Here is an 86,501-nt window from a genome sequence, read left to right as displayed (position 1 = left end):
CCCCTTAACTGGCGGTTGGTTAGGTTGGCTAGGCTACGATGTGGCATGGGAAATTGAACAGCTACCCCATCATAAAATTGATCCCCTACCATTTCCTATAGCTTTTTGGTATGAACCAGATTGTTTTGCCGTTTTAGATCACGCTCAACAAATTCTTTGGCTAGCCGCCAGTGATGCAAGTAGACTTGATGAGTTACAGGATAAATTAGCAAAGAAAGACGTGGCGAAAGAATTCTCCATTTCTCCTTGTCCTCATATCCCCGTGTCTTCTTCGCCTCCTCTGTTTTTGACATCGCAAGCAGATTATGAAACAGGCGTAAACCAGGCAAAAAAATATATTCAAGCTGGAGACATCTTTCAGGCAAATCTTTCATTGCGATTTCAAGCCTCTACAACAGCTTCTGGTTGGGAAATTTATCAGGCTTTGCAAAAAATCAATCCTTCTCCTTTTGCCAGCTATTGGCAAACGCCTTGGGGAGAAGTCATCAGCTGTTCGCCGGAAAGATTGGTAATGTTGCAAAATCAGCAAGCCGAAACCAGACCGATCGCTGGAACGCGATCGCGTGGTGTCACACTAGAACAGGATATACAACTGGCAGAAGATTTACTCAGCAACACCAAAGAACGTGCAGAACACATCATGCTGGTAGATTTGGAACGCAATGATTTAGGGCGAGTTTGTGAATGGGGAACGGTTACTGTTGACGAATTGCTGACAATTGAGCGATATAGCCATGTGATGCATCTTGTCAGCAACATCAAAGGTACTTTAAAAGGCGAATGCCTACGGCACGGCGAAGCCGAACGCACAGCCATTGATTTGATTCGCGCCACGTTCCCAGGTGGCACAATCACGGGCTGTCCCAAAGTGCGTTGTATGGAAATTATTGAAGAACTAGAACCCGTTCGCCGCAGCTTGTTCTACGGTTCCTGTGGTTATTTAGATTGGCGTGGTCATTTAGATTTAAATATCTTAATCCGCACCCTGCTACTAGCCCCCGCATCTGGTGAAGCAGGGGAAGAACCCCTTCTTGGGTACTCAGCACTCAACACCGTCTGGGGACAAGTTGGTGCGGGAATTGTCGCAGACAGCGACCCTGAGAAAGAATGGTATGAATCTCTGCACAAAGCCCAAGCACAACTGGCAGCACTGAAAATACTAAATAATCAATAGGCAATAGTTTTCTTTCTAGTCCCTAATCCCCAGTCCCCAGTCTCTCATTTTCCCAGTTCTTGCGATCGCTCTGTGGCAGCTTTGACTGCTTCAATTAAAGCTGAACGAAATCCTGCCTGTTCTAGTTTGGCAATCCCCGCAATGGTTGTACCTCCGGGACTGGTAACGCGATCTTTGAGTTCTGCTGGGTGCATTTTAGTTTCATACAACAGTTTGGCTGTTCCTAGTACGGTTTGCAAGGCTAGTTGATTAGCAATTGCTCTAGGTAAACCTGCGGATACTCCCCCATCAGCAAGTGATTCTACTAGCAGTGCCACGTAAGCTGGCCCGCTACCAGATAACCCTGTGACTGCATCCATCAGCCCTTCTGACACTTCCACTACTTCACCCACAGCAGAAAAAACTTGTTGTGCTATTTGGTGATGCTTGGCATTGGTATATGCACCTGAACAAATGGCGGTAATTCCTGCTCCCACAGTGGCTGGGGTGTTGGGCATTGCTCTGATAACTGGCAATTGCACAAATGCAGCTTCTAGCTGACTTAAAGGCACACCCGCTAATATGGAAATAATTAGGGGTAATTGTTCTCTATTAATAATATCAATATTTGCTAATTCTTGAGCGATCGCGCTGAACACCTGCGGTTTCACTGCTAAAAAGACTACTTCTTTTGCTTGAGTGAAAACCTCACTATTATCTGTCGTCACTGCAACACCGTATTGCTGTTTCAAAAAATCTAGGCGTGAAGGTAGCGGTTCGCTAACTATGACTTCTGATGATTGATAAATTCCACGCGCGATAAGGCGGGATAAGAGCGCTTCTCCCATTACCCCACCACCAATTAACCCAAATTTTATAGTCATTATCGATCGTTAGTCATTTGTCATTAGTCGTTTGTCGTTTGTCATTTGTCACTATTATCAAAACCCAGGACAAATGACAAATGACAAAGGACTAACAACTAATTTAACTTTATTGTGCCATCCGGTTAGTTTCGTTACCCCAGGTTTGATTATTTGGAGAACCTGTAGGACGAGAGGGACGTGCTGGCGGTTGTGGTACTTCATGAAGAACGCCACCTTGGGTGCTAACTTGGACACAACTTGGCGTAAACAAGAAGATGCTCTCACCGATGCGCTCTTGATGTCCATCTAGCGCGTAAGTACCACCTGCAACAAAATCTACTGCTCGTTGAGCTTGATCTGGATCCATAATTGTCAGATTTAATACCACTGACTTCCGTTCTCGCAACGCTTGAATTGCCTGAGGCATTTCTTCAAAGGTGCGTGGTTCGAGGACTAAAACTTCCGAAATTCCGTTAATTGCTCCTGGCATACCAATCACATTCCCCATTGGCTTTGAACCTGCTGCGATATCATCTCCCATTGTAGGCACTGGTTCCCGCCAGCGTCGATTTTGAGCGGTTGCGCTCTCTTGTGGGGCTGGGGGTTGGGGATTTTCTTGCTGATACAGATTTTGGTAATTATTATTGTCTGTTTCTGGTTCTTCTTCGTAATACTCATATTCCACTTGCTCATTTAGACCTACAAAGTCTCTGAGTTTGGAAAAGATGTTGTTCATTGTGTGTGTACTCTCCTGGTGCGAATAGCCTGTATTGACTTGGCTTAGGATTTATTGAGATCGGAGCGATCGCTACATCGGTGGATACTTCAGCAAGTCTTTTGCTATTTGTAACCCATACTACTGGTTTTGGCGATGAACTGACTACTTTTTGGAAAGGTCTGTGCATCGCCTAAACATAATAATGAGTCAAGATTATATCCTAAGGTTTGTCCGAAGGAAAGCTCTTTTTATCCCATTTCCCCTTGACGATTGCTCTTGTCAATACTATATCCTTTGTTTCTAATTGCACCAGTCTCTTACAAAATTCTTGTCATCAAATCCCGATCTCTATTAATACTGACCTGGAAGGCTGACGATCGAGGGCTAAGAGCGATCGCCAAACAATATTGTTCCTAATCGTACCATCGTTGCGCCTGCTTCCACTGCTAGTTCGTAGTCGCCTGACATACCCATAGATAGGTGCTGCATTTTAATGTGCGACCAGTTTTGCTCCTGGATTTCCTTTGCTAGCTCACGATTGAGATTAAACACATTCAAAATTTCCGGATCTTTTAATCCTGAAGGTGGAATTGTCATCAAACCTTGAATTTGTAAACTTTTGTATTGATCTAGTGTAGGTAAATCAGCCAAAAGTTCTGGCACACTCCAACCAGACTTGTTAGGATCTGGGAGAATTTTCACTTGCAGGCAAACCTGGGGACTCACTCCTAGCTGTTGGGCTAATTGATCTAAGCGCTGTGCCAGTTTCAAGTTATCCACGGAGTGAATCCAAGGGAATTGTTCGATGGCTTTTTTGGCTTTATTGCTTTGTAAATGTCCAATAAAGTGCCAGGTAATATCCAGTAAGTCTTGCAACTCGGCTTGTTTGCTGGCAGTTTCTTGGATGCGACTCTCCGCAAAATCACGAATTCCTGCGGCATAAGCAGAGCGAATGGCCTCGACAGGAACTTGTTTGCTAACAGCAATCAATTTGACTGAAGTTGGTAGGGAGGAGCGAATGGAAATAATACGTTCAGAAATCGAACTGCTCATTGGAAGGTGCGTTGGAAAACACTCTGAAGCTGATCGTACTCCTGAGAATGTCCACTGCGCCGCAGGGTACGTAAGCGATTTTCCAACATCATTCTCGCCTCAGTCCGTCCTATAGGCTGGAATTTAACACCTTTAACGTCATTTGCGACCAAAAAAAACAGGCGCTGGGCATAAAGCGTGGTGAACAAATCCTGGTTTTCATCAACCATACAGATTTTGTAGAGTAAACCCCAAGTTGGATGGTTTATGTAAGTTTCTGCGTTTTCTGGATTCATTTAAGAGTCAAGGTGTAGTCAAGGTGGGAGTATGTATATCTTTTCGCAGTGAATTCCAAACATTCAGACGATAATACCAACATTCGTCAGAATATTTGCTTAAAATGCAAAACTGCGGTTACGAAGACCTCGATCTAGTTTCTAATTGGCAGATGAAGCTAGTGGTAGTGAAGCGAAATGGTACAACAGAAGCCGCAAAGCGTAGATTCACAGAGTAGAGGCTGGTTGAGAAACATCACCATCTGCTTTGGTGACTTCAATTTACCAACTTGTGGAAACAAGGCACAAATAGTGCCGATCCTCTTGTTGAAAGTTCGGTGTAGCAAGGGAAAACACCCTTTGAAGTTCCCAACGGCAATAGCGAACTTTTCAACTTCTTTCCATACTGCCACAACTGTGGCTAATTGGCACAAAATAGATAATGGGATTGGGGACTGGGGACTGGGGACTGGGCGCTGAAATTCTTCTTAAATACCTAATACCCAATACCTAATCCCCAATACCCAATACCTAATCCCTAACGAAGTTGACAAAAGACTCGTTAGTATAGTAAACAATCTGGTTGCAAATGTGATTGAGTGAATTATCCTGCACCGTCTCCAGAACTTGACTTAGGGTCTATATTTCCCTTTGATCTGGATCAGTTTCAAAAAGAAGCGATCGCGTCCCTAAACGCCGGACGCTCCGTAGTCGTGTGTGCGCCCACAGGTTCGGGCAAAACATTAGTTGGGGAATACGCCATTTATCGCGCCCTGGCGAGAGGGAAACGTGTATTTTATACCACTCCCCTGAAGGCGCTGTCGAATCAAAAATTACGTGACTTTCGAGAAAAATTCGGGTTTGAGCAAGTCGGACTGTTAACTGGAGATGCCTCCATTCACAGGGATGCACCGATTTTGGTGATGACTACAGAAATTTTCCGAAATATGCTCTATGGCACACCGATAGGGCAAGTCGGCATCTCATTAGTAGACGTGGAAGCGGTAATACTTGATGAGTGCCACTACATGAACGATCGCCAGCGCGGTACAGTTTGGGAAGAATCTATCATCTATTGTCCTCGGGAAGTGCAACTGGCAGCCCTCTCTGCAACGGTTGCCAACAGCGATCAACTTACTGATTGGCTAAATCGCGTTCACGGCCCAACTGACCTGATTTACTCCGATTTTCGCCCAGTTCCCTTAGAATTTCACTTTTGCAATCCTAAAGGGTTATTTCCCTTGCTGAATGATAGCAAAACTAAAATTAACCCCCGTCTTCTTCAGAAAAAAAAGGGGAAAGGGGGAGAAAGGGACAGGGGGAGAAGTGGCAGACCGGAAGCTCCTGGCATAATTTATACCTTGAGCCAGTTAGAGCAACGGGATATGCTACCAGCTATTTACTTCATCTTCAGCCGCCGGGGATGTGATAAAGCGGTGGCAGAAGTGGGTGATTTATGGCTGGTAAATAATGAAGAATCCCAAATTTTACGGCAACAGATTGATGACTTTTTAGCCCGCAATCCCGAAGCCGGACGTTCTGGACAAATTGCCCCCCTGTACCGGGGAATTGCTGCCCACCACGCCGGAATTCTGCCTGCATGGAAAGCACTGGTAGAAGAACTATTTCAGCAAGGGCTGATTAAAGTAGTATTCGCCACTGAGACACTGGCTGCGGGAATTAATATGCCCGCCCGAACAACGGTAATTTCTACCCTTTCCAAGCGGACTGACACCGGACACCGCCTATTAAATGCTTCCGAATTCTTGCAAATGGCCGGACGGGCAGGCCGTCGGGGGATGGATAAACAAGGTCATGTGGTGACAGTCCAAACACCCTTTGAAGGAGCCAAAGAAGCGGCGTATTTGGGAACATCCAAGCCAGACCCCCTCGTAAGCCAGTTTACACCCAGTTATGGGATGGTACTCAACTTGCTGCAAACCCACACCCTAGACCAAACCAGGGAACTGATAGAACGCAGTTTTGGGCAATACATGGCCACCTTGCATTTAAGGCCAGAATACGATGAGATTGCCGAACTAGAAAAACAATTAGCTCAACTACACGAGCAAATCGCCGCAGTTGATGAAAATGAACTGGCTATTTATGAAAAATTGCGGCAACGCTTGAAAGTCGAACGTCAGATATTAAAAACCCTGCAAGAGCAAGCGCAGGATGATAGACAAGAAGAATTGGGGATGATGTTGGACTTTGCAGTGTCAGGAACTCTGTTAAGTCTCAAGGGCAAAAACATTACAGTATCTTCACCAGTAACCGCAGTGTTGGTGGGAAAATCGCCTGGTTCTGGTCAAGCTCCTTACTTGGTATGCTTAGGGCATGATAATCGCTGGTATGTGGCAACCACAGGGGATGTAGTCGATTTGTATGCTGAACTGCCGCGAATTGAAGTGTCACCGGATATACTACCACCGCCAGAGATGCCCTTGAAGCCCGGACAGTCGCGGCGTGGGAACGAAGAAAGCTTTGCGATCGCAGTGCGTATTCCCAATCCGATAGAATCTTTGCATCTGGCACCAGAAGTAGCAGAACAACTCAGCCGCACTACTGCTGTCCAAGAGCAATTAGAAGCTCATCCCCTACATCAATCAGGCAATGCTGCCACCCTTTTCAAGCGTCGCGCCAAATATGTCGAACTAGAAGCCGAACTCGAACAGGTACAAGGGCAAGTAGAGCAGCAGTCACAACGTCATTGGGAAGAATTTCTCAATTTAATCTTAATTCTGCAACACTTTGGCGCTTTAGATAACTTAGTGCCCACGCAATTAGGGCGAATTGCTGCCGCTATTCGAGGTGAAAATGAGTTGTGGCTGGGTTTAGTGTTCGCTAGTGGTGAATTGGACAATTTAGATCCCCACCATTTAGCCGCCGCCGCCGCCGGTTTGGTGATGGAAACGCCCCGTCCAGATAGCAAGGTGAACTTTGAGCTTAGTAATGAAGTGGGAGAAGCCTTAGCAAAATTGCGGGGAATTCGTCGCCAAATGTTCCAACTACAACGGCGGTATAATGTGGCACTGCCTATATGGTTGGAGTTTGAGTTAATTGCCATAGTAGAACAATGGGCGCTAGGAATGGAGTGGACAGAACTCTGCGAAAACACCACCTTAGATGAAGGCGATGTGGTGAGAATTCTCCGCCGGACGTTGGATTTATTATCACAAATACCCCACGTTCCCCATTTGCCAGACTCTTTCCAGCGTAATGCACATCGGGCAATGCAGTTGATTGATAGATTCCCTGTGAATGAGGTGGTTGAATAAAGAACAGGTTCTTATGAACAGAAAGTCTTTAATAATTGCTTTGCGTCTTTTTCTCTCAGATTGACCCAAAAGTAGATGTTTTAGGGGCAATTCATGAATTGCCCCTACAAACTGTCCCAAGAATGAATTTAAATTTAATAGTAGTGGTACTTAGTTAAAAATGCTTTTTTGGTTTCGTATATCTTCTATACGTAATTAATCACATGTATTTAACAGAAGTTGTAGTCGCTATAAGCGCTATTCAACCTTAGTACACCAAGTTTCCAGTACCGCGCAACTGACGCAAAGAATTTACGCACAATGGACAGTCGCAGCCAAATGTCTTAATTGCAGCATCACTTTCCTCATCAGTAAAGTTCAACATAGCAATATTCTTATCTGATACTGATGTGACAATGGTCGAGGAACGTGCAGATGAGGTATACGGTACCTTTCTCTCTGAATCTCGAATGCACACAAAATCTGTTCCACCATGTGGGTTAGTGATACAGGTACGACCGTCTTGTGTGTGCATCAATCGCTGTGTAATACTACCACTAGCATGGGCAGGATGAAATGCCACCAGTGTAGACATCATCGACACAAAGATTGAGGAAGTGGAAAGCAAATTCAGAAGAATCTTTTTGTTCATAGATTTCCTTGAGAAAATTGTCTACTAGTTTAGGGTATTCGATTCAGTTTCAAACTTCAAGTGAATTTTCCCTAAGAATAGCTAGCTTGACACTTATTATCCAAGAAAGTTCCATATCGACTCAGTTTGATTGCAAAGTAGTTGTAACAGCAGAATTAAGCAGTAAAACTAGGCTTGAAGTCTGATTTTAATATCTAAATTGTGTACTTCAGCAAATTTAAATCTGCTGTCAGCAAGTGGGCATGAATAATTAAAGGTTAGTGTTAAGGGCTGGAGCAACTTAACCAGAAGCAATTTAATTAATTTTATATTGCATATTATAGTTTGATTTATTATTGCCTGCTTACTTGTATTCCTAAGATAGTGATTGTTTGCTTGATGTAAGTATAAGAGCTTAATTAAATTAAAGCTCGTAGTCCTCTAGCCCTTTAAAATCTGATGCAGAGCGATATAACGCTCACTAGGAGCAAAAGTTATATCTTAAGATTCTTCTATAGAATCGAGAACCATTATCGCTATTTTTACAACATTTAAGCTCTAATTTGAATCAAAATATAGCATAAATATTTAACCCCAAAGCTGATATAGATTCTCATTCTTAAATACTTAACTTGTAAAAACATATTTTTTTTATTACATTTAGAAAAAGGCTCATATATCAAGTAATTTACTAGCCTCAACACAAAATATGAAGCAAAAAGTACATTCAGAATCTTCAGGTTGTTCCAACTGTGAACACGACCATCATGAGAATCATAACCATGCTCATAATCATGATGAGAATCATAACCATGACCACAATCACGATGGTGGTGGAGAATTAAATCTAAAAAATGAAATATTGCCTTTGGTAGCGATTTTAAGTTTATATGCGCCTGGTGTTATTTTTGAAAATCAATTACACAATACATTCTACTCAATAGGTGAATATCTACTTTTCATCCCTGCCTATTTATTAAGTGGATGGAGTGTTTTAAAAACTGCTGGGCGTAATATACTCAAAGGAAGAGTATTTGATGAAACCTTTTTGATGACAGTAGCGACACTAGGAGCGATCGCAATTCATAAATTGCCCGAAGCTGTCGGAGTTATGCTATTTTATAAAATTGGCGAATTATTCCAAGATATTGCCGTCAGTCGTTCTCGTAGTTCCATCAAAGCTTTATTAGAAGTACGTCCAGACTATGCAAATATCCAAATAGAGGGGGAACTAAAAAAAGTCCCACCAGAGACAGTCAATGTTGGGGATATCATCGTCGTCAAACCTGGAGAAAAGATTCCCTTAGATGGCGAAATTATAGATGGAAATTCGCAAGTTGATACATCTGCATTAACTGGAGAATCTGTACCGCGAACAGTGAGGCTGGGTGAGACAGTTTTGGCTGGAACGATCAATAAAATGGGTGTTCTCAGCATTAGAGTCACAAAACTCTTTGATGATTCTTCCATTGCCAAAATTTTAGATTTGGTGCAAAATGCCAAAAGTAAAAAAGCAGAAACAGAAAAATTTATTACTAAATTTGCTCGATATTATACGCCAATAGTAGTTTTTACATCTCTAGCAGTTGCAATATTACCGCCTTTATTTCTTACTGGTGCAAGTTCTTCAGAATGGGTTTATCGCGCTCTAATTTTGCTAGTTATCTCCTGTCCCTGTGGACTTGTTATCAGTATTCCGTTAGGTTACTTTGGAGGTGTTGGAGGTGCAGCTAAACGTGGTATTTTAGTTAAAGGCTCTACTTTTTTAGATACTCTAAACGAAGTTAATACAGTTGTGTTTGATAAAACTGGAACATTAACTCAAGGCGTATTTAAAGTAGTAAAAATAGTACCACAAAATGGCTACAATGAGCCAGAATTGTTGCAATTAGCTGCCAAAGTAGAATCGCACTCAAATCATCCCATCGCTCAATCTATCCTTAAGGCCTATGGTGGAAAGATTGATGATTCTGAGGTGAGAGATTATGAAGAGATTGCAGGCTATGGAATTAGAGCCAAGATTGAAAATAGGGTAGCGATCGCGGGTAGCGATCGCCTACTCCACAGAGAGAATATTGCTCATGATAATTGCCAGCTAGAGGGAACAGTTGTTCATTTAGCAGTGGATAATATTTACGCTGGGTATATTGTCATTGCTGATGAACTCAAAGAAGATGCGAGACAGGCTATTCAAACACTCAAGCGAATGGGTATAGAGAGAACAGTAATGTTGACAGGAGATAATCAAGCGATCGCATCCCAGATTGCTCAACAGTTAGGCATAGATGCTTACGAAGCAGAATTATTACCTGAAGAAAAAGTCAATGCCATAGAGAAGTTACTCAGCACTGCCGGCAAGCATGGTAAAGTTGCCTTTGTTGGAGATGGCATTAATGATGCGCCAGTGATTGCTAGAGCCGATGTTGGTATGGCAATGGGTGGCTTAGGTTCAGATGCAGCTATAGAAACTGCGGATATTGTCATCATGACAGATGCGCCCTCAAAAGTGGCAGAAGCGATACAAATCGGTAGAAAAACGCGCACAATTGTTTGGCAAAATATCATTTTTGCCTTAGCAATTAAAGGTGTATTTATTGGATTGGGTATTTTTGGTATAGCGACAATGTGGGAAGCTGTCTTTGCTGATGTGGGAGTAGCTTTACTAGCAATTTTCAATGCTACTAGAGTGATGAAATAAAATTATTGGCAAATCGGGAATCAGTAATTGGGAATTTGTAGTAGTTAAAATTGAAGAGCTAAGAGTTGTTTCTTTAACGCTTCTCACTCTTAAGCCCGGATTTCTCACCAATGCTCAAAGCCTGTGCTTGTGCAGGGGAGCAGGGGAGCAGGGGAGCAGAGGAGAGTTCAATGTGCCAAGTTCAATCCCCTCCGCCCCTCTGCCCCTCTGCCCCTCTGCATTTCAAACTTGTGAGAAATGCGGGTTAAGCTGCTACCTAATACCCAGAATAGAACCAATGAATTCATCAATCAAAGGCATTGCTACAGCTACTTTAGCTCTACTACTAAATTATTCAGCAAATCCAGCCTTTGCACTACCACAAAAAATAAATCATCCAATTACTGTTGCTAAATCACAATTATTAACGGACACCTTGATTGTTCCTGGCGAACGAGTGGGGCCGATAACACGAACAACCACCAAGAAAGATTTAGTGAAGCTGTTTGGTGCATCCCATCTCGTTGATAAAACCATTTCTGGTGCTGAAGGAATAGGTAGTTTTGCAGCTACTCAGGTAAACCTAAATCAGGGGCGATGTCTAACGACAAGCTGCTCCGCATCTACGCTGCTAGTAGTTTGGAGTGATAATACTCGTAGTAAACCTCTAGATGTGCGTAACCTGGGTTCAGCTTGGAAAACCCGCGAAGGTATCGGTGTTGGAACTCCCTTAAGTGAGTTACGCAAGAAGTTAGGTAACTTTAAACTCTATGGATTAGCATGGGACTACGGCGGCACTATTCTGCTGGATAGTACCAAATTAGCCCGCTATCAGGGTAAAGTTATCTTGCGAGTAGATGCTGCTCCTAATGCTTACGAAAAGTTCGCCAATGATTATCAAGCAGTTTCTGGGGATAGTACTTTTTCTTCCAGCGATCGCCATTGGAAACCTCTGGGAATCAGGCTATCAGAAATAATCGTCGTTCTTAACTCATCAGAATAACTTTAAATAAAAATTAAGTCATCCTTACTAAAGAAGTGCGGGGTGTAGCAATGAATCTAGCTCAAAGAGAGAATTTCGATGGATATGTTTATGGAAGTGAGGAAGCAAATCATCAGAACAGATAACAGATTATCTAAAAATGAATTCCCAGGTAGAACCTGGGAATGAGTACAAAATTTTAACTTTTAACTCCTAACTCTTATTTCCCAAACCCTTTACCACGAGAGGTTGAAGGTAGACAAATGCAGTTTTCGAGTTGAGTAATCAAAGCCTCACGATCCAAATTTTGGCCAATTAGCACAAGTTGGTTTTTCAGTTGACCTTGCCAATCATCATCATCCAAGGTAAAACGTTTACCGCAAAGGTGGAAAATATGACGCTTCGGACTTTCGTCAAACCACATAATTCCCTTTGCCCGGAAGATATTTGAGGGTAGCTGGTTATCTAAGAAATACTGAAACTTCCTAATAGAAAAAGGCTTGTCACTTTGGAAAGAGATGGAAGTAAAACCATCATTTTCTAAATGGTCGGAATGATGGTGATGATCGTGGCGATCGTGGTCATGGTCGTGATGATCGTGACCGCATGTTGAGTGGTCATGGTCATCATGATGATCGTGATGGTCGCGATCGTGATGGTCGTGTTCATCCACCACTGTGTCAAAATATTTATCAGACTCAAACAGACCAACACTGAGAATTAAAGGAAGTGGCACTTGCGATCGCGTGGAGCGGATAATTCTTGCTCCTTCCTTAACTTCGTTAATTTTTCTTTCTAACTCATTCAAAGTGGCTTCATCAACTAAATCAGCCTTGTTCAGCACAATGACATCACCATAGGCAATCTGGCTGTATGCTGCCTCAGAGTTAAATAAATCTAGGCTATAATTCGCCGCGTCAACCACGGTAATAATCGAATCCAAGCGAGTTAAATCTCGCAATTCTGTGCCGAGAAACGTTAAAGCAACTGGTAACGGATCTGCTAATCCAGTTGTTTCTACTACTAGATAATCTAGATTTTCTTGGCGTTCTAAAACTTTGTAAACTGCATCTACCAAATCATTATTAATAGTGCAGCAGATACAACCATTATTTAGTTCCACCATGTTCTCACCAGTGGAAACAATTAGCTCGTTGTCGATGCCAATTTCGCCAAATTCATTCACGAGAACGGCGGTTTTCAAACCCTGTTGGTTGTTGAGGATATGGTTAAGTAAAGTCGTCTTGCCACTACCGAGGAAACCCGTAATAATTGTTACTGGCATTCCTTGTTTGGGCGTATCCATTGCCGAAGATTCGGGTGTAACTGCTGATTGCATAGCGCTGTTATCAAATAATCAAAAAATAGTAATGTAGCGCAGAGAGTCCATAAAACACTAGCATAGGGATGCTGGACTGCCATCCCAGCTGCTTTACCCTATTATTACGTATCTTCTTATTTCAGCATTACTCTGTTATGACCCTAACACTCTACAATACCCTCACCCGTCGTCAAGAACCGTTTGAAACAGTCGAGCCAGGCAAGGTTAAGATGTATTACTGTGGCGTGACGGTTTACGACTACTGCCATTTGGGTCATGCTAGAGCTTGCATCGTTTGGGACGTAGTGCGCCGATACCTCCAGTTTATCGGTTATGAAGTCCGATATATCCAAAATTTTACCGATATTGATGACAAGATTCTCAATCGCGCTCGTGTTGAACATTCCTCAATGGAAGTTGTAGCCGATCGCTTTATCAAAGCATATTTTGAGGATATGGCGCGGTTAGGAATTAAAGAAGCTGATGAATATCCCCGCGCCACCCACACAATGAATGGCATTCAACGGTTAATTCATGAGTTGGAAAATAAAGGTTTTGCTTACCCTGCTGAGGGTGATGTGTATTATGCAGTCCGGCAGTTTGCTGAGTATGGCAAGCTTTCAGGACGCAGGTTAGAAGATATGCAAGCTGGCAAAAGCGATCGCGTCAACGTAGAAGATCCAGAGTACCAGAAAAAGAAAGACCCCTTCGATTTTGCTTTGTGGAAAGCAGCAAAGCCGGGAGAGCCAGCTTGGGAGTCACCTTGGGGCGCAGGTCGTCCGGGGTGGCATATAGAATGCTCGGCAATGGTGCGCGATCGCTTGGGTGATACCATAGATATTCATGCTGGTGGTGCTGACTTAATTTTTCCGCACCACGAAAATGAAATTGCCCAATCTGAGGCTGTGACAGGAAAACCCCTGTCGCTTTATTGGTTACATAACGGCATGGTAAAGGTAGATGGTGAAAAAATGTCCAAATCTTTGGGCAACTTTACCACTATTAGAGACTTACTGGATCGAGGAGTTGACCCGATGGCAGTACGTTTGTTCGTGCTGACTGCTCAATATCGCACACCCATAGATTTTACCGACGAAGCGATCGCCGCAGCAACCAACGGTTGGCACACCATAAAAGAAGGTTTACTTTTCGGCTACCAATACGGTAAAAAACTAGGTTGGGATTTAGGGACTGGGGACTGGGGACTAGGGACTGGGAATATCCCAATACCCAGTACCCAATACCCAGTACCCAATCCCTATGTTGAACGCTTCCAGGAAACTGTGAATAACGACTTTAATTTTCCTGGTGGGTTAACAGTATTGTTTGAATTAGCCAAAGAACTGCGTCGTGAGGGAAACATTCTTGTGCATGAAGGGAAAACCGAAACTTCCCCTGAGGAGTTACAGCAGCAATGGCAAACTCTTGTCACATTAGCTGGAGTTTTAGGTTTAGAAGCCGAGATAGAAACCGAAGCTGACAAGAGTAATGGTTTAAGCGATGCGGAAATTGAAACGAAAATTCAGCAAAGGCAACAAGCACGTATTGCCAAGAATTTTGCCGAAAGCGATCGCATTCGTGACGAACTCCAAGCAGAAGGTATTACGCTAATTGATAGCCGTGATGGTACACGCTGGCACCGGAATTAGAAGGGACTGGGGACTGGGGACTAGGGAAGAGTTTTCCAATCCCCATTACCCATTCCCCATTACCCATTCCCCATTACCCAATCCCTTAAATTATGTGGTCTGAACTTAAAAAAGCGATCGCTAGTTTCGACATTCCTGCTGATTGGATCGGTATCAGAGCCGTAAAGGAGACTTCTACAACCCGTGCAGTCCGTGATGGCTTACCCCAGGTAAATGGCAAATCCTTCACTGTAGGAGCCATGCTGGAAGTTTTAGTCAACGGCTGTCTGGGTTATGCAGCAACCAACTCTCTGGAACTGTCTTCCCTACAAGCTGCTGCCGAAACAGCCTATAAACAAGCACTAGCAGCCAGTGAATGGTGGATACATCCCTTTCGTGAAAGTGAACGCCCTAAAGTCGTTGGTGAATATAAATCTCCATTTCTTGAACCATTAGATGCTTTAAGTCCAGGAGAAATCAACGATTTACTGGTTCGCATTTGCCAAACGCTGAAAGTTGACGACAAAATTGTGCAAACCATAGCCAGCGCTAGCACCATTGATAGAGAGTCTTGGTTTGTTAGCAGCAACGGCTCAGAAGTCTATCAAAAAACTCTATCTATAGGCACTCATTACGGAGCCACCGCCCAAGATGGCGTGGTTATACAGCAGCGCAGCAACAATGGTTCGCAAGCTAACTGTTACCAAGGTGGACTAGAACTATTAAAACAAGAAAACTTATGGCATCGGGTGCAGCAAATTGGCGAACAAGCAGTAGAACTTTTGACAGCAGAGGAATGCCCAACTACCCGTACCAATTTAGTTTTAGCCCCAGACCAAATGATGCTGCAAATCCATGAAAGTGTCGGGCATCCCCTAGAAATTGACCGAATTTTGGGAGATGAGCGGAACTATGCTGGTGGTAGCTTCGTTAATAAAAGTGATTTCGGCAACCTAGTATATGGTTCGCCACTGATGAATATTACCTTTGATCCCACCGTGGCTGGTGAATTTGCTAGCTATGGCTTTGATGATACAGGTGCAGTAGCAACGCGTGAGTATTTGGTTAAAGAAGGAGTACTCCAACGGGGTTTAGGCAGTCTAGAGAGTCAAGCTAGAGCAGGTGTAGCAGGAGTAGCCTGTGCCCGTGCTTCCTCATGGAATCGACCAGCGATCGATCGCATGGGCAACTTGAATTTAGAGCCTCTAAATGCAAGCTTTGAAGACATTATTGGCGGTATAGAACATGGCGTTTACATGGAATCTAACCGATCTTGGTCAATTGACGATCGCCGCTATAAATTCCAATTTGGTTGCGAGTACGCTAAATTAATTGAAAATGGTAAACTCACTAAAACCCTCCGCAATCCCAACTATCGCGCCACAACACCAGAATTTTGGCATAGCTTAATCCAAGTAGGAAATGCTGAAAACTGGCAAATGTATGGTACTCCTTATTGTGGCAAAGGAGAACCAAATCAGGCTATTTGGGTAGGACACGGTTCACCTGTTTGTGTATTTGCTAATGTCGAAGTTTTTGGTGGAGGAAGTTAAATAATTCGTAATGGGCTAACGCCCCGCTACGCTAACGTAATTCGTAATTCGTAATTCGTAATTGTGCGTTTTGCAAAGGGATTTAGCTCAAAAACAAAATGCGTCTGTCTAGTTATAGCGGGGGATTATAATTCGTCGAATAATTATGAATTGGTAATTACTAACTAAGTTGAAAAAGTGCAAATTCAGTAGCTAGTAGTTAAAAACTGGAAATTAAAAATATTTAACTTTTAATTAAAGAATAACTCCTAACTACTAAATTTTTCCCCTCATTATTCCCTATTAATATTTAATATCCATGAAAATTGAGGAATTATCTGCGTTAGAATTCAGCTTTAATCGACTGATTGAAACTCTACTTATAAAAAAAGCAGAAAATGAACAATTCACTGTGAGACTTAGTAGCGAAAGAAGTCAATTTACTCGTTTCAACCATGCAAAAGTGCGACAAACTGGCTGTGTTGCTGATGGTTGGATCGAACTGACTCTGATGGCAGATCAGCACAGCAGTATTCGGCAGTTTCCCTTTACTGGAAATTGGGAAATAGACTGGCAATTAGCATATTCTGCCTTGCAGGAACTACGCGATGAACTGATTCTATTACCCATCGATCCATATCTAGTTTTACCATCAGAAACTAATACCAGTCGCGAAGTACATTCGGGACATTTATTGCCAGAGGAAGCAGTAGTAACAAGTGTATTAGAACAAGTATCTAAATTAGATTTTACTGGTATATATGCAGGGGGAATAGTAACTAAAGGCTATGGTGATTCCAGTGGTCAAAAACACTGGTTTGCTACTGATTCTTTTAGCTTAGATTATTCTCTATTTTCTACCTTGGGACAAGCAGTTAAGGGCACATTTGCAGGAAGTGATTGGGATGAATCTGCTTATATAGCCAAAATCAGCGAAGCCAAAAAGCAACTCGAATTGCTTGCTCGACCAGTTAAAGAATTACCACGGGGACAATACAAAACTTATTTTGCACCTGCTGCTGTTGCAGATTTATTGCTGATGCTTTCTTGGGGAGCAGTAAGCGAAGCTGATATCCAACAAGGAAATAGCGCTTTAGCTGCTTTATCGCGTCAAGAAAAACAACTTTCGACAGCATTTAGTTTGAAAGAAAACTTTCAGCGCGGATTAGTACCGCGATTTAATGAATTGGGAGAAATGGCAGCACCGGAGTTACCTGTAATAGAAAAAGGACGTTTGGTAAACACTCTAGTGAATTCTCGCACTGCTAAGGAATATCAGAAAACTGCCAATGGCGCTAATAGTTCAGAGACTCTACGTGCGCCAGAAATTAGTCCAGGAAATTTAGGATTTGAGCAGATTCTTCCGAAATTGGATACAGGATTGTATCTATCAAATTTGCATTACTTGAATTGGAGCGATCGCCAAACTGGTAGAATTACAGGTATGACCCGCTATGCTTGCTTTTGGGTAGAAAATGGAGAAATTATCGCCCCCATTGAAAACTTACGTTTTGATGAAAGTCTTTATCGTTTCTGGGGAGAAAACCTAGTAGATTTGACCGATTTTCAAGAATTCATACCTGAAGTAGGTACTTATGAAAGTCGCCAACTAGGAGGTAGTTTAGTTCCTGGTATGCTAGTGGAAGATTTTACATATACTTTGTAATTGTCTTCTATAACAACACCCAATTTTGGTTAGAGACGTGAAATTTCACGTCTCTACAGCAAATTATCAAATCACCTATCTCTGTAAACTGCATTAATTACAATATCTTTGATACTCAGGTAAATAATTAATAGCAACGATAAAAATTGCCCAAATTGAAGAATTGGATCTAAGCGCCAACCTTGAAAAAACAAGATTGTTCCAATTAACAACATTATAATTGGCGTAAATATAAGTTGGATAATGTAAAGGGCTAAAGCCCAACCTCTAAGCCTAGTTCCACGTTGGGATAACCAAGCTACTGTTAAAATCAAGTAAATAATTGCCCAGAGCAAATAAATAATTCCCAGTAGACTACCTGAATTTACTCCAAAGTTAACTTGAGCGAAAGTAAGCATTTCTAAAAAATCCTGCTTAATTACAAGCCAAAATATTAAATCTATTACCAGTTAGCTTCCCAAAAAGTTTTGTTTAATAAAAATTGTTGGGTTAAGCAATAGCGAAACCCAACTTATAATTTTTCCTCATCTCTTATTAGAACCTCTATTTCTTTTTGTTAGGAGGTGAATTGCGCTGTGTAAGATTATCAATTTGCAATTGTTGCCGTCCATTCGTGACAATTCGCAACATATCTTTGAGATCCTGCTCGATATTGCCCAAAATGCCATCAGCATAAGCATCAGCACCATCTTCAATGTCTTGAGCCTGAGCGATCGCAGTTTGTCGCATAAGTTCTAACTCTTGCTGACAAGCATACCGCTTGCGCTCAATCTCCGCGAGGGTTTCTTGCATTATTCCCTCACACTCTTGTTGCACTTGTCGCCGCAGTTGTTCAGCTTCTTGTTCTGCCTGTTGAATAATATCGCTTTCAGCTAAAATTTGCGCTCTTTTTGCTTGCGCGGCCTCAACAACCTGCTGTCCATACTCTTCCGCTTCTAGCAGAATTTCATCCTTTTGCTCAAGGATGGCTGCTGCTTCTTGAAAAAGTGATGGTAAAGCCAGCCGGATGTAATCAAGCTGTTCCAGCAGCTTTTCTTCATCTATAAGAGTGCGTCCCGTCAGAGGAATCCTGAGACTAGAGAGAACTATTTCCTCTAGGCGGTTGAGTTCCTGCTGAATATCTACGCTTCCCTCTCCACCGAGATATTCTTCAGGGGGGGGATTGCTTCCGTTGAGGTTGGGTTCAACATTGGAGATTTGTGATTGTAACATTGGTATATATCTAGGGCAATGTGTGGGGGAACGAGATGATCGATAGAGCCGCCAAACCTTGCAATCTCTCTCACCACACTACTACTTAAAAAACTATACTCATTTGAAGTTGCTAGAAAAACTGTTTCTATTTGGGTAGAAAGAGTTTTATTGGTGTGAGCCATTTGCAGTTCCACTTCAAAATCTGACACAGCCCGTAAACCCCGAAGCAAAACTTGTGCATGTCGCATTTGTGCATAGTTGACGGTAAGACCATCAAAGCTGTCTACTTCTACATTAGGTAGATGTTGTGTAGAAAGACGGATCTGCTCTAGCCGTTGTTGTACGCTAAAAAGTGGCGTTTTGTTTGGGTTCCGCAGTACAGCGACAATTACCCGCTCAAACAGGCGACTACCGCGCCCAATGAGGTCAAGGTGTCCCAAGGTGATGGGGTCGAAGCTACCAGGATAAATAGCAATCACAATTTTAGATATATCAAAGTTGTTTAGGTGATTATATCGAAACTCTTTTGTGTAACTGTGTAACTTACTCAAATTTACCATCTTGCGCTCTGAGCAAGAATGGTAAACTCAATTGTTTTAGTGACACAAGTTATGCTCAACTAGGCGTTAGGAATTAGACTCCTAAATATGGATGCTGGATTTTAAGTGTAATTCTAGTATTCGAGATGCAAGAAACTCCGTACTTAGTAAAGTGCGCGGGTAGTTAACGAACTTTTCTAGGTAATTTCTCATGGCACTGGATTTTTCCACCTTGCTCTTGGCGTTTCAATTTACTTCTCCAGGGCCCATTCTGGTGAAATTAGGGCCACTAAGTATTCGATGGTATGGCTTATTGATTGCTACGGCAGTGTTAATTGGCGTAATTCTTTCCCAGGAGTTGGCAAAGCGCCGTAACGTCAATCCTGAGTTGCTAGGCGATTTGTTTTTTTGGTTATTGATTGGGGCAATTCCCGGCGCACGGCTATATTACGTTTTCTTTGAGTGGTCAAAATATGCCCCAACTCCGGGAAAAATCTTTGCTATTTGGGAAGGTGGTATTGCCATTCATGGAGCGATTCTTGGTGGCGTTTTGGCTGCGTTAATCTTTGCCAAAATCAAGCAGGTTTCTTTCTGGCAACTGGCAGATTTAGTAGCGCCTTCGCTGATTTTAGGGCAAGCGATCGGACGTTGGGGTAATTTCTTTAATTCTGAAGCTTTTGGCGATCCTACCAATTTACCCTGGAAGCTGTATATTCCACCAGACCATCGTCCTCTAGCTTATGCTAGTTTCGATTACTTCCATCCCACCTTCCTGTATGAATCTCTGTGGGATTTAATGGTGTTTGCGCTACTAATAACGTTGTTTTTTCGCTCTTTATCCGGTAAGCCACGTTTGAAGGTAGGCACGCTGTTTTTAGTTTACTGGCCAGCCTACAGCTTAGGACGCTTGTGGATTGAAGGTTTCCGCACTGATAGCTTGATGTTGGGGCCATTACGAATGGCACAAGTAGTCAGTAGTTTAGGAATTTTATTAGGATTAGTTGGATTAGCTTGGCTTTACTTACTCAAACGCCCTTTACCCGATGTAGTGCCTACTCCCAAGGGGAATGGAGAGATGAGGGGATGAGGGAGCAGGGGAGGCAGGGGGGGCAGAGGGAGAAGAATAACTAATGCCCAATTCCCGATATCCAAAAATAAAAAATGCCCCAGAATATTTTCTAGGGCTTAACCAGGGTGCATCTACCATTACTCTCTACTAGAGAAAGAGGGAGAATCCGGAAAGATACTGAGAAAATATCAAAAAAGTTTTTTGAGGGATTGTCATGGGTTCTTCTAAAAGTGAATATACAGAAAACCTGAGTTATAAAAAAACACTATATGCCATAGAACCATCTGTGTATATTGTGGGAGCAGGCCCTGGAGATCCTGATTTATTGACGGTGAAGGCGCAGAAACTACTGGCCGTTGCTGATGTGATTTTATTTGCTGATTCTTTAGTACCCGAACAGATTTTAGAACTTTGCCGAAAAGATGCGGAGATAATTAGAACTGCGAATCAGACTTTAGAAGAGATTTTGCCGATTATGATCGATAGAGTGCGATCGCAACAAAAATCTGTCGTCCGTCTCCATTCTGGCGATCCTAGTCTCTACAGCGCCATCCACGAGCAAATGCACCTCCTTGCTGAGGCAAATATTCCTTTTGAAGTCATACCTGGTATCAGCGCTTTTCAAGCTGCTGCTGCCAAACTCAAAGTAGAACTAACTGTACCAGGTTTAGTCCAAACTATCATTTTGACCCGCATCAGTGGACGTACAGAAGTCCCCGCCACCGAAGAATTAGCCACTCTCGCGGCGCATCAGGCTAGCCTCTGTCTATATCTCAGTGCGCGTCATGTCGAAAACGCCCAAGCTAAACTACTCGAACATTACCCAGCCGAAACCCCCATTGCAATTTGCTTTCGCATCGGATGGCCTGATGAAAAAATTAGGGTTGTCCCTCTAAATCAGATGGCGGAATGTACTCATAAAGAAGAACTAATTCGTACTACACTTTATATCATCAGTCCAGCCCTCTCGACAGCAAAAGGGCGATCGCGTTTATATCATCCCGAACATAGTCATCTATTTCGTTCAGAGTAGTCCAATAAATATAGCAACAGAGATGTCAATACCGAAAAAAGGTACCAGAAAAATAATAGTTGATGGAGAACCATTCATCTGGCTAATCCGAAGACAAGCTACTAACTCTCAAGCAGACGATCCTGAAGGACATCTCCATGTTGCCGTAGAACACGCTACTGAGCCAGGCTCAGTATTAGTGGTTATTACTGATAGGTTTCATCCACAAGGGTACAGCCTCATTAATAGCGAACTAGTGCCAATACAACCTCAAGATGGATCGGGAGAGATTCGGGCTTGGAGTATTGAGCGGAGGTATGAAATAACCGCAGTAACACCAAAAGACGTAGCGTTATGGATAAAACAAGCTATGCAAATAGGATGGTTGCCTAGAAAGTCAGGTATAACCCTTGAGGTTAACGTTATTAGCAATAGTATTAAAAAATCTATCTGCAACTAGGGAAAAAATACCCTTAAATTTTTATTAGCAAAAACTTTTAGCATATTAAACTGTACTCTACTTTTAGATAAACTTAACAGTGTAATAAAATTCAAAATCCCAATTCAGGACTATGCCATTAATTAAAGTGCAAACTTCTGCATCTGCTCCTCAAAAAGCTGAAATTGAGTCCATGCTTTTAAATCTATCAGCCAAGTTAGCCAAACATTTGGGAAAACCAGAATCTTATGTAATGACTGCTTTTGAGCCAGAAGTTCCTATGACGTTTGCGGGGAATACAGACCCCGTTTGCTATATTGAAATTAAGAGCATTGGCGCAATGAAACCAGATCAAACCGCAGCAATGAGTCAAGACTTTTGCCAGCAGATTAACCAAACTCTAGGTGTACCTAAAAATCGCATTTACATTGAGTTTGCAGATGCTAAGGGTGCGATGTGGGGCTGGAACGGCACAACCTTTGGGTAATTTCCCATCTTCTTTGGTCAAGACTAAGTTAATCTAGCAGGTGTAGGATAGAGATCCTACATCAACTCGTGATTTTTTTATGTCTGCTACGCCTCTTGTATCTCAGGTTGACTCACACAACCCAGAAAAATCAGAATTAATCCCTCCCCTTCTCGGTGCTTCTCTGGCGGAGTTAAGCACTTGGGTGCAGCAACAAGGACAACCTGCTTACAGAGGAAAGCAACTGCATGAATGGATCTATGATAAGGGAGTGCGATCGCTAGCTGATATTTCTGTCTTCTCTAAGCAATGGCGTGCGGAAGTGGCAGAAATCCCCATTGGGCGCTCAATTTTACATTACCGCTCTGAGGCTCCCGATGGTACGGTCAAATATCTTTTGCGATTAGCAGACGATCAAATTATTGAAACTGTTGGCATCCCCACCTTTGCAGAAAGGGGAGAAGGCCCAAAAGCCCGCCTGACAGTTTGTGTCTCTACTCAGGTGGGTTGCCCAATGGCGTGTGATTTCTGCGCTACTGGAAAGGGAGGCTACAAACGCAACTTAGCACGGCACGAAATTATCGATCAAGTGTTGACTGTGCAAGAAGATTTTCAGCAACGAGTTAGCAATGTCGTGTTTATGGGACTAGGTGAACCGTTGTTGAATACTGAGAATGTCCTAGCAGCCCTAAAATCTCTAAATCAAGATATCGGTATCGGACAGCGATCGCTTACAGTTTCTACAGTTGGTATTCGCGATCGCATCCGTGAGTTCGCGCAAAATAATTTGCAAATCACTCTCGCGGTTAGTCTCCACGCACCCAACCAAGCGCTGCGAGAAAAACTCATCCCTAGCGCCCGCGCCTATCCTCTAGAAGATTTGTTGGCTGAATGCCGAGAATATGTAGAAATCACTGGACGGCGCGTTACCTTTGAATATGTTCTCCTGGCTGGTGTCAACGATTTACCAGAACACGCACTAGAACTTTCAAAATGTATGCGAGGATTTCAATGTCATGTGAATTTGATTCCTTACAACCCCATCCAAGAAGTAGACTACAAACGCCCCAACCGCGATCGCATTGAAGCATTTGTCAACGTCCTTAAGCAACAAAATACTGCTGTGAGTGTGCGTTATTCTCGTGGTTTAGAAGCCGATGCTGCTTGCGGACAATTGAGAGCAAGTAAAAATTAAATCCGTTGCAGTCAGTAAGTTTAATTACTTTGACCTTGCAGATATCTGGACGTTAATCGCAATTGCTGCAAAATAGGCTGCGGTAAAAATTGTTATATTAAGGTTAAGCGATCGCTCAACCCAACCCATAGCAAATAACTGTATGTTGAATCGCCTATTGATGCTTAAACTGTGGCTACTAGTGATTGTTGTTGCAAAAACTTTGCTGATGAATTCTCCTGCTTATGGACAAATAATTCAGACAAATCCTCAGCAACCTGAGTCTTTTCAAGAAAGAATCAGACAACAACAAGAGGAGCAAAATCAGCAAACACAAGAACAAATGAAGGAAACATGGCTACGGCTAAACCTTCAAGAACCACAACTACAACAACAGCAGAGAATACAACAGCAAGAATTTTCACGACAACGGCAAGAAATGATCCGCCAGCAACAATTTAGACTACAACAGCAAGAAACTAGATTACAACAGCAAGAATTTTCACGACAGCAACAACTGAGAATACAAGATCAACAACTTAGACAAGATCAACAAATTAGACAACAGCAAGAACTAAGATTACAAGAACAGAGACAACAGCAACAACTCCGACAACAGAAGGGTAACTTGTAAAGTAAACTCTTCAAAATTTATGATCGTTAACTTTGATTATTAAAAATTAGAGAAAATATTCTCCAATTTTTAATTTCTATTATCTAGCGCTTTGCATAAATTCCTGGTGCATAAGCCTCAATGACTTTGCCAGTACGGGTGCAACTAATCATCAAGTAGTCACAACTAGAGCATTGTGTGCGAGTTAATTGACTATCAGTAATATAATAACGTTCTGCTTGGCTACCGCAATTTGGGCAGTAAATCTTTTGTACTGTCTGCATTTTAAAACCTCTATTGTAATTTATTTTTTATTTGAGAAAACTGCCAGTTAAAGTAGCAATAATTTTGGTTTGAACCAACTTAACAAACGACTTTTATCTTGGCTAATTATTTTAAACAAAATTTCAGATTTGAAAAAACTTCGATATCTCTCTACACTATCCTATAATTTAAGCGATTTTACCCTCCTACTTTAGATACATAAATTATTTTTTAATTAAATCCCGCTTAGATATTTACTGATCCCTATAATGAATGCCTTGAGAGAGCCTTATTTATAGTCATTTCAGACCAATACAAAAAAGCTGTTCTTGTATTCAAAAATTAAAACCAATAAATTACTGTATCTTTAGTAACAAAATATTTATCTTAAGATTTAGTTAATATTTGCTGGCAAGATTATGATGTTAAATTCTGGAGAGATAATTTAACCAAAATTAGCATACTTACGAGATATCGTAAATTTACGGAATTTACTCATCTTAAATTCTCGCAGACAACCTTAACAGAATCCTCTGCGAGAGTGGAACTAATACTTTTTCAAGCTAGTTTTAAGGGTGTGTAGTAAGGACTTTAGCCCTTACTACAAACTTGTTTATTCATACATAAATTGAAATTTTACAGACTACTAATCTCCTCAAGCAGGATGAAAATAATCGTAAATTTCTTGAGCCAAACGCGGCCCAATTCCTGGAACCTCAGCGAGTTGTGGGGTTGTAGCTTGGCGAATATAATCAACTGAGCGAAAATGCCCTAGTAGCTGCTTTTGTCGATGATGTCCTAAACCAGGAATTTCATCTAAACGCGATCGCTTTAATTTATCACTGCGTTGCTGACGATGGAAAGTCACTGCAAACCGATGCGCTTCATCTCGCAACCGTCGCAATAACTGCACTCCTGGTTGTTCTGCATCAGTTGTCAAGGGTTTAGATTCTCCTGGTAAAAAAATCTCTTCTCGCTGCTTCGCTAAACTCACAACTCGCAAGTCTTCTAGTAAATTCATCTCTTGCAAAACCGCGATAACCGATGATAGCTGACCTTTACCGCCATCAATCATAATTAAATCAGGCCAATCTGGATTACCCAAACGTGTTAGTTGGGGATCTTCCCCATACTTGCGGAACCGTCGCCCAATAACTTCAGCTAGACTAGCAAAATCATCTGAATGTCCCGCCGTCACCGTAGGATTTTTAATTTTGTAATGGCGATAATGCTGCTTTGCGGGTAAACCGTCGATAAACACTACTTGCGAAGCTACAGCATTTGACCCTTGAATGTGGGAAATATCATAACCTTCAATGCGGTGAGGTACATCTGGTAAATCGAGAATGGCTGCTAAATCTTGCATTGCTTGGTGGTTGCGATCGCCAAATTTTTGCATTCTTTGCAATTCATACTGAGCATTTCGCTCTACCATCTCAATTAATTCTGCCTTAGTTTGCCGCAAAGGAGTCAAAATCGTGACTTTTTTTCCTTTACGTTGAGTTAAGACATCCGCCAATATCTCCGCATCTGGTAAATCATGCTGTACCAGAATTTCTAAAGGTATTTCCACTGAGTCAGCAGTTTGGTAATGTTCCTCCAAAGCTCGTTGTAAAATAGCTCCTGGTTCTGCATGAGCATCCGCCACAAACGCTAAACGTCCCACCAATTGTCCGGCGCGAATCTGGAATAGTTGAATGCAAGCGTGTTCTTCGTTAGCTGCCAGTGCGATCGCATCCCGTGAAACCGTATCATCTGGTAAGGCTACTTTTTGGCCAGCAGTCAGCGACTTTAACCCAGAAATTTGATCGCGAATCCGCGCTGCTGACTCAAAATTTAAGTCTTCAGCTGCTGTATTCATCTGTTGAGTCAAAATATCAATCAATTCCTGAGTTCGCCCTTGGAATACCATCGCTATCTTTTGGACAATCTTACGATATTCTTCTGGTGAAGTCAGCTTTTGACATACACCCGGACAGCGCCCTAAATCATAATTTAAGCACGGACGATCTTTGAAAAGTGGTTGGGGTCGTTGTCGCTGGGGAAAGATGCGTTTACAGATGCGGACAACTTCTCGCAATAAACCAGCATCAGTATAAGGCCCGTAAAATTTATCCTTTTCCTTACTAAATTGACGTTTACGGGTAATAAAAATTCGCGGATAATCTTCTGACCAAGTAATGCAGAGATAGGGATATTTTTTATCATCTTTGAGCAGCACGTTGAAGTATGGCTGGTGCTGCTTGATCAAGTTTGCTTCTAATGCTAAAGCTTCGGCTTCAGTATCAGTGACGATGAATTCAATTTCTGTCACCAACTTGACCATCGTAGTGATGCGTTCAGTCTTGTTGTAGCCATCGCGGAAATAGGAACGAACACGCGATCGCAACTTCCGTGACTTACCTATATATATAATGCGATCGCTCTTGTCGCGCATGAAATAAACTCCCGGTTCCGGCGGAATTTCGGCTAAACGATTTTCCAGTCGTTCCGGCTCTTTAACCAGTGGTAGTATTTGAGTAGATATTGTCACAACCAATATTAGGTAATCTTTCTCTATTTTAAGAAAAATTGTTTTTTCGTGCCGATTTAATAGAGTAAATATAAAGTAAGTAGACTTTTATTCTCTAGATGCTTCTGCGGTTACTCTACGAATTCCTCAAGGGAGTACCCACAGGGTGGCTTGGTTTACGAGCGAATACAATAAATATGGCGTAAATCCCGCTACCATCTGGATTAACAAGATTTGGGGCAAAGTCTCCTTAAAAAGGTAGGTAACTTTTGCCACAATTTACTAGATACTTTACAGTAAGCATCGCAAATTTGTAGCAGCCAAGAGTTTATCTAGCCGTGGTTTTAGTCTTCATCTGCTACTGTCAGAATAAAAGTTTGGCTTTTGGAATTTATAATTAATATTTAAAAATAGAAGATAATTTGTTATTTGAAAATTTATTTTTGGAATTTAGTTAATTTTATTTATATACTTTTCATTAAAAGCAATGATAAATTCACCTTTTACTTATATAAATATTAGAGAAATAAATTATTATCAAAGAATAGGTTAGATTTTTAATGGAACTATAATATTAAGCGATTTAACGGATTTAGTAAGTTAATTTTACGAATATCATTGGAAATATAGTTATTACAATAATTTCCAAAAAGAGCTTAACTATGAACCTACAAGACTTTGAAGCCCAGTACCGAGAAGCTATGGCTGAAACGCTCAATGAACTTCAAACCGCAGTTTTGCTATTAGCACAAGTACAAAATAAAATTTTAAAAATTGGCACTTCTGTACAAAATATCAGTGAGCGAGTTGAAGAGTTCATTGAAGACCAAAAAGCTGAATAAAGGTATGCCCAGCAAAAATTTTATCTTTGGTCAAAAGCCAACTCTTCTTCAATTGTAAGTATAAGATCCTTGAGTTTTAGAGGTTTGACAAAATATCGACGTGCGCCCAAACTCAGAGCTAGTTCTCGATCTGCTTTAAAAGCAAAAGCTGAAACCACAACGATCGGTATTTTTGACAAATCAGGTTTTTGCTGTACTTGTTTTAAGAGCGAATAACCGTCAATATCTGGCAACTTCAAGTCTAATAACATTAAATCTGGCTGAAATTTATCTATAGTTGAGAAAAAAGCAGATCCTTCTGATAAACTTTGGACATCGTACCCACAGTAACTTAGATAGTCACTCAGTAATAACCTATTGAGATAATGGTCTTCGACTAGCAAAATTCGTCTAACTTGCTGTGAACGCAATGGCTGACCTACATTGAATAATTGTGCTGTCATTGCTACCTATTATCTGATTATCTTAAGTAAAAGGCAACGATTATTATCATGAACTATAACAGTAGTACATTTAAACGACAAAACCAATAAGACTTAACTTATATAATCTAGTCAAAGATATTAATAAATTAAATTTAGCTGCACTACAATACTTAATAATAGTATGTTTAAATGTGACACCAATCAAATATTAATCTTTTCTTTACTAGCTTTTTACAATTTATAGTATTACATAAAAGAATTATTTTCAAAAGTGAACTGACTAATTTTTTTGAGTGAAATTACTTAAGTAATACTACAAGTAATATTAGGCTAATTGCCCTCATAGAAAAGTTTTCATCTGGATTTGAGGGTAAGTAATACTATTTCATGAAATTGATGTTACAAATACGTTGATGTGGCAACAGATATATAGACCCTTACAAACGATTCATTTTTTGTAATATGGTGTGTTTCGCTACCCCACGGGATCGCTAATACACACCCTGCTTGTATTTCAAAAATTAAATATGAGTTCTACATATAAATCCGCTTTTATTTATGAACTTACTTGCATGGTGTGCGAAGCAGTTAAGAGGTAAGAGTAAAGGGAAAAAAGCTCTTTGAGTTGTACTGAGTTTTTTCAAAAATCAAATATGATATCATTTCCGGTTGAACTAATTGTCATTGCGTTCCCGTTCGCGTAGCGTCTCCGAAGGAGAAGGGTACGAAGTGAAGCAATCCCAAAAGCTTTGCGATTGCTTCGTTGCACTCGCAATGACATATCACAAGTAATTTGCCGGACATGATATGAGTTATATAGGTGCAAGGAAATATTCATAAAAAAAGGGAGCTGTTAGCTCCCTTACTGATTTGTCGTTTTGAACCCGCAATCTTCTTAAATAGATGCTTTTTTAAATTTGCGTTGTGTAGCAAACACACCAGCCACACCCAACAGACCAAGTATTACTGATGGTTCCGGGACTGCTTTGGGAGCTACACCCTTGATGGTAACTTCATAATTACCACTGTGGGATATACCATCAGTTTTTTCAACTAAACCGGATTTGGTAGCTTTAAAGCTATACAGGTAGTCAGTCTTGCCGTCATAAGTGTATTTGACTAATTCACTTGCTTGTAATGGAGATGTAAATAAGTTAGACAGGTTAGACGGCAGTCCTAGAAGGGGTTTGGCATCATAGTGACCTGCTAAACCAATACTGATTAAACCACTAGCGTCATCTTGATTGACATAGGAGATATTCGGGTCGCTAAAGCGTTGAAATCCACCACTTGCAAGAAAGCCAGTAAACAAAGCCTGTTGAGTATAGCCGAACTTAGCAAGTAAAGTACTAGTGATGCCATTCTGACTTAAAACCTGGCTAAACCAGGTGTTAGCTAAGTTACTTACCCCATACGTCGTAGTTGTTTTGCCGTTTCCAAACCAGTCATCAGAAGTGAGGCTGCTTAGAGTCAGGGTTTTCCCACCGATTGTACCTGTCAAGGTGGTGTTCTTGGTAAAATTAAAACCAGCTTTTTCACTACTAGCAGCTAGCTCTATATTACCAGTGGGGCTAGCAGCGTTACCACTGAGAGCTTTTTGTACATTTGCACTAGTATTTGCTACTGTGAAGGTATTTGTAGCATTGGAATCATAGACTAAATAATCACTGGCTGCTGTTCCACCAATACTAGCGCCAGTGAGTGTGCCAGCCTGTGCTGGGACAGTAGCGATCGCGCTCACACCAATAGCCATTGAGGCACCAATTACAAGTTTCTGAAAAGTCATTTTCATTTTTTCAAGTCTCTGTCAATTTGGAAGTTAAGTTTTAAACTATTGCCGTTTATAGGCTTGGGGTGTCTTGACTACAGGCTTTTTAGCAATACGGCGGCTTAAAACGCGACCTGCATTGTTAGCCCTCTTTGGTAGCTGAACGTACAAACCCAGTTTAATAAATGGAGAGACCTGATTGGGTGAAGTTCCTTCCGATTATCAGTAAAAGTATGACGAATATTTCTATATTTTTGTAAGTCTAATTACGTAGTTATGTATATTTTGTTTGATTTAAATAATACAATTAAATATTTTGAAGTCCAGTATAATACGGTCATTGATAGGGGCGCACGGCTGTGCGCCCCTATCAATGACTTTGGCGCAAAAAATCCTTGGCGTTCAGCTTGTGAAGAAATTCAATGAAGGAACTGGGCAATTCTTTCCACAGCAGTTTCTAACAAAGGTGGCTCATGTACTAAGGCAAAACGGACATACCCTTCCCCAGATTTGCCAAAACCAGCACCTGGTGAAGCAGCTACACCAGTTTGTTTAACTAACTGGGTACAAAACTCTATGGAGTTTTGACTCCAAGGTGAAGGTAATTTTGCCCAGATGTACATTGTGGCTTTGGGAGTAGGAACATTCCAGCCAATGCGGTGTAAAGCAGTAATGAAAGCATCACGGCGCTGCTGGAAGGTAGCGACAGCAGATTTTACCCCAGCTTGAGGGCCAGTTAGGGCTGCGATCGCACCATTCAATATTCCTCGATACTGATTAAAATCAACGGCAGCTTTTACTTGACGTAAGGCATTAATTAACTCAGCATTACCAATTGCGTAGCCAATACGGAAGCCGCCCATATTGTAGGACTTGGAAAGGGTAAAAAATTCAATCGAGACACTTTTCTCTGGATCGGCTTGCAGGATAGAAGGGACTAGGGATTGGGGATTGGGGATTGGGGATTGGGAAGAGTTCATTGCCCAGTCCCCAGTTTGCTCAAATACTAAATCTACATAAGGGAAATCGTGAACCAGGGCGAGATTGTGTTGTTGACAGAAGGCGACAGCTTCTTGGAAGAAAGCTAAAGGAGCGATCGCGGCGGTGGGATTGTGAGGATAACTTAATACCATCATCCGCGACTGTGCTAAAACTGGGGCAGGAATATCAGCAAACACTGGTAAAAAAGCGTTTTCTGCCCGTAATGGCATCGGGTAGATTTGACCGCTAGCTAGGTAGACTCCCCCAGCATGAGAGGGATAACCTGGATCGAGCAACAGGGCAAAATCTCCTGGATTGAGCAATGCTAGAGGTAAATGGGCTGTACCTTCTTGAGAACCAATCAGAGGCAGTACCTCAGTTTGGGGATCTACCTTGATACCAAATTTTTGTTCGTACCAGTTGGCTGCGGCTTCACGAAACCCAAAAGTACCGTTAAACAACAGATAGCCGTGGGTACTGCGATCGTGGAGAGATTGGGCGATCGCCTCGATAACGTGTGCCTCGGCTGGTAAATCAGAAGACCCCAACGACAAATCAATTACTTGCTGTCCAGCAGCCAAAGCGATCGCCTTGGCTCTGTCCATATCAGCAAATACATTAGATTGCAGGGGTTGTAAACGCTTTGCAAATTGCATGTTAGTCATTTGTCATTTGTCCTTTGTCATTTGACCAATAAAACTCTTGCAGAGGCTGCGCCCGAAGCGTAGCTGTGCCGCAGGCTTTACGGCAACGCTCAGTACAAGTGACCAATGACCAATGACTAATTACTATTTAAGTGCGTATCTAAGAGTTCGAGTAATTTATCTTTACCGATGACTCCCTCTGTTGATATCAAAACTTCCTGGCCTTGAAATAGTCTGATGGCGGGGACACCTTCCACTTGGTACTGCTTAACAGTCAGTGGGTTGGGGTCAATTTCCATTTTCACGACTTTGAGGCGATCGCTATATTGGCTAGCAGCTGAACTAATCAGGGGCGACATCAATTGACAAGGCCCACACCAGGAAGCCCAAAAGTAAACTAATACAGGCTGTTCAGCTTTTAACACTTCTGTTTCAAACTCAGCATCGGTTATGGTGATTACAGCCTTACTCATTGCAGTCTCCATCAGGTGGCGATCGAAGTTGACACACACAATACTTTATCCCAAAGTAGTCAATAGTCCATAATCAATAATTCATAGTTATTAGGACTGTGAATTTTAGATTTTAGATTTTAGATTTTTTGATTCCTACCGTAGCCCGGACTTCGCCCCGCTACGTTCGCAAAGCGTCTCGCAGAGAAGACAGTAGTCTCTTTCAATCCAAAATTGCTTGACTAATGATGTAAAATCCCACGCCTGCTGGCTGTGGGACTGGCTCAAATAAGTTTTCTGGCAATTTTTATAGTTGATCCAATTGCTTGCGTAAAGAATCCAACTCAGCATCAACCACTTCATTAGACTTAGCAGGAGTGGTTTCTTGTTGCGGTGGTAGTTGGGCTTGAGTTACTGGAGTAGCAGGTGGTAGCATTTGCGCTTTCAACGCTGCCAATTCATCATCAACATCACTACTACCTTCCAATCGAGCAAATTGGCTTTCTAAATCAGCACCTGCTAATTCTCCAGCTGACTGGGCGCGGGCTTCTTGCATCAAGACTTTTTCTTCCATCCGCTCGAAGGCAGACATTGCACTGCTGGTATTCATCCCACTTACCATGTTTTGCAGTTGCTCTTGGGCTTTAGCAGTGGTGATTCTAGCTCTGAGCATTTCTTTCTTGGTTTTCGCCTCAGAAATCTTGCTTTCAAGCTGGATTAAGTTGCGTTTGAGGGTTTCAACTTGAGTGCTTTGGGTATCTAAACTAGCTTTGAGGGCAGTGCTAGTATCCGTATAAGTTTTCTTGCGCTCTAGGGCTTGTCGTGCTAAGTTCTCATCACCTTTTTGTAGGGCCAATTGAGCATTGCGTTGCCACTTATTGATTTCATTTTGGGCATCAGCGTACTGTTTTTCACTGCGTTTTTGGGCGGCGATCGCTTGGGCTACTCCCTGACGCAGCTGCACCAAGTCTTCCTGCATTTCCAGGATGGCTTGTTCTAGCATTTTTTCGGGGTCTTCGGCTTTGTTAACTAGGTCGTTGAGGTTAGAACTAACTACTCGCTTAATGCGATCGAATAATCCCATAACTTTGTTTTTCCTTGTTTGGTTTACGCTTTTTGTTGGACAGTTAGCTTTTTTACTTTTTAATAGCTACCTATTTCAATGTAATCTTTCCGGCTGGAATCAGTACCTTCTAACAACTCTTAATTGTTAAGATATCTACAAAGTAGGGTAAATTAGCCGAACTTCAAGAGTCTTGAGTTTTGGGTAACTGCTGTTGGAGAGGCTGAACTTTGTTCTGGTTCTCCTCGGTAAGGAGACTGTGGTGCTGCGTGTTTTCTGCGTGATTTAAAACCTGTACCTTCATCGCGGCTAATTCGGCATCCACATTATTAATAGATTCCAAGGAAGTAAATTGTGTTTCCAAGTCGTCGCTACCGAGTTGAGTTATTGCAACTGAATGAGCTTCTATTTGCAAAACTTTTTCTTCCATGCGCTCAAAGGCACTCAGACTACTAGTGGCAGAAACTCCGCCAAGCATTTCCTGGAGGCGATAAGACGCTTCAGCAGAACGGGCGCGAGCAATATACATATCTTTTTTTGTTTTCGCCTCGGAAATTTTTAACTCTAGCGATCGCATATCTTTTTTTAGCCTAGCGACTATATCGTTTTGCTGCTCTATCTGAGAAAACAGAGCTGTAGTAGTTTCTTTATAAGCTTGGCGTTTAGTCAAAGCTTCGCGGGCTAGAGGTTCATTGCCTTGTTGTAAGGCCAATTGGGCGCGGCGATACCATTCTTCTGTTTGAGACTGGGCAGCCGCCGCCTGTCGTTCAGTACGTTTTTGGGTAGCGATCGCTTGTGCTACACCCTGCCGCAACCGCACCAGATTTTCCTGCATCTCCAGGACAGTTTGCTCTAGAATCTTTTCTGGATCTTCTGCACCCCCAATCGAACTATTGAGATTAGCGCGAATCACCCGCAAGATTCGCTTGATTAATTCCATGTCGGCTCTCCATTCACGAAACTCAATACTGAGTGCTGTTAGCGGTAGCGGGGCGTTCAGCCCGTGCTGTTATCTCATGGTATCGTAGATTTTTACAACTTATGGCTACTGAACCCGTGCCTTAATTCCCTTTGTCTGTAATAATTGCATCTGTTTTTGTACTTGCTCTTTGGTCTTAAAAGCACCGAGATAAATCAATTCTTTGTTAGGTGATAAATAAGCATCGGGAATTACTTGCCTAGCTGAGGCAAAAGCCGCACCTTTATTTTCTATCACTACATGATAAAACCCATCTGTTGCTGGTTTGATTTCTGCATTCGGCTTTGGTGAGGTTGCGGTTGACTTTGGTGAGGTTTTTGCTGTTGAAATGGGAGGCAAATTCTTCAAGGGAGGTAAGGGCTGTACCATCGGTACTGGTGCTAAAGCGATCGGATTTGTCGGTTTTAGGGCTGTGTTGGTTTGAGGCAATGTCCCTTGAGAATTTACGGGGTTTTGGGGAACAACTGGATTAGGTACTACTGCGAGGGTTGGTTGGACTTTAGGTTGTAAGCCAACTACATCATTAGGATCTCTCACATCAGGAAACTCTTGGGCAGCTAGATTTGGATACTTGGGTATAGATGTGCTTGGCGGCTGGATCTTAGGTTGGACATTACTTCCAACTTCCTGAGTATTTTCTGGCGCGGGAGATGAGTTGCCGTTAAATAATTTGCCTAAATTCCATTGTGACAAGCCTTTGGGATTGAACACTACATAACCCAAGGTAAGACTTGCTACTAGTAGTAGCAACATTGAGCCGATACCCAAAGGTGATAGCAGACCGTCGCTAGAATTGCTTGGCTTCTTCGTTTCTGGTTGTTCTTCTGTCAGACTTCGCAGCAGTGCTTCACTAGATTCTAAATAGTCATCTGGGTGCTTAGGGGTGTCATCGGACTGCAAGAGATTTTCGCTCTTAGTATCTTTAACGATTGCTGGCACGATACTGCTACTAAAATTGGGCGGCGGCGGTGGAAGTTGAGTTTGGATTTTAGCAGAATCGGGTGTGAAGGGCACATTGAAATTATTTAGTTCTTCGGTATTTGCAGTAGGTGGTGCTGGGTTCTTTTGAGAATTCACAGCCAAAGCTACAGAAGATACTGGTGGTACGTCAATTTTTGCCGTAACTGGCGCTGGGGTTCCCTGATGATTCACGGGTACAGATGCAGGGGGCACGTTGGTTTTAATTTCTGTTATTGATGACTGAGTTGTGCCCGATGTTGTCAGAATGGCAGTCAAGGGCTGGGCTTGACTGCTTATGTAACTGGCAACACGGCGCTGGTTCGATGACACCAAACCATTTCGCGTGCGTCGGTATCGAGCTAACTCTTGATCTAGCGGCACCTCTAAACTCGCTAGTGCTGCTGCTAGTGCTGGTTTTAAACCAGGTGTTTTAGACGATTGAGTACCGGAATCGTTCAGGGGGTTTTGAGTCATTGCCTCTGTGCCTCAAACGGAGATTGCTGAAATTAACTTTAGATATATTTCTGACAATAGTAGCGAAAATTATATAAGAGTGTTCCAAAAAATAAATGATCCAAAACCCGTCGTTGCGAGCGAAGCGAAGCAATCCCAAGGGCTGCGATTGCTTCGCTTCGCTCGCAACGACAATTGGGCATTTTCTTTCTTGGAGTACTCTAAATAAATAGATTGGGAGGGGATTGGGGAAAGAGAGATTTTCAGGTTTTGTTGTGAACGATAGTTCGTGGGAGTCTATCTTGGAAATAGAGTATGGGGCAGTGAGTGTAGTAGGGGGAAAACTCCTCACTTCTCATTCCTCACTTCTCACGGGCTAAACGCCCCGCTACCGCTAACAGCACTTTGAATAATGTCGTTGAAATCAATTCATGATATTTTAGGCGTTCTAGAAAAGCAGGCTAAATGGCAGGAGCAACCATTTCAATACTTACTAAAGTGTTGGGCAGAAGTTGTTGGGCCAGGGGTTGCCGCAAATACTCGACCATTATCGATTCAGCGCGATGTTTTGTCGGTAGCAACTTCTAGTGCTGCTTGGGCGCAAAACCTGACTTTTGGTCGCACGTCTCTGCTTTTAAAGTTGAATAAAAAGCTGCCAACGCCTTTGGTTGATATTCGCTTCTCTACTGCTAGCTGGCAGAATCAATCTGTGGAGAGAAAACAGCAACAAACGGTTTCGCCCCACGAGCATCCCAGTTACCTTGCTGATGAGATTAGCCTTCCTGATGTTACACCCACCAAGGATGTAAATGCTGCCTTTGGGCATTGGACGAAGATTATGCGATCGCGATCGCATGGCTTACCCCTTTGTCCTCAATGTGAATCTCCCACCCCACCCGGCGAACTCCAGCGCTGGGCAGTCTGTTCTATCTGTGCTGCTAAACAGTTTTAAGGATATTCAGTTCTGACTTCAATTGACAGCAAAATAGTTTAGCGATTATTCGTTGAGTAGAATTTTTCCTCAAGTAATTTGCTTCTGCCATATAGAAAAGTTCTAATTATTGAGAAAATAATATGTTTTATGGCTAAAATATGTCTAGTGTGGTACTGAAAGCAGACTATTTATTTGGAATTATATGCCTTAATCTATCCTTAAGGAGGAAGTTAAAAGGCTAAATAAATCAAAAGCTTTACTTTTACTCTTGATCCCTAATAAGTTTTAGCCAAAATCTATAGGTACGCACTCTCAGAATTATTTAAAAATATAACAAGATTATAAAAATATCCTAAAGTTTAGTTTTTAGTCGGGATCGCTGAAACCTATGAAGAATAATGACTTTTTGGCTTTTATCCGTCTTTATATATAGAAGCAAAATATAAGTATGAAATTCAGCCAGAAACGGCACTAAAGATGAACCAAAATGAAACCTATTAAATTTTTAGCATCTGCCTGTAGATATTGCCGTCATTACCAACCAGAGGGTCGCCGTGGCGGAGTATGCCAGCAATTGGGAGCGCCAGTTCAAGCAACTTGGAAGGCTTGCTCTTTGGCGCTTCCACCTTTTGCACCTTCTTGGGAAACCTTGGAAGATGCCTGGACTTTGCCAGATGCAGCACCAGTTTTAGCTTGTTCTCATTCTGTAGCCTCAGATTTAGATAATGCTACTCTTACCTCCATAGAGGAAATAACTGCCTCTATATATTCTGAAGAGGCTAAGACTGAAGCAGTGTTTATTTAGCTATCCATTATTACTGAACTAATTTTGTAGTTTGCTTAAGATAAGATTCGTTTTTAAGATATTTAGTGCTTTAAATTTGACATGTATAAAAATCGCACCTCAAAAAAGGGTGCGATTTTTGCAATTTTAAGGTAGCCAAGGAAAAGAGCGAAAATCTGGTGGACGCTTTTCGAGAAAGGCTTGTTTGCCTTCAGACCCTTCTTCTGTCATGTAATAAAGGAGAGTGGCATTGCCAGCGAGTTCTTGTAAACCAGCTTGTCCGTCACAATCAGCATTGAAGGCGGCTTTGAGACACCGAATTGCGATCGGACTTTTTTCTAAAATCTCTTGCGCCCATTGAATACCTTCCGCTTCTAGTTGTTCTACTGGGACGACGCAATTAATTAAGCCCATTTCTAGAGCTTGTTGTGCATCATATTGGCGACAGAGAAACCAAATTTCTCTAGCCTTTTTTTGTCCCACGATGCGGGCGAGATAGCTAGCTCCAAAACCACCGTCGAAACTGCCGACTTTTGGGCCAGTCTGCCCAAAAATGGCATTATCGGCAGCGATTGTAAGGTCGCAAATTAAGTGTAGGACGTGTCCACCACCGATCGCATATCCGGCTACTAAAGCAATCACCACTTTCGGCATCGAACGAATCAGCCGTTGTAAGTCCAGGACATTCAAGCGAGGGATGCCAGTATCATCCACATAACCCGCATGTCCCCTTACACTTTGATCGCCACCAGAACAGAAGGCATATTTACCATCAGTATGTGGGCCATAGCCTGTAAATAGGACAACACCAATAGTAATATCTTCACGAGCATTACAGAAAGCGTCATACAGTTCAAAGACTGTTTCAGGACGGAAAGCATTGCGTTTATGGGGACGGTTGATGGTGATTTTCGCAATGCCATCAGTTTTTTGATACAGAATATCTTCGTAGGTTTTGGCAGTTTGCCAGTTAATTTGCATTGGTATGGAGTGCGCTGTTGTGCTTGAGAATTTTATCGCGGACGTAGGGACATGCGATACCTGCGGTGGGGAGCAAGCGATAATTGATTTAATTACGACGATTATCGTCTACAAGTTTTCTAACCTGAGTCGAGAGGAGATTCAAGCGATGTTGGGACTGAATTTAGAAGAACCACGGGCTATTCTGGAAGCGAAGGAAGAAGGGCGAGAGGAAGGAAAGGTTGAAGGACGAGAGGAAGGAAAAATCGAAGGAGAAAGAGCGATCGTTTTACGACTATTAAATCGGCGTGTGGGTAATATTCCTGATGCGCTTCTGTCCCCGATTCAAGAGTTATCGGTGGAACAGTTGGAAGCTTTAGGTGATGCTTTGTTAGATTTTTCTACTCTTGCTGATTTGGAGGGGTGGTTACAAGCTCAACTAAGCGGGTAAGTTTCACGCAGAAAAGATGGGCGATCGCATTCCGTAAAATAATGATGGCTACAGGGTATATCAGGAAGCGGTGGAAGAAAAAGTGCGATCGCTCGTCCTGCGGCTGTTAAAACGACTATTTCGTGAAATTGCTGAGGAACGTTGGAAGCATTAGCTTTGGCGTTGTTGGAATTGAGATTGCGATCGTTGGCTTGGAAAGGTTGTTACAAACAAGGTTAACTAAAAGGGTAAATCTCACACAGAAAAGGAGAGTGATCGCTCATTCTACTTTTTTTCAGTTCATCAATTTTATACAAGCAACTGGGCAAACTAAAAATGGACATACTATTACTAAAATTTTTGTCTCGTTCAGAGACGCAGAGGTGCAAAGAAGAGAGCAAGAGTTTTGTCTATTCAAATGCAAACTTCTTTTAAGTAGGTTGTGCAAAGCTTTGTACGTCACTAATAGAAAGCTTTGCTAAAAAGTGGATGAATAAATTATTAATATTGTCTCAAATAATTTGAATATATACAATTATTCGTTGAATATGGAAAATATTTGCCAACAAATTCATCAATCCTCTAAGTATGTTAGTTTGTGGCTTACTAAACAGCCTAACGTAAATGAAGAATCACTGACTGATTGGCTGTTATTTCATATATCTACTAAAGTGCCAAATATCCACTATCATACTTTTACTCGGATTGAAGAGGCTCGTCAAACTGGGGCAGATTGGGAATGGTGGATTTTATTTCCTCAGACGTATGTACGTTTCCGCGTTCAGGCGAAGAAATTATCAACTGATGATAACTATAAAAAAATAGCCTATGCTAATAAATATGGTCTACAAATTCATAAGTTTTTAGAAGACTCTAAGCGAGCTAATGCAATTTCTCTTTATGCACTCTATAGCCCAGCTATTGACTATGAAATTTGCAGTAATAAACTGAGCAATCAAAATGATGGAGTTTTTCTCGCAGGTGGTCAGCAAATCCATAACGCTTTTATTTTAGGTTATCCCCTTAAAATCACAGCTACTGACATTCTCAAGCTCTCTAGACCATTTTCTTGCTTTGCTTGTTGTCCCTTAATTACAGCAACTGGTGGTGGATTACAGCACTATTTAAAACAATATTTTCAACTTGAAATGACATCAGTATCACCAAATTACAATAACTTTAGAGGTCTTCATCATGAACGTCCAGAGTATTTGTCGTCATTTATGGACAAGTCGCAGGCTGGTGTTCCTGAATGGTGGGAAAACGAGTTTAAATTGGAAATGCGTGATTTCAATTCTCTTTTAGTCTACGATTTTCGTCACCAAAGTTCTGATTACCAAGACATGCTTTTTTAAAGAACTACGAAGGCATCAGCGTTTAACCTAAGCACTATATTGAATTCTGCTATTCAGCAATAAAAACTTAAATGCCAATCTGTGGCGAACTTTCTCAAATTATCTTGTCGCCATTTGGCATCAGCTTTACGATTTGTCCGCAACTCCAAAACCCGAATTCCTGTAGCTGGTAGCGGGTTTAATTCTTGCTGCAATTGCTGCCAAGAAGTAATCAATTCATGCTGCACATTATAAGTAGCGCATAACTGAGCAAAATCAATATCCTGGGGAGTGCCAAAAAACTCTTCAAATGGTGGTTCAAATTTGGCAATGGGTAACATTTCAAAAATACCACCGCCATTGTTGTTGATTAACACAATCGTCAAATGTCCGACAAACTTATTGCGGATTAAAAAACCATTGGTGTCATGTAACAGCGCTAAATCTCCCGTTAACATCACACTGCTTTGCTGACGATGTGCCATTCCTAAAGCTGTGGATAATGTGCCATCAATGCCATTTGCACCCCGATTAAAGTGCGATCGCACTCCTAAATTATTCGGTTTCCAGAAATACTCCACATCCCGCACAGGCATACTGTTAGCAATAAACAGTGGCGTTCCTGGCGGTAAAATCTGAGAAATTAACCAAGCTGCTTTACTCTCAATGATTTCATCTATTTTCCCCATCGTCTCATCAACAGCTAACCTGACTTTAGCTTCCGCGTCACACCATTGTTGCAAATAGTCTGAGGATAAAGATAAATTTCTCTCTTCTACCTTGATTTCTTCTACTGATATCCGTAAATGCGTCGTCCTCCCATGCAAAGGGTCGAGGTTTTGATCGCTCTTATCAATTACCCAGCGTCGCGGTTGGGTTGCATCTATCCAGGTACGCAGTTCTTTACTCGTAGGCATTTCACCTACCTGAATCACCATTTCGGGTGCTAGCTGCTTGGCTAGTTGCTGATTTCGCAAAATCAAGTCATAAGTGGAAATCAAATAAGGGTTGAGTTTGGCATAATTTCTGACTGGGGAAAGTCCCTCAGCTAGCACGGGCCATTTGAGAGTTTGGGAAAGGTGCGCGATCGCTCTACAATACTCTTCTGGTTGCGATGGTTGGGCAACACCTGCAATAATAATGCCGCGATCGCATTCTTTCCATTTTTGGGGAATGGGGAATGGGGAATGGGGAATGGGGAATGGGTTTGCTACTCCTGCAAAAAAGTCTTCTGGGTGAAACTGCGATCGCAAATAACTTAAGTCAATTCCATCAGGAAGAGGCGCTAAGGGATCGCGAAAGGGAATATTCAAATGTACTGGCCCCTTCGTAGGAGTTTGCGTTCTTTCCCAGCTATGAATTACTGTTTGTCGCAGATAAGCTAGCATTCCCAGATCGGCGGAGGGTAAGGCTAACTCTGTTTGCCAATTTGGGTAGTTTCCGTATAATCTCAATTGATCTATGGTTTGGCCTGAGTGACAATCTCGCAATTCTGGCGGTCTATCGGTGGTTAATATCAAGAGTGGTACGCGACTATATGAGGCTTCAATTACTGCTGAATAAAAATTTGCCCCTGCTGTACCAGAGGTACAAACTATTACCACAGGGCGTCCGGTTGCTTGAGCTTGTCCCAAAGCAAAAAAGGCGGCGGAACGTTCATCGAGAATGGAAATCGCTTCAATCTCAGGTACTTGTTGAGCAAAAGCTACTGCTAAGGGTGTAGAGCGCGATCCCGGACAAACGATCGCACAAGTCAATCTCAATCGCTTTAGGGTCTCTGTTAAAATGTAAGCCCAAAGTTGATTAACATTCCTAAAGGCGATCGGCATTAAATCAAACATAGCTATAAAACAATCTGAAATTTTAGATTTTGTTTAGGGAAATTTAATTTAAAATCCATCTGGGAAAGTTTGCTGAAAAGAAGTCCGAGGGGAGGGAAGCCGATCCTCGATACTTGGAAATCACCTTTGCGTCATGGTGGGTTGCAAACCAACCCTGACAAATGCGGTGATGGAACCCAACACCGCCACGCAAGTTTGGAGGAAAGAAAATCTCCAAACAAACTTGCTCCACTTTCTACAAAATGCCCAATTTGCTCTCAAACTTTTATGGACTGCATTCATTTAACGGGAATTCGCGGCTATGGCTACACTGGGTATCTACCAGAAGAACAGGTGCTAGGACAATGGTTTGAGGTGGATGTGAGGTTATGGTTGGATATTTCCATAGCGGCCAAGACTGACGCGATCGAAGACACTTTAGATTATCGCAGCGTCATTGGCTTGATACAACATCTGGTCAAAACGTCTAAGTTTGCTTTGGTGGAGAAATTGGTAGCAACGATCGCAGATTCTATTCTCCAAGAATGCGATCGTGTAACACAAGTCCAAGTCATTCTGAGCAAACCTGCCGCACCTATTCCAGACTTTGGTGGCAAAATTAGCATTGAACTGACTAAAAGTAAGTCCAATCTCTAAAACACAAAATGTGTTTTTCTTCTCAATATCTATAAACTAGCAAAAACAGGGGGTTTACGTGGAGTGTGGAAGTATCTCCCAAAGAGAATCTTTCCTGCCATTCCCCCCAGCACCTGTTTTTTATCAAAAAACTAAAAAATCACGTAATCTGCTAATGAGCATTTGATTTGTATATTTTCAGTTCAAATCATTTATGATGAAATTTTAACCAAAAGCAATGAATAATTCTAACTAATAATCTTTCATTCACAATTAAAAATTTAATACCAATTCTTTGTAAGGCTGCATCAAATCAAGATTATTTGGTGAACCAAGGGGCAAAATCACCTGATTAATTGTTAGTAGCATTCTAGTTAATGGATAATATCATATTGCATAGAACACACGATATTAATTTTTTAAACTAAGCTTAAAGTAGTATGCTGTAATTTAATTAAATTTTGTTCTTGATTATTTTTTAAATAAATACTATACTTAGTATTTATTTTCTTCAGAGAAAATATTGTATATTCTTGAAAATCAGTTTTTGATTGATGGTAATTATATGGTAACTTCCGTTTCATGGAAATGGCATGATATTAACTGCATAGAATAATCAAAATAAGCTTTAACAAGCACAGAAATTATCGGAGGTTAATAACATGATGCTATTTGCTCATTAGTCAGTATCTATATCAAGCAATAACACAGGCTATTAAAAGATTGTTTATGATAAAATAATAACCTTTATATCGAGTTGACACTGACAGCAAAAATCTGAACCTTAGCAAACAGGTTATATTACCATGTTCGCCCGCAAAATCCTAGTTGTTGAGGATGAAAAAATCATAGCCTCAAATATTAGAAAGAGTTTACAAAAATTAGGTTATTCCGTTTCAGAAATAACCAAGTCTGGTGAAGAAGCAATAAAAAAGGTAGCCGAAACTCATCCACATTTAGTATTAATTGATATCTGCCTAGCTGGTGAAATTGACGGTATAGACATAGCAGATATTATCCAAAATCAGTTCCATGTGCCTGTAGTATATCTAACAGATTGTTCGGAATATAAAACATTACATAATAATCAGCTAAGTGAGCCTTTTAGTTACATAGTCAAACCATTTATCGAAAGTGATTTACATTTTGTAATTGAAATGGCCCTGTATAAACATCAGAGCAAAAAAATATTATATGAAGAGAAACAGAGGCTGGCAGCAATTATTAACAGTATGGGCAGTGCAGTGATTGTGACTTATGCAAATGGTTGTATTCAAATGATGAATCCCAGAGCAGAACTAATCACTGGCTGGAAGCAAAATGAAGCGTTCGGTAAAGATTTAGTAGAAGTCATTAACTTAGTTGACAAAGATGTAGGAGAAAAAATTGAACATTTAGCCAAAGATGCAATCGAAGCAGGTGAATTTTTCAATTTACCAGAAAACTGCACACTGATTACCAAAGATGGCAAAGAGATAGCGATTGGGGATAATATTGCACCCATCCGCGATCGAGATGGTAATATTAGTGGTACGGTTTTAGTTTTTCAAGATATCACCAAACGCAAGGAGACAGAGGCGCAACTGATACGAAATGCGTTTTATGATGGGCTGACAGCATTACCAAATCGTGTTTTATTTTTAGATCGGCTTAGACAAACAATTGAACGTAGTAAACGCAGAAATGATTATTATTTTGCAGTTTTATTTTTGGATTTAGATGGCTTCAAAGAGATTAACGATCGCTTTGGGCATGGACTAGGAGATGATTTTTTAGTAGCGATCGCTAGACGTTTAGAGTCGTGTTTACGCGGTGGCGATACTGTAGCACGATTTGGTGGTGATGAGTTTACTGTTCTTTTAGAGGATATTAAAGACATTACTGACGCTACCAATGTTGCCAAACGGATTCAAGAATCCTTGCGATCGCCACTTAACCTGAATGGATATGAATTATCTACTACAGCTAGCATTGGTATTACATGGAATTTTAGTAGTTATGAGGAGCCGGCAACTTTGCTACGAGATGCTGATATTGCGATGTACCGAGCTAAACGGAAGGGAAAAGCTACTTATGCCATATTTAGTTAATTAGTCCTTTCTGCTGCCATTTAAAACGATCTAAATGTCATGGAAAAAACCGAAAAACAGAAAATGCTCGCAGGCGAATTATACCTGGCGGAAGATCCAGAATTAGCTACGGAAAATAAGCGAGCTAGTCGTTTGTTGCGAAGGTACAATTCTACAACTGAAGAACAGCAAGAGCAACGGCAGCAAATTTTGCAAGAGTTATTTGGAAAGATCGGTGACAAAGTATCGATTGTGCCACCCTTTCACTGTGACTATGGTAGTAATATTTTTGCTGGCGACAAGTTTTATATGAACTATGGCTGTGTAATTTTAGACTGCAATACAGTTCATATTGGCGATAATGTCTTGTGCGCTCCTTATGTACAAATTTATACTGCTTACCATCCTACAGAGCCAGAAATTCGCCTTTCTGGGAGAGAATTAGCTGCCCCAATTAACATTGGTAACAATGTCTGGATTGGTGGCAGTGCAATTATTTGTCCAGGTGTAACTATTGGTGATAACACAAGCATTGGTGCTGGCAGTGTAGTTGTCAAAGATATACCTGAGAATGTAGTCGCTGCTGGCAATCCCTGCCGCGTCATTCGGTATTTGTCGTAGAGTTTAAAATTTATAACCTCTAGCAATCCAATAGAGCCAGTCTGCGATCGCTTCTTGAGTTTCGCTATCAGTATCAATGGCTGCTATTTCAGATAACTTTGCAGAATATACATCTTCATCCTTACCATTAATGTAAGCCACTTCTACAAACATCTCTTTTAAGCACTCATCATCTGGAGCCATTCCCAGCACTTCCACATCTTTCTCCTCAGTAGAGCCTGATTTGCGTCCCTTCTTAGTCCACTTAGCCACAAAAGGAAAATTCAGAACCTCTTCGAGGTAGTAATACCAACCCATAGCTCGGTCTTCTTTGTCTTCAGCATCTACAACGATCTCTGTTTTAATGCGATGCTCTCGGTTTTCGTCGGCTTCAACATTAGGCATAAGATAACGCTTTACGTGTATAACATTTTGATAATATTACCAAAGTCTTGACTAAGAATAATTTTTCTAAAACATAGTTAAGTATATAGGACTTATGCATAAGATACATCCCAACCCCCTTTAAAAAGTGGGCTTTTAGGGTTCACTTTTTTTATGGGAGATTAGAGAGGATCTAGGTTTCAGTTTTCAGTGCGTAAGTCTTGCTATATCTAAGTTATACAAAAAACCGCTTATCATTGACAAACGGTTTTCTAGTTATATTCCCTCAAAGAGGAACTTATTTGCTGTGCTTCGGTGCTAAATGATTTCTCAGCACCAAAGCGCAAAATTTTTCAGAAATTAAACTAGTCTCAAATCAGGATAATTTGCCAGTACATCATCAGACGTGAGGGTATCATTTTCAGCCTGTGGAGTCCAAAGTACTTCAATTGCCAGAAGTTTCTCACTAGGGATACTACCAATTTGGCGCAAAGCTTGACGCAAATCATCAGCACTGTTAATTGCTGCGGGGATTTCAAACTTGCCTAGTGTAGCTGCCAGCAAGGTGACAATAATATATTCTCCAGGGCCTTCAGTAAATAGGCGGGTGGGATTGTCGAGTTCACCAACCGGGGGTAAAGCATCTTTGGCAAGAGCTGCTTTTAGCTGGTTGTTGACGTTAGAAAGAGTTTCTTCACTAAATTTGCTGCGTTCTGCCAGTGACAGCCGATTAAACTGACTTTCAGCTGAATTTAAACTGGCTTGTTGAGTACCACCACCTGCATATACAAAGTATTCGGGATGACGGAGTAAAGCTAGGCTGGCTTCTTGCAGAATTTCTGCTCTCCCCTCTGGGGTGTTAGTATCAGCAGTTTCAGCAATGTGGTTGAGTTCATTTTGCAATTCGCGGGCTTGAGCTAACAAACCGACTTGTAAACGAGTTACCGAAACAGGAGAGTTGCTGCTGTAATCGGCTTCTCCAGTTTCACCACTAGAGACGCGGCGGAAAGTTTGCCATAGGAAATTAGCGATCGCAAAGAAGATTAAGATGCTAAATAGACCACCAAATCCTCCCCCAATACCCCAAAAAGGAATTAGGAAGGGAAAGCCAAAACCGCCACCAAATCCTCCGCCAGGATAATATCCGCCCCCGCCAGGTGGCACATAAGTGCGTGGTGTATAAGTGCGGCTGGAAGGCGCTCTAAATGAGCCACCACCGATACGGCCCCCACTGCGGGCTGCTAATGCTCCATCGGCGTGACTAAGAGCCAAAGCTAACACCAGACTTAGGACTAAGAAGGTCTTTAACAGTGGTTTGATGGTTTGTTGTAGTTTTTTACGCATAGTTACAATCGCTTAGAAAACGGAATTTTTTATGATTTCTCCCCATGTTGGTAGGAGTGTTGCGCTATGGCGCTAACGACAGCCTGTAACAAGCAAGCTTTGTAGCATTCACTTTTAAAGGCTACATACTCAATCTACCGCGTCTTATCTGGCGTAGGCAGCGATCGCAGGGGGGATTTCTCGACTGGGGAACCGTACCTTAAGATATGTTCACAATTACAGAAAGTTGCGATGTCTACGACGGTCTAAGCCTACGGGCAATTGTTGCTACGTCTTGGATTAGCATTTCTATACTACAGTCTTGAATTATACAGTTGATTATTTTGACTAATTTTTTAATACTTCACCGACTTGTTTTGTCACAATGTGGGAGGATATTTTTAATATATAAGCACTATATACTACATTCATAAATCAATATATTTACTTATTTACGAAAAACATCAAGTGACTAGAATGCTAATCAGTAAAGCTAACAAGACACTAAATGGTTATTAAATGCTTGTACAGCTTTGTGGCATTTTGGCACACAACTTCAAAGTATTCACGATATTATATTAAGAGTAGGTAATTTTAGCAACATTTATTCGCTAAGTAAATTAACTCCAAGTGCTAGATTTTATTTATTGTCCATCATGCACATAAATTCTCAATACTGGAGAATTTTGCCGCCAAAATAAAATCAATACAAAAAAATAATCTTCCTGGCTAATCTTCTAAAATAGCCTTCAAGTTTTTCTACCAGATTCGTTTTAAAAGAAATAAAATAATAATTATGGCTTTGGAAGTAATCCTAATTGCAAATAAATTGAAAATTATTTGAAGTAAATTCGTCAACTTGATTATGGAACATATTTCTCAACTAACAGCTGAAATCAGAGATAAAGCTGCATACCCAGATATCCTAGTCATCAGCCGGATCTTCCTGCCGAAAGAAGCTGTAATTGGGGAATATATGTATAATCGCTGTCTCCAAGATCCAGAGCGAGTTATTGTGCTGACAGCGAGTTGTTCAGGAGATAAAGTATTTGACGAAAGTCAACAATTTCCTGTGTATCGCTGGTTTTATCCTAGATACTGGCGTAGTGGCTTTGTGGGAAATATCCTGAAGCCTTTTGTCAATATTGTCTGCTCATTTGTCCTCGCAATCAAACTCTATTTTCGTTATCACTACCGTTATATAGAATGGGGCCACGGCTATGACTTTCCTTCACTGTTGCTATTGAGCTATTTCTTACCTATTCGCTTTTTTATCTATTTGCACGGGAATGATTTTCTTTGTACTTTACACAATCCCGTGCTGCGATCGCTATTTAAATTAACACTTAAACGAGCCGAAGGTATTGTTTGTAACAGTTCCTATACACAAGACTATCTCAGAACTGCTTTCCGATTAGATACTCCTACCCACGTCATTAACCCAGTAATCAGACCAGAAAAATTTGGTAATAATGTAGAAAGTCCCAGCAGCCTTGATGATTTACGGGTTCGCGTGCGTCAGGCGTACAATATTCCCGAATCAGCAATAGTTATTCTCTCCATCGGAAGGTTAGTAAAACATAAAGGTTTCGACCGAGTAATTGATAACATTCCACTATTGCTAACTTTTGGGGTGGATGTTCACTATATAATCTGCGGTGAAGGGCCAAGTGAATCGGAACTGAAATCTTTGGCGCATCGTTTGCGGGTAGATAAGCGCGTCCACTTTGCTGGATATGTGCCGGAGCGGGAATTAGCAGGTTATTATGCAGCTTGCGACATATTTGCCATGCTGACTTTATTGGATACTAAACCTAACAATATGGAGGGTTTTGGTATGGTTTATTTAGAAGCAAGTTACTTCGGTAAGCCGATAATTGCCCCTCGTTTAGGCGGTGTTCTAGACACAGTTCAGCATGAAGAAAATGGGATACTGGTTAATCCTAATTCTGGTTATGAAGTTTTTCAAGCTTTCAATCGGTTGTGCAAAGATCAGCAGCTACGCGAGCAACTTGGCCGCAAAGGTAAAGAATTAGCCAAGCGGAGAACCCTTCACAGATCGCTTTACAAATCTGATTTGTAAGACTTTTTTTGGCATACGCTCAGTTTTTTGTTTTCATCAGGATTAGTTTTAAGGTAATCTTTAAGGCGATCGCATCCTTCATGTAGCAGTTCATCTAATCCCCGGATACGCCACACAATTACCGTCTTGTCTTCACTGGCTGTAGCCAGTAGTTTACCATCCGGGCTAAAATCTGCACTTCTGACAAAGCCTTGATGACCTGTAAATTCTGCTACTTCTTGTCCTAATAAATTCCACAATTTAGTTGTGTAGTTTGCTGAAGATGTAGTCAGTAGTTTACCATCTCGGCTGAAAGCTATTTGTGTGACTCTGCCTTCATAAGTCTTAAATTCTTTTAACTGCTTTCCTGAATAATCCCATAGCCTGACAGTACTATCATCTCCAGATGTAGCCAATTTATTCTCCGTGGGGCTAAAACCAACAGTGGTAACATAGCCCTTATGACCGATCAATTCTGCTGATGGTTTTCTATTAATATCCCACTTGCCATTAATATCCAACTTGTCATTAATATCCCACAGCAACGCCGTCCCATTTTCTCCAACTGTAGCTAGCAGCTTGTCATCTCGACTAAATCTAACGGTCTCAACTTTACTTTTACCTTTGTACGGAAATTTTCCCCATCTGTTTCCTTTACGATCCCACAGTTTCGCTATACCATCATCTCCAGCGCTAACAAACTTATCGCCTGCGTGATTAAAATTGATACTCCGTATTGCTTGAGAATGCCCCTCGAAAGGTTTCAATGGCTTTAACGGTTCTCCGGTGCGCTTCCAAAGCTTTATTGTGCCATTTTTTCCACCTGTAACAATGAGGTCTTCTTTTGGGCTAAAACGCACACTATTGACACCCCCTTGACCGGCTTTGAATTGTTTTAGCGGCTCACCTTTGAGGTTCCAAAGCCTAATAAAGTCATCCTCTGAAGCTGTAACTAGTAACTTACCATCTGGGCTAAAACGAACACTACTAACAGCTTTTTCATGCCCCTCTAGTTTGATTGAAGGATTTTTGGGTTTGATTAATGATTTTCCTGAAACTGCCCAGAATCTTACCGTACCATCATCTTTTCCACCAGTGGCAAGAGTATCGCCTTTGTCATTAAACCGGATGCTAACAACACTGCCCTGATGACCCTTAAATTCTGCTTGTTTGCCATTAAAATCCCACAGTTTAACTGTGCCATCTTTGCCTGCTGTCGCAAGTTGTGTACCATCTGGGGTAATACGAACTGTCTCAACACCATTCTGATGAGCCTCAAATTGCGACAGTTCTTTTCCAGCAAGATCCCACAACCTTACTTTATCATCATCTCCAGCTGTAGCAACTTGCTTTTTCTTGGGGTAAAACCAAATACTGTTAACACTACATTTTTTAGCATCTTTGACACTGCATCCATGACCCTTAAATGTTGCCAATTTTGTTCCTTTGAGATCCCAAAGCTTTGCCAAACCATCCTCTCCAGAGGTGGCAAATTGCTGGCCATCATCTGGATTATTGAGGCTTTTGATACTTCCCTGATGGGCATCTATTGTTAAAACAGGTTCTCCATTGAAATGCCACAGTTTGACTTTACCATCATCTCCAGCAGTCACCAGAAGGTCTTGGTTTGGAAGAAAACGGACACTATTGACACTACATTTACCACCTTCTGCTGGTGGCTTGTCTTTTTCTAAGTACCGACCATCGGCACATGCATGCTGCATAGGTTTAGATTTTAGAACAGGAGGTGACTCTTTACTCTTTGAGTCAGCCCACTGCTGAATCTTTGAGACATCCCATAGAATTACCCAACCGTTACTTGCACCTGTAGCCAATATTTTTTGATCTTTACTAAAATCGATACTTTTGATACTGTTAATGTGCTTACTGTCCAGTTGAACATATTTCAATCTTTCCAATTTCTTGTCCTGGAAATCCCACCAGGTAGCCGTACCGTCTTCTTCAGCAGCAACAATTAACTCTCCCTTTTTGTTGTCCTTGCTAATAAAACGGATACTGTTTACACCTCTGTGGTAAGTATTGATTTGATTTGTTTGATGAATATTATCCAGAATCTTCTGCAAAGCTAGCAGAGGACTTGTGGCTGGACAATCTTGCAAACAATTACTATTCCAAAAAGCCATCTTTTTAACTTCTTGTCCGGCTTCCATTGCTGATACCAAAGCCTCGATTTCTCCAGCACCAGACTCAAAATTTCTTAACGCGGTGACTCCAGAGGCTTCAACTTCAGCTGTCCATCGTAGCCAAAAGGCAACCATAGCTAAGATTGAGACTACTACTAAACCACCTGTCAGCCCAAATAGAGTCAGCTTGCGACGGCGTTCTTTTTGTTGACGATCGCGATCGCGCAATGCCAAACTCTGCTGGATAAAATCTTGCTCTGCTTTGCTCAACTCATCTTGGCGCTGCTGGAACCAATTTTCCGCTTCCCCTAGCGGTACACCTCGCAGCAATGGCCCTTCATCTTGTCCGGCATTTTCCCACTGACGCATTCTCGATCGCAATACTTCTTGCCAAGTGCGGAAAGAGCGATCGCTCTCCATCCATCTGTGCAGTTGTCCCCATTCTCGAATCAAGGTTTCATGGACAATCTCTACTGTTTCTTGTTTTTTGCCAGCAGTGTCATTAAGTCCAGTTACCACTAGCCGCGCATCAGCTAGACGCTTAACCAAATCCCAATTATCTCCTACCTCATTTCTAGTAGCTAGTCGGCGTGTGTCTTCTGTGCCTTCTCCAGGACGCACTAGCTGAACAAATATTTGCTGTGCTTGTTCTTGTTCCTTTGGTTTGAGCTTGGCAAACTCGGCTTCTGCATGGTTCGCCAAGGACTTTTCTACACCGCCAATTGCTTCATAAGCGGCATGAGTCATTTGGCGATTTTGCTGTTCTGCCCATAGTTGCGTCAAAGTAAATTCTAGTAAAGGCAAATTCCCTGGTGAATCTACCACCGCTTGGAGAATCTGCTTCACAAGACCCTCTTCTAACCTTACCCCTTGCTTGTTTGCAGGTAGAGCGATCGCCTGCTGCAATTCTTCTCGGTTCATTGGCGCAAGTTTTAAATCAGCATTCTGCAAAGCATTGGCAAAGCGATAATCTAAAAGCGCATATCCCAGAAAGTCAGCCCGCAAGGTCAGCAAAAGGGTAAAATTGTCTACCAGTTTAGCCGCTTCTAATAGTTGATTTAAAAATAATTGGCGCTCTTGAATATCTGAGCAAGAAGCGTAAAGTTCCTCAAATTGATCGACTACCAGTAATAGCCGCTTATTATCGTTCTCTGACAAAATTCGGGATAAAACAGTATGTGCTGCTACTTCTTGCGATCGCAACCCACAAGCTAAGTTTCCCGCCTCAATATCCTGTTGCGTCTTTCCCTTCTCTGGTTCGCGTAGGCGCACGATTACTGCTGCAAGTTCATCTACAGGATGAGTTTTTGGGCGAAAGGACTCAATTAGCCAATTGCTTTGTTGGCGTAAATTAGGAATTAAACCCGCAAACACTACACTAGATTTACCACTACCAGAAGCCCCAATTACCGCTACTAATGATTGTTTTTGTACTGTATCTACAAGTTTCTGGGTGAAAATATCCCGCCCAAAGAAAAATCGTGCGTCTTCTTCCCGAAAAGCAAATAGACCACGATAGGGACACGAAGCAATAGCTATAGCTTGCTCACTCAATATAGGCCATGCTATCACCAGCAGCCGTGTGGGAATCATAAACCCAACTTTAGCATCTGGTTGGTTGATGTCTGCTGCTACTGCTATTCCTACTACACCCTGAAGCTCACCATCCCAGATTGGCGCACCACTGAAACCCGGCTTTAATCCGTAACCTGTTTGTTTCTCATCCTCTAGTTGCACCCAACTTTTACCCGTGTGTCCGCGTAAAACGCCGGTAGCCCAAACACCATCTGGTTGTCCTGCGGGAAAACCAAATACTCGGAAAGGATGTCCCGCCCATTCATCAGATGTAATTAATGGTGCTGTTAGAGCCTGATTTGGGGGAGAAAGTGCTAACTCTAATCCGGCAATATCTTCTAATTCCACACTCGGATTCACAGGTAGCCAGAAAATAACCTTAGCTTTGAGCAGTTGTTTGGGTGCAACTAACGGAAAATCCAAGGTTATTTCTGCATCTGGCATTTGAACAGTTGTTCTGGTAAGTCCCAAAGCATCAGCTACCACATGGGCGCAGGTGATGATGTACTTCTGAGAAACTAAAAAGCCAGCACCAATTACTTTGCCCTTGTTACTGTTAGAGTAAATTCTGACAATAGATGACTCAAGGGGTGCTACCATTTTGTGAATCTTTTTTCCACTTCAAAGTGATTTCATAGTTGACTTCACTATTGCCAGAAGCTACAACTGCCCCAAGTTGAGCGCTAATTTTGATGCCAAACTTGACTTCTACTTCATCTGCCGGCTGTTTGAGGCTGCCGATTTTGGTAATAATTGCATTAGCTATGGGCTTAACGGTTTCTAGGGCTGACTCGAAAGTTTGTGTAGCTTTCTCAACCACTTGGTCTCGCAAACTGATGCGATCGTCTATCTGTGCGGCTTCGTCTACTTCAACAAAGATCGATTCGCCACTTTCAAGAGGAAATTCTATGATGTGCTTCACAATAAATTTACAAGATTTGGGTATAAATACGTAAAATTCTATATATACAGATTATAGAGAGCTTTGTATTACTTTAAGTTCCCAGATAATGCAACTTTTAGAATGTAACAGTCATTTTGCCACCCCAAATAGGTTGATTCCGAAATATGCCGAAAACCCTTGAGGTTGAAACAGACTTAACCACCACCAACAATAGTTACCACTTCTAAGCGATCGCCTGGTTGCATTTTTGTTTGCAGCCAAAACTGGCGGTGTAAAATTTCGCCATTATATTCTACAGCCACCAAGCGGGGGTTAAAACCCAGTTTTTGGAGCAAATCGGGTAAAAAAGTTTCAAATGGGCAACTATGGGTTTCCCCATTTACCTGAATCGTAATCTCATTAGACATAATATATGTGTAGGGCATTGGGAATTAGGAATTGGAAATTGGGTATTGGTTACTCACTTTGGGCAAATGACAAATGACAAATGACTAATGACTAATGACTCTTTTAAATTTCTGGTTTAATGCGATTGAGTTGGGATAGCAAATATTGTGTTACTAGAGTAGGCTGTTCGGCTTGCATGAGCGATCGCACCACCGCTACACGTTCGGCTCCGGCATCGATCGCATCATTGATATTATTGGCATCTATTCCCCCAATGGCAAACCAGGGAATTGAGCAATTTTTGGCTGCATAGCTGACATATTCTAAACCTGTTGCTGCCTTACCTACTTTCGTCGGAGTTTCATAAACTGGCCCCACGCCAATGTAATCTACACCTTCAGCAATTGCCCCTTGCATTTCTTCTTTATTTGTGGTAGAAAGACCTATCAGACGCTGTGAACCGAGTAATTGCCGAGCAACAGCAATAGGCATATCTTGTTGTCCCAGATGCACCCCATCGGCATCGACAGCTAAAGCTAGATCCACGCGATCGTTAACAATGAACAAAGCACCGTAGATGTGGCATAACTGGCGGAGTTTTCTAGCTTGTTCCAGACGCAAAGAATCATCGGCGGTTTTGTCGCGGTATTGTAAAAGGGTTAATCCTCCTTTAAGTGCGGCCTCGACATTGTTCAACAAATTTTCATGTGGGGAAGTCACAAGATACAAATGCGATCGCCACAACAATTGATGGCGCTGATGACCCATTAAACTACTTTCTAGGGTATAAACCTGATAGCGCATCTGTTTACAAGCCTTAGCCATATTTGGTTGGGTTAGCTTGCTGTATTCTTCCAGCACCCGCAAAGCTTCTTCGACGCGGCAAAAATTAGCTTGCAATACCGATTTTATACTAGCTCGTTCTTCTTCTTGAGGATGGGTTAACTCAGTTCCAGGATCGCCTGGTGTATCTCGCGCCGCCCGCAATTCTGAGGTATGCCACCTGGCTACATCTTGGCGCAGGCGCTTGCATTCAAGAGCTAACTGGGCATTATTCAAGCCAAAACGACACCATTCTTCAATAATTCGTAAGCCTTCACGAGCGCGGTCTAAATTGGCATCTAAAATGCGGTAAACAACTTGTTGTATTTGCTCTTTTTGGCTGAATGGCTCGACCATTACAACAACCCCGTTAGTACTTTCATCAAAGTGTGAATTATCATATCTCTTAGTAACCATAAGCTCATAAATTTGCTTTTTTTTACTCAATTTTCGCTGAATCTACGCAAAACAACGTAGTAGTGAGGGTTACGATAAATTATCCCATGTTCCTATAGGCAGTGATAAGGGTAGTTTGAGGCTACAGTTTTGCACTAAGGTTAGTCAAGTCTTTTTGGGTGAACAACAAGCTTAAAAAGGACTAGTACCGCAAGGCGGAATTCAAAATTCAAAATTCAAAATTCAAAATGAATACAGCGTAAGCCTTTCGTTGATTTGAAATGGTAGCTTTATTTACGCCGTGGTGTACTAGCCGAAAGGGATACACCAGAAAATCTCCAATGGGCAAACTAAATTGAGACTGTATGGATACTATTTAGAGAGTATTTGTTTTTTGAGGAAGATTTAAAAGATGTTGGTAATCACCATCTCCCCAAAAACTGGTAATTACCAAAATTTTTGTCAGAGTTCAAGGATTGCAACGGCCCACATCCCTCCCAGAACTTAAGTCCTGGGCTAATAATTAAAGTCCACTTAAGTGGACTTTAATTCTTGTTTAGTTCTCTTGAGAGGAATACAATCTGTTAGCTTTGGAATTCTATTCTGAGGCGATGATTGTTAGATGTGAATAATGACAAGCTCTTTGGGGGTGAAAGTCTTTTGGCAAAGATATTGTTGAACAGACACAATATCATTTATTACCCTGTATTAAAAATCGCCAATCAGTCAATATGTGAGTAATATTATCGACATAATACTCTCTAAGAGTATAAGAATTTATTGTTACTTCTAAGGAGTGTGTTAAATATGATTCACTGGAGTGCATTTACTAAGTACCGTAGAGTAGATATTATGCTTGCAAGGCTGAAGTTTCTGGAATCAGCAAAGCTTTTATTTTTTAGCTTATCAGTATTATCTTTTACCGTCAGTATAGGAACAGCAAGTATAGCGTTCCTGGGTAGCGCGATCGCTCAGATGCCATCGACACCAAATTCAGCACCTGTGGGTGAGAAAACCAATTCTCAGGCTAACATGCTGTTTGTCAACCCCAATGGTGGAAATGACAGCGCAGGTAATGGCAGCGAATCTGCTCCTGTAAAAACGATTACCCATGCGTTGCGATTAGCTAACGCCAATACTGTAATTATGCTCTCCACGGGTACTTATAGCGCCGAGACAGGAGAGGAATTTCCCTTAATGCTGAAACCGGGTGTTTCAATTCAAGGCAACCCTAGCAATCAAGGTAAGGATATTATCATTCAGGGAGGTGGTGATTACCTGAGCCGCAGCTTTGCTGGTCAAAATGTCACAATTGTAGGAGCAACCCAAGCTTTGCTCGCTGGGGTAACGGTAACGAACCCCAATCGCCGGGGTTACGGTTTATGGATTGAATCGAGCGATCCGGTAATCGCGGAAAATACATTTACTGGTAGTACTCAAGATGGCATTTCTGTATGTGGTAATGCTGCACCCACTATTAGCAAGAATTACTTCGATCGCAATGGAGCCAATGGCATCACAATAGCTGGTAACTCCAGTCCCCAAGTGAAGGAGAATGTTTTTCACGAAACGGGTTTTGGAATTAATATTGCTCAAAATGCCGCTCCGATAGTCATAGGCAATCAAATTCAGAACAATAGATCGGGAATTGTGGTGCAAGCAAAAGCCCGCCCGATTTTACGGAATAATATTATTCAAGATAATAAAGAAGATGGTTTAGTTGCGATCGCTCAAGCAATGCCAGATTTGGGTAGTGCATCGGAACCTGGGGGTAATCAATTTCAAAATAATGCCCGCTATGACATCAACGCCAGCGCTGCTAAAGAGGTGATTTCTGCTGGCGGTAATAATCTTGTGAGCGATCGCATCACTGGCAAGGTAGATATTAACGGGACAATAGCACTAGCAGCCCAAAATTCTCAATCGACTCCCAGCAATGTGCCACAAGAAATACCACCAACTGGGGAAATCACCTTCTCGGCTCCCGAAACCTCTGAAACTACCAATGGGCAAACCAGCAACAGCATTTCAGCAAATAATCCTGTTTCTACACAATTAAATAGTCAATTGCTGCCATTAGTGCCAGCCAATGTTCCACTTTCCAGGCCTATATCCAATCAGCAGCAAACTACCTCTAAAATTGTCGATTTTCCTACTCCTAGCAGTTTGTCAGCCAGACAAATACCTGCAACTTTCAGTCCAGCGCAGCCGCCTAATACACCACAGTTAAATTATGTGCGGATCGATCCTAATACGATTGAGTTTACAGCCCCTGAGTACCCATCCAATTCAGTTGCCAGCACGAGGAATCAAACACAGCAGCCATTACCAATAGTAGAAGCTACTGCCCCAAATGCGTCAGCACTTTTACCACTTCCCGATCGCAATATCTCTATCCCTAATCCTCGCAATATACAAACAAGTTCTGTAACTATGCCCGATCGCGGTAACTCTGCGACACAGTTCGGTATCCGTTATCGCGTAGTTGTTCCACTCTTCACTGATAAAGATAAAGATTTAGTGCGATCGCTTGCTCCTGGTGCGTTTCCCACAGTTTGGCAAGGCCAAAGAGTTATGCAAGCAGGAGTATTTAGCAGTGAATATAACGCTAAAGAAATGCTCAAAACCCTCTCTAGTAAAGGTTTAAGAGCCATTATGGAGCCGTTGAATTAATGAGTGCTGAGTGCTAAAAAATCCTATCCTGGCTTGTGATCCAAACGGGTGGCTTGCTCTAAGGCGGCTTTTTCTTTAGCTCGGCGGACATAAGGTTGTAATTGAGAGCGATCGCAACCTGTTAAAATAATCAAATTTTCTAAGCTGATTCCCCGCATTAACATTTCTACGCGCCAGGTTTGTTGCGCCTGGGCGATCGCTGGCGTTTGTCCTTGGGGAGTTAATAGTCCCTCACTCCAAACTTGCCAACGTTTCTCAAGCTCTGATTCTGACATCGGCGTGCCTATTTCATTCAGAAACATGCCTGTTTGAGCATCTTTACGACTTTTCAGCCATTTAATTAAGGGATTATTGGTAAAAGAACCGTAGCGTTTCCCCAAAATCCATTGATTCACAGGCACTTGACGGACAAATCCGGGGATTGTAATTTGTAGGAAATGCCCTTGAGTATCGTAGATTTGGTGCGATCGCTCCAAGCGAATTATTTCAGTGGCGGATAACCCAGCCCCAAATAACACATAAGCCAAGGCATAATCTCGGATTCCCGATTTCCTTGCTTGTTGCAAAATTTCATTAACTAAACTAGCTGGTAAATCAGCTACTTCTGTGGTGTTAAACCCTCCTTGGAAACAGCTTGTTGCTGATTCTGCTGAGGATGACATGGCTCCATGTAAAAACAACTCCACCAAATTTTCCAGAAAATCATCCCGATCCTCCCAAAGTTCGTGAAATTCGCTGGTGAACTCAATTACGGCATATCCCAAGATCATCCCATTCAGCAAACTGGCTAATTTTTCTGCTGGTAAATAGGTATTTAGGTGTCCTTGCTGGATTACAGTAGCTAAATACTGAGCTACATAGCGGTTTGCCTCTGTTACTCCCCTGCCTAATGCGCGGCGATTTTCTGCCGGAAATTGGTCGGCTTCACCTACCACAGACCGGACGAACTCTGGCACTCGTTCTAATGCATGTAAGCTATCACTTGCATAATCTTTCAGAGCTTGGTAGACATTGCCAGGAGGTGTTGCCCGCCGCACTAGCGACTCACCTAAATCCTTGAAGGCTGCGGACTCTTCTAGCACAGCTAAAAGTAATCCGTGCTTATTGCCAAAATTCCGAAATAGAGTCACTTCGTTGACTTCGGCTTTTTCAGCAATTTGGCGGGTTGTGGTAGCGCTAACTCCCTGAGCCGAAAACAACTCAAGTGCAGCTTGAATCAGGCGTTGACGAGTGGAAATAAGGTGAGAAGACATAGAAAAATGCAAGTGGCACTTGCAGGGATATCAGAGTTCTGCTAGCATAACAAATGTAAGTGATACTTGCTTTACTCTCCCCTACGGGTGACGCTCCTGCGTCGCTAGTGCTGCGCTAACGCCAGCCACTAATGGGGGAAACCCCCTTGGCCCTAGCCTCTCCCTTTGGGAGAAGACCGCGCTGGCTCACTGTAACTAACATAATATACAGTGCGAGTAAATCCCTTGTGGGATGGCATCCGAGAAAAGGCAAATTGCTTCATCATCCATCAACAGGAATTTTTATGACCGCAAATTTTGGGGCGATCGCCCCTGAGAGAGGCAACTCACCTCAACTCAGTTGGACAAATGTAGTATTTTTTACTACGTTTCATGCTTTAGCACTTCTGGCTCCTTGGTTTTTCTCCTGGCCAGCATTAGGTTTGCTAGTGTTTCTCCACTGGTTATTCGGGAGTATTGGTATTTGCCTGGGATATCATAGACTACTGAGCCATAAGAGCTTCCAAGTCCCCAAGTGGTTAGAGTATGCGATCGCCCTCATTGGAGCGCTGGCTTTACAAGGTGGGCCAATTTTTTGGGTAGGTGGACACCGCCAGCATCACGCTCACACGGAAGATATTAATTTAGACCCCTACTCTGCTCAAAGAGGATTTTGGTGGAGTCATATACTATGGATTTTCTACCCGCGTCCCGAATTTTTTGACTATGAAACCTATAAGAAATATGCCCCCGATCTAGCTAGACAACCCTTCTATTGTTGGCTGGATCGCTACTTTTTGCTGTTGCAAATACCCTTCGCACTGCTCCTATATGCTTTAGGAGGATGGCCTTTTGTGTTCTATGGTGTGTTTCTTAGATGTGTCTTGCTTTGGCACTCAACCTGGTTTGTGAACTCAGCATCACATCTGTGGGGTTATCGTACCTTTGATGCTAATGATGGCGCTCGTAATCTTTGGTGGGTATCCATCGTCACTTATGGAGAAGGATGGCATAACAACCATCATACTTATCCCCACATGGCGAAATCTGGATTGTCTTGGTGGGAGATTGATATTACTTGGTGGAGCATCCTAGTTTTGCAGACTTTGGGTTTAGCCAAAAAAGTTGTCTCACGTCCTCCTCAAGGTGCAACTCACGGCTAAATTGCAACTCAAAGATCGTGAATTTCTTAAGCCGATTGCTTCCCGCAGTCGGCTTACTAATTTTTAGGGACTTCCAAATAAAAAAATATCCCAAATTTTCTTGTGGGATGGGCATCTTACCCGTCCCCAATATTAGGATGGGCAAGATGCCCATCCCACAAAATGGATAATTTATTTCTTGGAAAGCCCTTATCAGTATTATTTCACGGTAAAATCTAATCGTTTAAATCACCACAATACATCAAGCGTGAAAACTAACAGCATTTTTTATCGCCTTTAGGACTAGCCCTTTCAAGGTGTGTGATTTTGCAGCTTTTTCGACTGGCTCCCCTACGTATCTTTTCAGAAATCAAACCGGATTCCTATATTGTTCAAGTAAATAAAACCTGCTGTAAATTCATTTTTACAGAGATTATTACGGACTTTACTTAAAAAAGAATATGGAAACCAAGCAAATTTGCGTGATTGGGGCTGGAATTAGTGGTCTGGTAACAACTAAAACTTTTATCGAAGAAGACTACGACGTTACTGTATTCGAGAAACAAAAAGGAATTGGTGGTGTGTGGGAACAATCCCGAAGTTACCCAGAATTAACAACCCAGAATACAGGTGACACATATAGTTTTTCTGATTATCCCATGCCTGCATCATACCCAGAGTGGCCCACAGCAGAGCAGATGCGGAATTACTTAAATTCATACGCCCAGAATTTTGGAGTTCTTGAGAGGATTCGCTTCCAAACGGAAGTTACCAATGTTTCCCGAAAAACTGGAGAACAACCAGGATGGGTAGTTACTATCAGAGTGAAAGATGGTAATAGCGATGAGACAAGAGAGGAAAAGCACGAATTTGACTTTGTACTAGTGTGCAACGGCACATTTAGCATCCCTAAGTTACCTTCTTTGCCTGGTAGAGAAGAGTTTGTCGCGTCTGGAGGACAGGTAATTCATTCTACCGAGTTTAACAATGCATCAATCATTGAGGGTAAACGGGTAGTAGTAGTAGGTTTTGGCAAATCTGCCTGCGATATTGCGACTTTAGGGGCAAACATAGCTAAAAAATCCAGCCTCGTCTTCCGTAAACCGATGTGGAAGGTTCCGAGATTTTTCCTGGGTTTAGTAAACCTGAAGTATATTTTATTAACTCGCTTTTCAGAAGCTTGGTTCCCCTACCGTCAGATGGGACGGGTTGAAAAATTACTACACACTCTGGGGAAGCCGCTAGTATGGGCTTTCTGGCGCACTAATGAGATGCTGATACGCCTGCAATTCGGGCTTGATAGTTGCGGAATGTTGCCCGAACAACCTCTAAATGTGGTTAACTGTACCATTAGCATAGCTCCCCCAGATTTCTTTAAGTACGTCCACTCCGGTAAAATTCAGGCAATTAAAACGAGCATCGCCAAGTTTATCCCTGATGGTGTGGAATTAGCTAATGGTCAGCAGTTGCAAGCAGATGTAGTAATTTTTGGTACAGGATTTACCCAAGAACTTCCCTTTCTCGAAGAAGAATATCGCCGACAGATAATTGATGAAGATGGTAATTTTAACCTTTACCGTTATCTGATTCATCCTAATATTCCCCAGATGGGTTTTGTTGGCTATAACAGCAGTTTTTATAGTCAGTTGACATCAGAAGTTGGTGCTTGGTGGCTACTAGAGTATTTCAAAGGCAACTTGTTATTACCTTCACCGTCAGCAATGTATCAAGAAATGGCAGCAGATATCGATTGGATGAAAACTCAATACCATAGTGTTGTAGCGAGGGCGACATGCATCACTTCGTTTTCCTTGCGTTACACTGAGCAACTTATGGAAGATATGGGTGCAAATAATCAGCTTGGTGTCTGGAAGGGAATTTCACAGATTATGATGCCTGTAGATTTATCTCTGTACAACAAACTTCGACAGGAATTGAAGTCGCAAAAACTAAAATAATTCGTAATTCGTAATTACAAGACGTTTTCCCCAATCCCCAGTCCCTTGCTATAATACGGGGTTCAGTTAAGGTTGAAACTCAACGAACCGCAGACGACACAGAGAGGAGAAAAAATGCTTAACCCAAACGTATTGCTTTCTTTTTAACTAAGAATGACGAATGACGAATGACAAATGACGAATTAGTTAAACTGACTCCACTGTAGAAGCACCGAAACGATAGCCTTTGCCGTAGACTGTGTGAATCAGCGCAGTTTCTCTACCTACCTCAATCTTACGGCGCAGCAAACGAATTAAGGCTGCAATCACATTACTACTGGGTTGTTCTGACTCTTGCCACAAATTATGCATAATTTGGGCATGAGTCATTAGTTGTCCCGTGTGTTCCATAAAATATTGCAGCAACTGACTTTCTTTTTGCGATAACTCAATTATTCTTCCTTGGCGATAGGCGACTTGATTTTCACAATCGAGTTCTAAATCAGCGACGGTTAAACGTCCGGTGGTGGTTTCATAGGTTTGGGAACCGGAACGACGCAATAAAGCCCGGACTCTGGCTAGTAACTCCCGCAGTTCAAAGGGTTTAACTAGATAGTCGTCAGCACCAGCATCTAAACCTTGTACGCGGTCATCTAGAGTATCTTTAGCTGTGAGAAACAGTACAGGAGTAGTTTTGCCTTGTCGTCGCAATTGCTGACAAATCTCTAACCCCGTTTTTCCTGGCAGCATCCAATCTAAAATTAGTAGGTCATAACTGCCTGCTTGTACATATTCGTTGCCACTTGTGCCATCGTAAGCGGCATCCACAATGTAACCCTCACGAGTTAACAAGCGACTCAAGGGTTCAGTTAGTTCAACTTCATCATCAACTAATAAAATTCTCATGCTGCTGTGGTAAGCATATAGAGATATTATTCAACTGCCAGAACGCCAAGGATATTAAGAAAAAGAATGCTGACTGTTGCATTGCCCAAAGGGGAACTCCTTAAAAATAGCATCCGCCTGCTACAATCTGTGGGATTAGATTTTAGTGCTTTTTTAGATTCAGGAACTCGCCAACTTCAAATTCCTGATCCTAAGGGACTTGCAAAAGCTTTGTTGGTACGGGCGCAGGATGTGCCTGTTTATGTAGAATATGGTCAAGCACAACTGGGTATTGTCGGTTACGATGTGTTGCGGGAGAAGCAGCCGCAAGTTGCCCACTTGGTAGATTTGCAGTTTGGAGATTGTCGGATGTCTGTGGCGGTAAAAGCATCTAGTTGTTACCGATCGCCTTTAGATTTACCACCACATGGTAGAGTTGCTTCAAAATATGTGAATTGCGCTCGTGAATATTTCCACAGTCTAGATTTACCTGTAGAAATAGTCCCGTTGTATGGTTCAGTGGAACTAGGCCCAATTACTGGAATGTCAGAAGCGATCGTGGATTTAGTTTCTACAGGGCGAACTCTGCGCGAAAATGGTTTGATTGAAATTGCTACTCTGTATGAAAGCACGGCGCGGTTGATTGCCCATCCTCTAAGTTACCGTTTGAACACGGGTAATCTTAGTGATGTGATTTCCAAGCTGCGGGAAACAGTTTTGATAAAGGTTTAATAGTTACAGCAGAAGTTAGAAGTCAGAAATCAAACTAAAGTTTTCATCAATGAAATCATGATTTTGTTGATGAAAATCATGATTTTTATAACAAGACTAAATTTGTTTACACTAGAATTAGTGCGATCGCAAAAGTACGACAAAATTTCCTGAACAGCCAGGCGCGGGGAAATGACTAAGAATTGTTAAAAAAGATTACGCTACTTTTGATCCAGAAATATTACACTTAAATTTATTAATAAAAGTTAATGAACGCTGGACACATTGATACAGAACTGGCGCGGCTAGAAGCCCTCCGCCAGTATCAAATTCTTGACACTGAACCCGAAAAAGCTTACGACAATCTTGCTCAGTTAGCGGCATTTATTTGTGATACTCCCATCTCTTTGGTAAATTTTATTGATGAAAACCGTCAATGGTTTAAGGCAAAAGTAGGTTTAGATGTATCAGAAATGCCCCGGTGTGTTGGATTGTCTTACCTTTGCCAAGAGCAACGTCAGGTTGTAGTGGTTCCTGATACCTTAGCTGATGAAAAGTTGGCCAATAATGCGGTAGTAACTGGCTACCCATACGTGCGATTTTATGCGGGCGTACCCTTAATTACCCCAAGGGGAGATATGCTAGGAACTCTGTGTGTAATTGACCAAGTTCCCAAAGAATTGAGCCAAAAACAAGTTGAAGCACTTGTGGCTTTGAGTCACTTAGTAATCGACCAATTAGAACTTAGGCGTTATGTAACTGAAGTATCTGAAGTTACTGAAAAGCTAATGGCACAGGAGCAAGCAGCTAGCGCCCAGTCTGAAGCTGCGAGAACCCGCACCAATAATCTTCTTGAAAGCATCACTGATGGTTTTTTTGCCTTAGATAAAAAGTGGCGATTCACCTACATTAATGGTCAAGCAGAACGGCTGTTGCAAAAAAAACAAAATGAGCTTTTGGGTAAAAACATCTGGGAAGTTTTTCCAGAAATCATCGGCACAACATTTTACCGTGAGTATCACAAGGCAATTTTAGAACAGGTGAGTGTGGAATTTGAGGAGTTTTATCCGCCACTAAACTGCTGGCTGCAAGTCCACGGTTATCCTGCAAAAGACGGCTTGTCTATTTATTTTCAAGACATTACTGAACGGCGGCGAACAACAGAAGCATTACGGGAAAGTGAAGAACGCTGGCAATTAGCATTACATGGTAATAATGATGGCATCTGGGATTGGAACCTCAAGACTAATGAAGTGTTCTTCTCAACTCAGTGGAAAGAAATGCTCGGTTATAAAGACCACGAAGTTTCCAATGGTTGGGATGAATGGATAAAACGAATCCACCCCGATGAGCGAGACTTGGTACTTCAAGCCTTCCAAGACCACTTTGCCAAGAAAACACCGTTTTACGTCTGTGAATATCGAGTCCAATGCCAAAACGGCAGCTATAAATGGATTCTAGATCGAGGACAGGCACTTTGGGACGCATTGGGTGATATAGTTCGCATGGTGGGTTCTTATACAGATATCACAGATCGCAAGCGGGCAGATGAGGAATTAAAACGGCAGAATTTACGATCGCAATTATTTGCTGAAATTACTCTGAAAATTCGAGAATCTTTACAAATAGATGAAATTCTTCAAACCACAGTTATTGAGGTACAAAAATTACTCCAAGCTGACCGAGTTTTAATTTTCCGACTGGAAACTGATGGTTCGGGAACAGTGATACAAGAGGCAGTATTACCTGGTTGGCCCTTAATTTTGGGAGAAAATCTGAACGATAAATGCTTTAAAGAACAATACATAGAAAGATATCGTCGGGGCAGAGTGAGTGCTATTGAAGACATTGAAGCTGCTCATATTCAACCATGTCATCGAGAATTTCTTCAGCAGTTTGCTGTGAGAGCTAACCTCGTAGTACCGATTCTTGTCAGGGATGGCATTTGGGGCTTGTTGCTGGCTCATCAGTGTGCCGCACCTCGACAGTGGAATAACTTTGAGACGGAGTTGTTACAGCAACTAGCTAACCAAATTGGTATTGCTTTATCTCAAGCGCAACTATTAGAAAAAGAAACTCAGCAAAGTCAAGAACTCGTCCGTTCTAATGCAGAATTGGAACAATTTGCTTATGTGGCTTCCCATGACTTGCAAGAGCCGTTACGGATGGTAACAAGTTATTTACAGCTACTAGAGCGAAGATACAAAAATCAACTTGATGCCAATGCCGATCAGTTTATCACTTATGCAGTAGATGGGGCCCGGCGAATGCAGACCCTAATCAACGATTTATTGAACTATTCTCGCGTCAGCACCCGTGGACAACCTTTTAAGTTAGTTGATTGTGATGTCATCTTACGATCTGCGATCGCTAATCTCCAAATTGCGATCGCAGATAGTAAAGCAATTGTTACTCACGACCCTCTACCGAAAGTGATGGCTGATACTACCCAACTCACACAAGTATTTCAAAACCTGATTGGTAACGCCATCAAATTTTGCCAAAATCAGCAGCCACAAATTCACATTGGGGTAGCCAAGCCAAATGCAAATTTAGACGGGGAAAATTTAAATTCCATCCCATCGGTAGATGAATGGTTGTTCTGGATATGCGACAATGCAATTGGTTTAGAATCCCAGTATGCAGAACGCATTTTTATAATTTTCCAGCGCTTGCACGGTAGAGATAAGTATCCTGGTACTGGAATCGGTCTAGCAATTTGTAAAAAGATTATAGAACGCCACGGCGGCCGGATCTGGGTTGAGTCGAAACCGGGTCAAGGCTCGACTTTCTACTTCACAATTCCAGATAGAGCAGGTAAGCAATCGTGAGTACCATAAAAGCGATTATGCCTATTGAGGTTTTGTTGGTAGAAGATAATCCTGGCGATGCTCAACTTACACGCATCGCCCTAGAAGATAGTAAAATATCGATTCACCTAAATGTGGTCGAAGATGGTGTGGAGGCAATGGCATTCTTGCGGAAACAAGGGCAATACATCACAGTAGCTCATCCCGATATTGTACTGCTCGATTTTAACCTACCGAGAAAAGATGGGCGAGAAGTACTGGCAGAAATCAAAGCAGACGAAAAGCTCAAAAGAATTCCCGTAGTAGTTCTGACGACTTCCCAAGCTGAAGAAGACATCCTCAAAGCCTATAATTTATCTGCAAACTGTTATATAACTAAGCCAGTAGATTTCGATCAATTCGTTAAAATTGTACAATCAATAGAAAATTTTTGGTTTGCGATCGTAAAACTGCCACCGGAGTAGTGGAAATGGCAGGTAAAAATATTAAAGTCTTGTTAGTAGAAGATAACCCTGGTGATGTTTTTTTATTACAGGAGTTTTTAAAGGAAGTTACAACAGTTGTAGTTGATTTGATGCCCGTTGAGCGGCTTTCTGAAGCAATTAACTACCTAGCAAAGGAAATCTTTGATGTGATTCTGCTAGACCTCTCGCTGCCAGATAGCCAGGGGCTAGAAACCTTTGTCATCGCTCACCATCAAGCAAAAGCCACTCCGATAATTGTGCTGACTGGTATAAATGATGAAACCTTGGCAATTAGGGCAATGCAGGAAGGAGCGCAGGATTATTTGGTGAAAGGGCAAGTAACTGGCGACTTGCTGGTACGTTCCATGCGTTATGCCATCGAACGTCAACGGGCAGACAACGCATTGCGCCACAGTGAGGAGCGATTTCGGGTGGCCCTCAAAAACTCCCCTATCTTTGTCTACAACCAAGATATGGAGTTACGCTACACCTGGGTTTACAATCCCCCATCGGGCTTGACAGTTGAAGAAATATTGGGCAAACAAGACTTGGATATTATCCCAGTTGAAGATGCTCAACATCTCATTACAATTAAGCATGGGGTGTTAACTACTGGTATAGGAACGCGAGAGGAAGTATCAATTACAATCAAAGATACAACTCGATATTACGACTTGACCGTTGAGCCATTGCGGAATGAGTTGCAAGAAGTTGTGGGCGTGACATGCGCCAGTATTGATATTAGCGAACGTAAATTGGCAGAAGAAAAAATCCGCGAACAAGCAGCATTACTTGATGTCACCACAGATGCCATTTGCGTCCGAGATTTAAACAATCAAATTATTTTCTGGAACAAAGGCGCAGAAACACTTTTTGGTTGGCGAGCTACAGAGGCTTGGGGCAAAAATGCTAGCGAGCTTTTGTATGACGAACCTTCACCAGAAATTGAAGCGGCTCTTTTACAAGCTACTAGTAAAGGAAAGTGGCAGGGCGAGTTAAATAAACTCACCAAAAATGACAAAGAAATCCTTGTTGCTAGTCGCTGGAGTTTAGTGTACGACGAACAAGGAAAACCGAAAGCAATTCTCACCGTTGACACAGATATTACCGAGAAAAAGCACCTAGAAGCCCAATTGTTTCGCGCCCAACGCTTGGAAAGCATCGGCACTCTAGCTAGTGGTATTGCTCATGACCTCAACAACATCCTGACACCGATTTTGGCCGGAGCGCAACTGTTACCACTCAAATTTCCTGATGCAGATGAACGCACCCGTCATCTATTGGAGATTTTGGAAATCAACGCTAGACGCGGGGCTGATTTAGTTAAACAAGTACTGTCATTTGCGCGGGGTGTAGAAGGAAAGCGCATCACTTTGCAAATCAGACATCTAATTGTGGAAGTTGGCAAGATTCTTAAAGAGACATTTCCCAAATCCATACAAATCAGCACTGATGTCCTGCAAGATTTGTGGATGGTTTCTGGAGATAGCACCCAACTACATCAAGTGCTAATGAACCTCTGCGTTAACGCCCGCGATGCAATGCCCAATGGCGGTAGTTTGAGTCTCTATGCTGAAAATGTGTTGATTGATGAAAATTATGCCCGCATGAACCTGGAAGCAAAAGAGGGGCCTTACATAGTGATGACTGTCTCCGATACTGGAGTTGGGATTGCAAAAGAAATCTTAGATAGAATTTTCGAGCCATTTTTTACCACAAAAGATGTCGGAAAAGGCACAGGGTTAGGACTTTCTACCGTCCTTGGCATCGTTAAAAGCCACGGTGGTTTTGTGAACGTGGATAGTGAACCGGGAACTGGCACCAGCTTTCAGGTTTACTTACCAGCAGTGGAAGGAATGGAAACAATTACTCCAGAAGAATTGCCACCACAGGCAGGACATGGAGAATTGATTTTGGTTGTGGATGATGAAGTTGCTATTCAAGAAATTACGAGAACATCACTGGAAGCTCACAACTACAAAACCCTAATTGCCAGTGATGGGATTGAAGCGATCGCCCTATACGCTCAAAATCGGGATAAAATTGATGCTGTACTCATGGATATTATGCTGCCCACACTGGATGGTTTAACTACCATCCGCACCCTGAAAAAAATCAATCCCTTAGTCAGAATTATTGCCAGCAGTGGACTTATGTCTGATAATAAACTCAGTGCAGTAGCTGCTACTGGTATCAATACATTCTTGGTAAAGCCCTATACTATCAACGAATTATTGCTTTCTTTACAAAAAGTACTATCGTAACTCCATTAATTACGTAAATATCCTGATAATCTCAAGTATAAAATATTCCTTAATAGAGGTGGATGCAAATTTTCTGAATTTGATATGATTGAGCATCGACTAACACACTCTTCTTACGGAGTGTAGGCAGTGGGAATTTTCTAACCCCATGCCCAATGCCCCATGCCCAATCCTTTTTAATATGCCTCGGTTTCTTAGGTTGATCGTAAATATAGTAGTCTTGAGTGCATTGTTGCTCATATCTGTGCAAGTTTGGGCGCAAGATTGGCGACCAGTTCGCGGTGGTATTCCTTTCGGTATCAGTGGTATGGCTTTGATAAAGCAACAAAGCAATTCTCTAGATTTTCTGATTGTTCATGACAACAAAAAACCCAATCAAACCCGTTTAGCAACTATTAGTCTTAAAGGGAAAAACCAACCTGAATATTTCCCTTTAAACTGGCCAAATAACATAGAATTGCCCATCGATTTAGAAGCTTTAACATCTGTTCCAGAAAAAATAAAATTTTCTTTTATCGCTTTAAGTAGTTCTGGAAAAGCCTATTACATCAGATTAAATCCAGTCACTAAAACCATCTTAGTTCTCAAAGAATTCAATTTACCAGGAATTATTCAAGGAAATAATTTTGAAGGATTTGGATTACAAAATATAGACGGTAAATTAGTTGCTATTTGGGCACATCGAGGTGAAGGAGAACAACCAGCAACTATTTTTTGGGGAATCTTTGATTTGGCTAAATATCAAATTACTCTCGCGGGTTCTGCCAATCTGAAAGCACCGTTTCCATCTGGCAATGTTCGTCATATTTCAGATATTAAGATAGACCCCATAGGAATTGTGTACATCACCTCAGCAAGTGATGCTGGAGATGATGGCCCATTTCAGTCAGATGTATATGTCGCTGGTTATCTAGGATTACATGGTAACAAAATTGTATGGCGACAAAATTCTCAACTTGTTCCTATTTACCGCTCTGATTACCACAAAATTGAAGGTATAGAACTTATTCCCGGTGCGGAAGGTGGTGTAATTGTTGGTACAGATGATGAGAATTTGGGTTCCTACGTATACATGCTGGGTGGAACTAACTGAAGTATGTCCTTGCTTGCTTATTTGCGATCGCCTAACAACTTTGTTAAAGAGTATACATACACTAAGGCTTTTGTCAAGTTGTTTTAGTGCGATCGCAATTTGGTATAAGATTACCATTATCTGATTGATAACGGCCACTTAATTAATCACCCCTACACATTAAATCGGAACAACATTACATCCCCTTCCTGCACAACATACTCTTTCCCTTCACTGCGAACCAACCCTTTTTCCTTTGCAGCATTCATCGAACCAGTTGTTACCAAATCTTTATAAGCGACAGTTTCAGCGCGAATAAATCCCCGCTCAAAATCACTGTGGATTACACCAGCAGCTTGAGGTGCAGACATTCCGGCATTAATTGTCCAAGCGCGGGTTTCTTTGGGGCCGCAGGTGAAATATGTCCGTAAGCCTAGAAGCATATAAGTTGCCCGAATCAATGATTTCAAACCGCCTTCTTCCACACCTAAAGATGCGAGAAAATCAGCTTTATCTGACTCTGGTAATTCTACTAATTCCGCTTCAACTTGGGCTGAAACTATCACAACTTGAGCATTTTCTGTAGCTGCAATTTGCCGCACTGTTTCCACAAAATGATTACCAGTTGCCAACTCATCCTCAGATACGTTGGCTGCATAGATAATCGGTTTATAAGTGAGCAGTTCTAATCCCTTAATAATTACTTCTTCTTCTTCATTCAAACTTACCTGACGCACCGATTTACCTTCATTTAAAGCCGCAGCTAATTTTTCTAAAACTGTGATTTCAAATTGTGCATCTTTGCTGGTACGAGCTTGTTTGCGAGTCCGGTCAATTCGCCGCTCAATTTGTGATAAATCTGATAAACCCAGTTCTATATTAATGATTTCAATATCTCGTGCTGGGTCAACAGAACCAGCAACATGGATAATATCGTCATTTTCAAAACAACGTACCACATGGACGATCGCATCAACTTCCCGGATGTGGGACAGGAATTGATTCCCTAGTCCCTCACCCTGACTTGCACCTTTAACTAAACCGGCAATATCTACAAATTCCACCCGCGCCGGAATAGTTTGTACCGAACTGGCAATCTTAGCAAGAACATTTAACCGCTCATCCGGTACTGCGACAACGCCGACATTCGGTTCAATCGTGCAAAAAGGGAAGTTAGCTGCTTCTGCTTTAGCATTAGCAACTACAGCATTAAATAAAGTAGATTTTCCGACGTTGGGAAGTCCGACAATTCCGGCTCTTAGCATTTTGGATTTTAGATTTGAGATTTTGGATTACATTACCAAGGTAATCTAAACAGGTTCCGGTATGGTTTGGGGAATTGGCCCTGGAACTGTTTGAGGAATGGGAGCAGGTACTGGTTCTGGTACAGGCCCCGGTAACGGTTGAGGAATCGCTGGCCCCGGTACTGGTTCGGGACTAGGTAGCGGACTCGGGCCAGGAGTAGGAATTTGTGGTTCAGGTATAGAAATCGCAGTAAGATTAATCATCGTAAGTCCAAATTAAATTATTCAACCTTCCCACGCTAGATGACAACCTCATCTGTTGACATCTCCCCAAATAGCTATACCCACGAACACATCCTTTAATAATTTTGTCATTCTCTGCATCCCTCTGCGCTTCCCTTTGCGCCCCTTTGTGTTTAAACTCCAACCTCAATTCGCCACCATTTGCACAAAACTACTCCTCCTTGACCTTTTCTACCACCTCTGGCACTGGATCGTAACCACCTGGATGAAACGGATGACAGCGCAAAATCCGCCGAGTTGCCATCCAGCTACCACGTAACACTCCAAATCGTTCAATGGCTTCAATAGCATACATCGAACAAGTTGGTTGAAAGCGACAAGTCGGGAGAAACAACGGCGAGATAAACATTCGGTAGCCCCGAATCAGCCAAATAAATAATAATTTCATTGCAGCTACCCAAATCTTATAAATTAGTAACAGGGGTAAAACTTTTCATTTTGTCGCATCTTTGTTAATTACATTTTCTGACTTCACCTCAATTCCGGTTTTCTGGCTGCAAATTGCTTCAGCTGCAATTTGGGTGTTACTTATCCTTCTGATTGCATGGGTGGTAAACCGCTTTGCCGACAAGCCAGAAATCGTGCGGAAGATAGTTCATATTGGCACTGGTAATGTGATTTTAATCGCCTGGTGGCTAAATATTCCTGCTAGCGTAGGGATTACAGCTTCTATTTTAGCGAGTGCAATCACCTTATTATCCTACCGATTGCCCATTCTTCCTGGTATTAATAGCGTTGGACGCCAAAGTTTAGGGACATTTTTTTACTCTGTCAGTTTCGGTATTTTAGTTGCCTGGTTCTGGTATTTGCAACAACCCCAGTACGCAGCACTCGGAATTTTGGTAATGACTTGGGGAGATGGATTAGCAGCCTTAATTGGGCAACGTTTTGGTAAACATAAGTATAAAGTTTTTGGTACGCAAAAAAGTTGGGAAGGCTCCCTAACTATGATGCTCGTTAGCTATTTCATTAGTAGTTTGATTTTAGTTGGAACTCAAGGAAATAGTTGGCAAATTTGGGCGATATCGCTGATGGTGGCATTTATCGCTACTGCTTTAGAAGCTGTTTCATTTTTGGGGATTGACAATTTAACAGTTCCTTTGGGTAGTGCAGCCTTTGCTTTTTATTTAAGTCAATTAATTTTGAATTAGTAATTGCTTTGAGTACTATTCCTCATTTTGTTTTAGAGAGGCTAACTGGATAGCTAATGATACTGATGACGTTCAGTACATAGAGGATAGCCAAAATCTAATCTGGGTACAAAAAACGCGATAGAAAGTCAATTTCCCGATCGACTCAACCAACAAAAAATAAATCTTTTCGAGTATATTCAATACCACCCATTACGTGAAAATTGAGCCGAGTCAATTACCGCGATCGCTCCAAAATCCAATCGAGTAAAATCGGATTGACTAACTCCGGCGCTTCATCCTGCGGACAATGCCCTACTCCCTCTAAAGGTATAAACTTTTGTACTTGCGGAAAGTTAGCTAATTCTCTGCCTAACTTAATTGGTTCCCACGGATCGGCTGTTCCCCACAAGATAATTGCAGGACAGGGTAACAGTGGTAAAAGGTCTTCTGGTAGCGGCCCTGTAGAATAAGAAGTAAAGGCAAGAAACACAGCCCCAGCCCCCGGATCGCTTGCTGGTGAAGTGAGAATATCTACCAACTCATCTGTCACCATCTCAGGATTTGCATAAGCTTGTAGTAAAATCTTCCGCACTGTTTTCGGTTTGGCGAGTTGATTGAAAAAGAAATCGCCAACTGGTTTGATAGATAACAGGCGTTGCAGTAAAGGCGCTCCGAAACGACGAGTCCAAGGTAAAGTTACCCGTTTGCGATCGTGCAACAGCCGTAAAGAACAGTTGAGCAAAGCAACTCCCAAGGCAATTTCTGGGTTGCCAACTGCTGCTTGCATGGCTACAATACAGCCAATTGAATTGCCAACTAAAAAAGCAGGTTCGCCAACAACTTCGCGGCAAAAATCTGCTACTTGTTGTCCCCAGGTTTCTAGAGTGTAAGCAATTTTTTCACCCGGTTGAGGTTTTGCAGAACCACCAAAACCAATCAAATCGATTGCATAAACACGACAATTTTGTGCTAATACGGGAATATTTCTCCGCCAATGCCACCAAGAAGCCCCAAATCCATGCACCAGGACAACAACTGGCCCAGTGGTTCCTTGGGTTTGATAGCAGATAGGGAAATCTTGCCAAATCCAGGTTTTTGTAGAGGTAAATGCTGTTTCTGAAATTGATGTTGTCATGGGAAACTTGATGAATATAAGGGTAAAAGCCTTTCAGCCGTAAGGCACAAGTAAAATTGTTTTTAATTTGAACAAAATTTATCAGATTTTTAAAGTAAATGCTTTGCTCTAGTGATAACTTAGACATACACCACCAAAGCTTCTAAGCTGATAATTTTATGCAGTATAGAGAGTTTTCGTCTTGTTGATAGAGGCAATTTACTCACAACTTAGATTATCTCAGCATTAGGAATCATAACTTCTATGATGCGAATAATATTTTTGCGATTTATTCAGATGTGAGTGAATTAGCATCAGTGCTAGATTCAGTAGTTTCACAATTTACGATCGCTAATGCGAGTCTATAACATTATCGAATATGAGGCATCGGCTAAGGGGTGGTTTGCAACTGGAAACTGACGCTGAATTTAACAATATTTTTCTTGTTCCTAGTTCTGCGAGCCAGACAACATGAATTTACTAGAAACAATCGATACTCCCATTGGGAGCTATGCACCCGATTTTGAACTGCCAGGAATTGACGGTCAAGTACACCATCTTAGGCGTTATCTTGAGAAGTTTCGAGCAGTGGGCGTTATTTCCTTATGTAACCACTGTCCTTATGTAGAGTGGTATATAGACAGGTTAAAAAACATTCAAGCCGAATTTGCCTCGAAAGGCTTCACACTAATTGGGATGAATGGTAGTGATGGTAATATTGAAACTAGGCCAAGCTTTGAAAATATGAAAGCTTTTGCCCAGCGTCACAATTTGAACTTTCCTTACCTGTGGGACTCGACGCAAGATGTAACCCAGAGTTTTGGTGCTACAAAAACACCAATGGCCTTTTTAATAGATGCTAATGGTATAGTCCGCTACAAGGGCAAAATTGACAATCATCCCCAAGATGCATCAGCAGTGGGAGAGGAATATTTGAGAACTGCGATCGCCTCTCTTTTTCTTGGTCAGACAATAGATGTACCACAAACAGAACCAGTCGGTACTACATTGATTTGGCGTAACTAGACATAGATAGTCCCTGTAACTGCTATCTTAAATTGGAGGCAATTGCAACTTTTTTGATAAAGCGTAACTTCATGGGAACGAATTACCGACGGGTTTTACTCAAACTGAGCGGTGAAGCCTTAATGGGCAACATGGGCTATGGCATTGATCCAGAAGTGGTCAAAGGAATAGCACAAGAATTAGCAGAGGTGATAGCCACTGGCACTCAAATTGCCATAGTTGTTGGCGGCGGCAATATTTTTCGTGGCGTTAAAGCAGCGTCGGCGGGGATGGACAGGGCAACCGCTGACTATATTGGGATGATTGCCACGGTAATGAACGCCATGACGTTGCAAGATTCGCTAGAACACATAGGGGTACAGACGCGGGTGCAAACCGCGATCGCTATGCAAGAATTAGCAGAACCATATATCCGTCGTCGTGCCATCCGTCATCTTGAAAAAGGGCGGGTGGTAATTTTTGGTGCTGGTTCTGGAAATCCCTTCTTTACTACAGACACCACGGCGGCACTAAGAGCAGCAGAAATTGATGCTGAAGTGATTTTTAAAGCCACCAAAGTAGACGGGGTGTATGATGCAGATCCTCATATTTATCCTAACGCCAAGCGTTACAATAGCCTCACCTACGCGCACGTTTTAGCCAAAGATTTGCGGGTGATGGATAGTACTGCGATCGCCTTGTGTAAAGAAAATAATATCCCAATTTTGGTATTTGACCTAACGGTGCGAGGTAACATCCACCGAGCAGTCTTGGGAGAATCCATCGGTACCCTTGTGGGAGGTTCTTGTGATATTAGCTGACGCGAAAAGCAAAATGCAAAGTTCTGTTGAGTCAACTCAACGAGCTTTTAACACGATTCGCACTGGTCGCGCCAATGCGAGTCTATTAGATAAAGTATTAGTGGACTATTACGGTTCGCCTACGCCCTTAAAATCACTGGCAAATATTAGCACGCCAGATGCCTCGACAATTCTGATTCAGCCCTACGAGCGTAACACCCTAAACATCGTTGAGAAGGCGATTTCTCTCTCCGATGTGGGTTTAACACCGAGTAACGATGGTTCTGTAATTCGGCTGAATATTCCGCCTTTGACAAGCGATCGCCGGAAAGAATTTGTCAAAATGGCTACAAAGTATGCTGAAGAGGGTCGTGTTGCTATTCGCAACATCCGCCGCGATGCCATAGACTCGATTCGCAAGCAGGAGAAAGCTTCTGAAATCTCCAAAGATGAATCAAAAGACCAGCAAGACGACTTGCAAAAACTGACAAATGAGTATACTGCCAAAATAGATGCACTCTTGGCAGAAAAAGAAAAAGACATTACGACTGTTTAAAGTCTAAAGTCTTAAGCATAAAGGCTGAAGGATGATAGTTAAATTCTTCAGCCTTTATCATTTTTTAGCTATCTCACAAAAATTGAACAAGTAAACGGACGTGAATAATTAAAGTAGGGACAATTCATGAATTATGACCCTACTCAGGAAAAAATCAACTAATTCAGGAGCAAAAATTCAGCCTTATGTACGACTGCATCATCGTCGGCGCTGGGCCAGCTGGTGGAACGGCTGCATATCATTTAGCCAAGCAGGGTCGTTCAGTATTAGTGTTAGAAAAGGAACCCCTGCCAAGATATAAACCTTGCGGTGGTGGTGTATCTCCAGCGATCGCTCAATGGTTTGACTTTGATTTTAGCCCAGCCATTTCTGTAAAAGCTGACTCCCTTCGCTTTACCTGGAAATTGGGCGACCCTGTGGAAGCAAAAATTGCCACAGAAGAACCCGTCTGGATGGTGCGACGAGATATTTTTGACCATTTTCTAGTGCAGCAAGCACAGAAACTAGGGGCTGAACTACGAGATAATACTGAAGTAACGGGTATTGAATTTAAAGGCGACTATTGGCAAGTTAACACAGCCAATGGGCCAATTACAGGTCGCTACTTAATCGCAGCTGATGGTGCTAAAGGGCCAATGGCAAAATGGCTCGGCTTCAAAGAACGTAAACGCCGTTTAGCAGCAGCTTTAGAAGCAGAAGTTCTGGCAACAGTGAAGGACAAATCCACGATTCACTTCGAGTTTGGCTTAGTGAAAAATGGCTACATTTGGAACTTCCCAAAAGCTGATGGTTATTCCATTGGTGTCGGTACGTTTATCGGTGGCGAACCACAAGATTTTAAGAAGATTTTAGATGAGTATGCGCGATCGTTTAATGTAGATATCAAAACTAGCAAGCAGTATGGTTATCCCCTTTGTTTGTGGAATGGCAAGCAAAAGCTGCATACCCAAAATGCAGTTTTGGCTGGGGAAGCTGCTTGTGTAGTCGATCCCATGACAGCAGAAGGTATTCGTCCCTCAATTTTTAGCGGTTTAATTGCAGCAGGAGCTATTAATGAGGCTCTTTCTGGTGACACCAACGCTTTAGAAAAATATAGTGAAGCTATTAATGAAGAATGGGGTACTGAGATGGCTTGGGCGCAAAAATTAGCTGGAGCATTCTATCGCTTTCCAAGCATTGGCTACAAAGCTGGTGTTAAGCGCCCCTCTGGTGCCAAAATCATGGGTAAAATCCTCTGTGGAGAGCTACGCTATGGCGACGTTGCCGATCGCGCCCTAAAGCGGTTAATTCCTGGTTTTGGGCGTTAAGTATTAGGGATTAGATAACGAATATCTAGCAGACGAGACACAAACCCCACAAAAATTAATCATCCTTTCTAGGGTGGGCATCTCGTCCACCCTATTTTCACTTTATTTATGCCTATCTACTTACCATTTCTCTAAACTAGGGTTTTAGACAGGGAACTTTCAAAGGTCTGCAATATAATTCCCAGAATCTTATCGACTGCATTAACATGATATTCTATCGAGTCAATGCAAACAGTATTCTGTTCTAAAGTTAAGAATTTCCAAGCAGTTCCACTTGTCACAACTCCATATATCACTTTAATATCATTTCCTGCTCTTTGATTGAATATCTGAGCAGCAATCATTGTGGCTGTACATTGCCCCAATCCGGCGATGATATTCTCATTTTTGGCCTCTATAACAGTGACTACTGGGGCACTGATAAAATACTGTTCACCAGATGCACTAAGGATGAAGTCACAAAAACCTGAGAGTCCTTTTGCAGGATCGATATTGAACTCTGTACCTGAAAATAAACTGATTTGATAATTTAACTGTCGCCTCACCTCAGATAGAATAGGAGCGATTAAGAACTCAGAACGAGCTTTTTCACTGTTGATGGCAGTAGCTAAAGTGAGGTTCTCATTCAGCAACTGCTTTAGCAAGTCAGAGGGCTGCACCCCGCCGACAGTCAGAAACAGATTACGTGTCTCTTCCAAAGTTAAGCTAAATGTATCTCTGACTTTAAGAAGACTAAAATCACTGTATGCCATAGACTCATGCTCCAGTTTTATCTTAATTGTGCATGACTCACCCAATACCATAAGACATTTAACACGAAATTAAAAATACCTAGAGAAAAGCCAGATACTTGTTCCGGTTCCCAGTACACAAATAATTCCCGCCAAACCAGCTAGGGGTTTTTTATTCTTACCTGTGAACCAGTCAGAGACAATACCAGTGTAAGTAATTAATTCTGCTGTATCTAGGGTTGCGATCGCCCATATCCATCCCGCGTGTAGTCCCCAAGCTAAACCCAAATTGTTGCTAGAGGCAAAACGTGCCAACACCAGCACCATTCCCATCAGCCACAATCCAGGGAGTTGGGGTGCGGTTTCACGTTGCTCCCAAACTAGATGTAGTAAGGCAAAAATCAAGCTAGAAATTGCTGCTGCTACCCAAACGGGATAATCCTGCACTAATTCCGTGAATAGAAAACCCCGAAAAACTAACTCTTCTATCCCACCGACTAATAACGCTATCAAGAAAACCGGTAGCAAGATAGGTAGTAGTAACTTGAAATTCGTTTTTTCAAAAGAACACCAACCTAACCCAAATTGCCCACTAAATACAATAGCTAGGCTAACCACTCCCAAACAGAAACCTAGCGCTAAAGAACTAAGAGTTGAAAGATTCCCAGTAAAGCCGTAATCAAAAAAAGATTTATTGGTAAACCAACTAACTCCCCACAGAATTGGGGGAGCTAATAGGTAAAGTGACACCAATAACGGCATTTTTTGCTCTGGCTGCAAAGGTTTTGGGGGTTGCCAATTGAGCAATATTGCTGATATTGCAGCTACTGGCAACCAGCAAACTATCCAGAAAATAAAAAATACCATCACTATAACTAGTGCTGGTGCATTTTGCATAAATGCTAGTAAGGCATTGACCGAAGGCTCAAAAAAAGTTATCAAAAAAAACACGATAGACTTCTTGCACTATAGATTTCTTGCTGATTAATCAAGACTCTACTAAATTTGGTGAATTATGCAAGGGGTCTAATCGTATTTTTTACCTGAGACAAAATTTTTTCAATAGAGTTACCAGTTTGCTGATGGTAAGGATAAGTTTCAGGTGATGATAACTTGTCCTTACCCCGACAGCAAATTTACTCTTCGTCTTCCAAATCTTCGTCAGATTCCTCAGAGTCTATATCTGCTGAGGTGAGTTTTTTATCACTTTCACCAAGTTGAATCAAGTGAATATGCTTGTATCCCAGCCTAATTTCAAACTCATCTCCTGACTTTAAGCCCATTGCTTTGGTATATGTAGCACCAATCACAATCTGACCATTTTGATGGACACTAACCCGGTATGTCGGTTCACGACCACGACCATCTTTAGGTGCTTCTGGACTTAGAGGAATTCCTCTAGCCGATAGCAAAGCGTCATAAAAATCTGTGAGATTGACACGAACCTGATTATTCTTAGTAACAGTGTAATAGCCGCACTGTTTGGCTCTTTCTCGGCGTGGTAAAGTGGAAAGTTCTTTTACTTTCGCAAGTAGTGCTTTTCCGGTTAATGGCGCGGTTGCAGTTTCAGTCATTATGCTCAAATTTTCCTTACTCTCTCCAAGCTGATAAACGATGTAGTCTCATGCCAGCATTTGACTTTTTAGCATGTGCATAGAGCTACTTAGGACTCTAATGTAACGGGTGAATCACTGCCGATAGGAGACAAAAGCACTTCATATTATGGTTGTCCACAACCAATTAGAGGTCATAGTTGCCATAGAAACTAATTTTGCTGATTTCACGGCACTTTTAACCATTATTCGCCATCAGAAATGAAATTATTTTCTCTTTTGGCGCTACTGTAGCGGTGTAACTTTCAGCCACCTTTACAAATGGGGTTGGTTCTACTCCAAATAAGTCGTAGACCCAATAAATTGCAGTTTTTTCACTTTCAGTGCTTGCCCTTCTGCTAATGAGCAGGTAGAGTTTTCTCTACTTATCCTCTCAAGCTTAGGACAGCATAGTATTTCAATAGAGTCCTACGGGCTTATGCCCTTTTGTCCTGCCAGTAGAGACGCGAATTTTCTTGTCTCTACATTACGAATCAACAAAGCAGTAGTAGCCGCGCTGATACGGCTATTGATTCTGGTTTTGTGAGTTCGTAATTTTATATTAAATACTAGCATGGACTAATAATAGCAAAATAGTTGTTTAATTTTGAATTAAAATTGCTGGTAAATTTTTATTTAAATTTCTGGACTTAAAGGTTGGAAAAAGCCGTGACGATTTTCCTAAACCTTTATTGCATTATAAAAATTTATCTAATTTAGACGAGTAGTTTTGACCAATGAGTTAAATTCAAGATTTTCTTGATTGAGAGGAGGCAAAAATCTCAAAGTCCTGCCTATCCTGGATTCCCCGATGCGTGAGACTTTTATTTGAAAGTGGTAAGGATTTTTCCTCGGTTTATTACCGTAAGCTCAAAAGCAGTCAGAGTATTTTCTACGTCTGTCTATGGTAAGAATAAATCTCTTAACATACGCCTAGCGCTTAATTGCCACTACTATATATTAAAGATGTGCTTTTACACTTCTATATAATCAAAAAATTCCGTCAAGCGGTTGTCAAGGCGGAATTTTCCAGCTAGGACTGCTTGGCTCAAGTTGATATGAAGAGGTGTTGCTAACCGGAAATGCATTTAATTTGCATACGAAGGCTAGAACAAAGATAAACCTGAGTCCCTTTCTAAGTAAAGTCCCTTTCCTTTACATTCTCAAACGGCTAAATTCAATGTCAAGCGACCATTAGATTCTTGGCGTTTTATCTCAAAAATTGACACAAATCTTGCCTACAGCGTAGCTAAAAGTAAAATTTTAATGGTTATCCTTAAACTAGAATCAATCGCCTTTTAATCGTCAGTCTATTAACACCAGGCTTTGAATTGAGGGCAAAAAGAGTATAGCTCACTTTTCACAACTACCTGCCTTGACTCATGATTGTTAAGGCTGATGAAGTAATTTTAAAATTTTGGTTAGTGGTCATGGAAGTTATTTTTAAGGTCATTCGACAGCAACAAAATTCCTCCCCTGTTGTGCAAACCTACCTTGTAGAGGCAGAACCAGGTAATACAATCTTGGATTGTCTGAATCATATTAAGTGGGAGCAAGATGGAACGTTGGCATTTCGCAAAAATTGCCGTAATACCATTTGTGGTAGCTGTGCTGTGCGAATTAATGGGCGTTCGGCTTTAGCTTGCAAGGAAAATGTTGGTAGTGAACTTGCTAGATTACAACAAATACCATCATCTCAAAGTAAAGTAAATGCTATTGGTGAAATCACGATCGCACCTCTCGGCAATATGCCCGTGATTAAAGATTTGGTTGTAGATATGAGCAGTTTCTGGAATAATTTAGAGGCAGTTGCTCCTTATGTGAGTACGGCAGCACGACAAGTACCAGAAAGAGAGTTTTTGCAAACACCACAAGAGCGATCGCGCCTCGATCAAACTGGTAACTGTATTATGTGCGGTGCTTGTTATTCTGAATGCAACGCCCGTGAAGTTAATCCAGACTTTGTTGGCCCTCATGCCCTTGCCAAAGCTTACCGGATGGTAGCAGACTCCCGCGATAGCGATACCGAAAATCGTTTAGAAAGCTACAACGAAGGGACTAAAGGTGTATGGGGTTGCACCCGTTGTTTGTACTGCGATTCAGTTTGTCCAATGGAAGTTGCACCATTAGAACAAATCACCAAAGTTAAACAAGAAATTCTCACCCACAAAGAAGCTAGCGATAGTCGCTCAATTCGTCACCGGAAAGTTTTGATAGATTTAGTTAAAGAAGGTGGTTGGATTGATGAACGTCAATTTGGTTTACAAGTAGTCGGTAATTATTTTCGTGATTTAAAAGGATTACTCAGTCTTGCACCCCTCGGTTTGCGGATGATCCTTCGGGGCAAATTCCCCTTATCATTTGAACCTTCTGAGGGGACAGAACAAGTGCGATCGCTCATTGAATCTGTGCAACAAGAAGAGAAACTGGGGACTAGGTATTAGGGATTGGGTATTAGGGATTGGGATTAAAAGAATTCTTTCCCAGTCCCCAGTCCCCAGTCCCCATTTTTTCAACGCGGTTCTTGAGGTATATTCAACGGCTGTCCATTCCGGTCATATACTAAAATATCCCACTGGCCGTTGTTACTGGACTCAAAAGCAATCCTACTACCATCAGCGCTAATTGTAGGGTTGCGGACTTCAGCTTGGAGGTTATTAGTCAAATTTCGTGATTGGCGTGTTTCTCGGTCATAAAGAAAAATAGCCGATCGCCCCTGGCGACTAGCTGCAAACACAATATAACGACCATCTTGTGAAACACTAGGGTGATTTGCGATCGCATCAAAGGAATTTAAACCTGGCAAATCAACCAAATCACGAGTCACCGTATCAAACATATAAACATCTTGGCTACCGCGTCGGTCAGTAATAAAAACAATGTATCTCCCAGAAATTTGGGGGTTTAATTCTGACGCTAAACTATTGAGACTCCGACCCCCCGGATCAAAGGGATAACTCAAAAGGCGAGGGTAGCCAAAACACCCAGTTAATAAACTTAAGCAGAAAAATACAGGTATAAAAAAAATACGTTTCATCTAATTAGTCATTAGTCATTAGTCAATAGTCTCACAACTCCTAACTCCTAAGGTACAGACGCGATTAATCAATCACTGGGATTGACCTAGTTGCAAGTTTCCCCTTGGTGTTTGATTTTCTGATAATTAACCGGGGTCTGACAATACCTTTTTGGGTGTAAATATCTTGAGTTAGCAGGGTACTGCATTCGCGGATTCTACAGGCGCTAAATAGGCATACGACAAACAAGGTGCGTAGGCGTAGCCCAGAGCAGGCATCGCGGTCATTGTCTAACCCATCACTGAAGATTAGCTGTATCTCTTGCTGAGTAAGAACCTTGGCGCGTCCATGCCGATTTATTTTCATTGGCAGACTGTAGACCCTGCGATCCACAGCCTATAATGTTTTGACACATGATTTGCATAACTGTTTGACCTTTAGGTGAAACTAGAAGTGGTAGTACAAAAAATAAAAATTCTGAGGAGGTTTGAATCAAACCACTGCATCCTACAATAGAACAGCTAGAAACCTTCTACCGCGTATGTGTACGAGCAAGCAATCTTATTAAGAACAATTGAATTAACTCGCTACGATACACGCTCTCAAAGAATCGTAGTGTTAATAGGCGAAACAATTCAAGTAGAAATTTTTAGTGCCATTCCTGTCACACCGAATCAATCGCCCCATTTCCCCGATATCGCAATTGTCACTCCGTAGCACGTCTCTAGCTGTGGGGTTTTGTTTTTGGTGATTGAGTGCGATCGCTTTTTGGAGAAAAACTTTTTGGTTTACTGTTAATCGCGTCTCTCCAAATTCTTAACTCCTAACTCCTAACTCCTAACTTTTTCCCCTACGGAGGTGAACCTACAGTTGCACCGTTAGGAATATCTAACTCAATATTTGGCCCCCGGTCTAGGACTTCAATATCCCACTGACCACGGCTAGCGGTTTCAAAGACAATATAACGTCCATCTGGACTGATATTTGGTTTTCTGATCCAGCCGCGATAGGTTGGTGTGACGATTTGCGACTGTTGCGTAGCGCGATCGTAAAGCGCCACCACCGCCCTACCTTGGTCGCTAGTAAGATAAGCAATATAACGCCCGGTATAGCTCAAGCTAGGACTTTCAGCAATAGTCTCTGCTCGGTTTATGCCCGGTGTACCAATAAACTGTTGCCTCTCTAAATCGAAAACTAGCAGCTGCTGATTACCATTCCGATTAGATACAAACGCTAAAAAGCGCCCATTCCCACTCAAAGCAGGTTGCTCCTCGGTGTAGCGACTGTTGAGAGAAGTAGGCCCTATGGGAATATCGTTATAACTACAAGATGCAAGCAAACCTGTTAAACCAAAAACCAGGCTCCAATGAATTGGTCTTTGGAGCCAAAATGTAGGCGTAAATTTTTCCACCTCAACTGTTTTCCGTCGCCTCTAAACCTACTTCCACATCAACTGTTTTAAACATCGTCATCAAAATCGGTCGAATTATCTGGCCGATCATTTGGCTTTTCAATCGGGTTGTATGGCACATAATCAGTTGGGATCGCATCATCATCTTCGCGCTGTCTTCGAGGAGTTGAGTCAGTGGGTGGACGACGCCTTCTTGGTCTGGGAGCAACATCATCTTCACGACTTTCTGGACGTTGAGAACCGTTATTATTACGGCGAGAAGGTTTTCTAACTTCCCCTCCCGAACTTTCCCAATCATCAACTTGCCTAGATGAAGAACCCCAATTCTCATCTTCAGAGCTTTCAGAAGGGCGATTCACAGGACGGCCAGAAGTCCTCTGACGCGTTCTATCTGCTGGAGCCTGTCTTTCGCTACTGCTGCTGTTACGGCGTCCTGAACGACGGGGGGTTTGCTCCTCCTCATAGTCATCACGAGTTGAAATTCTATCTCTGCTACCCTGAATCCGGGGACGCACGGGGCGTTCCTCCTCGTCTTCATAAGGCAGTGGATCTAAGTCTGCCTCCATCTGGGCTCCATAATTCTTGCGATTGCGGTTCATTGAATAATTTCCGCTTACCTCTCGCTCTTCATCCACAATCGGAGTGTTACGCTTTGCTTGCTGGGTAGCTATACTCCGCAAACGAATACTTTCAACTGCAAAAAATACAGTTGTGCCAACTAAAAGCAGTTGACCAAATTGTAGAATCGGGTCTAGCCGCCATCCTTGAAACACGAGAATAAAGCCGCAGAGCAAACCGACTGCTGCAAAAAAGATATCTTGATCCCGTGACAATTCTGGGCGCACAGTGCGGAGAAAATACAGTGCTGCCCCAGCCACAGCCAGGAAAATTCCTAGAATACTGGCTGAATTTGCCCCAAAATTTACCTGAGCCAGAAAACTGGCTGAGTTCAGCCCAAAATTTATCATTGCTGTTTTCCCAATATCAAATCTATGTTAGCGAGTCACAATTAAAATCACTACTCTAATTAGTCACGATAAATATTGAAGCTTCAAAGCCTCTGGCAAAGAAGCTCTGAAGCTGTTCACCGAAAAGTAAAAACACCTATGTTTGTCATCTACAACTGATGCCAGGCGCAGGTTATCTGCTTTTGGTGCAATTAATGTAGATAGCTGACAGACAATCGATTATGAGAGTTAAATTAACTCTCATAAGCATTATGAACGCTGAATTTTATCTTTTTGGCTAATGAAAATTAGACCAACTGTAACGGGTATTACAACAATTGCAGTACCCCAAGCCAAACTCCAAAGAAAATTTGCTAAAGAAGGCGTCATACTTCTCAACCTTTTTTTACACACTTCATCCTAATTTTAATAGTGTATTACTTTCTTGAGAAGCCTCTAAGTCGGAACTGCAAAACTTGGTAATTGCTGTGAACGAGTTTGCTTTTTTATTCCAGATGGAAGTGACAGCATTTGGTTAAAATGATGATGAGAGTGCTTTACAAAGCTTCAAATTTTGTGGCTATGTCAACGACGGGCTACGCCTACGCGAAGCGCGGCTTGCCGTTCCCCTAAGTTTTTCTTTCTTCACAGATAGATAGTACCTTAAACCGATGACTGGTGTTGACCTGACTGCTTGGATTCTTGGCCCTGTGTTAGGGGTGATGACATTTTTATTTATATTTCGGATCATTCTCACTTGGTATCCGCAAGTGAATTTGAATCGTTTGCCCTTTAATTTAATAGCTTGGCCTACCGAACCATTTTTAGTGCCATTACGAAAACTGGTACAACCTATAGGTGGAGTGGACATTACACCGATTATTTGGGTTGGTATTTTCAGCCTACTACGAGAAATATTACTAGGTCAGCAGGGATTGCTGACTATGGCATCTCGTGTGAATTAGGGAATTGGGAATTGGGAATTGGGAAAACTCTTCCC

Annotated in this window: 78 protein-coding genes and 1 pseudogene; 39 read left to right on the top strand and 40 right to left on the bottom strand. The window is 41.9% G+C overall.

Annotated elements, in window-relative coordinates:
* Nucleotides 1-1,174 (top strand): anthranilate synthase component I (locus CDG79_RS07675; protein WP_094341612.1); only part of this gene is annotated, 1,174 nt, incomplete at its 5' end.
* Nucleotides 1,175-1,218: 44 nt separating this feature from the next.
* Here CDG79_RS07675 and proC read toward each other — a convergent pair.
* The 4 genes from proC to pipX all read right to left on the bottom strand — a co-directional run bounded on the left by proC (nt 1,219) and on the right by pipX (nt 4,065).
* A complete protein-coding gene (gene proC, locus CDG79_RS07670; RefSeq protein ID WP_094341611.1) occupies nt 1,219-2,037 on the bottom strand; it encodes a pyrroline-5-carboxylate reductase in 819 nt (272 codons plus the stop codon).
* A gap of 109 nt (nt 2,038-2,146) precedes the next feature.
* Nucleotides 2,147-2,755 carry a cell division protein SepF gene (locus CDG79_RS07665; RefSeq protein WP_094341610.1) on the bottom strand — a complete coding sequence of 203 codons (609 nt, stop codon included), beginning with the start codon at nt 2,753-2,755 and terminating at the stop codon, nt 2,147-2,149.
* Nucleotides 2,756-3,121: 366 nt separating this feature from the next.
* Entirely contained in the window at nt 3,122-3,790 is a 669-nt protein-coding gene (locus CDG79_RS07660) for a YggS family pyridoxal phosphate-dependent enzyme (protein WP_094341609.1), read from the bottom strand.
* A complete protein-coding gene (pipX, locus tag CDG79_RS07655; protein ID WP_094341608.1) occupies nt 3,787-4,065 on the bottom strand; it encodes a transcriptional coactivator PipX in 279 nt (92 codons plus the stop codon). Before pipX ends, CDG79_RS07660 begins: the two co-directional genes overlap by 4 nt.
* A 177-nt stretch (nt 4,066-4,242) precedes the next feature.
* Here pipX and CDG79_RS43495 point away from each other — a divergent pair, with 177 nt between their 5' ends.
* Together CDG79_RS43495 and CDG79_RS07645 are read left to right on the top strand one after the other, a co-directional pair.
* A complete protein-coding gene (locus tag CDG79_RS43495; RefSeq protein ID WP_094341607.1) occupies nt 4,243-4,524 on the top strand; it encodes a hypothetical protein in 282 nt (93 codons plus the stop codon).
* Nucleotides 4,525-4,643: 119 nt separating this feature from the next.
* Nucleotides 4,644-7,322 (top strand): DEAD/DEAH box helicase, encoded by a 2,679-nt coding sequence (locus tag CDG79_RS07645; protein WP_094341606.1) that lies wholly within the window; start codon nt 4,644-4,646, stop codon nt 7,320-7,322.
* A 247-nt stretch (nt 7,323-7,569) separates the two neighbouring features.
* Here the strand turns inward: CDG79_RS07645 and CDG79_RS07640 are convergent, their stop codons facing one another.
* On the bottom strand, nt 7,570-7,953 hold the full coding sequence (locus tag CDG79_RS07640; RefSeq protein WP_094341605.1) for a hypothetical protein: 384 nt from the start codon (nt 7,951-7,953) through the stop codon (nt 7,570-7,572).
* A gap of 688 nt (nt 7,954-8,641) precedes the next feature.
* On the opposite strand from CDG79_RS07640, the gene CDG79_RS07635 reads away from it, so the two are divergent.
* Entirely contained in the window at nt 8,642-10,630 is a 1,989-nt protein-coding gene (locus tag CDG79_RS07635) for a heavy metal translocating P-type ATPase (protein ID WP_094341604.1), read from the top strand.
* A gap of 277 nt (nt 10,631-10,907) precedes the next feature.
* The gene (locus tag CDG79_RS07630) at nt 10,908-11,612 is read left to right on the top strand and encodes a hypothetical protein (protein ID WP_094341603.1); all 705 of its coding nucleotides are present in this window, start codon (nt 10,908-10,910) and stop codon (nt 11,610-11,612) included.
* A gap of 199 nt (nt 11,613-11,811) precedes the next feature.
* Here CDG79_RS07630 and CDG79_RS07625 read toward each other — a convergent pair whose 3' ends face one another.
* On the bottom strand, nt 11,812-12,930 hold the full coding sequence (locus CDG79_RS07625) for a CobW family GTP-binding protein (protein ID WP_094341602.1): 1,119 nt from the start codon (nt 12,928-12,930) through the stop codon (nt 11,812-11,814).
* Between the two features lie 137 nt (nt 12,931-13,067).
* Here CDG79_RS07625 and cysS point away from each other — a divergent pair, with 137 nt between their 5' ends.
* The 3 genes from cysS (at nt 13,068) to CDG79_RS07610 (ending at nt 17,738) form a co-directional block, all read left to right on the top strand.
* Complete coding sequence (gene cysS / locus CDG79_RS07620; protein WP_094341601.1) at nt 13,068-14,561, top strand: cysteine--tRNA ligase; 1,494 nt, start codon at nt 13,068-13,070, stop codon at nt 14,559-14,561.
* A gap of 92 nt (nt 14,562-14,653) precedes the next feature.
* The gene (locus CDG79_RS07615) at nt 14,654-16,093 is read left to right on the top strand and encodes a TldD/PmbA family protein (RefSeq protein WP_094341600.1); all 1,440 of its coding nucleotides are present in this window, start codon (nt 14,654-14,656) and stop codon (nt 16,091-16,093) included.
* A 298-nt stretch (nt 16,094-16,391) separates the two neighbouring features.
* Nucleotides 16,392-17,738, top strand: a complete 1,347-nt coding sequence (locus CDG79_RS07610; protein WP_094341599.1) for a TldD/PmbA family protein — start codon at nt 16,392-16,394, stop codon at nt 17,736-17,738.
* Nucleotides 17,739-17,809: 71 nt separating this feature from the next.
* Here the strand turns inward: CDG79_RS07610 and CDG79_RS07605 are convergent, their stop codons facing one another.
* The 3 genes from CDG79_RS07605 to coaD all read right to left on the bottom strand — a co-directional run bounded on the left by CDG79_RS07605 (nt 17,810) and on the right by coaD (nt 19,411).
* The gene (locus tag CDG79_RS07605) at nt 17,810-18,136 is read right to left on the bottom strand and encodes a Ycf66 family protein (protein WP_094341598.1); all 327 of its coding nucleotides are present in this window, start codon (nt 18,134-18,136) and stop codon (nt 17,810-17,812) included.
* Between the two features lie 145 nt (nt 18,137-18,281).
* The gene (locus CDG79_RS07600; protein ID WP_094341597.1) at nt 18,282-18,950 is read right to left on the bottom strand and encodes a hypothetical protein; all 669 of its coding nucleotides are present in this window, start codon (nt 18,948-18,950) and stop codon (nt 18,282-18,284) included.
* Nucleotides 18,860-19,411: a pantetheine-phosphate adenylyltransferase gene (gene coaD / locus CDG79_RS07595; RefSeq protein ID WP_094341617.1), complete on the bottom strand. Its 552-nt coding sequence runs from the start codon at nt 19,409-19,411 to the stop codon at nt 18,860-18,862. The genes CDG79_RS07600 and coaD overlap by 91 nt, the downstream gene beginning before the upstream one ends.
* Nucleotides 19,412-19,682: 271 nt before the next feature.
* On the opposite strand from coaD, the gene lgt reads away from it, so the two are divergent.
* The 6 genes from lgt (at nt 19,683) to CDG79_RS07565 (ending at nt 24,265) form a co-directional block, all read left to right on the top strand.
* On the top strand, nt 19,683-20,558 hold the full coding sequence (gene lgt, locus CDG79_RS07590) for a prolipoprotein diacylglyceryl transferase (RefSeq protein WP_094341596.1): 876 nt from the start codon (nt 19,683-19,685) through the stop codon (nt 20,556-20,558).
* A gap of 196 nt (nt 20,559-20,754) precedes the next feature.
* Nucleotides 20,755-21,573: a precorrin-4 C(11)-methyltransferase gene (gene cobM / locus CDG79_RS07585; protein WP_189524915.1), complete on the top strand. Its 819-nt coding sequence runs from the start codon at nt 20,755-20,757 to the stop codon at nt 21,571-21,573.
* 22 nt (nt 21,574-21,595) lie between these two features.
* The gene (locus tag CDG79_RS07580; protein ID WP_094341595.1) at nt 21,596-22,012 is read left to right on the top strand and encodes a hypothetical protein; all 417 of its coding nucleotides are present in this window, start codon (nt 21,596-21,598) and stop codon (nt 22,010-22,012) included.
* 112 nt (nt 22,013-22,124) lie between these two features.
* Complete coding sequence (locus CDG79_RS07575; protein WP_094341594.1) at nt 22,125-22,478, top strand: phenylpyruvate tautomerase MIF-related protein; 354 nt, start codon at nt 22,125-22,127, stop codon at nt 22,476-22,478.
* A gap of 79 nt (nt 22,479-22,557) precedes the next feature.
* Nucleotides 22,558-23,652 (top strand): 23S rRNA (adenine(2503)-C(2))-methyltransferase RlmN, encoded by a 1,095-nt coding sequence (rlmN, locus tag CDG79_RS07570; protein ID WP_094341593.1) that lies wholly within the window; start codon nt 22,558-22,560, stop codon nt 23,650-23,652.
* A gap of 142 nt (nt 23,653-23,794) precedes the next feature.
* Nucleotides 23,795-24,265, top strand: a complete 471-nt coding sequence (locus CDG79_RS07565; protein ID WP_094341592.1) for a hypothetical protein — start codon at nt 23,795-23,797, stop codon at nt 24,263-24,265.
* Nucleotides 24,266-24,348: 83 nt separating this feature from the next.
* Here CDG79_RS07565 and CDG79_RS07560 read toward each other — a convergent pair whose 3' ends face one another.
* The gene (locus CDG79_RS07560; RefSeq protein ID WP_094341591.1) at nt 24,349-24,528 is read right to left on the bottom strand and encodes a replication restart DNA helicase PriA; all 180 of its coding nucleotides are present in this window, start codon (nt 24,526-24,528) and stop codon (nt 24,349-24,351) included.
* Between the two features lie 635 nt (nt 24,529-25,163).
* Nucleotides 25,164-27,041: an excinuclease ABC subunit UvrC gene (gene uvrC / locus CDG79_RS07555; protein WP_094341590.1), complete on the bottom strand. Its 1,878-nt coding sequence runs from the start codon at nt 27,039-27,041 to the stop codon at nt 25,164-25,166.
* Nucleotides 27,042-27,682: 641 nt separating this feature from the next.
* On the opposite strand from uvrC, the gene CDG79_RS07550 reads away from it, so the two are divergent.
* Entirely contained in the window at nt 27,683-27,862 is a 180-nt protein-coding gene (locus CDG79_RS07550; protein ID WP_094332640.1) for a hypothetical protein, read from the top strand.
* 20 nt (nt 27,863-27,882) lie between these two features.
* Here CDG79_RS07550 and CDG79_RS07545 read toward each other — a convergent pair whose 3' ends face one another.
* The 7 genes from CDG79_RS07545 to CDG79_RS07515 all read right to left on the bottom strand — a co-directional run bounded on the left by CDG79_RS07545 (nt 27,883) and on the right by CDG79_RS07515 (nt 35,608).
* Nucleotides 27,883-28,305 (bottom strand): response regulator, encoded by a 423-nt coding sequence (locus tag CDG79_RS07545; protein WP_094341589.1) that lies wholly within the window; start codon nt 28,303-28,305, stop codon nt 27,883-27,885.
* 877 nt (nt 28,306-29,182) lie between these two features.
* A complete protein-coding gene (locus CDG79_RS07540) occupies nt 29,183-30,073 on the bottom strand; it encodes an NF038130 family PEP-CTERM protein (RefSeq protein WP_223278049.1) in 891 nt (296 codons plus the stop codon).
* Nucleotides 30,074-30,474: 401 nt separating this feature from the next.
* Nucleotides 30,475-31,692: an LL-diaminopimelate aminotransferase gene (locus CDG79_RS07535; RefSeq protein ID WP_094341587.1), complete on the bottom strand. Its 1,218-nt coding sequence runs from the start codon at nt 31,690-31,692 to the stop codon at nt 30,475-30,477.
* A gap of 125 nt (nt 31,693-31,817) precedes the next feature.
* Nucleotides 31,818-32,153, bottom strand: coding sequence for a thioredoxin family protein (locus tag CDG79_RS07530; RefSeq protein WP_094332643.1), 336 nt, complete (start codon nt 32,151-32,153; stop codon nt 31,818-31,820).
* Nucleotides 32,154-32,439: 286 nt separating this feature from the next.
* Nucleotides 32,440-33,216, bottom strand: coding sequence for a PspA/IM30 family protein (locus tag CDG79_RS07525; RefSeq protein ID WP_094341586.1), 777 nt, complete (start codon nt 33,214-33,216; stop codon nt 32,440-32,442).
* A 163-nt stretch (nt 33,217-33,379) separates the two neighbouring features.
* Nucleotides 33,380-34,135, bottom strand: a complete 756-nt coding sequence (locus CDG79_RS07520) for a PspA/IM30 family protein (RefSeq protein WP_094341585.1) — start codon at nt 34,133-34,135, stop codon at nt 33,380-33,382.
* 105 nt (nt 34,136-34,240) lie between these two features.
* Complete coding sequence (locus CDG79_RS07515; RefSeq protein WP_094341584.1) at nt 34,241-35,608, bottom strand: hypothetical protein; 1,368 nt, start codon at nt 35,606-35,608, stop codon at nt 34,241-34,243.
* 391 nt (nt 35,609-35,999) lie between these two features.
* Here CDG79_RS07515 and CDG79_RS07505 point away from each other — a divergent pair, with 391 nt between their 5' ends.
* Together CDG79_RS07505 and CDG79_RS07500 are read left to right on the top strand one after the other, a co-directional pair.
* Nucleotides 36,000-36,539: a DUF721 domain-containing protein gene (locus CDG79_RS07505; protein WP_094332647.1), complete on the top strand. Its 540-nt coding sequence runs from the start codon at nt 36,000-36,002 to the stop codon at nt 36,537-36,539.
* A 469-nt stretch (nt 36,540-37,008) separates the two neighbouring features.
* The gene (locus CDG79_RS07500; RefSeq protein WP_094332648.1) at nt 37,009-37,326 is read left to right on the top strand and encodes a hypothetical protein; all 318 of its coding nucleotides are present in this window, start codon (nt 37,009-37,011) and stop codon (nt 37,324-37,326) included.
* Between the two features lie 126 nt (nt 37,327-37,452).
* Here the strand turns inward: CDG79_RS07500 and menB are convergent, their stop codons facing one another.
* Entirely contained in the window at nt 37,453-38,286 is an 834-nt protein-coding gene (gene menB, locus CDG79_RS07495) for a 1,4-dihydroxy-2-naphthoyl-CoA synthase (protein WP_094341582.1), read from the bottom strand.
* A 70-nt stretch (nt 38,287-38,356) separates the two neighbouring features.
* Between menB and CDG79_RS07490 the strand changes: the two are divergent.
* Nucleotides 38,357-38,716: pseudogene (locus CDG79_RS07490) on the top strand (DUF4351 domain-containing protein); the annotation flags it as partial.
* Nucleotides 38,717-39,243: 527 nt separating this feature from the next.
* Nucleotides 39,244-40,050, top strand: a complete 807-nt coding sequence (locus CDG79_RS07480; protein ID WP_094341580.1) for a DUF6615 family protein — start codon at nt 39,244-39,246, stop codon at nt 40,048-40,050.
* A 53-nt stretch (nt 40,051-40,103) separates the two neighbouring features.
* On the opposite strand, the gene menD is transcribed toward CDG79_RS07480, so the two are convergent.
* A complete protein-coding gene (gene menD / locus CDG79_RS07475) occupies nt 40,104-41,870 on the bottom strand; it encodes a 2-succinyl-5-enolpyruvyl-6-hydroxy-3-cyclohexene-1-carboxylic-acid synthase (RefSeq protein WP_094341579.1) in 1,767 nt (588 codons plus the stop codon).
* A 267-nt stretch (nt 41,871-42,137) separates the two neighbouring features.
* Between menD and folB the strand changes: the two genes are divergently transcribed.
* From folB to CDG79_RS07460, 3 genes are all read left to right on the top strand, one after another.
* The gene (gene folB / locus CDG79_RS07470; protein ID WP_094341615.1) at nt 42,138-42,506 is read left to right on the top strand and encodes a dihydroneopterin aldolase; all 369 of its coding nucleotides are present in this window, start codon (nt 42,138-42,140) and stop codon (nt 42,504-42,506) included.
* A 785-nt stretch (nt 42,507-43,291) separates the two neighbouring features.
* Nucleotides 43,292-44,575 (top strand): diguanylate cyclase domain-containing protein, encoded by a 1,284-nt coding sequence (locus CDG79_RS07465; RefSeq protein ID WP_094341578.1) that lies wholly within the window; start codon nt 43,292-43,294, stop codon nt 44,573-44,575.
* A 39-nt stretch (nt 44,576-44,614) separates the two neighbouring features.
* Nucleotides 44,615-45,175 (top strand): sugar O-acetyltransferase, encoded by a 561-nt coding sequence (locus tag CDG79_RS07460; RefSeq protein ID WP_094330531.1) that lies wholly within the window; start codon nt 44,615-44,617, stop codon nt 45,173-45,175.
* Nucleotides 45,176-45,178: 3 nt separating this feature from the next.
* Here CDG79_RS07460 and CDG79_RS07455 read toward each other — a convergent pair whose 3' ends face one another.
* Nucleotides 45,179-45,559, bottom strand: a complete 381-nt coding sequence (locus CDG79_RS07455) for a calcium-binding protein (protein ID WP_094341577.1) — start codon at nt 45,557-45,559, stop codon at nt 45,179-45,181.
* 339 nt (nt 45,560-45,898) lie between these two features.
* Nucleotides 45,899-46,882, bottom strand: coding sequence for a DUF1517 domain-containing protein (locus CDG79_RS07450; protein WP_094341576.1), 984 nt, complete (start codon nt 46,880-46,882; stop codon nt 45,899-45,901).
* Between the two features lie 844 nt (nt 46,883-47,726).
* Here CDG79_RS07450 and CDG79_RS07445 point away from each other — a divergent pair.
* Entirely contained in the window at nt 47,727-48,944 is a 1,218-nt protein-coding gene (locus tag CDG79_RS07445; protein ID WP_094341575.1) for a glycosyltransferase family 4 protein, read from the top strand.
* Here the strand turns inward: CDG79_RS07445 and CDG79_RS07440 are convergent.
* From CDG79_RS07440 to CDG79_RS07425, 4 genes are all read right to left on the bottom strand, one after another.
* Nucleotides 48,926-53,242, bottom strand: a complete 4,317-nt coding sequence (locus CDG79_RS07440; RefSeq protein ID WP_094341574.1) for an nSTAND1 domain-containing NTPase — start codon at nt 53,240-53,242, stop codon at nt 48,926-48,928. The two genes, CDG79_RS07445 and CDG79_RS07440, sit on opposite strands and share 19 nt — an antisense overlap.
* Nucleotides 53,226-53,564, bottom strand: a complete 339-nt coding sequence (locus tag CDG79_RS07435; protein WP_094341573.1) for a CU044_2847 family protein — start codon at nt 53,562-53,564, stop codon at nt 53,226-53,228. Before CDG79_RS07435 ends, CDG79_RS07440 begins: the two co-directional genes overlap by 17 nt.
* Nucleotides 53,565-53,740: 176 nt before the next feature.
* Complete coding sequence (gene thiS / locus CDG79_RS07430; RefSeq protein ID WP_094341572.1) at nt 53,741-53,953, bottom strand: sulfur carrier protein ThiS; 213 nt, start codon at nt 53,951-53,953, stop codon at nt 53,741-53,743.
* A gap of 103 nt (nt 53,954-54,056) precedes the next feature.
* Nucleotides 54,057-55,172: a thiamine phosphate synthase gene (locus CDG79_RS07425; protein ID WP_094341571.1), complete on the bottom strand. Its 1,116-nt coding sequence runs from the start codon at nt 55,170-55,172 to the stop codon at nt 54,057-54,059.
* Between the two features lie 786 nt (nt 55,173-55,958).
* Between CDG79_RS07425 and CDG79_RS07420 the strand changes: the two genes are divergently transcribed.
* Nucleotides 55,959-57,824 carry a DUF1565 domain-containing protein gene (locus CDG79_RS07420; protein ID WP_094341570.1) on the top strand — a complete coding sequence of 622 codons (1,866 nt, stop codon included), beginning with the start codon at nt 55,959-55,961 and terminating at the stop codon, nt 57,822-57,824.
* Nucleotides 57,825-57,847: 23 nt separating this feature from the next.
* On the opposite strand, the gene CDG79_RS07415 is transcribed toward CDG79_RS07420, so the two are convergent.
* Complete coding sequence (locus tag CDG79_RS07415) at nt 57,848-59,077, bottom strand: TetR/AcrR family transcriptional regulator (protein WP_094341569.1); 1,230 nt, start codon at nt 59,075-59,077, stop codon at nt 57,848-57,850.
* A gap of 284 nt (nt 59,078-59,361) precedes the next feature.
* Here CDG79_RS07415 and CDG79_RS07410 point away from each other — a divergent pair, with 284 nt between their 5' ends.
* Both CDG79_RS07410 and CDG79_RS07405 read left to right on the top strand, forming a co-directional pair.
* On the top strand, nt 59,362-60,219 hold the full coding sequence (locus CDG79_RS07410) for an acyl-CoA desaturase (RefSeq protein WP_094341568.1): 858 nt from the start codon (nt 59,362-59,364) through the stop codon (nt 60,217-60,219).
* A gap of 440 nt (nt 60,220-60,659) precedes the next feature.
* Nucleotides 60,660-62,156, top strand: a complete 1,497-nt coding sequence (locus CDG79_RS07405) for a flavin-containing monooxygenase (protein ID WP_094341567.1) — start codon at nt 60,660-60,662, stop codon at nt 62,154-62,156.
* Nucleotides 62,157-62,342: 186 nt separating this feature from the next.
* Here the strand turns inward: CDG79_RS07405 and rppA are convergent, their stop codons facing one another.
* Nucleotides 62,343-63,041 carry a two-component system response regulator RppA gene (rppA, locus tag CDG79_RS07400; RefSeq protein WP_094341566.1) on the bottom strand — a complete coding sequence of 233 codons (699 nt, stop codon included), beginning with the start codon at nt 63,039-63,041 and terminating at the stop codon, nt 62,343-62,345.
* Between the two features lie 66 nt (nt 63,042-63,107).
* Between rppA and hisG the strand changes: the two genes are divergently transcribed.
* From hisG to CDG79_RS07375, 5 genes are all read left to right on the top strand, one after another.
* Entirely contained in the window at nt 63,108-63,752 is a 645-nt protein-coding gene (gene hisG / locus CDG79_RS07395; protein ID WP_094341565.1) for an ATP phosphoribosyltransferase, read from the top strand.
* Between the two features lie 248 nt (nt 63,753-64,000).
* Complete coding sequence (locus CDG79_RS07390) at nt 64,001-66,562, top strand: GAF domain-containing protein (protein WP_094341564.1); 2,562 nt, start codon at nt 64,001-64,003, stop codon at nt 66,560-66,562.
* Between the two features lie 17 nt (nt 66,563-66,579).
* Complete coding sequence (locus CDG79_RS07385; protein WP_335088645.1) at nt 66,580-67,005, top strand: response regulator; 426 nt, start codon at nt 66,580-66,582, stop codon at nt 67,003-67,005.
* Nucleotides 67,006-67,010: 5 nt separating this feature from the next.
* Complete coding sequence (locus CDG79_RS07380; RefSeq protein ID WP_094341562.1) at nt 67,011-69,269, top strand: hybrid sensor histidine kinase/response regulator; 2,259 nt, start codon at nt 67,011-67,013, stop codon at nt 69,267-69,269.
* A 181-nt stretch (nt 69,270-69,450) separates the two neighbouring features.
* The gene (locus CDG79_RS07375; protein ID WP_094341614.1) at nt 69,451-70,362 is read left to right on the top strand and encodes a hypothetical protein; all 912 of its coding nucleotides are present in this window, start codon (nt 69,451-69,453) and stop codon (nt 70,360-70,362) included.
* Nucleotides 70,363-70,514: 152 nt separating this feature from the next.
* Here CDG79_RS07375 and ychF read toward each other — a convergent pair whose 3' ends face one another.
* From ychF to yidD, 3 genes are all read right to left on the bottom strand, one after another.
* Nucleotides 70,515-71,606 carry a redox-regulated ATPase YchF gene (gene ychF, locus CDG79_RS07370; RefSeq protein ID WP_094341561.1) on the bottom strand — a complete coding sequence of 364 codons (1,092 nt, stop codon included), beginning with the start codon at nt 71,604-71,606 and terminating at the stop codon, nt 70,515-70,517.
* Nucleotides 71,607-71,651: 45 nt separating this feature from the next.
* Nucleotides 71,652-71,849 (bottom strand): hypothetical protein, encoded by a 198-nt coding sequence (locus CDG79_RS07365; RefSeq protein ID WP_094341560.1) that lies wholly within the window; start codon nt 71,847-71,849, stop codon nt 71,652-71,654.
* Nucleotides 71,850-72,039: 190 nt separating this feature from the next.
* Complete coding sequence (gene yidD / locus CDG79_RS07360) at nt 72,040-72,276, bottom strand: membrane protein insertion efficiency factor YidD (protein WP_012412579.1); 237 nt, start codon at nt 72,274-72,276, stop codon at nt 72,040-72,042.
* Between the two features lie 61 nt (nt 72,277-72,337).
* On the opposite strand from yidD, the gene CDG79_RS07355 reads away from it, so the two are divergent.
* Nucleotides 72,338-73,039 (top strand): diacylglycerol/polyprenol kinase family protein, encoded by a 702-nt coding sequence (locus CDG79_RS07355; protein ID WP_094341559.1) that lies wholly within the window; start codon nt 72,338-72,340, stop codon nt 73,037-73,039.
* A gap of 217 nt (nt 73,040-73,256) precedes the next feature.
* Here the strand turns inward: CDG79_RS07355 and CDG79_RS07350 are convergent, their stop codons facing one another.
* Nucleotides 73,257-74,156: an alpha/beta fold hydrolase gene (locus CDG79_RS07350; protein ID WP_094341558.1), complete on the bottom strand. Its 900-nt coding sequence runs from the start codon at nt 74,154-74,156 to the stop codon at nt 73,257-73,259.
* 450 nt (nt 74,157-74,606) lie between these two features.
* Here CDG79_RS07350 and CDG79_RS07345 point away from each other — a divergent pair, with 450 nt between their 5' ends.
* The 4 genes from CDG79_RS07345 (at nt 74,607) to CDG79_RS07330 (ending at nt 77,803) form a co-directional block, all read left to right on the top strand.
* On the top strand, nt 74,607-75,161 hold the full coding sequence (locus CDG79_RS07345; protein WP_094341557.1) for a thioredoxin family protein: 555 nt from the start codon (nt 74,607-74,609) through the stop codon (nt 75,159-75,161).
* 71 nt (nt 75,162-75,232) lie between these two features.
* Nucleotides 75,233-75,961: a UMP kinase gene (gene pyrH, locus CDG79_RS07340; protein WP_094330554.1), complete on the top strand. Its 729-nt coding sequence runs from the start codon at nt 75,233-75,235 to the stop codon at nt 75,959-75,961.
* The gene (gene frr, locus CDG79_RS07335; RefSeq protein ID WP_094341556.1) at nt 75,948-76,496 is read left to right on the top strand and encodes a ribosome recycling factor; all 549 of its coding nucleotides are present in this window, start codon (nt 75,948-75,950) and stop codon (nt 76,494-76,496) included. The genes pyrH and frr overlap by 14 nt, the downstream gene beginning before the upstream one ends.
* A 185-nt stretch (nt 76,497-76,681) precedes the next feature.
* Nucleotides 76,682-77,803 (top strand): geranylgeranyl reductase family protein, encoded by a 1,122-nt coding sequence (locus tag CDG79_RS07330; protein ID WP_094341555.1) that lies wholly within the window; start codon nt 76,682-76,684, stop codon nt 77,801-77,803.
* A gap of 131 nt (nt 77,804-77,934) precedes the next feature.
* Here the strand turns inward: CDG79_RS07330 and CDG79_RS07325 are convergent, their stop codons facing one another.
* From CDG79_RS07325 to CDG79_RS07315, 3 genes are all read right to left on the bottom strand, one after another.
* The gene (locus tag CDG79_RS07325) at nt 77,935-78,555 is read right to left on the bottom strand and encodes a hypothetical protein (protein WP_094330557.1); all 621 of its coding nucleotides are present in this window, start codon (nt 78,553-78,555) and stop codon (nt 77,935-77,937) included.
* 69 nt (nt 78,556-78,624) lie between these two features.
* A complete protein-coding gene (locus CDG79_RS07320; protein WP_094341613.1) occupies nt 78,625-79,431 on the bottom strand; it encodes a CPBP family intramembrane glutamic endopeptidase in 807 nt (268 codons plus the stop codon).
* A gap of 239 nt (nt 79,432-79,670) precedes the next feature.
* The gene (locus CDG79_RS07315; RefSeq protein WP_094341554.1) at nt 79,671-80,108 is read right to left on the bottom strand and encodes an AbrB family transcriptional regulator; all 438 of its coding nucleotides are present in this window, start codon (nt 80,106-80,108) and stop codon (nt 79,671-79,673) included.
* Nucleotides 80,109-81,556: 1,448 nt separating this feature from the next.
* On the opposite strand from CDG79_RS07315, the gene CDG79_RS07310 reads away from it, so the two are divergent.
* Nucleotides 81,557-82,570, top strand: a complete 1,014-nt coding sequence (locus CDG79_RS07310; protein ID WP_189524916.1) for a succinate dehydrogenase/fumarate reductase iron-sulfur subunit — start codon at nt 81,557-81,559, stop codon at nt 82,568-82,570.
* 68 nt (nt 82,571-82,638) lie between these two features.
* On the opposite strand, the gene CDG79_RS07305 is transcribed toward CDG79_RS07310, so the two are convergent.
* Nucleotides 82,639-83,163, bottom strand: coding sequence for a TolB family protein (locus CDG79_RS07305; protein WP_094341552.1), 525 nt, complete (start codon nt 83,161-83,163; stop codon nt 82,639-82,641).
* A gap of 64 nt (nt 83,164-83,227) precedes the next feature.
* A complete protein-coding gene (locus CDG79_RS07300; protein ID WP_094341551.1) occupies nt 83,228-83,509 on the bottom strand; it encodes a hypothetical protein in 282 nt (93 codons plus the stop codon).
* A 177-nt stretch (nt 83,510-83,686) separates the two neighbouring features.
* Here CDG79_RS07300 and CDG79_RS43490 point away from each other — a divergent pair, with 177 nt between their 5' ends.
* A complete protein-coding gene (locus CDG79_RS43490) occupies nt 83,687-83,860 on the top strand; it encodes a DUF6888 family protein (RefSeq protein ID WP_442939521.1) in 174 nt (57 codons plus the stop codon).
* 133 nt (nt 83,861-83,993) lie between these two features.
* On the opposite strand, the gene CDG79_RS07295 is transcribed toward CDG79_RS43490, so the two are convergent.
* From CDG79_RS07295 to psbX, 3 genes are all read right to left on the bottom strand, one after another.
* Nucleotides 83,994-84,554: a TolB family protein gene (locus CDG79_RS07295; protein WP_094341550.1), complete on the bottom strand. Its 561-nt coding sequence runs from the start codon at nt 84,552-84,554 to the stop codon at nt 83,994-83,996.
* Nucleotides 84,555-84,601: 47 nt separating this feature from the next.
* Nucleotides 84,602-85,522: a Ycf66 family protein gene (locus CDG79_RS07290; protein WP_094341549.1), complete on the bottom strand. Its 921-nt coding sequence runs from the start codon at nt 85,520-85,522 to the stop codon at nt 84,602-84,604.
* 249 nt (nt 85,523-85,771) lie between these two features.
* Entirely contained in the window at nt 85,772-85,891 is a 120-nt protein-coding gene (gene psbX, locus CDG79_RS07285) for a photosystem II reaction center X protein (RefSeq protein ID WP_094330563.1), read from the bottom strand.
* Nucleotides 85,892-86,172: 281 nt separating this feature from the next.
* Here psbX and CDG79_RS07280 point away from each other — a divergent pair, with 281 nt between their 5' ends.
* Nucleotides 86,173-86,466, top strand: coding sequence for a YggT family protein (locus CDG79_RS07280; protein ID WP_094341548.1), 294 nt, complete (start codon nt 86,173-86,175; stop codon nt 86,464-86,466).
* Nucleotides 86,467-86,501: the final 35 nt, after the last annotated feature.

Origin of the sequence: Nostoc sp. 'Peltigera membranacea cyanobiont' 232, assembly GCF_002245985.1 — a bacterium.
GTDB lineage: Bacteria > Cyanobacteriota > Cyanobacteriia > Cyanobacteriales > Nostocaceae > Nostoc.
Note: the sequence above shows the minus strand (reverse complement) of the source record. Positions and strands in the feature narration are given on the sequence as shown.

Bases quoted from the DNA above. Each gene is read 5' to 3' on its own strand.
- proC (WP_094341611.1), bottom strand. From the start codon at position 2,037: ATGACTATAAAATTTGGGTTAATTGGTGGTGGGGTAATGGGAGAAGCG.
- CDG79_RS07665 (WP_094341610.1), bottom strand. From the start codon at position 2,755: ATGAACAACATCTTTTCCAAACTCAGAGACTTTGTAGGTCTAAATGAG.
- CDG79_RS07660 (WP_094341609.1), bottom strand. From the start codon at position 3,790: ATGAGCAGTTCGATTTCTGAACGTATTATTTCCATTCGCTCCTCCCTA.
- pipX (WP_094341608.1), bottom strand. From the start codon at position 4,065: ATGAATCCAGAAAACGCAGAAACTTACATAAACCATCCAACTTGGGGT.
- CDG79_RS43495 (WP_094341607.1), top strand. From the start codon at position 4,243: ATGGTACAACAGAAGCCGCAAAGCGTAGATTCACAGAGTAGAGGCTGG.
- CDG79_RS07640 (WP_094341605.1), bottom strand. From the start codon at position 7,953: ATGAACAAAAAGATTCTTCTGAATTTGCTTTCCACTTCCTCAATCTTT.
- CDG79_RS07635 (WP_094341604.1), top strand. From the start codon at position 8,642: ATGAAGCAAAAAGTACATTCAGAATCTTCAGGTTGTTCCAACTGTGAA.
- CDG79_RS07630 (WP_094341603.1), top strand. From the start codon at position 10,908: ATGAATTCATCAATCAAAGGCATTGCTACAGCTACTTTAGCTCTACTA.
- CDG79_RS07625 (WP_094341602.1), bottom strand. From the start codon at position 12,930: ATGCAATCAGCAGTTACACCCGAATCTTCGGCAATGGATACGCCCAAA.
- cysS (WP_094341601.1), top strand. From the start codon at position 13,068: ATGACCCTAACACTCTACAATACCCTCACCCGTCGTCAAGAACCGTTT.
- CDG79_RS07615 (WP_094341600.1), top strand. From the start codon at position 14,654: ATGTGGTCTGAACTTAAAAAAGCGATCGCTAGTTTCGACATTCCTGCT.
- CDG79_RS07610 (WP_094341599.1), top strand. From the start codon at position 16,392: ATGAAAATTGAGGAATTATCTGCGTTAGAATTCAGCTTTAATCGACTG.
- CDG79_RS07605 (WP_094341598.1), bottom strand. From the start codon at position 18,136: ATGCTTACTTTCGCTCAAGTTAACTTTGGAGTAAATTCAGGTAGTCTA.
- CDG79_RS07600 (WP_094341597.1), bottom strand. From the start codon at position 18,950: ATGTTACAATCACAAATCTCCAATGTTGAACCCAACCTCAACGGAAGC.
- lgt (WP_094341596.1), top strand. From the start codon at position 19,683: ATGGCACTGGATTTTTCCACCTTGCTCTTGGCGTTTCAATTTACTTCT.
- cobM (WP_189524915.1), top strand. From the start codon at position 20,755: ATGGGTTCTTCTAAAAGTGAATATACAGAAAACCTGAGTTATAAAAAA.
- CDG79_RS07580 (WP_094341595.1), top strand. From the start codon at position 21,596: ATGTCAATACCGAAAAAAGGTACCAGAAAAATAATAGTTGATGGAGAA.
- CDG79_RS07575 (WP_094341594.1), top strand. From the start codon at position 22,125: ATGCCATTAATTAAAGTGCAAACTTCTGCATCTGCTCCTCAAAAAGCT.
- rlmN (WP_094341593.1), top strand. From the start codon at position 22,558: ATGTCTGCTACGCCTCTTGTATCTCAGGTTGACTCACACAACCCAGAA.
- CDG79_RS07565 (WP_094341592.1), top strand. From the start codon at position 23,795: ATGTTGAATCGCCTATTGATGCTTAAACTGTGGCTACTAGTGATTGTT.
- CDG79_RS07560 (WP_094341591.1), bottom strand. From the start codon at position 24,528: ATGCAGACAGTACAAAAGATTTACTGCCCAAATTGCGGTAGCCAAGCA.
- CDG79_RS07550 (WP_094332640.1), top strand. From the start codon at position 27,683: ATGAACCTACAAGACTTTGAAGCCCAGTACCGAGAAGCTATGGCTGAA.
- CDG79_RS07545 (WP_094341589.1), bottom strand. From the start codon at position 28,305: ATGACAGCACAATTATTCAATGTAGGTCAGCCATTGCGTTCACAGCAA.
- CDG79_RS07540 (WP_223278049.1), bottom strand. From the start codon at position 30,073: ATGACTTTTCAGAAACTTGTAATTGGTGCCTCAATGGCTATTGGTGTG.
- CDG79_RS07535 (WP_094341587.1), bottom strand. From the start codon at position 31,692: ATGCAATTTGCAAAGCGTTTACAACCCCTGCAATCTAATGTATTTGCT.
- CDG79_RS07530 (WP_094332643.1), bottom strand. From the start codon at position 32,153: ATGAGTAAGGCTGTAATCACCATAACCGATGCTGAGTTTGAAACAGAA.
- CDG79_RS07525 (WP_094341586.1), bottom strand. From the start codon at position 33,216: ATGGGATTATTCGATCGCATTAAGCGAGTAGTTAGTTCTAACCTCAAC.
- CDG79_RS07520 (WP_094341585.1), bottom strand. From the start codon at position 34,135: ATGGAATTAATCAAGCGAATCTTGCGGGTGATTCGCGCTAATCTCAAT.
- CDG79_RS07515 (WP_094341584.1), bottom strand. From the start codon at position 35,608: ATGACTCAAAACCCCCTGAACGATTCCGGTACTCAATCGTCTAAAACA.
- CDG79_RS07505 (WP_094332647.1), top strand. From the start codon at position 36,000: ATGTCGTTGAAATCAATTCATGATATTTTAGGCGTTCTAGAAAAGCAG.
- CDG79_RS07500 (WP_094332648.1), top strand. From the start codon at position 37,009: ATGAAACCTATTAAATTTTTAGCATCTGCCTGTAGATATTGCCGTCAT.
- menB (WP_094341582.1), bottom strand. From the start codon at position 38,286: ATGCAAATTAACTGGCAAACTGCCAAAACCTACGAAGATATTCTGTAT.
- CDG79_RS07480 (WP_094341580.1), top strand. From the start codon at position 39,244: ATGGAAAATATTTGCCAACAAATTCATCAATCCTCTAAGTATGTTAGT.
- menD (WP_094341579.1), bottom strand. From the start codon at position 41,870: ATGTTTGATTTAATGCCGATCGCCTTTAGGAATGTTAATCAACTTTGG.
- folB (WP_094341615.1), top strand. From the start codon at position 42,138: ATGGACTGCATTCATTTAACGGGAATTCGCGGCTATGGCTACACTGGG.
- CDG79_RS07465 (WP_094341578.1), top strand. From the start codon at position 43,292: ATGTTCGCCCGCAAAATCCTAGTTGTTGAGGATGAAAAAATCATAGCC.
- CDG79_RS07460 (WP_094330531.1), top strand. From the start codon at position 44,615: ATGGAAAAAACCGAAAAACAGAAAATGCTCGCAGGCGAATTATACCTG.
- CDG79_RS07455 (WP_094341577.1), bottom strand. From the start codon at position 45,559: ATGCCTAATGTTGAAGCCGACGAAAACCGAGAGCATCGCATTAAAACA.
- CDG79_RS07450 (WP_094341576.1), bottom strand. From the start codon at position 46,882: ATGCGTAAAAAACTACAACAAACCATCAAACCACTGTTAAAGACCTTC.
- CDG79_RS07445 (WP_094341575.1), top strand. From the start codon at position 47,727: ATGGAACATATTTCTCAACTAACAGCTGAAATCAGAGATAAAGCTGCA.
- CDG79_RS07440 (WP_094341574.1), bottom strand. From the start codon at position 53,242: ATGGTAGCACCCCTTGAGTCATCTATTGTCAGAATTTACTCTAACAGT.
- thiS (WP_094341572.1), bottom strand. From the start codon at position 53,953: ATGTCTAATGAGATTACGATTCAGGTAAATGGGGAAACCCATAGTTGC.
- CDG79_RS07425 (WP_094341571.1), bottom strand. From the start codon at position 55,172: ATGGTTACTAAGAGATATGATAATTCACACTTTGATGAAAGTACTAAC.
- CDG79_RS07420 (WP_094341570.1), top strand. From the start codon at position 55,959: ATGATTCACTGGAGTGCATTTACTAAGTACCGTAGAGTAGATATTATG.
- CDG79_RS07415 (WP_094341569.1), bottom strand. From the start codon at position 59,077: ATGTCTTCTCACCTTATTTCCACTCGTCAACGCCTGATTCAAGCTGCA.
- CDG79_RS07410 (WP_094341568.1), top strand. From the start codon at position 59,362: ATGACCGCAAATTTTGGGGCGATCGCCCCTGAGAGAGGCAACTCACCT.
- CDG79_RS07405 (WP_094341567.1), top strand. From the start codon at position 60,660: ATGGAAACCAAGCAAATTTGCGTGATTGGGGCTGGAATTAGTGGTCTG.
- rppA (WP_094341566.1), bottom strand. From the start codon at position 63,041: ATGAGAATTTTATTAGTTGATGATGAAGTTGAACTAACTGAACCCTTG.
- hisG (WP_094341565.1), top strand. From the start codon at position 63,108: ATGCTGACTGTTGCATTGCCCAAAGGGGAACTCCTTAAAAATAGCATC.
- CDG79_RS07390 (WP_094341564.1), top strand. From the start codon at position 64,001: ATGAACGCTGGACACATTGATACAGAACTGGCGCGGCTAGAAGCCCTC.
- CDG79_RS07385 (WP_335088645.1), top strand. From the start codon at position 66,580: ATGCCTATTGAGGTTTTGTTGGTAGAAGATAATCCTGGCGATGCTCAA.
- CDG79_RS07380 (WP_094341562.1), top strand. From the start codon at position 67,011: ATGGCAGGTAAAAATATTAAAGTCTTGTTAGTAGAAGATAACCCTGGT.
- CDG79_RS07375 (WP_094341614.1), top strand. From the start codon at position 69,451: ATGCCTCGGTTTCTTAGGTTGATCGTAAATATAGTAGTCTTGAGTGCA.
- ychF (WP_094341561.1), bottom strand. From the start codon at position 71,606: ATGCTAAGAGCCGGAATTGTCGGACTTCCCAACGTCGGAAAATCTACT.
- CDG79_RS07365 (WP_094341560.1), bottom strand. From the start codon at position 71,849: ATGATTAATCTTACTGCGATTTCTATACCTGAACCACAAATTCCTACT.
- yidD (WP_012412579.1), bottom strand. From the start codon at position 72,276: ATGAAATTATTATTTATTTGGCTGATTCGGGGCTACCGAATGTTTATC.
- CDG79_RS07350 (WP_094341558.1), bottom strand. From the start codon at position 74,156: ATGACAACATCAATTTCAGAAACAGCATTTACCTCTACAAAAACCTGG.
- CDG79_RS07345 (WP_094341557.1), top strand. From the start codon at position 74,607: ATGAATTTACTAGAAACAATCGATACTCCCATTGGGAGCTATGCACCC.
- pyrH (WP_094330554.1), top strand. From the start codon at position 75,233: ATGGGAACGAATTACCGACGGGTTTTACTCAAACTGAGCGGTGAAGCC.
- CDG79_RS07330 (WP_094341555.1), top strand. From the start codon at position 76,682: ATGTACGACTGCATCATCGTCGGCGCTGGGCCAGCTGGTGGAACGGCT.
- CDG79_RS07325 (WP_094330557.1), bottom strand. From the start codon at position 78,555: ATGGCATACAGTGATTTTAGTCTTCTTAAAGTCAGAGATACATTTAGC.
- CDG79_RS07320 (WP_094341613.1), bottom strand. From the start codon at position 79,431: ATGCAAAATGCACCAGCACTAGTTATAGTGATGGTATTTTTTATTTTC.
- CDG79_RS07315 (WP_094341554.1), bottom strand. From the start codon at position 80,108: ATGACTGAAACTGCAACCGCGCCATTAACCGGAAAAGCACTACTTGCG.
- CDG79_RS07310 (WP_189524916.1), top strand. From the start codon at position 81,557: ATGGAAGTTATTTTTAAGGTCATTCGACAGCAACAAAATTCCTCCCCT.
- CDG79_RS07305 (WP_094341552.1), bottom strand. From the start codon at position 83,163: ATGAAACGTATTTTTTTTATACCTGTATTTTTCTGCTTAAGTTTATTA.
- CDG79_RS07300 (WP_094341551.1), bottom strand. From the start codon at position 83,509: ATGAAAATAAATCGGCATGGACGCGCCAAGGTTCTTACTCAGCAAGAG.
- CDG79_RS07290 (WP_094341549.1), bottom strand. From the start codon at position 85,522: ATGATAAATTTTGGGCTGAACTCAGCCAGTTTTCTGGCTCAGGTAAAT.
- psbX (WP_094330563.1), bottom strand. From the start codon at position 85,891: ATGACGCCTTCTTTAGCAAATTTTCTTTGGAGTTTGGCTTGGGGTACT.
- CDG79_RS07280 (WP_094341548.1), top strand. From the start codon at position 86,173: ATGACTGGTGTTGACCTGACTGCTTGGATTCTTGGCCCTGTGTTAGGG.